A 115,343-nucleotide genomic window follows, 5' to 3' on the forward strand; every position below is an offset into this window, starting at 1 on the left:
GGTGGCGCACTGCTGACGATTGCTCTGGTGGTATTCGCATTCACCACCATTCTGGGCTGGAGCTATTTCGGCGAGAAATGCTGGGAATTCATGGTTGGCACCCGGGCAATATGGCCGTTCCGTGTCATCTGGGTTCTGGCGGTTCCCTTCGGCGCGATCGCTCAACTGGATTTCGCCTGGCTGCTGGCCGATACCCTGAACGGCTTGATGGCTATTCCTAACCTGATTTCGCTGATTCTGCTAAGCCCAGTGGTCGTGAAATTGACCAAGGAATATTTCGCCCGCACCCAGACCGCATAATCCATCAGGGCCGCGATTCTCGCGGCCCATGACCCTTAAAGGAGTCCGCATGACTGAGGTAACCCTCAAAGGCAACCCGATCCAGGTCGCTGGTGATTTCCCGCAATCCGGTCAGAAGGCCAAGCCCTTTAGTCTGGTTGGCGGTGATCTGGCCGATGTCACGCTGAGCAGCTTCGCTGGCAAGCGCAAGGTGCTGAACATCTTCCCGAGCATCGATACACCCACGTGCGCGACGTCGGTGCGCAAGTTCAACGCACAGGCCAACGAGCTGGCCAACACAGTGGTGTTGTGTATCTCCGCTGATCTTCCTTTCGCACAAAAGCGTTTCTGCGGCGCCGAGGGGCTGGAGAACGTGATCAACCTGTCAACCATGCGTGGCCGTGAGTTTCTTGACGACTACGGGGTACTGATCGCTACGGGCCCGCTCGCCGGCGTATCGGCTCGCGCGGTGGTGGTGCTGGACGAACAGGACCAGGTTCTACATAGCGAACTGGTTGCCGAAATCGGCACCGAGCCAAACTACGACGCGGCTATCGCCGCGCTCAAGTAGGTCAAGCTCTGTAATAGGGAAGCGGTGCAATGCCGCTTCCTTTGGCACCATAAACCGGCGACAGAAATCCTTCCCGTCTCCCGGTCCGTTTGTATTTATTCAATTGGCTCAATGGCTCCAGTACGGCTTAGCTACGGGATATCTCGCGTACTGTGACCGCCGTTGGATAAAGGTGGCGTTAGGCCAGATTTATTGGTTTGGCTACAAAATCTTTTCCTGTCGCTGCGGTCAGAGCACTTGTTACCCATTGAATGGATTCGCTTATGTCTACCTCACATACCAAGAAGAAGATCGGTGTATCCGGCACAGGGATGATTGCTCGTTGCTTCATCAGGCTGATCCGCCAGCACTATCAGGACATGGAAATCTCACGTGTCCTGACCCGTCGCCCTCTGAGTTCACTTAATGACTTTCCATTAAGCGACCGGCTCACCAACTCCATCGACCAGCTTATCGACGATGCGGACTTGATCGTCGAGTGCAGTGGTGATGTTTTTCATGGTACCGAGGTCATTGAGCGTGCGTTCGAGGCCGGGCTTCCTGTCGTGACCGTCAATGCCGAGCTGCAAGTCACGACGGGTTCCTATCTGGCTGGCAAAGGATTCATCACTGAAGCGGAAGGCGATCAGCCAGGCTCACTGGCCGCGCTGCATGAAGAAGCCATGATGATGGGCTTCAAGCCGTTGGTATACGGCAATATGAAGGGCTATCTGAACCACGACCCCTCGCTGGAAGACATGACGTACTGGGCAAAACGCCAAGGCATCAGCGTGGATCAGACCACCTCGTTTACAGACGGCACCAAAGTGCAGATCGAGCAGGTGATCGTCGGCAACGGCCTGGGTGCAAGCATTACCAAGCAGGGGCTGGAGGGCCTGGCCTCGACCAATCTCACCGAAACCGGGAATCTGTTGGGACTGATGGCGGATCGCCTCGGCCACCCCTTCGTCGATTATGTAATTCCGTCCGGCTACCCCGCCGGCGGGGTGTTCCTGGTCTGCCGACATGACGACAATCAGCGAGAGGCCATCGAATATTTCAAGCTTGGTCCAGGGCCTTATTACACCCTGGTACGGCCGTTCCATCTGTGCTCACTCGAGGTGGGTAAGACCGTGCGCCGCGTACTCAATGGCGGCGGCGTGTTGCTGAACAATTCGACTGCGCCGACCCTGGGGGTCGCTGCGATCGCCAAGCGGGCCATGCGGCCGGGTGAGCTGATCGAGCGCGGCATTGGCGGCTTCCAATTCCGCGGTGAGGCGGTAAAACTCAGCGACAACCCCGATCATGTGCCTATCGGACTGTTGCGCAAGACCGCCCTTAAGCGCGCCGTCGAACCGGGACAGATGATCACGTTTGATGATGTGGACCTTTTGCCGAGCCGGGCACTGGATATCGTCATGCAACAGCGTGCCGAGCGTAAGGCAACGGTGGTGCATACGCCGCCCGTCAGCATGGTGCCTGTCGGGATGGCCGCTGTCGGCGGCTGATCTCCATAGAGGATGACGACTGCTTGTTTGACCAGCCCGTCTGAAAAGAAGCCCCGCCGCAAAGCGGGGCTTTTTTGTGACCCGTATAGTTTGACCGTGTCGTGTCGGCCATACCGCCGGCTATCAGGCCTTCTTCATTGACCAGTAGGCCGGCTTGAACAGGTCGCGTTCACCCAACAGCACGACCCCGGCAACGAACGCGCATAACACCAGCGCGATATACAGACACAACTGAAGCAGCCCATGAGGGGCGGGCACCCAATGAAGCGCAATGGCGATCGCTGCTCCGGTGCCAACCCAGCGTACAAGCACGCGTGGCGCCAGACCTTCGGGTGATGAGCGATAGACGTACAAACCCATGAACAAGGCCTGCAAGGTCGCGCCACTGGAAAACGCAAACGCCAAACCCTCGGCACCGTACGGACCGTAGAGTAGCGCGTCGAGGCTGATCGTAAGCCCAGAGCTGACCAAGGTAATCACCAGAAACAACCGCGATTGATGTTGTGCGAGGAGGGCGCGACCCCAGAGCAGCGCCAATCCCATCGCCGGCAGGCCAAGTGCGTAGAGAATAACCAGCGAGGCCGTTGCATCGGTTTGCGGTGCGCCAAACTGGCCTCGCTCCAAAAGCACCGAGACCACGGTTTGTGGGAACGAACAGAGCACCACCGCGGCGGGCACGAGAAACAACAGGGTCGCCAGCAATCCCTTACGTATCACCGCGGCGTGGCTGTCGAAGTCATTGTCGTTCCAGCTCGAGACGAAGCGCGGAAAGAGCACCGAAAGCACCGACAACGCGTAAAGCGTGAGCGGGATCGTCACGATACGGAACGCAAACGAGAGCATCGTGATGCTGCCTTCATCCAGAAAGGAGGCGAACATGCGCTCGGCGAGGATACAGCCTTGCTGTGCGCCAGCGGCGACCAGGACCGGTGCGAAGGCCAGGCCGAAGCCGCCGCCGTGACCGGTCGTTTCGACCTTGGTGCCGCCGCGCAAGAAGCCGATGCGTCGGTGTTGCACCACAATCAACGCGAGCTGAGGCAGCAACATGCCGATGAATATCACCATGCCGGTAGGCTGAAATAGAAGGATGCCAATAATTGCGCCAGCGTTGAGTAGCACTGTCCGCGTGATCGGCAGAATGAACACATCGTTCATGTTGAGCAGCGCGCCTTGGCAATACAGCACCGCTTGAACGGCGATCAGTACCGCACCCACACAAAATACGAGCTGACCGGAAGCAACTTGTGCGTCGGTCCAGCCGGGCGCCAAGAGATTGAGGATCCAGTAGCTCGCCAGTATCGCGACGACGCTTACAGCTGCGCCCATGGCCATCACGCGCCAATAGAGCCAACGGCTGACGCTTTCGAACAGGGCTTCGGATTGGCTGCGTAACTTTTGCAAGTACGGGATCATGGCGTCGCGAAGCGCGAGGCCGAGAAAGTTCTCGAAAAACATCGGCAAGATCAGCGCGACAAAGATCAGATCTGCTTCCCAGCTCAGACCAAACGCCTTGGCGATGAACAGGTCGCGCAAAAAACCGAGAAGAAAGCTGGCGACAGTGAGCGCCAGGATGACCAGCGATGCATTCATTCCTTGATCCTGTGCAGGCCATTATCGGGCGGCCTGGTGAAAAGCGGCGTACCTGCCGGTTGCGAAGAGTCGTCAGCGGTCGTTCAGACTCGAATCGTCAGCGGGCCGGAGAACGATACATAGACTGGAACCCTCCGCCATGGTTCCAGCTCGGCGGATTGAGCGATTTGCAGGCCACGTTGGGTACGGACAAGCTCGGATACGTAAAAATGCCGTAAATCCCCTTTGCGAGCGGGTCGCGACTGCTTATGGTTCACCCTCATTTCTAGGCGAACCCAGTTCATGTCCGAGGCAAACTCTCTTTCTACCGGCTCCGTGCGGCGCTGGCTGGTTATTGGCGGCGTGATTGCTGCGATTGTGTTGCTGATCTGGTGGCTCTGGCCAACCGCGGCCGAGAAGCCACAACAGCCAGGCGGGCGCCCGGCTTTTGGCGCATTTGGTGGTCCGACACCGGTGCGGGTCGCCTCCGTTGAGCAGGGAAATTTCGAGGTCTATGCCAAAGCGCTCGGTACTGTTACGCCGTTGAATACGGTAAACGTCCGTAGCCGTGTGGCAGGTGAACTTGTTGACGTACGCTTCGAAGAAGGCCAGCGGGTCAAGGCTGGCGATCTGCTCGCGGTCATCGACCCGCGCCCTTATGAAGTAGCCCTTCAACAAGCCGAAGGTACGCTGCAGCAGAACCGGGCGCTGCTGCAGAATGCGCAAGTCGATTTGAAGCGATATCGGGGATTGTTCGCCGATGACAGCATTGCCAAGCAAACCCTCGATACCCAGCAGGCACTGGTGAACCAATACCAGGGGACCCTGGCAGCCAATCAGGCCGCGGTGAACGAAGCCAAGCTCAACCTCGAATTTACGCAGATCCGTGCGCCCATCGATGGCCGCGTCGGTCTCCGTCAGCTTGACCAGGGAAACCTTGTCGCTGCCAACGACACCACCCCGTTGGTCGTTATCACCCAGACCCAACCCATGGCGATCAGTTTTACATTGCCTGAAAGCGAATTGCCGCCAGTCATTGCGCGTTTCCGTCGCGGTGAGGAACTGTCCGCACAGGCCTGGGACCGTGGCGAGCGCATCCTCTTTGGCGAAGGCGTACTCGAAAGCGTCGATAACCTGATCGATACCACTACCGGTACGTTGAAGATGAAGGCTCGCTTCGACAACGAGGCGGAGCTGTTGATACCTAACCAGTTCGTCAATGTCCGGCTACGCGTCGAGACGCTCCAAGGCGCCATTCTGATTCCGTCTGCTGCGCTTCAATTCGGCTCACGCGGCAACTATGCCTACGTCGTGGGTGACGATTCGAAAGTCGAGCTACGGGTACTGGAAGTGGGGCCGAGCAACGGTGAGAAAACCGTCATCACCAAGGGCTTGAGCGTGGGCGAACGTATCGTGATGGAAGGCACTGATCGTTTGCGTGATGGAAGCGAAGTCGAGGTGGTCGATCGCCAGGCGCTCGCCGAAGAAGCGGCAGAGAATCCGAAAGTCGCTCCGCAGGCCGGCCGGGAGCGCCCCGCGCAATGAACATGTCGCGGCTGTTCATTCTTCGGCCAGTGGCAACCACCCTGACGATGATTGCGATATTGCTGGCAGGTCTCATCGCCTACCGCATGCTGCCGGTTTCCGCGCTGCCCCAGGTCGACTACCCGACCATTCGCGTGATGACGTTGTATCCGGGTGCTAGCCCCGAAGTGATGACCAGCGCGGTGACTGCGCCGCTGGAGCGACAGTTCGGCCAAATGCCGGGGCTGACCCAGATGTCTTCGACCAGCTCGGGCGGCGCTTCGGTCATCACCTTGCGTTTCTCGCTTGACGTCGAGCTGGACGTGGCGGAGCAGGAAGTTCAGGCCGCCATTAACGCGGGCAGTAACCTGCTGCCGAATGATCTGCCAGCACCGCCCGTCTACAACAAGGTCAACCCAGCCGACACGCCGGTGATGACGCTGGCGGTCACCTCGGAGAGCCTCGCGCTGCCGGAACTTCATGATCTGGTTGATACACGCATGGCGCAGAAGCTGGCGCAGATCAGTGGTGTTGGTATGGTCAGCATTGCCGGAGGACAACGCCCGGCCGTGCGTATTCGCGTCAACCCGGAAGCGCTGGCGTCGTACGGGCTCTCACTCGCTGACGTTCGCACGCTGGTGACCAGCTCGAACGTCAATCAACCGAAAGGCAATTTTGACGGCCCGACACGCGTGTCGATGCTCGATGCCAACGATCAGCTGAAAACCCCGGAAGAATATGCCGAGCTGATCCTTGCCTATGAAGACGGCGCGACGCTGCGTTTAAAAGATGTCGCCGACATCATCGATGGCGCCGAAAATGAACGGCTCGCCGCGTGGGCCAATGAAAGTCAGGCGGTGCTGCTGAACATTCAGCGTCAGCCCGGCGCCAATGTCATCGAGGTGGTCGAGCGCATTCAAGCGCTGCTCCCTGAAGTTACGGCCAGCATGCCGACCGGTCTCGATGTGGTGGTGCTGACCGACCGCACCCAGACCATCCGCGCGGCGATTACCGATGTTCAGCACGAATTGCTCATGGCCACCTTTCTGGTCGTGATGGTCACGTTCGTGTTTCTCAAGCGGTTGTCGGCGACGATCATCCCGTCCATCGCCGTGCCGTTGTCACTTATCGGCACCTTCGCCGTGATGCATCTCGCCGGCTTCTCGCTGAACAACCTGACCCTGATGGCATTGACCATTGCCACCGGGTTCGTGGTTGACGATGCCATCGTCATGCTCGAGAACATCGCCCGTCATGTGGAAGAGGGCGAGACGCCATTGCAGGCGGCGCTGAAAGGGGCCAAGCAGATCGGCTTCACGTTGATCTCGCTGACGTTGTCGCTGATCGCTGTGTTGATTCCACTGCTGTTCATGCAAGACGTAGTAGGGCGCCTGTTCCGTGAGTTCGCCATCACTCTAGCTGTCGCTATCCTCATTTCACTCGTGGTTTCGCTGACACTGACACCCATGATGTGCGCCAAGCTACTCAAGCCTGCCAGCGACGAGAAATCCAAGCCGGATTGGGTCGAGCGGCTGATTGGCGGCTATGCGCGCTGGCTGACCTGGGTGCTCGGACACCAGACCCTCACGCTGCTGGTTGCGGTGGCCACATTGGGATTGACGGTCGTGTTGTACCTCGCCGTGCCGAAGGGCTTCTTTCCGGTGCAGGACACTGGCGTAATCCAAGGCATCAGCGAAGCGCCTCAATCGATTTCGTTCCGCGCGATGAGTGAGCGACAGCAGTCATTGGCCCGCGTGATTCTTTCCGATCCTGCGGTCGCCAGCCTGTCGTCCTATATAGGCGTGGATGGCGACAACGTGACGCTGAACAGTGGTCGCATCCTGATCAACCTCAAGCCGCACGTCGAGCGCGACGTCACCGCAAGCCAGGTTATTGACCGCCTGCGGCCGGAGCTGGCGAAACTGCCGGGGATTGAGCTGTACATGCAGCCGGTGCAGGACCTGTCGATCGAGGATCGGGTCAGCCGTACGCAGTTCCAGTTCAGTCTCGAGTCACCGGATGGCGAGCTGCTCGATGAATGGACACCGCGCCTGGTTGCGGCCTTGCGCGAGCGTCCGGAACTGACCGACGTGGCCAGCGATCTGCAAAGCGACGGCCTGCAAATATTCCTGGATATCGACCGTGATGCCGCCGCTCGGCTAGGTATCGAGTTATCCGCGATCACCGACGCGTTGTATGACGCCTTCGGCCAGCGCCAGATTTCGACCATCTTTACCCAGGCCAGCCAGTACCGCGTTGTGATCGAGGCAGAGGCTGGCAACCGTCTCGGCCCGCAGGCCCTTGAGCAGCTGTTTGTTCAGAGCGAGGGCGGAACACCCGTACGGTTGTCGAGCCTGGCAACGCTCGAGCAGCGTAACGCTCCGCTATTGATCAACCATATCGGCCAGTTTCCGGCCGTCACGCTGTCATTCAACCTGGCCGATGGGGTGTCGCTGGGCGAAGCGGTTGAAATCATAGAAAGCATCGAAGCCGAAATCGGCTTGCCTGCTGGAATTCAAAGCCGATTCCAGGGCGCAGCCGAGGCATTCCGCGCATCGCTGTCCAGCACACTGCTGCTGATTCTGGCCGCGGTGGTGACCATGTACATCGTGCTGGGGGTGCTTTACGAGAGCTACATTCATCCGATCACGATTCTCTCGACACTGCCGTCAGCCGCGGTGGGGGCGCTGCTGGCACTATTGCTGACCGGAAATGACCTGGGGTTGATCGCCATCATTGGCATCATTTTGCTGATCGGCATCGTGAAGAAGAACGCGATCATGATGATCGACTTCGCGCTTGAAGCCGAACGTCATCAGGGCATGAGCCCGCGCGATGCAATCTACCGGGCGGCACTGCTGCGCTTCCGTCCGATTCTGATGACGACCTTGGCAGCGCTGTTCGGTGCCGTGCCGCTGATGCTTGCGTCCGGGTCCGGCGCCGAACTGCGTCAGCCGCTAGGGCTGGTGTTGGTCGGCGGACTGCTGCTGAGCCAGCTGCTAACACTTTTCACGACGCCCGTGATCTACCTGTTCTTCGACCGGCTGGGCAACCGTTTCGCGAGAAATCAAATGCCCGTACAGGACGCACGCACATGACGGCGGCAGGCGCGTCGGTGCAGCCAAGCGTCTTCATGACCGGCAATCCCTCATGAATCTGTCCGCACCCTTTATTGCGCGCCCTGTCGCGACCATGCTGCTGAGCCTGGCGATCCTGCTTTTGGGCGGGGTCAGCTTCGGGTTGCTGCCAGTGTCGCCGCTGCCGAACATGGATTTCCCGGTGATCACGGTGCAGGCCAGCCTGCCCGGGGCCAGCCCCGAAATCATGGCGTCGAGCGTTGCAACCCCTTTAGAACGCTCACTGGGCAGCATTGCTGGTGTCAGCCAGATGAGCAGTCGCAGCAGTCAGGGCCAGACGCGCATCATCATTCAGTTCGATCTGGATCGGGACATCAACGGCGCCGCCCGAGACGTACAGGCGGCAATCAATGCCTCGCGCAACCTGCTACCCAGCGGAATGCGCAGTATGCCGACCTACCGCAAGATCAACCCAGCGCAAGCACCGATCATGGTGCTGTCATTGACCTCGGACGTATTGGACAAGGGGCAGCTCTACGATATCGGCTCCACGATTCTGGCGCAGAAGCTGTCGCAGGTTCCTGGCGTCGGCGAAGTGCAGGTTGGCGGGAGCTCTTTACCCGCGGTGCGGGTCGAGTTGCAGCCACAACAGCTGGAGCAATACGGCGTGTCGCTCGACGAGGTTCGTCAGACGATCGCCTCGGCCAACGTGCGCCGCCCCAAGGGCATGGTTGAAGATGATGACCGTCACTGGCAGGTTCAGGCCAACGATCAACTGCATGAAGCAGCAGATTATCTGCCGCTGATCATTCGCTATCAGGACGGTGCAGCACTGCGCTTGAGCGATGTGGCCAACGTTCGCGATGCCGTCGAGGACCGGTACAACGACGGTTTCTTCAACAATGACCGTGCCGTGCTGCTGATCATCAACCGCCAGGCCGGCGCCAATATCATTGAAACCATCGAAGGCATTCGCAACGAGCTACCCGCGCTGCAAGCGATCGTGCCTGGCAGCGTCGAGATGGCCGTGGCGATGGATCGCTCACCCGTGATTCGCGCCACGCTGCATGAGGCTGAGCGAACCCTGCTGATTGCTGTAGTGCTCGTGATCATCCTGGTGTTTCTGTTCCTCGGCAAACTGCGGACCGCGCTGATCCCGGCGCTCGCCGTACCGGTGTCCCTGGTCGGCACCTTCGCCGTGATGTATCTGTTCGGCTTCTCGCTCAATGTGTTGTCGCTGATGGCGCTGATCCTGGCTGCAGGCCTGGTGGTCGACGACGCCATTGTGGTGCTGGAAAACATTGCGCGGCATATCGACGATGGCGTTCCCCCGATGAAGGCGGCCTATATCGGCACGCGCGAGGTGGGTTTCACGCTGCTGTCGATGAATCTCTCGCTCGTCGTGGTGTTCGTCTCGATTCTGTTCATGGGCGGTTTGGTCGAGCGGCTGTTCCGCGAGTTTTCCATCACCCTGGCGGCCGCCATTCTGGTTTCGCTGCTGGTCTCGCTGACGCTGACGCCCATGCTTTGCGCGCGTTGGCTGAAGCCCCATCAGCCCGAACACGACGGTCGCCTGCATGCGTGGAGTCACAAGGCACACCAATGGCTGTTGCGCCATTACGACCGCTCGTTGGGATGGGCGCTGCGTCATCATCGCATCACGCTATTCACCTTGTTGGCGACGGTCGGGCTTAACGTTTTCCTCTATATCCAGGTGCCGAAAACCTTTCTGCCCCAACAGGACACTGGACAGCTGACCGGCTTCATTCGGGGTGACGACGGACTGTCCTTCCAAGTCATGCAGCCGAAGATGGAGGCGTACCGCCGAGCCGTTCTGTCGGACCCTGCGGTCGAGAGCGTTGCGGGGTTCATCGGTGGGCAAGGCGGCATCAACAACGCCTTCATGATCGTCCGTCTCAAGCCCCTGGACGAGCGAAAGATCTCCGCGCAGAAGGTCATCGAGCGTATTCGTCAGAACCAACCAAAGGTGCCGGGCGGACGCATGTTCCTGATGGCGGATCAGGACCTGCAGTTTGGCGGCGGACGCCAGAGCAGCTCGGCTTACTCCTACAATCTGCTGGCCGGCGACCTGGCCGACTTGCGTACCTGGGTACCGCAAGTGACCCGGGCCCTGATGGCCTTGCCTGAACTCACCAGTATCGATGCCAACGAAGGCGAGGGCGCCCAGCAGATCAGTCTGAAGATTGATCGCGATGCGGCCAAGCGACTAGGCATCGACATGAGCACCGTCACCACGCTGCTCAATAACGCCTTCAGCCAGCGGCAGATCTCCACGATTTATGAGTCACTCAATCAGTATCAGGTCGTGATGGAGATCGACCCAAGCTATGCGCAGCATCCCGAAGTGCTGGACCAGATTCAGGTGATCACGAGCGACGGCCGTCGCGTCCCGCTGGCGGCATTTGCGCGCTACGAACGGAGCCTCGAAGAGGACAGGGTCAGTCATGAAGGTCAGTTCGCTGCTGAGAACATCGATTTCGACCTGGCGCCGGGCGTCAGTCTCGATCAGGCGACGCGGGCTATCGAGCGAGCTGTCGCGGCCATCGGCCTGCCTAGCGAAGTTCAGGGACGCCTGGGTGGCACGGGCGACGTGTTCAAGTCGACCCAAGAAAGCCAGCCCCTGATGATTCTGGGTGCCTTGCTGCTGGTGTACATCGTGCTCGGCATCCTCTACGAGAGCTACATTCATCCGCTAACGATTCTGTCGACACTGCCCTCCGCCGGCGTGGGGGCGTTGCTCGCGATCATCCTGACACGCGAGCAGTTCAGTCTGATTTCCTTGCTCGGTCTGTTCCTGCTGATCGGGGTGGTAAAGAAAAACGCCATCCTGATGATCGACCTGGCGCTGCAATTCGAGCGCAGCGATGGGCTGTCCCCGGCCGAGTCGATTCGCCGCGCCTGCCTGCTGCGTTTTCGACCGATTCTGATGACCACCATGGCCGCCATTCTCGGCGCGCTGCCTTTACTTATGGGCGGTGCGGAAGGCGCCGAGATGCGTCAGCCACTCGGCCTGGCCATTATTGGCGGGCTGATGCTCAGCCAGATCCTGACGCTCTACACCACGCCGGTGGTCTATCTCTACCTGGACCGCGCGCGGCATCGTTTCAACAGATGGCGCGGTGTGCGCACCGACGCCGCCCTGGAAAATCCGCTATGAGTACCTCACCGAAACACCCGTTGCGCCCCCTTGCCGTTGTTGTCATCGCGTTGGCATTAGGCGGCTGCACCCTCGGCCCCGACTACGAACGCCCGACACTCCCGGACGTTTCGGAATTCAAGCAGGCCGAAGGATGGAAAACCGCGGCACCGGCTGACGTTCTGCAACGCGGCGCATGGTGGGCGCTCTACGGTGACGCCGAACTGAATGCGCTGGTGGGCCGGTTGAACCTATCCAACCAGAACCTGGCGGCCGCCGAAGCACAGTATCGGCAGGCGCGCGCGTTGGTCCGTGGGGCACGCTCGCAACGCTTTCCTACCGTGGGTGCCAGCGCCGGTGCCACACGAGGCGGGCAAGGCGGTTCAACCAGCTCGGCGGGGTCAGTGGTGCAAGGCGGTTCGGGTGGCAACGGCATCAGTGAGAGCTACAGCCTAGGGCTCGATGCGTCCTGGGAGCTTGATATTTGGGGTCGGCTGCGGCGTAACCTCGAAGCCAGTCAGGCCAACATGCAGGCCAGCGCGGCGGATCTTGCAGCCGTACGCCTGAGTCTTCAATCCGAGCTGGTGCAGACCTATCTGCAGCTGCGGGTGATGGACGAACAGCAGCGGCTGTTTGACCAGACGGTGGAGGCGTTTGCACGTTCGTTGCGCTTGACCGAAAACCAGTACCGCGCGGGCATCGTTCCGAAGTCCGACGTGACCCAAGCCTTGACTCAGCTGAGAAGCACACAGGCGCAGGCCATTGATCTTCGGTGGCAGCGCGCCCAGATGGAGCATGCTATTGCGGTGCTGATTGGCGTCCCGCCTTCGGAGTTGAACATCGTTGCGCGTGAGGGCATTCCTGCGCTTCCTGTGGTTCCGCTGGCCTTGCCTACCGAGTTGCTTGAGCGGCGCCCGGATATCGCATCGGCCGAACGTCAGGTTATCGCTGCCAACGCGCAGATCGGCGTGACCGAAGCGGCGTGGTACCCCGACCTGACACTCAGCGCCAGCGGGGGCTATCGTGATAGCAGCTTCGGTGATTTGATCAGCGTTCCGAACCGTTTTTGGTCGCTGGGGCCGCAGCTGGCCATGACCCTGCTGGACTTTGGTGGCCGGCGCGCGGATCTGGAGCAAGCCGAAGCGAGCTATGACCAAACTGTCGCGAACTACCGGCAGACGGTGCTCGACAGTTTCAGAGAGGTCGAGGACAACCTGGTGCAGCTTCGTGTTCTGGCGGAGGAAGCGGTCGTTCAGCAGCAAGCGCTGGAAGCAGCTCAGGAGTCGCTGCGTCTGATCGAAAACCAATACCGGGCTGGAACCGTGGACTTTCTCAGTGTCGCCACCGTACAGACCACTGCGCTCAACAACGAGCGCACCAATCTCAGCCTGTTAGGGGATCGGCTTAGCGCGAGCGTACGGCTGATTGCGGCGTTGGGTGGTGGATGGGAAGAAGGTCAGTTGCAGACTGAGCCGGTGATGTCGAGTGAACGCGAATCGGCCAACTAGTCATCTAGCGTTCGGTGTGGCGCTGCTACCAGCGGCGTGCACGCATCTGTTTGCGCAGCGTGTTCAGTAGCAGAAAAGCGGAGAGGGGCATCGCAAGGAAGATCGCAGGAATCATCAGGAACAGGCCGTACTCGACCAGTGTGGTGACATCCGTGCCGCTGACGGTGCAGGCGTGCAGGTTCTTTATCCCTCCCAGACAGCCGAGTCGCGTGACCGCGATGGCACCCAGCTGCCAGCCAACACCGGTGTAGATCGCCGGCAGGGCGGCGAGACCGTAGCGGATCGGCCACGCCATCGCCACGCGAGTAGCGAACAAAAGCACCGGTGGCAGGACCATGGTTGTCGCAAGCAACAGCATCAATACCGGCCACATACGATCCACGTCCAAATGCTAAAAAAAACCGCGGTACATGCTGCGCATGAACCGCGGTCTGGTGAGGTCGTTTGTTCCGCGTGGTTACTGACGCTGTTTGCGATTGACCGTTTGCGCTGCCTTGATAATGTCCGCGCCGATCACTGGCTCGAACTCCTGCCACACCGGCCGCATAGCCGCGCGCCAGGCTTCGCGCTGTTCAGGCGTCAGCTCAATGATTTCTGATGTTCCTGCCTTGCGGATGCGCTCCAGGTCAGCCTGGTTCGCGGCCTCGGCGGCGCGGTTAACTTCGAACGTGACCTCTTCGACGATGCCTTCGAGTTCGGTGCGAATGCTGTGCGGAATGCCGAACCAGAAGCGCGTGTTACTCACCAGCATGTAATCGAGTACGCCGTGATTGCTGACGGTGATGTAGGGCTGAACGGTGTGCATTTTCTTGCTGTAAATGTTCGACCACGGGTTCTCCGCACCCTGAACCGTACCGTTTTGCAACGAGGCGAAGACGTCGGCGAATGCGATCTTCTTGGTAGGCGCGCCGACCTGGGCAAACTGCGATTCCAGCACCGCCGATGGCTGAATGCGGAACGCCAGCCCGGACGCGTCGGTTGGTAAACGCAGCGCCTTGGTAGCCGACAGCTGTTTCATGCCGTTGTGCCAATACGCCAGCCCGGTGATGTTTTCCTGCTCCATCGATCGCAGCAGTTGGCGGCCCTTGGTGCGTTTCTGGAAGCGGTTGACCGCTTCCAGGTCATCGAACAGGAAGGGAAGGTCGAACACTTGCACCTGCTTGGTGTATTTCTCGAACTTGGCCAACGAAGGCGCCAGCAGCTGGACCTCGTTATTGTTCAATGCTTCAAGCTCGTTGGCGTCTCCGTACAAGGTTGAGTTCGGGTAGACCTCTACGGTCACCTTGCCGGGTAACCGCTCCTCAACCAACCGCTTGAACAGCAGCGCGCCCATGCCCTTGGGGGTATCTTCGGCGACAACATGTGAGAATTTGATGACGATCGGTTCGGCTTCGACGGCCGTAGCGGCCAGTGCCAGCATGAGACCGGCAAGGGTGATGATCGGCTTGATCATTGATGGGCTCTTTGTTTTGGTTGGTTGGCATGGCATCCGGTGGCGGGATGCGATTGAGCTTCAGCGCGAAGTTATGCCAAATAAGCCAGACGACAAAAAGCGGTATCACACAAAATTCATCATAAAAAAGGCAAGACCGGGCATGAGTCACAATTTGCCCGTTGGCCGCCGCAGTGTGCCTGCAAAACGGCGGCCTAGAGCGATCCCGCCTCAACCGGTGCGAGTTGCCAGCCGCCGCCCAGCGCCTTGTAAAGGGCAACGATTCCCCGATACAGGTCCACTTCGGCTTGAGCCTGCGCATCTTCCGCCGCGAGACGCTCACGCTCGGCATCCAATAACACCAGAAAGTCCACCGTCCCTTCACGGTAGCGGATCTCGGCCTGGCGGGCGGCCGCGCGACTCGCACTGGATTGGCGCAACAGCGAAAGCAGCCGTTCCTGCGCGCGCGCATAGTCGCTGAATGCGTTTTCGGACTCCTCTAATGCCAGCAAAACCTGCTGCTCATAACTGGCTAGCGCACCGTCGGCGTCGGCTTTTGCCCCGCGCAGTCTCGCCCGCACGCTGCCCATGTCGAAGGCTGCCCAGCTGATGCTGGGTGATGCACCCCAGGCTCGTGCAGCGCTCGAGCCGATCTGCGATCCGCGCCCGGCGATGAAGCCCAGGAAGCCAGTCACGCTCACCCGCGGGAACAGGTCGGCCGTCGCCACGCCCACGTTAGCCGTCGCTGCGGCCAACTGCCGTTCGGCTGCCAGAATGTCAGGACGGCGACGCAACAGTTCACCGGGATCGCCGATGGGCAATGCCTTGGCAATGGCGGGCAGCTCACGTGGCGACAGGTCAACGCTGAGTCGATCAGCGCGCTGACCGAGAAGGGTGGCGATACGATTGGCTGCCCGGGTTTGTTGCGCTTGCAGCAGCGGAAGGCTCGCTTCGGTGGCAGCCAGCCGCGCATCGGCGCGCAGCACGTCAAGCTCACTGCCCATGCCCGCTTCACGCAATTGCTCGGTCAGCTGATGCGAGTTGCGTTGATTCTGCAGGTTGTCCCTCGCGATGCGCTCACGCAATTGAGCCCCCCGTAGCTGTCCATACGCGTCCACCAGCTCGGCGACCAGGCTCACCTGCAGTTGATACAGCTCGGCCTCGGCAGCTTCGCTTTGCGCCTCACTGGCTTCGATGCGTCGCTGAATTCGGCCGAACAGGTCGAGCTCCCAGGCCATATCCAGCCCAACGTCATAGCGCTCGATGTTACTGCGCTCCTCGCTGAAGCCGGGTTGCTGCGCTTCGCCGTACTCGGCAGTGGCGCCCGCTGTCACCGTAGGGAAACGGTCATTGGCGTCGTCGTCGCGAATGGCACGTGCGGCGCGTAACCGGGCAAACGCAATGCGTAGCTCGCGGTTCTCGGCGAGTGCTTCGCTGACCAGCGCATCCAGGGTCGGATCCTCGAATTGCCGCCACCAGGCCGCTTCGAAACGCGAACGATCGAAGCCTGGAACTGAAGCGCGGTCGATCTCAGCCGGCGCGGTTTCCGGTGTGCGGTAGTCAGGGCCGACCGCGCAGGCACTCAGTGCCAGAACCGCGACAAGCAGCAGCGGGGTGGTGAGAACTGCCTTCATGCATGAGCCTCCTTTAATACAGCCTTCTTCTCCTCGCGCTTCTCGACGAAGGCGCGAATCACCAGATAGAACACGGGCGTCAGGAGCAGTCCGAAGAAGGTCACGCCGAGCATCCCGCTGAAAACCGCCACACCCATCGCATGGCGCATCTCGGCCCCGGCTCCGCTGGAAAGCACCAGCGGCACCACGCCCATGATGAATGCGAAACTGGTCATCAGAATCGGGCGCAGACGCAGGCGGCAGGCTTCGAGTGTTGCCGACAGCCGATCCATGCCTTCTTCCTGTTTGTCCTTGGCGAACTCGACAATCAGAATCGCGTTCTTGCACGCCAGGCCGACGAGCACAATGAGCCCGATCTGGGTAAACACGTTGTTATCACCGCCGGACAGAATCACCCCGGTGATGGCCGACAACAGCGTCATCGGCACGATCAGGATCACCGCCAATGGCAGGCTCCAGCTCTCGTATTGCGCGGCGAGCACCAGGAACGCCAACAGCACGCAGAGCGGGAAGACGAACATGGCGGTATTGCCGGCAAGGATTTGCTGATAGGTCAGTTCCGTCCACTCGAAACTCATGCCGTTCGGGAGCTCGGCCTTGAGCAACCGCTCCATCGCAGCCTCGGCTTGACCGGAGCTGTAGCCGGGCGCTGCTGCGCCATTGATCTCGGCGGTAAGGAAGCCGTTGTAGTGCATGACGCGGTCCGGTCCAGCGCTGTCGCTGACCTTCACGAAGGTCGAGAGGGGCACCATCTCGCCACGGTTGTTGCGCACCTTTAGCTGGCCGATCTGCTCGGGCGTCAGCCGGAACTTCTGCTCCGCCTGTACGTTGACCTGATAGGTGCGGCCGAAGCGGTTGAAGTCGTTGGCGTACAGCGAGCCGAGGTAGACCTGCATGGTGTCGAAGATCTGGTCGATCGCGACCCCGTGGGTCTTGGCCTTTTCACGGTCGATATCAGCGTCTACTTGCGGCACGTTGACCTGATAGCTGGTGAACAGCCCTGCCAGTTCCGGATAGTCAGCGCTTTTGGCGATGACGTTCTGGACCTGCTTGTACAGCTCTTCATAGCCGAGATTGCCGCGGTCCTGCACCTGCACGCGGAATCCGCCGATGGTGCCAAGCCCTTGCACGGGCGGCGGCGGGAAGATGGCGATGAAGGCGTCCTGGATTTGCATGAACTTGCCGTTCAGATCAGCGGCGATGGCGTTGGCGGACAACGAGGGATCACTGCGCTCATCGAAGGGCTTGAGCGGAGTGAAGACGATCCCGCTGTTCGGGCTGTTGGTGAAGCCGTTGATCGACAGGCCCGGGAAGGCCACGGTGTTTTCGACACCGGGATGCTCGGCTGCGATCTGCGACATGCGCTTGATGACATCCTCGGTACGATCCAGCGTGGCCGCATCCGGCAATTGCGCGAAGGCCACCAGGTACTGCTTGTCCTGCGGCGGTACGAAACCGGTCGGCGTACTGGCGAATCCCAGGTATCCGAGTCCGACCAGACCGACATACACCACCAGGGCGATGCCGCTGCCGCGCAGGATGCGTTTAACCGCACCGACGTAGCCATGACTGGCGCGCTCGAACACGCGGTTGAACGGCACGAACAACCAGCCGCCGAACAGCTTGTCGAGCAAGCGCGAGAATCCATCTTTCGGCGCATCGTGAGCGCGCAGCAACACGGCTGCCAGGGCCGGTGACAGCGTCAGCGAATTGAATGCCGAAATTACCGTTGAGATGGCGATCGTCAGCGCGAACTGCTGGTAAAACTGCCCGGTAAGGCCTGAGATGAACGCGGTCGGGATGAACACTGCGCATAGCACCAGTGCCGTGGCGATGATGGGCCCGGTGACCTCTTTCATTGCTTGTTTGGTGGCTTCTACCGGTGATTTACCGAGGCCGATGTTCCGCTCGACGTTCTCCACCACAACGATGGCGTCATCCACCACGATCCCGATCGCGAGTACCAATCCAAACAGCGACAGCGCGTTGAGTGAAAAGCCGAGCATGTGCATCACGGCAAAGGTGCCGATCAACGACACGGGGACGGCCGCCAGCGGGATGATCGAGGCGCGCCACGTCTGCAGGAAGAGAATAACCACCAGCACGACCAGCACGATGGCTTCCAGCAGGGTATGTACCACCGCCTCGATGGAGCCGCGCACGAAGATTGTCGGATCGTAGACGATCTCGTAATCAACACCTTCCGGGAAGTCACGCTTCAGTTCGGCCATGCGCGCGCGCACCGAATCAGAGATTTCGATGGCATTCGAGCCGGGCCGCTGGAACACGGGGATGGCCACCGCCGGCTGATTGTTGAGCAGCGAGCGCAGCGCGTATTGGCTGGAGCCCAGCTCGACCCGGGCAATGTCCCGCAGGCGGGTAATCGAGCCGTCTTCCGCGGCGCGAATGACGATGTTTTCGAACTCCTCTTCGGTAACCAGCCGGCCCTGCGTATTGATCGATAGTTGGAAGTCCGTGGCGCCCGGCGCGGGGGGTGCACCGAGCGAACCGGCGGCGACTTGACGGTTCTGTTCTCGGATTGCGCTGACGACATCGGTGGCGGTGAGGTTACGTGAAGCGACCTTGTTTGGATCGAGCCAGACACGCAGCGAGTAATCGCCCATGCCGAACAGCTGTACATCGCCAATGCCGTCCAGCCGCGCCAGCTCGTCCTTGACGTTGAGCGCTGCATAGTTGGATAGGTACAGCATGTCGTAGCGCTCATCCGGCGACGTCAGGTGCACCACCATGGTCAGGTCCGGCGACGCCTTGTCTACCGTTACGCCAAGGCGCTGCACTTCGGTGGGGAGGGTCGGCATGGTGCGGGTCACGCGGTTCTGCACCTGCACCTGCGCGTTATCCAGGTCGGTGCCGAGCGCGAAGGTGATGGTCAGGGTCAGCTTGCCGTCGGCTGTCGCTTGGGAAGACATATAGAGCATGCCTTCGACGCCGGTAATGGCCTGTTCCAGGGGCGAGGCGACGGTTTCGCCGATGACCTTGGGGTTGGCGCCGGGGAAGTTGGCTCTGACGACCACGGTGGGCGGGACCACCTCGGGGTACTCGCTGATGGGCAGCTGGAACAGCGAGATGGCACCACCGATGAGGATCACCAGAGACAGCACGGCCGCGAAGATTGGCCGCTGAATGAAGAACTGAGAAAAATTCATGACGCACTCCGGGGGAGAGGGTGCGCATGACGCACCCTGACGGAATCGGTTTTTTTTAGTGTGCGGTTAGACGCACAGTCGACGGCTGCCTGCGTTTGGCTCAGCTGCTCGGACGACGCGCCACGGTGCGATCAACCACCTGCCGGTCGAAGGCCGCGTTGATCTCACGCTGCTGTTCTTTCAGCGACGCGAGCGTATCGGCGTCCGCCATCGGTACGTTTTGCGGCTCGACCGTGGCGCCTGGGCGCACACGTTGCAGACCGTTGACGACGATGGTTTCACCCTGCTCGAGACCGCTGCGCACGATGCGCAACCCTTCGAGCTTCGGGCCCAGCTCCACTGAGCGGTAACTGACCTTGCCGTCATCGCCCAGAACCAGAACGAACTTCTTGCCGAGATCCGTCCCCACCGCAACGTCCTTGATCAGGACCGCCTCGTAGGTGGCGCTGCCCACCAGCCTCAGGCGAGCATAGAGGCCCGGCGTGTAAAGCCCGTCGCGGTTGTCGAATACCGCGCGGCCGCGAATGGTGCCGGTGCGGGGATCGACCTGATTGTCGATGAAGTCCATGTAGCCCAAATGCGGATGGCCATCCTCATCGGAGAGGCCGAGATAGACGGGCGTCGCTTCACCGCGTTCACCATCACGGGCCAGCTCGCGGTATTTCAGATAGGTACGCTCGTCAGCCTCGAAGTAGGCGTAAACCTTTTCCGTTGAGACGAGGGTGGTGAGCAGAGCCTCGCCTGCATTGACCAGGTTGCCCGCGGTGATCAGTGCACGGCCGGCGCGCCCATCAATGGGGGCAGTGACGCGCGTGAAACTGAGATCAAGCTTGGCGGCATCCAGTTGCGCCTGGATGGCCGCGACGGCGGACTTCGCTTCGCTGGCGGCGCTGACACGCGCGTCAGCGAGCTCGGCAGAGATGGCATTGTTGGCGCGCAGCCGTTCGCCTCGTTGGGCCTCGCTGGCAGTACGCTGCTCAGTCGCACGGGCCTGTTGCAGTTCGGCTTGGAGGCGCTTGACCTGAGCTTCGAATGGACGCGGGTCTATCTGGAACAGCAGATCGCCTTTCTTGACCAGAGCGCCTTCCTCGAACGCCACCTTGTCGATGAAGCCGGACACTCTCGGGCGTATCTCGACCGACTCTGGCGCCTCCAGGCGTCCGGTGAGCTCATCCCATTCGGTGACCTGCTGCTCAATGACTTCAGCGACACTTACCGCCGGTGCCGGCATTGCTGCTTCAGTGGCCTCCGGCGCTTGTCCGCAGGCGCCAAGAAGCGCGGCGGCAACCGCAACCAGTGGATAACGCAAGGCTTTGAGTGAACGATCCATGCTTGACTCCGCGACTCAGGTTTTTATCGATGGCGGGAGTGTGCGCGGCGGCCTCGCAATGCAGAAATCGAACGGCGCGAATATGAATATCACCCGCGGTGATGTTGCGGGACATTTCATCAAGGACGAGCGGGGTGACCGAACGCCGCTCCGCGGCTGAGTGTGGGTATCCGTTTTGGTGGGCTAAAGCCCACCCTACAGAGACAAAGCAGGCAGTTTGTAGGGTGGGCTTCAGCCCACCGCGAAATGGTTCGGCTTTTGTTGAGTGGGATTCAGCCCACCGCGAAATGGTTCGGCTTTTGTAGAGTGGGATTCAGCGCACCACGGGCGGCGTCGCAGCTAGGCGCTATCAGAGGCTATCGGGATCACCCACAAACATCTGGATGCGCGAGCGCAGCCAGCGCTCGGCGGGATCGTTGTCCTGAGCGCCGCGCCAAGCCATGGACAGCTCGAAATCATGGCTGGTTTCGAAAGGCAGCGGCTCGGCGCGTACGCCGCCGTTCGCCGCCAGTGCTGCCGCCGCATAATCGGGGACCGTCGCGACGAGATCAGTACCGGCCAGCAAGCTCGCCAGCCCATTGAACTGCGGTACCGCCAACACCACCTTCCGCTTGCAGCCGTGTAGCGCCAATTCCTCGTCGATATAGCCGTTGAGGTCACCGGCGAACGAAACCATTGCGTGGGGCCGAGAGCAATAGTCGTCCATGCTCATCCGGCCCGGGATGGTGTCGGCGCGCAGCAGCATGGGCTTGGGCCGACGCAGCACCTTGCGCTTGGCGTTCGCCGGAAGCTCCTCCGTGTAACAAACACCCACCGATATCTCGCCAGACCCCAGCAGGCCCGGCATCAGCAGGTAGTTGGCCCGCCGGACCACCAAAACGACACCCGGCGCTTCGGCGCGTATCCGTCTGAGCAAGGGCGGCAGCAAGGCGAACTCAACCTCATCGGTCAAGCCGATGCGGAACACCAGTTCACTCGTGGCGGGGTCGAAGGTCGAGGCCCGGCTGACCGCCGTGGATATCGAGTCCAGCGCAGGGGAGAGCAGCCCGGCGATCTCCTGAGCTCGGGCCGTTGGCTCCATGCTGCGGCCTGTGCGTACGAACAGCGGGTCGTCGAACAGCGTGCGCAGGCGCGCCAGTGCAGCACTGATCGCCGGCTGGCCAAGAAACAGCTTTTCAGCCGCCCGTGTCACGCTGCGCTCGTGCATCAGCGTCTCGAACACGATCAGCAGGTTGAGGTCCACGCGGCGAAGGTCGTTGCGATTCATGCCGTTCACTTCAAGCTGTGGTCAGACTAAGGTGTGGCCTGACCTTCAGGGTTGCGTCTGCATTCTAGACAGATCGGCGTGACGTCGGCATGTCCATTTCCGCTTTGAAGTCACACAAACCTGCAGCGCGTGGTACGTCTTTACATACAGCTCATCATCATTCTTGCGCATGGCGACTATCGAACGGAATGCAGGCATCGCGGCTGGAGTTGTACCGGCGGTACAGATAGAGTCACTAACACAGTAGTAATCGAGGGGTCTTTCAATGTCCCGCATCATCCGGTTCCATCAGTTCGGCCCCGCCGACGTTCTGCGCTATGAAGAGCAGGACGTGCCGCAGCCAGGCCCCGGCGAAGTGCTGATTGACATCCACGCGATCGGCGTTAGCTGGAATGACGTGCTATGGCGGCAGGATCTTGCCCCGCGGCATGCGCGACTTCCGTCTGGGCTCGGCTGCGAAGCCGCCGGCGAAGTGCTGGCGGTGGGTGAAGACGTAGACGGTTTCGCCGTCGGTGACCGAGTGGCCAGCTTTCCGGCTCATGACCTCAATCAGTATCCGCTCTACGGCGAGCACGCACTCGTACCCCATACCTCGCTCGTTCATTACCCCGAGCTATTGACGCCAGTCGAGGCATCGGTTCTTTACACGCCGGCGTTGGTCGCGTATTTCGCGCTCGTCGAGTTGGCCCAGCTGGAGCCGGGCCAGTACGTGTTGGTGACTCAGGCGCGCCACTGCACGGGCCCGACTGCGGTACAGCTGGCGAAGGCCTTGGGCGCGCGCGTGGTGGCGACTTGCGACACCGCCGAAGACCGGGATTTTTTGCGCGAGCTGGGCGCTGAAACGGTCATTGTTACCGAAGAAGAGGATTTGGTCGGGCGCCTGCAGAAGATCACCGGCGGCGCCGGCGTCGAGGTGGTTCTGGACGGTTGCGGCGGTTCGCAGATGAAGTTGCTCGGTGATGTGATCGCACCGCGCGGCAAGCTGATTCTTTACGGGCTTAACGGTGGCAACGAGACGGCCTTTCCAGCCTGCGCGGCGTTCAAGAAGAACTTCAAGTTCTTCCTGCATTGCTTGTGTGACTTCACCGGCCAGCCGGAACTGGGCATCAAGCAGAACCGCGAGGCGGTTGAGCGCGCATTGCTGCATATCAACCAGCTCACCGCAGACCGGTTGATCACGCCTCAGGTCGACAAGGTGTTCGGTTTCGAGGAAGTCGTGGCTGCACACGAGTACGTAGAAAGTGGCATACCACGTGGGCGCGTTGTGCTACGCGTCCGGTGAGCAGGGCTGGCTGAACGGGCCCTCTCATCGCTTCACAGAAACTTTTCCCTGACGCCCCAAGTCCTCCGAAGACAGGTTATTCACCTTAACGGAGGATTTTTCATGGCCGACGAAAACCAAACCCTGCCGCCACAACATCAACCCGAGCCCGGCAAAGAGGGGTTGATGAACCCCAAGCCTGAATTCAAGGGTGAGGATTACAAGGCCGCCGGTAAATTGCAGGGCAAGGTGGCCATTATCACGGGTGGCGACAGCGGCATTGGCCGTTCGGTGGCGGTGCTCTATGCGCGCGAAGGAGCCGATGTCGCGATCCTGTATCTCGATCAGCATCAGGATGCCGAAGAAACCCGTCGGGTGGTCGAGGGCCATGGTCGTCAATGCTTGACCTTTGCAGGCGACGTTGCTGATCGCGATGTCTGCCGCCGGGTGATAGACGAGACATTGGCGAAGTTCGGCAAGCTCGACATTCTGGTCAACAACGCCGCGGAACAGCATCCGCAGAAAGGGCTTGAGGACATCAGCGAAGAGCAGTGGGAAAAGACTTTCCGCACCAATATCTTCGGCATGTTTCAGATGACCAAGGCCGCGCTGCCGCATCTCAAGGCAGGCGCATCCATCATCAACACCACCTCGGTGACCGCCTACAAGGGCAGCCCGCAATTGCTGGATTACTCTGCCACCAAGGGCGCGATTACAGCGTTTACCCGTTCGTTGTCGATGAACCTGGCCGAACGTGGAATACGTGTGAATGGTGTGGCGCCTGGTCCGATCTGGACGCCGTTGATCCCCTCGACCTTCGATGAAGACAAAGTCGCGAAATTTGGCGCGAATGTACCCATGGAGCGCCCAGGACAACCCGACGAAGTTGCGCCGGCCTACGTGTATCTCGCAAGCAGCGATGCGTCTTACGTCAGCGGGCAGGTGATTCATGTGAATGGCGGAACCGTGGTCAACGGCTAGTGTGACCCAATAGGAGAAAGCTATGCCTCGCACGATCTGGAAGGGTGCCGTCAGCTTCGGCCTGGTTCACATCCCAGTTGCCCTGGTCCCCGCCACCTCCCGCTCGGGGATTGACTTCGACTGGCTGGACAAGCGCAGCATGGACCGGGTGGGCTACAAGCGGATCAATAAGACCACCGGCGAAGACATCGAGAGCGAGAACATCGTCAAAGGCGTGGAGTACGAGAAGGGCAACTACGTCGTGATCAGCGACGACGAGATCAAGGCTGCCCATCCCAAAGCGACGCAGACGGTGGACATCGTCGCCTTTGTCGATGCGAAGGACATATCGTTCCTCTATATCAACACGCCTTACTACCTGACGCCTGACCGCCGTGGCGAGAAGGTCTATGCATTGCTTCGCGAGGCGCTGATTCAGTCTGGCAAGGTGGGGATCGCCAACGTCGTGCTGCGCAATAAGCAGCACTTGGCGGTCGTGATGCCGCTGGGCAAAGCGCTGGTGATGAATACCTTGCGCTGGGCCGATGAGGTGCGTGGGGTCGAGTATCTCGAGATGAAGGACGAGGCGCTCAACGCCGATCTCAATCCGCGCGAGCTGGACATGGCCAAGCGACTGATTGAAGACATGAGCGAGGAATGGAATCCCGACCAGTACAAAGACACGTTCCAGGATCAGATCATGGATCTGGTGGAAACCAAAGCCCGCGAAGGCAAGATCGAAGCCGTCGGCGGGCCGGAAGAAGCCGTGGATCGCCGCAGCGCGGATGTGATCGACCTGACCGAACTGCTCAAGCGCAGCCTGGCGGGCAAGACGGCAAAGAAAGCCGCGCCGGCTGAAGCGGCCGATGACGACGAGGAAGCCAGCGACGAAGAGGCGGCGCCTCGCAAGCGCACTGCAAGCAAAGCCACGACGAGCAAGAAGGCGCCGGCCAAGTCCACGGCGAGCAAATCATCAGGAAGCAAGACGTCCAGCACGCGCAAGCCCGCAGCCAGTAAACCGAGCAGCAAGAAGGCCGGCTGAGCCGACGAGGTCAACGCATGCCCGCAAAGTCTGGCAAGAGCAGCCGCCCCAATGTGGGCGGCATCGGCATCAGTAATCCGCAACGGGTAATCGATGAGAAAAGCGGCGCGACCAAGTTGCAACTCGCTGAGTATTACCTGGCGGTGGGTGAGCGGCTTGTTCCGCACCTGCGCAATCGCCCTCTGTCGATTGTCCGGGCGCCGGAAGGCGTGAATGGAGAGCGGTTCTTCCAACGCCATTGCGGCCGGCTGAAAATGCCGCACATGCGCGTTCTGGATAAGTCCCTTGACCCGGAACATGCACGTTTGATCCAGGCGGACACCGTCACCGCTGTTGTCGAAGCCGCACAGATGGGAACGATCGAGTTCCACACCTGGAACGCTCGCAGCGACCGTATAGATCGGCCGGACCGCATCATCTTCGATCTCGACCCGGACCCGGCACTGCCCTGGTCCCGCATGGTCGAAGCGACTGACATGACGCTGGAATTGCTGGATGAGCTGGGCCTCAAGGCGTTTCTAAAGTCCAGTGGAGGCCGCGGCATGCATGTGGTTGTACCGATCGACCGTCGACATAGCTGGGAATGCGCCAACGCCTTTGCCCGTGGCGTGACGACGCGCCTGGCTGCCGAAGCGCCGGAGCGGATTGTGGCAAAGATGGGTCCGAAGAATCGGGTCGGCAAGATCTTCGTCGATTATCTGCGCAACCAGCGCGGCGCCAGCACCGTGGCGGCATATTCGGTTCGCGCGCGGCCGGGTCTGTCCGTCTCAGTGCCCATCGGTCGCGAAGAGCTGGAGCAGATTGGCGGCGCGGATCGCTGGAACATACTCAATCTGCACGAGCGGTTGCAGCAATTGGCTACCGATCCCTGGGCGGATTACGCATCGACGCGCCAGTCGATTTCGGCACGCCTTCTCACGTCGTTGGGTGCCAGCGCCTGATTCGACCAGCGGCCTGTTCATTGGAAAATCTCCAGCTAGCCTTGAACTAGCGTAGCGAGAGTGCGCCGAACTCATCCGCCAGCCCGCAGGAACCATTCCAGAGCGGTTGCAGTCGATGTTTAGGATGAGCAGAAGATAATTAGAAACAGGAGATACCGATGACCGTGCGAGTATCCCGGCGACAGTTCCTGAAGTTTGGTGCGGCTGGTGTGGGCGCATCGAGCATGGCCATGATGGGATTTGCGCCTGATGAAGCCGTAGCGTCGATACGTCATTTCAAACTGACCGGCGCCAAAATCTCACGCAACATTTGCACCTACTGCTCAGTAGGCTGCGGCATGTTGCTCTATTCGCGCGGTGACAGTTCCGCCAACGTGATCGATGACATCTACCACGTTGAAGGCGACCCGGATCACCCGGTGAGTCGCGGCTCGCTCTGCCCACGGGGCGCTGGCGTGCTGGACTTCATCAAGAGCGAATCACGAGTCAAATACCCCGAAGTGCGCGAGCCGTTCACCAACGAATGGAAGCGCATCAGCTGGGATGAAGCCTTCACGCGCATCGCGCGTCACATGAAGGATGACCGAGACAAGAATTTCGAGACGCATGACGAGCAGGGGCGACTGGTCAACCGCTGGTTGACGACGTCGATGGTAGCGGCTTCGGCCTGCACCAACGAGACGGCGTACATCACGCAGAAGATCACCCGAGCACTCGGCATTCTCCAGCTCGACAACCAGGCGCGCGTTTGACACGGACCAACGGTGGCAGGTCTTGCCCCAACATTTGGTCGCGGTGCCATGACGAACCATTGGGTCGACATCGCAAACGCTAACGTCATCCTGTCGATGGGTGGCAACTCTGCTGAAGCGCATCCGGTGGGCTTCCGCTGGGTCATGCATGCCAAAGAGCGCAGCAATGCGATCCTTATTTCGATTGATCCTCGCTTCAACCGCACGACGGCGGTGGCGGATTACCACGCCTCGATCCGTACCGGCACGGATATCGTGTTCCTCGGTGGGTTCATCAGCTATCTGATCGAGTCGGACCGTTACGCTCACGAATATGTCCGGGAATACACCGACGCCAGCCTGATCGTGGCTGAAGGCTTTGGTTTCGATGAAGGGCTCTTCACCGGTTACAACGCTGAGGATAAAACCTACGATCGCGAAACCTGGAACTTCGAGTTGGATGAGCGTGGCTTCGCACGCACCGACCCGACGCTGCAGGATCCTCGCTGCGTCTTTCAGCTGATGCGTGAGCATTACAGTCGCTACACCATCGACCAGGTCGAGAATATCTGCGGCATGCCGCGGGATAAGGTGCAGCAGTTGTGGGACCTGATGGCGCAAACGTCCGCGCCAGACAAGACCATGACGATTCTCTACGCCCTCGGCTGGACGCAGCACACCATCGGTTCGCAGATCATCCGTTGCGGGGCAATGGTGCAGCTTCTTCTCGGCAACATGGGCATGCCAGGTGGCGGTGTAAACGCCTTGCGCGGGCACTCCAACATTCAGGGTCTGACGGACATCGGCTTACTGTCCAACCTTCTGCCGGGCTACCTGAATCTGCCGTCCGTGGATCTTCAGTCGTACGAAGACTACATGAAGACGCGCATCAAACCGCCGCTGCGGGAAGGCGAGGTCTCGTACTGGAAATTCTACGAGCGCTTCTTCGTCAGCTTGATGAAGGAGTGGTATGGCGACGTCGCGACGGCTGAGAACAACTGGTGCTACGACTGGTTGCCGAAGCTGTCTGTGCCGATATACGACGTGCTCTATGCCATCAACGACATGACGCTTGGCAAGATGACCGGCGCCTTCTGCCAGGGCTTCAATATCCTGGCGGCCTTCCCGAACAAGGCGAAGGTCATGGACGGTCTGTCGAAGCTCAAGTACTTCGTGATCATGGATCCGCTGACCGTGGAGACGGGCGAGTTCTGGAAGAACTTCGGTGAGTATCACGACGTCGATCCTTCGCAGATCGGTACTGAAGTCTTCCGCTTGCCAACGACCTGCTTCGCCGAAGATGACGGCTCCATTACCAACAGCTCGCGCTGGCTACAGTGGCACGACAAAGCAGCACCGGGACCGGGCGAATCGATGACCGATACCGAGATCCTCGGTGAGGTGATGCTGCGCTTGAAGGTGATGTATCAGGAGGAGGGCGGCGCGTTCCCCGATCCGATTCTGAACCTGGCCTGGAACTACAAGGATCCGAAATTCCCGCGGGCGGAGGAGTTGGCCAAGGAATATAACGGACGGGCGCTGGTGGACCTGACCGATGAAAGCGGGCAGATCATTCGTCGCAAGGGCGAGCTGCTGAAGGATTTCAGCGAGCTGCGCGACGATGGCTCCACGGCCTGCGGTTGCTGGATCTATTCCGGCGCTTGGACCGAAGACGGCAACATGATGGCCCGGCGCGACAATTCAGACCCCTACAACACGGGCAACACGCTGGGCTGGGCCTGGGCTTGGCCGATGAACCGTCGGCTGCTCTACAACCGTGCGTCCGCTCGCCCGGATGGCACGCCCTGGGCACCGAATAAGGCGTTCGTCTGGTGGAACGGTGAGCGCTGGACCGGGGCGGATGTGCCGGACTTCCCACTGACGTCGCCGCCGTCGCAGGGGGTGGGGCCGTTCATCATCACGCAGTCCGGGGGTGGGCATTTCTTCGCCTGTGAGTGGTTGAACGAAGGGCCCTTCCCGGAACACTACGAGCCGATGGAAACGCCCATCGACCGCAATCCGATGAGCCCGGAAAACCCGCTGGCGCTGAACAATCCGATCGCGAGGGTGTTCGAGCAGGATCGCGATTCGTTCGGTTCCAACAAGGAGTTTCCGTATGCGGCGACAACCTATCGACTGACCGAGCACTTCCACTACTGGACGACCCATGCGCGACTCAATGCGATCGCCCAGCCGGAGAAGTTCATCGAGATAGGCGAGGTTCTGGCCGCGGAACTGGGAATTTCAGCCGGCGAGCGCGTGCGGGTGTCGTCGAAGCGGGGCTTTATCACTGCGGTCGCTGTGGTGACCAAGCGGATGGTGCCCCTGCAAATCGATGGCCGAACAGTGCATCAGATCGGTATACCCATTCATTGGGGCTTCAAAGGTGTGGCGAAGAAGGCACACCTGACCAACACCCTCACTCCGTTCGTGGGTGACGGCAATACACAGACGCCGGAATTCAAGTCGTTTCTGGTGAACGTGGAGAAGATTGGAGGAGCCGTCTGATGCGTGGCGACCAGATCAACCTGCAAAACATCATCGCCCGTTCGGCGACGACCACGCCATCGCCGCAGGTGCGGCATGGCGGGGTCGAAAAGGTCACGAAACTCATCGACGTGTCGGTCTGTATCGGCTGCAAGGCCTGTCAGGTGGCGTGTTCGGAATGGAATGACCTACGCGACGACGTCGGCGAATGTGACGGCACCTACAACAACCCGCAGGACCTTTCGCCCGAATCGTTCGAGGTCATGCGCTTCAGCGAGTACGAGGACGAGCAGGGCAACCTCGAATGGCTGATCCGCAAGGACAACTGCATGCACTGTGCCGAGCCCGGCTGCCTCAAGGCCTGTCCGTCGCCCGGTGCCATCGTGCAGTACGCCAACGGGATCGTTGATTTCAACTCAGAGCACTGTATCGGCTGCGGCTATTGCGTGGCCGGCTGTCCGTTCGATATTCCGCGAATCTCGAAAAAGGACAACAAGGCTTATAAATGCACGTTGTGCTCAGACCGAGTCTTCAACGGCTTGGAGCCCGCCTGTGTAAAAAGTTGCCCGACCTCGGCCATCATGTTCGGCACCAAAGAAGACATGCTCGACTACGGTGCTCATCGGGTCGCTCATCTTCAAGGACGAGGGTATGAGAACGCGGGTATCTACGATCCAGCGGGCGTGGGCGGCACGCATGTGGTTTATGTGCTGCAACATGCCGACAAGCCGGAAATCTACAGCGGCCTGCCGAAAGATCCCCACATCGCCCCGACGGTGGAGCTGTGGAAGGGCGTGACCAAGCCGATCATGTCCGTGGCACTCGGCATGTCGGTCCTGGCGGGCTTTTTCCATTACGTGATGAAGGGGCCTAAGGAAGAACCTGAGGACGATCCGGATCCCGAACGGGCTGCGGCGGATCGAGCGCTTGATCGTCGCGGGGAGGACCGGTTATGAGCCATTCCAACGTAAAGCACGGCATCCTGCGTTACGGCTGGTGGACCCGGGTCAATCATTGGCTCATCGCCATCGCCTTCGTGTTGCTGACGCTAAGCGGCCTTGCGCTGTTCTACCCGGCATTTTTCGGCCTTACCGCGTTGTTCGGTGGGCCGGAGCCGACGCGGATCGTGCATCCCTATATCGGTGTGTTCATGTCGTTGTTTTTCGTTATCCAGGCGGTCCGCTTCTTTGGCGACAACCTGATCCGAAGACATGACGTGCAGTGGATGAAACAAATCCGCGACGTGCTCAGCAACCGTGACGAGCGCCTGCCGCCGGTAGGCAAAAACAACGCCGGGCAGAAGGTGGTGTACTGGATTTTTCTCGCCACCGTGCCGGTATTGTTGATCACCGGCATCGTGCTGTGGCGCCCGTGGATTGCCGATGGCATGCCCATCTGGGCCTTGCGATGGGCGGTGGTGATTCATGCTATTACCGCTTTCATCGCGATCATCACACTGGTGATTCACATTTACTCGGCGATCTGGGTCAAGGGTTCGGTACGTGCCATGACGCAGGGTCGGGTAAGTCACGCTTGGGCGCGACACCATCACGGGCTGTGGTACGAAGACGTCATGCGTAACAAGAAATCTGACCCCGAAAGCGCGTCGCCCACCAGCGAAATAACGGATCGCCGTCGATGACAGGAGCTGCAGTGAACCACTCTTATGGAAGTGCGCCATCAGGGATCATGGAGGCGCCCCATGTGGTGCTGCCAGACGCCAAGGTGTTCAGCAAGCGAGCAACCAGGTTGCGTGAATTGGTCATGCAGGTGCCGGCTCTGGATGAGTTTCTCGCGTTCATGGCTCGCGTGGTACAGGCCCAGCATCAGGCACTGACCGAGCAGGAGCCCGCCTGGCGCCCGGCAGCGGATGCCTTCGATCAAGCGTTGAAACACGGCATGCCGCCGTTGGGCTTTCAGGCGTTACGGCGCGACGTACGGTGGCAACAGGACCTGGTTGCCATCCTCGATGCCGTTGAATTGCACGTAGGCGAGCGCCAGCGCCCACTGCTGGCCGCGCTCAGAGAGATGCCCGCCGACGCCCTCGATGCGTTAGCGGATGACGTGTTCGAGATGCGACCTGGCGCTGAGGCGACGCGCGCATTGCTGCCGTTGGTGGGTGCAGCGCTTCAAGTGGCCTGGGCGCGGCTGGCGATCGGCTTGCCCACACCGCCGGCGCGCCCTGTCGGTGAGGCGAAAGCGCTTTGCCCCTGCTGCGGAGCCGTGCCTGTCGCCAGCGTCGTCCACAACGAACGCCATCGCAGCGGTGTGCGTTACCTGCATTGCTCCCTGTGCGCGACCGAATGGCATCTGGAACGTGTCAAATGCAGCGTCTGCGACACCGGCGGCAAGCTGCTGTATATGACGCTGGATGACGAACAGGGCAAACCATTCCTTCCGGTTCAGGCGGAGGCTTGCACCGAATGCCACAGCTATCTCAAGGTCATGCAGCGCGAGCTTCACGGCCGCGCCGATCCGATCGCTGATGACTTGGCCAGTCTTGCGCTGGACATGCTGCTCGCCGAACAGGACGATTACGCACGCAGCGGCTACAACCCGCTGCTGATCGCGGGAAACTAGCGCCTCAGGTGGGCTCAGGAGCCTCGTCGGCCACCGCCTGCCCGCCATAGGGTGTGCCGGGCTTGTAATCGTCCAGGTCGTCGGGGCAGGGCACCTGCGGCAGATCCCCTGGCTTGTCATGCAGCACGGGGTCCGGTTGGGGTACATCGGGGCGGGCATGGGGCGTCATGGCAGTCTCCATCAGTCGGAATACTCACTGACAGGCATAGCTCATCCCGGGCATCTATCAAGCGCACCGACGACGTTTCCCGCGCTCGGCGGAACGCTGGCTGGCAGACACAACCCCTGGTTTCGCCACGGTTACCCGCATCCGTCGTGTCGCTGGTCGGTCCTGCACCGTAGCGGCCAGTCTTGCTGAACTTTTAGAGCCTCCGCTGGTTCGGAAGAACAGAGCCCGTAAAAGCCTGCAGAGCGGGCGTTTACCTGGCAACTCCTGCCTGATCGGTTTCCGCTTTCGTAGCGGCTGGGTTGCCGCACTGCAACGACTTTGGCCCAGGAGCCCGTTCGATGAACGATGCACAGCCCCACGCAACGATTCACCCCCGACTGGAACAAGCATTGAAGATGCCTCGCATTGCCATCGAGTCGACCGAGCCGGTGCTCGACGGTGGACGATTCGCTGCCAAGGCCATCATCGGCCATCCGGTTACCGTCACGAGCAAGATCTTCGCCGACGGCCATGATCAGCTCGCCGCCACGATCTGCTGGCGCACCAAAGACGAAACCAGCTGGCGCCGTGCACGGCTCAAGCTGCTTGGCAATGACAGTTGGGAAGGCCATTTCACCCCGACCCAGGTCGCGAGCCACGAGTTCATGATCGAAGCCTGGTGGGACATCTACGAGACGTACCGCTACGAGCTCTCGAAGAAGCACGCCGCCGGTGTGCCGGTTCATCTGGAACTGGAAGAGGGTCGTCTGTTGCTGGAGCGCGCCAGTGGCCGTGCCCAAGGCGAAACCAAAGCCATCATCGATGACCTGCTGCACCGCTTGCAAACGGCACATCTGGACGACGAGCGCGTATCGGTGATGCTCGCGGACGAGACTGCCGCTGCCATGGCTGATGCGGACCCGCGCGAGCATTGCAGCCAGAGCCCAGTCTTTCCCCTCGAAGTTGAGCGTCCCCTGGCCCAGTTCGCCAGCTGGTACGAACTGTTTCCACGCTCCGAAACCGACGACAAAAGCCGCCACGGCACTTTTCGCGACGTACACAAGCGGCTGCCGTCGATCCGTGACATGGGCTTCGACGTGCTCTATTTCACCCCCATTCACCCGATCGGACGACAACACCGCAAAGGCCCTAACAACACGCTGGAGGCCGGGCCCAGCGATCCGGGAAGCCCCTACGCCATTGGCAGCGAGGATGGGGGCCATGAAGCTGTCCACCCGCAGCTGGGCACCCTGGAAGACTTCCGCGAACTGGTGGCGGCGGCGCGAGAGCACGGCCTGGAAATCGCGCTCGACTTCGCCATTCAGTGCTCGCAGGACCATCCATGGCTGAAGGAGCATCCCGGCTGGTTCTCCTGGCGCCCAGACGGGACGATCCGCTACGCAGAGAACCCGCCGAAAAAGTATCAGGACATCGTCAACGTCGACTTCTACGCCGAAGACGCCATGCCCGACCTCTGGATCGCGCTGCGCGATGTCATCTGGCACTGGGTGCAGCAGGGCGTGAAGATCTTCCGCGTGGACAACCCCCACACCAAGCCTCTGCCGTTCTGGGAGTGGATGATTGCCGATATCCGTGAACGCGACCCGGACGTGATGTTCCTGTCCGAAGCCTTCACCAAGCCGGCGATGATGGCGCGCCTGGGCAAGGTTGGTTTCAACCAGAGCTACACCTACTTCACCTGGCGCAACAACAAGGCGGAGCTGAGCGAGTATTTCACCGAGCTCAACGAACCGCCGCTGCGTGATTGCTACCGGCCTAACTTCTTCGTCAATACGCCAGACATCAATCCTTTCTTCCTGCACGACTCCGGCCGCCCGGGGTTTCTCATCCGTGCGGCGCTCGCGACCATGGGCTCCGGGTTGTGGGGCATGTATTCCGGTTTCGAGCTGTGCGAATCCGCTGCCATACCCGGCAAGGAGGAATACCTCGATTCAGAGAAGTACGAAATCCGCCCACGCGACTATCACGCGCCGGGCAACATCATCGCGGAGATCGCTCAGCTCAACCGCATCCGGCGTCAGAACCCGGCCCTGCAGACCCACCTCGGTTTCAAGGCCTACACGGCCTACAACGACAACATCCTCTATTTCGGCAAACGCACGCCGGACCGCTCCAACTTCATTCTGGTTGCAATCAGCCTCGATCCGAACAACGCGCAGGAGGCTCACTTCGAGTTGCCGCTCTGGGAGCTTGGGCTTCCCAACGACGCGGTGACACGCGGCGAGGACCTCATGAACGGGCACCGCTGGACGTGGTACGGCAAGACGCAGTGGATGCGGATTGAGCCCTGGTATCAGCCCTTCGGTATCTGGCGATTGAGTGCAGACGCGCCTGATCCAGACTTAAAGTGATTTCTAGGAAAAATAATAGTCTTTGGTATCAATGGTTTGTGCAGTTAATCGAATCCTGTACCTAAGGCTTACGCACTTTTTCAGTCTCCACCCGGTTGCTTCCAGCGCCGGGTTCTGGAGTTCATGAAAGGAACGAGAACATGGCCAAAGCGCGCAAACCAGCCGCCTTCATCAAAGATCCCCTCTGGTACAAGGATGCGGTGGTCTATCAGGTCCACCTCAAATCGTTCTACGACTCAAATAACGACGGCGTTGGTGACTTTCAGGGCTTGATCGAGAAGCTGGACTACGTCGCTGACCTCGGTGTGAATACCATCTGGCTGTTGCCGTTCTACCCCTCGCCACGGCGGGATGATGGCTACGACATCGCGGAGTACCGCGGTGTGCATCCTGAATACGGAACCATGGCCGATGTCAGGCGTTTTATCGCCGCCGCGCACAAACGGGGACTGCGGGTGATCACCGAGCTGGTCATCAACCACACCTCTGACCAGCACCCCTGGTTTCAGCGGGCGCGTAAGGCGAAGAAGGGCTCCGCCGCGCGGGATTTCTACGTCTGGTCAGACACTGACGACAAGTACGACGGTACGCGGATCATTTTTCTCGACACCGAGACCTCGAACTGGACCTGGGACCCGGTTGCTCAACAGTACTTTTGGCACCGCTTCTACTCCCACCAGCCGGACCTCAACTTCGACAATCCGCAGGTCATGAAAGCGGTGCTCAGTGTGATGCGCTACTGGCTTGACCTCGGGATCGATGGGTTGCGTCTGGACGCCATTCCTTATCTGGTCGAGCGCGATGGCACGAACAACGAAAACCTTCCCGAAACCCACGTGGTGCTCAAGCAGATCCGCGCGGAAATCGATGCCAACTACCCGGATCGCATGCTTCTGGCCGAAGCGAACCAGTGGCCGGAAGACACCCAGCTGTACTTCGGTGGCGAAGACGGCGGGTTAGGGGACGAGTGCCACATGGCGTTCCACTTCCCGCTGATGCCGCGCATGTACATGGCGCTGGCCCAGGAAGACCGCTTTCCAATCACCGACATTCTGCGCCAGACACCGGACATCCCCGAGAACTGTCAGTGGGCGATCTTCCTGCGTAATCACGACGAGCTGACGCTCGAAATGGTGACCGACAAGGAACGCGACTATCTCTGGAACTACTACGCCTCGGATAAGCGTGCGCGGATCAACCTCGGCATTCGTCGACGCCTGGCGCCGTTGCTCGAGCGTGACCGTCGCCGCATCGAGCTGCTCAACAGCCTGCTGCTGTCGATGCCTGGTACGCCGGTGATTTACTACGGCGACGAGATCGGCATGGGTGACAACATCTTCCTCGGTGACCGCGACGGTGTACGCACACCGATGCAATGGTCGGTGGACCGCAACGGCGGTTTCTCCCGGGCCGATCCGCCGAGCCTGGTGCTACCGCCAATCATGGACCCGCTGTACGGCTATCAGGCGATCAACGTAGAGGCACAGCAGCGTGATCCGCACTCGCTGCTCAACTGGACGCGCCGGCTGCTGAGTATCCGCAAGCAGTTCAAGGCGTTCGGTCGCGGCACCCTGAAAATGCTCGCGCCGAGCAACCGTCGCATCCTCGCTTACATTCGGGAATTCACGACGGCCACCGGGGAAACCGAAGTGATTTTCTGCGTCGCCAACGTGTCGCGTTCTGCTCAGGCGGCTGAACTGGAGCTGTCGCTTTACGCCGGCATGGTGCCGGTGGAAATGGTCGGTGGCAGCGCCTTCCCGCCGATCGGCCAATTGCCGTATCTGCTGACCCTGCCACCGTACGGCTTCTACTGGTTCCAGCTGGCAACCAGTCATCAGATGCCCAGCTGGCACCAGGAACCGGTGGAAACCATGCCTGACTTTCAAACCCTCGTTCTCAAGCGCCTGGATACGCTTACTTCCGCCAACAGGCGAATTCTCGAGACAGAATCCCTGCCGTCGTACTTGCCAAAACGGCGGTGGTTTGCCAGCAAGGACGCGACCATCGATTCGATCAAGATCTGCTACACCGTTCCGTTTGGGGATTCGCAGCGCCCCGTGCTGCTGAGTGAAGTTGCAGTCGAGGCGGCGGGTCGTACCGATCTGTATCAGTTGCCGCTGGGCTTTCTGGATGAGAGTGATTTTGACATTGCCCTGCCGCAACAGCTGGCGATGGCTCGTGTTCGCCGCGGACCGCAGGTCGGCTTGCTGACCGATGCGTTTGCGCTGAAGCAATTCGTGTTGGGCGTCATCCAGGGGCTGCGCGAGGAACAGACCTTGCCATGCGGTGACGGCGAGATACGGTTCCAACCCATGGCACAACTGGCGGAGGTGGATCTCACCGACGATGCCGAGGTGCGCTATCTCACGGCCGAACAATCCAACAGCTCCGCAATTATTGGCAGCAGCATGATGATCAAGGTGCTGCGGCGTGTGTCGGCAGGGGTCCACCCGGAATTGGAGATGGGACGCTTCCTGACCGAACAGGGGTTCACCCATATTTCGGCCATGCTTGGCCAGGTGACACGCGTCGACAAACAGGGCGAACAGTACGCCTTGATGGTCGTGCAGCGCTTCCTCGACAACCAGGGCGACGCATGGGAATGGACGCTCAACACCCTCGACCGGGCTGTGCGCGACCAGATTGCCGGTGGCGTGTCGCTGCATGAAAACCAGTTCAGCGCACTTGAAGAACTCGAAGCCTTTAACCGGTTGCTGGGACAGCGACTGGGTGAAATGCACATGACGTTGGCGAAGCAAACCGACGACGCCGCGTTTGCCAGTGAGCCCACGCGTTCGGCCGATACCAAGGAATGGACAGCCTCGATTTCCGGCCAGGTCAGCCGCGCGCTGGAGCTGTTGCAGAACCGCCGCGGCGAACTGGACCGCAAGGCCACAGTGATGGTCGACCAGCTACTGGGGCAACGTGACCAGCTATTGGCAGAGGTCAAACGGCTCGCCGATCGTACCCTGGGTGGCGTGCGCACCCGGGTGCATGGCGACTTGCACCTGGGACAGATCTTGGTGGCGCAGGGTGATGCGTACTTCATCGACTTCGAAGGCGAGCCGGCGCGTTCGCTGGAAGAGCGTAGAAGCAAGCTGAGCCCGTTCAAGGATGTGGCCGGTGTGCTGCGTTCGTTCGAATACGCAACGGCAATGACCCTGCGCAACGCGCAGACCAGCGACAGTTCCGAAGCGGCTGTTCTGGCGCGACGCAACATTTCCGACACGTATCAGCACAGCGCACGCACCGTGTTCCTCGAGGCCTATCGCGAGGCTACGGCGCAGATGCCGCACGCCTGGAAGGATGCCGCCGGTGCTGACGCTGCGCTTGCGCTGTTCAGCTTAGAGAAGACTGCATACGAAGTGGCCTACGAGGCAGAGAACCGCCCGGCCTGGCTCTCCGTTCCCCTTCAGGGACTGGCGACGCTGGCTCAACAGATTTCCGATGGAGGTTCCCAATGATTGATCGTCCGGCTGTGACCATGCCCGGTGAAACCCTGTTACCCAAAGATTCCGATGTGGACGCGCTGGTACGCGCGGAGCATGGTGATCCGTTCTCCATACTCGGGCCGCACCCTGATGGGGATGGCCTGGTGGTACGCGCCTATCTGCCGAATGCGCTCGGCGTAGAGGTGCTGGAGCGCTCCGGTGGTCGCGTTCTCGCTGCCATGGAGCAGGGACAGGTCCCCGGATTCTTTTTCACCCGTCTGACCAACCCGCAGCCCTACCTGCTGAAAATACGCTGGGCCGGCGGAGAGCAGATCACCGAAGACCCGTTCAGCTTCGGCCCGCAGCTGGGCGAAGTGGACATGCACCTGTTCAGCGAAGGCAATCACCGCCAGATCGGACGTGTGTTCGGCGCTCAGCCTATGGAAGTTGACGGTGTGCAGGGCGTGCGGTTCGCCGTGTGGGCACCCAATGCACGCCGGGTATCGGTGGTGGGTAGCTTCAATGACTGGGATGGCCGCCGCCATCCGATGCGCCTGCGGTTCCCATCGGGCGTCTGGGAGATTTTCATTCCTCGACTGCAGCCGGGTGATCGCTATAAATTCGAGATTCTCGGCCAGCACGGCATCTTGCCTTTGAAGGCGGACCCAGTGGCGCTGGCGACCGAGTTGCCTCCGGGCACGGCGTCCGTGATCTCTCATCCGCTTGAATACGAGTGGAAAGACGAGGCCTGGTTGCAACAGCGTGTGGCACGCCAGTCCATCAAGGCGCCCATGACGATTTACGAACTGCATGCAGGCTCATGGCGCCGTGATGGCGGTGACGATGGCCGCCTCTACGACTGGCATGAACTGGCCGAGCGTCTGATCCCGTACGTGGTGGATATGGGCTTCACCCATATCGAGCTGATGCCGATCATGGAGCACCCCTTCGGTGGATCGTGGGGCTATCAGCTGCTGTCGCAGTTCGCACCCAGTGCACGTTACGGCAACGCGCATGATTTCGCGGCGTTCGTCGATGCCTGCCATGCCGCCGGGGTGGGGGTGATTCTTGACTGGGTGCCAGCCCACTTTCCAACCGATGCCCACGGACTGGGCGAGTTCGACGGTACGGCGCTGTACGAATATGCGCACCCGTTCGAAGGCTTTCATCAGGATTGGGATACCTACATCTACAACCTGGGCCGCACCGAGGTGCATGGGTTCATGCTGGCCTCGGCGCTTCACTGGCTGCGTGAGTTCCACATCGATGCACTGCGCGTCGATGCGGTCGCCTCGATGCTCTATCGGGACTATTCACGCAAGGAAGGTGAGTGGATTCCGAACCGCCACGGTGGCCGCGAAAATCTGGAAGCCATCGAGTTCCTGCGTCATCTGAATGATGTGGTCGCGACTGAGACGCCCGGTGCGTTGGTCATTGCCGAAGAGTCGACGGCGTTCCCAGGCGTCAGCAAGCCCACATCCGAGAACGGATTGGGGTTTGCCTACAAGTGGAACATGGGTTGGATGCACGACACCCTGCAGTACATCCAGGAAGACCCGATCAACCGTCAGTACCATCACGACAAATTCACATTCGGCATGGTCTACGCCTATTCCGAGCATTTTGTGTTGCCGATTTCTCACGACGAAGTGGTGCACGGCAAGGGCTCGCTGATCGACAAGATGCCGGGCGACCGTTGGCAGAAATTCGCCAATTTGCGGGCCTACCTGTCGTTCATGTGGACGCATCCAGGCAAGAAGCTGCTGTTCATGGGCTGTGAGTTCGGCCAGTGGCGCGAGTGGAGTCACGACCGTGAACTGGATTGGCATCTGCTGGAGGAAGCCGATCACCGCGGCGCACAGAACCTGGTCCGTGACCTCAACCGGTTGTACAGCCAGGAACCTGCGCTGCATGAACTCGATGCCGACCCGGCCGGCTTCCAATGGCTGATCGGCGATGACCGCGCCAACAGTGTGTTTGCCTGGCTGCGCAAGAGTTCTACAGGGCATCCGCTACTGGTTGTCGGCAACTTCACGCCGGTCGTACGTGAGGGCTATCGGGTTGGCGTGCCGGTAGACAGCCGTTGGCTGGAGGTTTTCAACAGCGATGCCGAGTGTTACGGCGGCTCTAACGTGGGCAACGGCGGCGGGCTGCAGGCTGAGCAGGTGCCGGCGCATGGGCAGGAGGTATCACTAACGCTGACACTGCCACCTCTGGGCGTGATCATCCTGCGACCACAGGTGTAGCGATACCGGCGCCTCGAAAGGGGCGCCACCAACTTAAAAAAAGCCGGGGCGGTGGATAGCCATCCCGGCGTTTTACTGTCTGGTACTGACCAAACGGCACACCCGCGCGTAATTAGGCCGCCGTGGGTGGGTGCTCTTCAGTCTGCTCATCGCCGGGCTGAGGCTGGGCCTCGTTGCCTGAACGCAGCTTCTTCGCGCGCGCCTCAAGGACGACATACAGGATGGTGGCGAAGAACAGCGGCACCAAGAAGTATACCACCCGATAGCCGATCAGGCCGGCCACGATGGCCCCGTTGCTGAGTTCGCCAGCAAGCATCGCCACGAATACCGCTTCGATCACGCCGAGCCCGGCCGGAATGTGCGCGATGACACCCGCAATGCTGCTGATCATGAGAATCCCCAATACCTCGGGGTAAGGCGCCTTTTGCGACAACATGAAATAGACGACCAGCGCCATCAGCGCCCAGTTGGACGCGCCCAGTAGCATCTGCACAGCAGCCAGCCGCAGGGAAGGCAGATGGATTTCATGTTTGCGAATCGTCCAGTGCCGACGCTTGGAGAATCCGCATGCCCACAGATAAACCAACGCGAGGACCAGCAGACCACCACCGAGCACGCGCAGCGCCATGTGGCCGATCTCCCACGAATCGGGCGGCGTGATCCAGCCCATCACGAACATCAGCCCAGCCAGCCAGATATAGCCCAGCCAGTTTGTCAGCACGCTCATGGTGAACACGCGGGTGATCTGCGAAGCACGCAAACCGAGGCGAGAATACAGGCGATAGCGCAAGGCGATGCCGCCCACCCAGGCACTGAGATTGAGGTTGAAGGCGTAACAGACGAAGGTCACCGGCAGGATCTGCCGAACGGGCAGGTTGTGTTGCGCATAGCGTTTGCCAAGCACATCGAAGAAGCAATACACCGTGTAGCTGGCAAAGGCGGCGGCACCGGCCATCCACAGGGTTTTCGCATCGTAATTGCGCAACGTGGTCAGCACTTCGTTCCAGTCGACGTTACGTGCGAGGCCTATCAGTAAGCCGGCAACCAGAATGAAGAAGACATAGGTCAGGATTTTTTTGATCAGCGGCCAGCGACGTTTCCAGCCGCTGGCCGGCTTGTTGGTGTCGGACTCATTCATTGTTGATCCCTTTGCAAGGGCGCCGGGGAAGGCTCCAACGGTTCGGGATCGAGCAACTGCAACTTGGGCCGATGGGCAGGGAAGAAGCCGACAAGCTGCGGGAAATGCCGCAGGAAGTGAAAGATCAGAAAGGCCAGCGGGGCGCGCCACCAGTAGCCGCGAATGATGCGCTCGAGCGGAATGCGTCGGCAGTGTTCCTGCAACAGCTGATCCAGTTTCTCGTGCAGCTGACGGTTGAATACGTGATCACGGATGATCAGGTTCGCTTCAAGGTTGAGCGACAGGCTGAGCGGATCGAGGTTGCTGGAACCTACCGTTGACCATTCGTAGTCAGCCAGCGCCACCTTGCCATGCAGCGGCCGACGGCAGTATTCATGAATCTCGACGCCATCGCTCATCAGGTAGTTGTAAAGCATCCGGGCGCCGAACTTGGCGATCGGCATGTCCGGCTCGCCCTGCAGGATCAACCTGACCCGGACGCCGCGCCGCGCGGCATTGCGGATTTCCCGCAACACCCGATAGCCAGGGAAGAAATACGCGTTGGCGATGAGCAGCCGCGAGCGGGCGTCACGGATCGCCTGCAGGTAGTGCTGCTCGATGTCGTTACGGTGATCGTTGTTGTCACGAGTGACGAACAGCGCCCGCGCTTCACCACGGCTGACGCCCACAAAGCCATTGCTTTGCGTACGCACACGGCGGTGCCACCAACGTCGGTTCGGTTGCACCGGAGCGATAGTGCTGATGGCAAAGCGGTGAATGTCATGCACCACGGGTCCTTCGACCTGCATCGCGTAGTCCTGCTTGGCGGCAGGGCCGAAGTCGCCGAGGTGGTCCGCAGAAAAGTTGATGCCGCCAATGAATGCCAGAGCGCCGTCGACCACGACGATCTTGCGGTGCATGCGACGGAACACGTTGACCCGCTTACCCAGCAGACGCTTGCCGGGGTCGAACATGTGGATGCGCACACCCGCACGGGTCATCGCTGCCGCAAACTCGCCGTCGAGGTCCGCTGAGCCATAGCCGTCGACGGTGACATCGACGCTCACGCCGCGCTCCGCTGCCGCGATCAGCACCTGTTGTAGTTCCGTACCAACTTTGTCCTTGAAGAAAATGAAAGTCTCTAACAAGACTTCCTTTTCGGCGGCCGCAATGGCCTCGAACACGGCAGGGAAAAACTCCTCTCCGTTTTCCAGCAACTGAAGACGATTCCCGTCTCTCCAGTGAAAATTCATAGGTGTATCTCCACCGCCAAGGGCAGATGATCGGACAAGTGCGTCCATGGTTTGTTACCCAGAATTCGCGCTTTATGGCTCGTCGCGTTTCGCACGTAGATGCGATCCAGGCGCAGCATGGGCCAGCGCGCGGGAAAGGTCTTTGCGACCTTGCCTTGGGAAACGGCGAACACTTCATGCATGCCCGCGCAGCGATCAAGCACCTTGGCACCCTTCAACTGCCAGTCATTGAAGTCGCCGGCGACCACCACCGGTGCGTCCTTCGGTAACGAGTCGAGCAGCTCGCAGAGCAGGGTCAGCTGCTGCTGGCGATGACTTTCGCGCAGCCCCAGATGCACGCAGATCGCATGAAACTCGTCATGTCCGGGGACCTGCAGCACGCTGTGCAGCAAGCCCCGACGTTCGGGGCCGGCGATGGAAATGTCGAGGTTCTCGTAGCGCGTGATAGGAAACTTCGACAGCAGCGCATTCCCATGATCACCATCCGGATAGACCGCATTACGGCCGTAGGCGAAATCGGTCCAGATGCTGTCGGCGAGAAATTCGTACTGGGACATCTTGGGCCAGTCATGAAATTTCATCGCATGCTTTTCATGGGTGCCCAGCACTTCCTGCAGGAACACGACATCGGCGGAAACCGACCGGACCGCTTCACGCAGTTCCGGCAGGATGAATCGACGGTTGAGTGCGGTGAAGCCTTTGTGCGTATTGACGGTCAGCAGGCGTACGGCATTGACCGCCGTGGACATGTGGGCGTCCAGGTCGCTGCTGTCGAGCGGGTGATTCTTATCCAGATTCAAGCCAATGCTCCTTCCAGGTGGCCCGGAGTGGTCTCCAGGTTTTCCTCCAGCCCGAGCCGGCGCAACAGTTGTCGCGCGTCGTAAGGCGCTCGGACCTTCACGTCGTTATCGAAATAGCAATACACCGCTCGCGCCTTGCGTGACGGCGGTTTAGCGGTGGAGATGAGATGGGCATCGTCCGGCTGCTGACCCTGGTGCCAACGGCGGATGCGTTCGCACCAATTATCCAGCGCCTCCTCGCTGTAGCCGCTGGTGTAGAGCTCTTCGGCGCCGTGTAGCCGGATGTAGACGAAGTCACTGGTGAGGTCCTCGCGATACGGCCATTTGCCCGCGGTATCGGCGACCACCAGCGCGACGTTGTACTTGCGCAGCAGCGCAACAAAGGCCGGATCGACAAAGCTCTCGTTACGGATTTCCACGGCGTGCCGCAGCTTGCGCTTGCGATCGATCTGCAAGTAACTGCGACCCTCCATGCGCGCCTCGCAGCCTTTCGCCATGGCCAGCGCGGCCTCGGTATCGTGAGGCAACAAGGCAAGGAAAGCCTCGAAGGTTTCGGGATCGAACTTGAACGACGGCGGGAACTGCCAGAGCATCGGCCCCAGCTTTTCCTTCAGTGCAAGCACGCCGGAGGCGAGGAAATTCGCGATGGGTTTCTCCACATCCCGCAGCCGCAGGATATGCGTGATGTAGCGGGGCGCCTTGACGCTGAAGACAAAGCCCTTCGGCGTTTCGTCATACCAGCCCGCGTACAGCTCTGGCCGTTGTAGCGAGTAAAAGGACCCGTTGATCTCGATACTGCTCACGGCACGCGAGGCGAACTTCAACTCGTTCTTCTGGGTAAGCCCCTTGGGATAGAAGTCGCCTCGCCAAGGTGCATAGCGCCAGCCTGAAATTCCAATATGGATGGCTGCCATCGCCTGCTCCAGTCCTACCGCGGGTTTTGCATGCTGGTCGGGTCGCTAGCAGGAAAGGTGTCGGCGATTGCTTCGTCGACCACGTTCTCCTCCGAACCGACCCCACTCGGGTTGCTGCGTTGCGGTTGCAGCTCAACCTTGATCCAGCCGCGTTCCCGCCAATCAAACGCCTCGAAGGCCGCGATGGCGTCGGTCATCGGTTTCACCTGCGTCAGGATCTTCGCCGGATCGATGCGCCGTGCCTGGATCATCTCGATCAGCCGCGGGATGTATTTGCGGTGATGGCAGTTGCCCATGTTCATGGTGATGTTCTTATTCATCGCCAGGCCGATGGGGAAGGTCATCGCATCCGGTGGATAGACTCCGATGATGGACAGCGTGCCGGCTTTGGCAAGGCTCTGCACTGCCCATTCCAGCGCCTGCGACGGCCCGTCGCCCGGCTGCCATTGCGCATTCCCCGTCGCCTCGACGTCAGCCGGCTTACCGCCGCAGCACCCGTGCTCGGCGTCGATGCCGACCGCGTCGATCACGCGATCGACACCGATGCCTCCCGTAAGCCGCTTGAGCGTCTCGACCGGGTCTTCACGGTTGAAATCGACGATCTCCGCGCCTTGCTGCTGCGCCATGCGAAGCCGATCGTCGTATTGGTCCACAGCAAACACGCGCCCGGCACCGAGTAGCTTTGCGCTGGCAATGGCGAACTGGCCGACCGGACCGCAGCCAAAAACCGCCACGGTATCGCCCGAGCGGATTTCGGCCATCTCAGCACCGAAATACCCGGTCGGGAAAATATCGGAAAGCAGGATGGCCTGATCATCGCTGACATCGGCGGGCAACTTGACCAGGCCGATGTTGGCGAAGGGAATGCGCGCTTTTTCGGCCTGCAGCCCGTGGAAGGACCCGGTCGCCGACGGACCGCCATAGAACGAGGTGCCGGCTTCCTTGCCGTTCGGGTTGGCCACATCGCACTGGGCGAAATAGCCGGAACGGCAGTAGGAACAGTTGCCGCAGGCGATCGTTGACGGGATGACAACGCGGTCGCCTATTTGCAGATTGCGCACGTCCTCGCCGAGCTCTTCCACAATGCCCACGGCTTCGTGACCGAGGATAGTGCCCGGCTTCATGCCGCTCACCGTACCGCGGACGAAGTGAAGGTCCGTCCCGCAGATGGCCGAAGCGGTGATGCGTACGATGGCGTCGGTCGGCGCCTCGATGCGTGGTTCGTCTACGTCTTCAAGGCGGATATCGCCGATACCGTGATAAACGACTGCTTTCATGGCTACTCCGTAACGCACCGTTCGAGCCAGCGTGGCTCAAAGGGCATGAATGATGGGTGTCCTGCGAGTCGGGCGGCGCATCACCGCCGACCGGTGCGCCTTCGGCGCCGCTGCCGAACTAGGGTCGGCGGGTCATCCGCGGCACGTAGTGCCGAGCAGGGGCACATTCATTCGGACTGATCGCGGCTTTCCCGGTTCATCTTTTTTTCAGACAAGCAGAGAGCGGGCCGCGCAGGGAGCGCGTTTGGGTGTCGGTTGAAGTGTCAGCCATGCGTTTTGCCAGCGACGCTCTGGGGCAGGGCCGAGCAGAGCCTCAGGCGTTGGGGATCACCCATGGCAGTTCGCCGGAGAAGGCCTCGACGAGGTAGTCAATCATCGCCCGCACCTTGGCGGGCGGGCGGCGATCCGGCGGGTAGACCACATGAATGCCGCCGAGGCCCAGCGGCGGCTGGTCGAGCTCGATCTCAACCAGCTCACCACGGCTCAGCGCCGCCGCGACGATGAACTGCGGTTGGTAGATCACACCCTGATCACCAACCGCCGCGGCGACCAGAGCCGCCCCGTTGTTGGCCACGAGATTACCGGCGATCGGCACCCGGAATTCACCGGACGGGCCGAACGCCCACTCTCGGTCGCCCAACAGGTTCGACAGGCTGTAGCCCAGGCAATTGTGCCGGGACAAATCGCTCACACGCCGTGGCACGCCATGCTGATCGAGGTAACCCGGCGAGGCGCAGACCAGCATTGGGCAATCCGCGAGACGGCGGGCCTGTAGTGGGCTGTCTGCCAGACGGCCAATGCGTACCGCCATGTCCCAGCGTCCGTCGATAAGGTCGACCTGACTATCGGTAAGGCCAAGTTCGACATTGACTGCAGGATGACGGCGGCTGAACGCGGGCATCAGCGGCGCAATGAAGCGTGTGCCGAACGACAGCGGCACATTCATGCGCAACAGCCCTGAGGCCTCGACCCGTTGCGAAGCGGCGCTGGCCTCGGCTTCGTCAATCTCCGGCAATATCCGCAGGCACGCTTCGAGGTAACTGCTCCCGGCGGCGGTCAGACTCAAACGCCGGGTGCTGCGATGAAACAGTTTGACCCCGAGTCGAGCCTCCAATGCATCGACATGCTTGGTTGCCATGGCGGGTGAAAGGCCGAGGTGCCGTGCGGCGGCGGACAGGCTTCCGGCGCTGGCCGCACGGGTGAACACACGCATGCCGGTGATTCGGTCGAGCATTTCATTTCCTACTCACAGTTGGAACTGAACTGGCGTTATGGCCTGTTCATGTCAATCGGAGTGTAATCCATACTCTCGGATCACTCGCCAAGAGGACGATGACATGAGCCAGCCTGCCAACACGCCAGCGCCGACACAGATGCCTACGCTGTTTGTACCTCACGGTGCCGGTCCCTGCTTTTTCATGGAGTGGAATCCCGTCGACGCGTGGGACCGGATGGCGACGTTTCTCAAGGAAGTCGCGGCAACACTGCCGCAGCGACCGCGCGCCATCGTGCTGGTATCCGGTCACTGGCTGGAACAGCAGCCGACGGTCACCGCCAACGCCGCGCCTGACTTGATCTATGACTACAGCGGTTTCCCTGCGCATACCTACCAGCTGCACTACCCGGCGCCCGGCGATCCGCCACTCGCCGCTCGGTTGCTCGCGCTGCTCGATCAAGCAGGGATCGCGGCCGCCGCGGATCAGGCGCGAGGGTTCGATCACGGCACCTTTATTCCGCTGAAGCTGATGTTTCCAGACGCCGACGTTCCGGTGGTGCAGCTGTCATTGCGGCATGACCTGGATCCTAAAGCGCACCTCGACATTGGCCATGCGATTGCTCCGTTACGTGATGAAGGGGTGTTGATCGTTGGCAGCGGGATGAGCTTTCACAACATGCGCGGCTACGGTGATCCGCGTTTCGGTCCGGTGTCCGAGGCGTTTGATGCGTGGCTGACTGAGGCCGTTGAGTCCGCGCCTGAACAGCGGGACACTGCGCTGGTCCATTGGGAGCAGGCACCCTCGGCGAGGCTCTGCCATCCGCCACAAAGCGAGGAGCATCTGTTGCCGCTTCTGGTGGCCGCCGGAGCTGGCGACCAATCTTCGGGGCGCAAGATTTTCAGCGATCGCGTGATGGAAACCCAGCTGTCGGCGTATCGTTTCGGCTGACGTGCTAATTGACCAACTGGAGTGACTTGAATGTACCAATCCCGCGCAAGCGTCAGCACACCGAATGCCGAGCGGCTAATCAAACGGCTGAGCAACCACTGGCGCCATAAATTCCCTGTGCAACTCAGCCCGGAGGGTGCGGACATCGAACTCCCGATCGGCACCTGCTCCCTGCACAACACGCAGGGTGGCCTTCAGGTCACGCTCAAGGCGTCCGAAGAAGAGCAGTTACAGCGCATGCAGACCGTGGTTGCCGACCACTTGCAGCGCATGGGGAACGACGAGGCGCTGGCATTCGACTGGCAGGCTTGAACCCCATCCACAACGGCGGGCGTCGCCGTTACAGCTGAAGGAGTGTCTGATGATCAACGACTCGAGAGACAAATACGGAAGCGTGTCGCGCCTCTTTCACTGGCTGATGACGTTATTGATCCTGTGGCAGTTCCTCAAACTCGGCGACCGTATTTCCGAGGGCGAACACTGGATCGGACAGACACTGGTGCCGTGGCACGTATCCCTGGGCGTGCTGTTATTCGTGCTCGTGGTGCTTCGGATTGTCTGGTTCGTACGCCAGTACAAGCAACGCCCGCTGCACGACCCGGCTACCGCGTCATTGGTCAAGAGCGGGCACTTCGCCTTGTATGCCTGCATGGTGCTGATGCCGATAACAGGTCTGCTCTACATGTTGGGCAACGGTTATGGATTGAAAGTGTTTGGCGCGCAATTGGTTGCCAAGGGACCTGAAATTGACTGGGCGGCGTCGATTGGCAGCCTGCATTCGCCGCTGGCGTGGCTCACCGTCATCCTCGTGCTTGGCCATACCGCCGCCGCGCTCTATCACCACTACGTCAAACGTGACGACATCATGCGACGGATGCTGTGACCAATTGCAGAGGCGCGATCGCTCCCAAACGCCCTCTCAATTGAGGGCGAAGTTGGGGAGGGCGTCCACAGGCCGGGAAAAGCGGAAGGGAATCGACACCAGTGACTCGCCATAAGGTTTCTGCACGACAAAATGCAGGTGGGGGCCAGTGCTCCGCCCAGTGTTACCGGAATGACCGAGCAATGTACCGGCCTTGACCTGCTGCCCCGCCTTGACTTGCACGGAGCCGCGCTTGAGGTGCAAATACGCGCTGTGCGTGCCGTCATCATGAACAATCCGCACGTAGTTGCCAGCCGGATCAGGCAGCCGACCGTTCTGACTGTTACGCACCTTCACGACCGTGCCTGCACGGGCGGCGATTATCGGCGTGCCAACAGGCATGGCCACGTCCACGGCATAACGGCCTTTTGGCGAGTTATGGCTGTAGTCACCGCCGGCGCCCTGGGAAATACGGAACGGGCCGCCTTTCCAGGGAAGTGCATAGGCGTAGCCGCCGACCGTGCCTTTTTTGCCAGGCTCTGGTGAGTAGATCAGCGAATAGCTGAATGACTGCTGAAACATCAAGGGGTAACCGGGTTGGCGTTTACGCAACGTGGCGATTCGCACGCGGGTGCGCGCGGGGACCGTCTTGCGAATAACGCCCTTGCCGACGCCGGCGACATTGACCATGCGCGTCAGGCGCAACACCACCTCAACGGGCACATCCGTGTCGTTGCTAACATCCATCGCCTTACCAGAGCCGACCCGGTTGACGAACAGCCGAACGTTGCCGGGTTTGCCCGCCGAAAGCGTCGCGTTGGTGATCGCGCCACCGGCCAGAACGGGCAGGGCGGGAGCGGAAAAGCTGAGGAGCAAAGCAAGTGAAACAATGAACCGAGTCGAAGCCATAAGCGTGTGATCCGTCACGGATGGGACAACCTGCATGCGGCGTGCAGGAACAAATCCGTCGATTTCATGTATGCCGCGCTGGGGTTGGGACTGAAGGTCCGTGTGGGGGTTCACTACCGCACGTCGATATCCAACGAACGATTGAGTACGGCGGGCGCTGCTGCTGCCGAAGGCAGGGCGACGCCGGGTTCGAATACAGCAGGGCCCCGAAATTCGGGGCCCTCAGAGCGGAAGACGAAGAGTCGCCTGCTGCCGCTAGTCCTCTTCTTTGATCAACTCGAACAACAACAACGACCGACCCGTGACGCCGTATTCATTACTGAAATCAAAGCGCTCGGCTCGGGCATTGGGATTGTTTGTGTCGATCAGGCGATTCCAGTAAATGCCCTGAGGTACCTCGGGCAGCGTGAAATTCACCACGTCATGGTGGGAGTTGACGATGATCAGCAGCGTCGCATCCGAGCCAGTCCGGCGGATACCGGTCGGCTGAGCGCGGCCATCGAGCAGCATGCCCATGCAGCGGTTGTTGCCGTCTTCCCAGTGCTCGACGGTCATTTCTTCGGCATGCGGCGCCAGCCAGGTCACGTCCTTCACGCCCAACTCTTCGTGATAGGCGCCGACCAGGAAGCGACCCCGTCGCAGCATCGGGTAGCGCTGACGCAGGCGAATCAATTTGCGAACAAACGCCTGGAGCGCACTGCTTTCTTCGGGGATATCCCAGTCGACCCAACCAATTTCGCTGTCCTGACAATAGGCGTTGTTGTTACCGCGCTGGGTTCGTGCGAACTCGTCACCCGCGACGATCATCGGTGTGCCTTGTGAAAACAGCAGGGTGGCGAAGAAGTTACGCATCTGGCGGAAGCGCAGCTCCCGAATTTCCGGGTCGTCGGTGGGCCCTTCAACGCCGTGGTTCCAGGAGATGTTGTTATCGCTGCCGTCGCGGTTGTCTTCGTCGTTGGCTTCGTTGTGCTTGTGGTTATAGGAAACCAGGTCGTTCAACGTAAAGCCGTCGTGCGCGGTGACGAAGTTGACCGAGCTGAACGGCCTGCGCCCACGTTGATTGAACAGGTCGCCGGAACCGGTCAGGCGGCTGGCGAAATCGGGGAGCTGGTCGGAATCGCCCTTCCAGAATGCCCGCACGGTGTCGCGGTACTGGTCGTTCCACTCCGCCCAGCCGGGCGGGAACCGACCGACCTGATAACCCCCAGGGCCACAGTCCCAGGGTTCGGCGATCAGTTTGGTCTTGGCGAGAACCGGGTCCTGACGGCAGGCGACGAGGAATCCGTGGCGCTCGTCATAGCCACCGTGCTCCCGACCGAGGATGGTCGCCAGGTCGAAACGGAAGCCATCGACGTGCATTTCCTCAGCCCAGTAACGCAGCGAGTCCGTGACCATCTGGACGACGCAGGGGTGGCTCATGTCCAGCGTGTTGCCGGTACCTGAATCGTTGATGTAGTAGCGCTTGTCGTCCGGCATCAGTCGGTAGTACGAAGAGTTGTCGATGCCGCGCATGGACAGGGTCGGGCCGAGTTCGTTGCCCTCGGCGGTGTGGTTGTAGACCACATCGAGAATGACTTCGAGATCGGCGTTATGCAGGTGCGCGACCATCTCCTTGAATTCGCTGATCTTGCCGCTGGCAAGGTACTGGGGTTGCGGCGCGAAGAACGCGATGCTGTTGTAACCCCAGTAGTTGCTCATCCCTTTTTCCAGCAGGTGCTGGTCCTGAACGAAGGCATGAATTGGCAGGAACTCGATTGACGAGACGCCGAGCTTGCGCACGTAATCAATAACTTCCGCCGTCTTGAAACCGCCAAAGGTCCCGCGCATGTCCTCGGGTACCGAAGGGTGCTGCATGGTGAAGCCGCGCACATGGGTCTCGTAAATGATGGTCCGATCCCAAGGCACCTGCACTGGACGGTCATGCCCCCAGGTGAAAGCAGGGTCGATAATCTTGGACTTTGGCACAAAGGGCGCACTGTCGCGCTCGTCGTAGCTGAGGTCCGCATCGGCGTGGCCGATGGTGTATCCGAACAGAGCCTCCGACCATTTGAGGCCACCCACCAGCTGTTTGGCGTAGGGATCGATCAGCAGCTTGTTCGGGTTGAAACGATGCCCCGCGTCGGGTGCGTACGGCCCGTGAACGCGGTAACCGTAGATCTGCCCCGGGTGGGCGTCAGGCAGGTAGCCATGCCAGATCTCGTCGGTGTACTCGGGCAGCTCGATACGCTCGAGCTCGGTCTCGCCATCGGAATCGAACAGACACAGCTCAACCTTGGTGGCATTCGCAGAAAAGATCGCGAAATTGACTCCCAACCCATCCCAGGTGGCGCCAAGCGGGAAGGGCAGCCCTTCGCGAATACGCGAGGGGGTCAGAATCTGAGGCGCCGCAGGTTTTTTTCTACTCATGAAATCTCCGATGGCAGCTCGTGATCGATGCTGTGCAAGGCAATAGAACGCCGTGTCCGCCCGACGCTCTGAATGGGTCGGGTCGAACCGTGCGGTCGTTCAGGATTCTTTCTTGGTGCGCGGAGCGCGGGTTTTCTTCACACCGGCCGGTATCCCCTCGGCGGCCTCAGTCCCCGCTTTGGCCTTGGGTTCCGCAGAGCCCTTGGCGGCGGCGGCAGCCTTGGCGGGCTTGACGTCCTTCGGGTCCTTGGCGTCTTTCGCGGTTTTCGCCGACTTGGCAGGTTTAACTGCAGGTGTCGCGTCGGTCGGTTTAGTCGCCGTTTTGCGCGCACGACTTACAGGTTTCTCGGTTGGCTTGCCGCTTTCCGCCTCGGCAAGCTTGCGGGCCATCTCCCAGTGGCGGGCATCTTCACCATGAGGGCGACCCTCGGATACCCAGATGTCGTACGCGAGCTCACGAATCCGCGCTTCGTTTTTAGTCATCGTTCTGATTCTCCTGTTGAACTGATCTAAGGTGTAAAACCGCTACTGGCAGATGTTGCAAAACTTCAGCTGCAGCCAAACCCTCTTGTTTGGGTGTGACTGTCATTCCGTCAAAAAGTCGCTCCAACGCATGACCGCTCAGCGCATCGGGCAATCGGACATGGGTGTCGCTCCATCGCTCCGCTGGAATCTGCGGACTGCTGCTGTCGCCGAGCAGCCCGCTGGCGAGCCTCGCGGCAATCACGACGAGCCAGCTGCCATCCCGTTCTCGGGCAAAGGCGACAAGCTGGTCAGCGTGCTCACCTTCGATCTTCAGTGGCACATAACGCCCTTCGGTAAACAGACGTGGCTGAGCCCGCCGCAACCGCAAGGTCCGTGCGATGAGCCACTGCTTGATACGACCGTCCTGCCAGTTCGCCAGCAGTTCGGCAGGTTTTGCCTGTAGGTCGAACGTCGCGCGGCGCTGGTCAAAGTCCACCGGCCGGCGATTGTCTGGATCGACCAAGCTGAAGTCCCAGTAGTCGGCGCCTTGGTAGAGGTCCGGCACGCCAGGTGTGGTCATGCGCAACAGCGTCTGGGTCAGGCTATTCAACGCCCCAGCCGGGGCCAGTTCGACCGCGGCGCCGGCGATGTCGGTACGCAGCGTTCTGCATTCGTCGCCCAGTAGCAGGGCACGCAAGTACTGTTGGCAGGCGCCCTCGTATTCGCTGTTGGGATCGGTCCAGGTACTGCGCAGTTTGGCTTCGCGCACGGCCTTTTCCTGCCACTTGATGATTCGTTCGCAGAAGGCTTCCAGCCCCGGCTGATCATCCACGGCGAGGTCCAGCGGCCAGCTGCTGACGAGAATCTGGAACAAGAGCATCTCATCGCCCGCCGAGGGAGCCGGTCCGTCAGCCAGCTCCTGGCGCTGCCCATAGGCAAGCTGTCGCCAATGACGCACCTTGGCCGCGAACCATTCGGCCCGTTCGCTGATCACGGTCATCCGCGCGCGCGTGTCTTCGCCTCGCTTGTGGTCGTGGGTCGCGGTGGTAAGCAGGTTGCGCGGGAAGTGTTCGGCGCGCGCCAGGCATTCGGCGTGAAACGCGTCCACCGGCGCGCTGAACGTCTGTGGGTCGAAGCCCACGTCATTGCGCGACAGCAGAGCCCCGGAGCGATAGCAGGCAGTGTCTTCCACGGCTTTCGCGGCGGCAGGCGAGGTGAGCTGCTGAAAACGTGTGCAGGCATAGCGACGGATGCGCCGCGCCGGTCCAGGCGGCAGCGAGCGCAAGCTTTCACCGCCGAGCCAGCGGTCAAGCAAGTCCAACAACGGCCAGTCCGCTTCGCCGAGTGTGGTGCGCGCGCCGGCCAACGCCTGCTGGAAGAACGGCTCGTCGGCCTCGCGCCGACCGCGGGCACCGATGTAGGTGCGGTACACCGGGAAGTGCACGATCAGCTCCAACAGCGCACGGCGGATGGCGCCAAGCGTAATGTCGCGCGTCATCACGTCGTAGCGAGCGACCTGCAGAAGGGCCTGAGCGACTGTTTCGAAGTCGCCGGCGAGCGGTCCGGTCAAGACCAACTGGCGCGCCTGACGCACTTCTTCCATGAAATCGTCCGGACGCTCCGCGGTTTCACTCCACAGTGTGCACAGGACGCCTTTGCCCGCTGGGTCGTGCTGTAGCAGCGACACCTGATTCATGAATTCGTAGCCCGTGGTGCCGTCCACGCCCCAGTCGTCATGCAGGCGTTCGCCCTCGGCGAGGATCTTTTCAACATAGATCGGCACGTGGTCTTGCGCCGCTTCAGCGGGGCGGGCGGCGTTGAGCCGGTCGACGCGTCGCCGTAGCCGCCGGCAATAGCCACGAGGGTTGGCCAGACCGTCGATGTGATCGATTCGCAAACCATCGACCAGGCCTTCGCTGATCAGCTCGAAAATCTTTGCATGGGTTTCTTCGAACACTACCGGCCGCTCGACACGCAGCCCGCCGAGCTCGTTGATGTCGAAGAATCGCCGCCAGTTGATGTCGTCACCCGCCGTCCGCCAGCTGGCGAGGCGGTAGTTCTGACGCTCCAACAGCCCGTGCAACCGCCTGAAGCCTTCTTCGGTTGTCGAGTCGTAGTGGGTGAGCGCGTCCTCCAGCGTCTGCCGGGTTGCATCGTCTTCAAGCTGGCGAGCCAGATCTGCGCGCAGTTGTCGGGCGGTCTGGTAGGGCGCGGGTTCGGTGCGCAGCGCATCGAAGTGCTGGGCGAGGGCGCGCAGCTCCGGGTTGTCCGTCAGCCGCAGAATTTCACCGTAGCTGGGCGGCGTGATCGGAAAGCGGTGCTCGTAATGTTCGGCGTAGAACGCGCCGTTCTCGACATCCAGCCGCAGGGGGATTTTGCCGTCTTGCAACGCCTCGCCGTAGTCGCTGCCCAGAAACGGCACCAGCAGCTGGCCTTCAAGCAACGGATCGGGCGAATTCCATTGGATATCGAAGAACTGCGCGTACGGGCTCCGGCGCCCCCATTCGAGGACGTCCAGCCACCAGGCATTGCCCGAGCCACCGACGGCCATGTGGTTCGAGACGATATCGAGGATCAGGCCCATGCCTTTGGCCCGTAACGCATCGACCAGACGACGCAAGGCGGCTTCACCGCCCAGCTCAGGGTTGATGCGAGTGGGGTCGATGACGTCGTAGCCATGCATCGAACCGGGTCGGGCAGTCAGCAGCGGCGATGCGTAGAGGTGACTGATGCCCAGGTTGGCGAAGTAGTCGACCAGCGCCGTCGCGTCGTCGAGCGTGAAGTCACGATGGAACTGCAATCGCAGCGTGGCACTAAGTTCTCTCATCGTGGGTTGCTTCCAGTGGGCTGCTTTCGGGCATTAGCTAGGGTTTCCAGGCGGCGCGTGCAGGCTGGGTTGTCGAGTAGCGTGGCGCTCTCGCCGGGGTAACGGCGTCGCCAATTGGGGTGGGTATCAGTGGTCCCAGGCATGTTGGGCTGTTCGAGCAGACAGAGCGCGTCCTCGATCGGAAACAGCACCAATGGTGCGGGCGTGTGGCCGATGAACGCGCTGCACGCATCCGCCAGCACCTCCGGGTCAGTGAGCTCGCCGTCAACCTCTGACGCGAACTCCCGCAAGACGCGAAGCAGCCCAGCGCGTTCTCGTTCGCGCTCTTCCAGCTGCGCCGGTCGTTCGTGCTCCTGGTGTTGGCCGACACGGATGCGCCAATCGATGTCATGGCCTTGCCACCAGCCGTTGATCGTAGGCAGGTCATGGGTGGTGGAGGTGGTAATAGCGCTTCGTGGATAGTGCGCGGGCGGCTTGAAGGTGCCGTGATTGTCGCGTTCGAAGAACAACACGCGCATGCCCAACAGCCCGCGATCGGCCAGTTTTTCACGCAGCCCCTCGGGAACGGTTCCAAGGTCTTCGCCCAGAATCACCGCGTTGCGACGCCAGGCCTCGAGCGAGAGCAGTCGTAGCAGGTCATCGAACGGGTAATTGAGGTAAGCACCCTCGGTAGGGCCGGCGCCTTCCGGCATCACCCACAACCGCATCAGGCCCATCACATGGTCGATCCGCATACCGCCGGCGTGGGCCAGATTGGCGCGAACCATCTCGATGAATGCCCGATAGCCGTGAGCCTTGAGACCCCACGGCGAGAACGCGGAAATGCCCCAACTCTGCCCCTGACGATTGATGATGTCCGGCGGTGCACCGACACTCAGCGCGGCTAATACTTCGTCCTGGCGGCTCCAGGCCTGGCTTCCGCCACCGTCAGCGCCTACCGCGAGATCACTGATCAGGCCGATCTTCATCCCGGCACTGTGTGCGGCGATCTGCGCGCGCTCGAGGCCGCGCGCAATCAACCACTGGCAGAACGCGTAGTAGCTGACGTCCTCCGCATGCGCCTGGGCGAAGCGCTCGACCGCAGGGTTGTCCGGCTTACGGTATTCCTCCGGCCAGTCGCGCCAGTGCTGCGGATACCCTTCGGGACCGAGCAGCGAGGCATGCAGCGCCTCGAAGCGGCAATGGTTCTCCAACGCCTCGCCACCGGCTTCGCGAAAGCTGTCGAAGTCGGCTTGCTGGGCATTTCCACCTTTGGCGAAGTCGTCATACAGCGCACGGAGCAGGCACTGGCGCGTCCTGGATACGGAGTCCCAGTCGACCAGCTCAAGCTGTTCCAGGCGCTCCAATTCGTCGTGCAGACCGCAGGATTCAATGGCGCGTCGCACAGGGGTTTCACCCAATATCGCTTCGGGCGCGCTGTGGAGAATATTGAAGAACAGGCGACTGGACGGCGAATAAGGGCTGTACTGGCTGCTGTTCCCGGTGAACATCGCATGGATGGGGCTGATCCCGAGCGCGTCGGCGCCATGGGCAGCGGCATTGCGCGCAAGCTGTTCCAGCGCGAGCGTATCGCCCAAGCCACCGTCGCCCGGGCGCCGCAGACTGTATAGCTGAGCGGTAAGCCCCCACGCGTTAGCACCAGCGACGCTCTCGACACTCGGGCACGCACGGGGGGCGACCGCAACGGTCAAGCGCTTCCCGGCGACCTCCAATTGGTGATAGCCGGGTGTTTCGATCGGCGCCAAACGAGCCTGGTCGTTCAGCGTGCCTTCGCGACGACTGCCGTCTTCGAGCACAAGGCGATAGCCCGTCGATGCCTCGAAATAGGGGCTTAGGTCCAAGACGGAACCTTGGTCCAACGTCAGCAGCGGCGGCAGGCTGGCGTCGCCATTGGTGGCGTGCAATTTCTCGAGACTGCGCGCGATGTCCTCATCGCTGTCGGCCGCGAGGCCCAGCCCGTTCAGCACGGCCCTCAATACCTCGGGTGTTACCCGTTGGTCACGCCCATCGGCGTCGACCCAGTCGATGGACAGGCCGGCCGCCTCGGCTAGGCGGTTGAGTCGTTCATCGCTCATCGTGCGGTCTCCAGATACATCTTGGCGGAGCGAGCATGCAGGGTGCTGGCGTCGGATTCCGCGCCGGTGCTGCGGCTGCAGTGCAGCAGTCGCGCGTTGGCCGACACAGGGTTGATCGGTACGTCCACGTCGCTGAGGTTCAGTTCCAGACGCAGTTCACTGCCGTCTCCCAGACGCCAGCGGGCGAGGGCGGCAGCCTCACCCAGTGCTTGCGCACCGAGGAACTGCGAGCCCTCGAGGCGGGGCACGATCTCGCGGTGGCGGATACCGAGCAGCTGGCGATACAACGCCAGCCACTCCGCCTGTTCCGGCTGCTGCCGTTTGCTGAAGTCAGGCTTGGAGGCCTCATATGTTTCCACGGCGTTCGGGTCCGGGATCCGCTCACGGGTGTGCTCATCGGCGAACTCTGCAAATTCGGCGAACTCGCCGCGGCGGCCTTCGCGCACCGCATCAGCCAACTCGCCGTGGTGGCTGGTGAAAAACAGGAACGGCTCGCGAGCGCCCCATTCTTCGCCCATGAACAACAGCGGAATCATCGGCGATAGCAGCAATACCGTCGTGGCCGCTTTCAGGGCGTCCGGATCGGTCAGGCCAATCAGTCGGTCGCCAAAGGCGCGGTTGCCAGTCTGGTCATGGTTCTGCAGGAAGAGCACGAACGAGGTAGGGGACAGGTGACCGCTCGGTTCGCCTCTGGATTCACCGCGACGATTCTCATGGCCCTGATAGATAAAGCCTTCGCCGAGAAATCGGACCAGCTTGTCGGTGGCGTCGCGATGATAGTCGGCGTAGTAGCCCTGGCTTTCATCGGTCAGCAAGGTGTGCAGAACATTGTGGCCGTCATCATTCCACTGCGCGGTGAAGCCTTGCGTCAGCAGACTGGAACGGTTGTCTTCGTTCTCCAGCACGAGATGCACATGACGACCGGGCTCGACCTCGGCACGAACGCGTTCGGCCAGCTCGGGCAGAAAGGTCCGGTCCGGAATCGCATGCACCGCGTCCATGCGTAGCCCGTCGAAGCGGTATTCCATCAGCCACATCAACGCGTTATCGATGAAGAAATCGCGTACTTCGCTGCGACGGAAATCAATGCCATCGCCCCACGGCGTTTGCTGGTCGTGGCGGAAGAAATGCTTGGCGTAGCGGTGCAGGTAATTGCCGTCCGGGCCGAAGTGGTTGTACACCACGTCGATAAAGACCATCAGACCGAGGCCATGCGCCGTGTCGATCAGGTGCTTGAGCTGATCGGGCGTGCCGTAAGAGGCTTCCGGCGCATACAGCAGCACGCCGTCGTAGCCCCAGTTGCGATCGCCGGGAAATTCAGCGAGGGGCATCAGTTCGATTGCAGTGACGCCCAGGTCAGCCAGGTCTTGCAGGCGTTTTTCGATTTCGGCGTAGCCGCCGTAACTGCCGACGTGAAGCTCATACAGAACGGTTTCATGCCAAGGGCGCCCTTGCCACTCCCCGTTGCGCCATTGATAAGCAGCTGGATCAACCACGATGCTCGGGTCATGAATGTCGGCCGATTGCGCGCGTGAGGCCGGATCAGGGACCTGTAGTTCATCGTCGATGAGAAAAGCGTAATGGGTACCGGCACCGGCGTCCGCCTCGACGGTGTACCAGCCGTCGTCATTGACCTGCATCGGCAGCGTTTCGCCGCCGACTATTACCAGGCTGACGCTTTGCGCGTCTGGCGCCCAGAGCCTGAACCGAGTACGCGAGTCATCGAGTAGCACCGGTCCGTGTTGCCCGTTGCGGGCAGGCCTGTTTTGCATTGATTGACCTCGTTAGGAAACAGCATTGGCTTGGCGCCGCATGCCCAGCAATTGCTGGTACAACCGGTCATAGGGTTCGATTGCGTGGCTCCAGAAAAACCCACCGCTCATGGCGCGGCAGCGCATCGCATTAAGTAATTTTGGATTCTGATGAACGTACAAGGCTCGCTCCACGGCGCCGCGATAGCTCTCGACCGTGGCCTCGTTGAAGAGGAAGCCGGTAACGCCATCGTCGATGCTGTCGGCGAGCCCGCCAGTGCGGTGAGCGATGGGCAATGAGGCGAAGCGTTGGGCGTACATCTGGCTCAGGCCGCACGGCTCGTAGCGCGACGGCATGAGCAGAAAGTCGCTGCCGGCAAAAAGTCGGCGTGCATCGGTTTCGTTGAAGCCGATGTGCGCGCCAACACGGCCCGGGAATCGCTCGGCGAGGCGCCGCACTTCATCTTCGATGTGAGGTTCGCCACGGCCGAGAATGGCCAGTTGTCCGCCACGCGCGACGATGGTCTCGGCGATTGCGATGGTCAGGTCGATCCCTTTTTGATGCACGAGGCGCGAGACGACCGAAAACAACGGACCGTTGCCAGCCTCCAGACCGAATAGCTCACGGACATGTTCAGCATTGGCTTGTTTGCCCGACCAGTCATTAGGGCTGAACGGGCTGACGAGGTGTGAGCAGCTCTGCGGCTCCCAACTCTCGTCAATGCCGTTGAGCAAGCCGCTGAGCATGCCCTGACGGGCCTTCATGCTCAGGAAGCCCTCCATGCCGCAGCCAAACTCCGGCGTGGTGATCTCGCGCGCATAGGTCGCACTGACCGTGGTCACATGCTGCGCGTAGGCAATGCCGGCCTTGAGCAGCGACAGCGCGCCGTAGAATTCCATACGCTCGGGCCCGCAGCCTTCCAGCGGAATCCCCAGCGAGCGCCGCAGGCTCATGTCTATGTTGCCCTGGTACGCCAGGTTATGAATGGTGAACACACACGGCGTGTTGAGGCCACGCCAGTGCATATAGGCAGGCGTCAGGCCGGTCGGCCAGTCATGGGCGTGGACCAGGTCAGGAACCCAGCGAATCCCCGCGGTACCCGCGGCGATATCCGCTGCAGCCATGCACAGGCGAGCAAAGCGAACCGGATTGTCCGGCCAATCCACGCCGTGTTCATCGCCGTAAGGCAGACCATCGCGGTCATAGAGCTCGGGGCAGATCAACACGTAAATGATCAGGCCATCCGGCATATCGAGGCGACCTACTCGACAAGACGGCAGATCGCCGTGCGAAAGCACGCTGCCGACAATACGAATGGACTCGGCATGCTGCATGACCTGGGCATAGCCAGGGATCAGCACCCGCACGTCGTGCAGCTCGCTCAACGCCCTGGGCAGCGCGGCAGAGACGTCGGCCAACCCTCCGGTCTTGACCAAATCGGTCAGTTCCGACGTCACAAAGAGAATCTTCTTCTTGTCGTCCTGCGTAGTGCGAAGTTGCAGCACTGGCCGTTCGACGGATTTGTCTGGACGAAGCGGTGCGTTCAGACGGGCAGGCCGGGTGTTCACTGCGGCGATACTCATAAGCTTTTCCCCAAGTGGCCGGCGTTTTCGCGTCGAGCCAGCCACAAGCACGTTGTTTCCACGCAGCGCCTCTCTAGGGCTGCGAACCATGAGCACGACAAGAATGATTTTAGATTGGAGCCGCTTGCTATGCGGCGTAGAGCTGCGTTGGCCCTACCTTGGAAATGACCGGACCGCTGTGAATTAGTTCTCAGTTTCTGATGGAATCCACGAGCGGGAACTTTGCTCGTACAGGCCGGTTCCGAAAATTGACTGAATCGAGGTGTTTCCCCGCCGGTAGTCGGAGTCCAGACCATGCAAGACCTTGCTGAAATCGTGCAGTTTTTAAGCGACAAAAAGATGAAATTAACCACGGCCGAATCCTGCACCTGCGGACTGATGGCCTCGCTACTGGGCGACATCCCGGGCTGCGGCCGCGTGCTCGACAGCGGCTTCGTCGTGTACTCGCCAAAAGCTAAGAATCGGCTGCTCCATGTCAGTTTCGAAACCATCGAGACTTTCGGCCTCACCAGCGAGGAGGTCGCCACCGAGATGGCGGTCGGTGCGCTCAATGCCAGCGTCGCGGATATCGCCATCGCCAACACGGGGGTTGCGGACGACAGTGAAGAGGACCCCGGCGGCACGCAGTGTTATGCCTTCGCACTGATGCAAGGCGAACGCCAGGTCAGCATCAGCGAGACGGTGCAGTTCGAAGGGGACCGGGTGCAGATCCGCAAGCAGGCCGCTCGCTACGGGCTTGAGCAACTGCCTTCCAAGTACGAGCAGCTGTTACGCAAACTGGCCGAGCACGATTGATAAGGAGGTGGGTGCGCAGCCGGCCTTGGCGCGCACCGAGAGGTGAACATGTCGCTGCCCTGCGCCCTGTTTTGCGGCGGTGCGGGGCACACCAAACGCGATCGCGTTTATACCGGTGGCTGACGCTCGGGCTCCACGCGGTCCGGCACCGATGTGTCGATGGGCGTCTTCTGCCCGACGCTGAGGTCCGCTCGCAGCATGGGCAGGCAGTGCGGGAACTGCCGCTGTATGAAGCCAATCAGGTTTTCCCGCAGGTGGCAGCGTAGGTCCCAGTTGCGTGAGGAATCGGGCGAGCTGACCAGTACCCGCAGCTGAATGGACTTCTCGCTGGTATCGGTCACCTGCAGGACAATGACGCGCCCGTCCCACAGGTCCGGGACCTCCACACACAGTCGCCGTAGCTCCTCGCGCAGCGGCTCCAGCGGCAACGAGTAGTCCACCCAGAAGAAAACCGAGCCGATGATGCTGGAGTTTCGGCGGGTCCAGTTCTGGAACGGTTTTTCAATGAAGTATTGCAACGGCACTACCAGCCGACGGTCGTCCCATATCCGCACGATGACGTACGTGCCGGTGATTTCCTCAATCCGGCCCCATTCATTCTCGACAATCACCACGTCGTCCAGGCGGATGGGTTGGGTGATCGCGATCTGAATCCCGGCGATGAGATTAGCCAGGACGGGGCGGGCAGCGAAACCGACCGCGAGACCGGCGAGGCCGGCGGAGGCGAGCAGGCTGGCACCGAACTGGCGAGCTGCCGGAAATGTCATCAGCATCGCGGCCGCACCGATCAGCAAGACAAAGAAGCTCAGCGTCCGCAGCAACACCCGCGATTGGGTCTGGATCTGCCGCGCACGCAGGTTGTCGGTGATGTCTACCGGATTCTTCAGCCGCACGAACTGCTCGACGCTCCGCAGCAGGCGCATCGCCAACCAGGTGAAACACCCGATGATCAGTAGCGTCGTGATGCGACGCGTCGCGCCTATCAACACGAGATCGTCGCTCGCAGCCGTCAGAACGGTCTGCAGGCCGAGCAAGGGCAACAAGATGCGGATCGGTTTTTCCAGTTGCTCGGATACGGCCTTGGTGAAGAGAAATCCGCGGCCCAATCGCAACATCACCGCCGTCAACACGCGACCGAACACACTTAGCAAGACCACGACGAAGGACGCCGCCATCAGGGTGCGCAGGGCCGGCTCAGTTATGTGGTTTTCCCATTGCAGGAGAAAGTCGAGGGGTCCGATAACGTATCTCCGCTCAGATGATTGCAACCAAATGACTGACAAGGGGCAGGCAAGTTCAGGCTCAACGTGCTGTCAGTCGGATCTGCGGAACTCCCATCGGTGGCCCTTTTCACATTTAACAAGGGGCATGACCCCATTCGCTATCTGACACGATGGGAGACACGAGATGCAAAGCGCACAAACTGGAAATGATGTCCGCATTGAACGTTTGATCGAATGGCTGCGTGATGCCCATGCGATGGAGGCCCAGGCCGAAACCATGCTCAACAAGCAGGCGAGTCGTATCGAGCATTATCCGGAGCTCAAAGCACGGATCGAGCAGCACATCACCGAGACTCAAAACCAGGCCAAGCTAATCGAAGGGTGCCTGCAGCGGTACGACAAATCGTATTCGGGCTTCAAGGACCTGGGCGGCAAGATGATGGCGATGGGGCAGGCCATGGGCGGGATGATGGTCAATGACGAGATTGTCAAAGGCGCGCAGATGGGTTACGTCTTTGAAAACCTCGAAATCGCTTCGTACGAGATTCTGATTGCGGCAGCCAAGGCCGTCGGCGATACCCAGACCGAGGAAGTTTGCACCCGTATTCTGGCTGAGGAAGTTGCCATGGCCGATTGGATGTGCAGCCATCTCGCCGAACTGACGCAGGCTTACCTAACCCGGGCACAGGCGCCGAACACTGAGGCCAAGCGCTGATCGAGATGCCCTATGCCGAACGGTCGTTACCGTTCGGCGACTTCGGCAGGATTGGGCGAGGCCATCAGGCCGCCACGCGTGGCATATAGCTCGAACCGCAGCTCCTGGGCGAGCCGGACCAGATTCGCCGCGTCGCGGCACTGTTCGTCGGTGATACCGAGCACCGTAAGTTCCTCACCGTCGAGATGCTCTTCGTAGAGTCGAACGGTGACGCGGCTATCTTCCTGGGCGCGGCAGTCGCAACGGAACGGATGAAGGTAATCGCGAAGGATGTTTTCTATCGTCAGCAGAGGTAGACGTGAAGCCATGATCCTTCCTCCCATCGTCAATCCACAATTCGCGAGGCCGCTCGCGGTCAGGTGCCGCGGCGTTGCACGTGCGACACCTTTCAACGCTAGCAGGACCTGCCTCGTTGTAAATACCGCTTTGTCGCTGTCTGTTGGCGGCAAAGGCACGTCAGAACAGTCCGCCGTCACGCTTCCAATCAAAGGTTCAACTTCATGGCGAGCCGCAATCAGCCGCAGGCTGGGCGATTGCCGTTTCGGTCGTCACGGCCGTTTATTAGGAGAAGGGGTCCAGCGATGAAATCAGTCCTTACCTTTGCATTCGCGAGCGTTATGGCAACTTCGGCGTTTGCTCAATGGCCGGCCGGCACACCCGAGGATGAGCGCGGTGCGCGCCCCAGTCCAATGGGCAACCCGACGCCGCAGGAAACCCTCGAAACGCACAAGGATAGCCAGGGCCGTACGGTCACTGAAGACGGTGATCTGGTTGCCACGCCGCCCAATACCGAGGGTGAATCCGATCCGGACGTGGAGGACCCATCGGTTCGTCCGGGGCGGCACTCCAGCCATGGTGGGCCGACAGATTCTGCATCGGACCCGGGTTCGCTCGAATAAAAGCTCGCCCGGCCCGCTTGAACGTCGCGTAATAGGAGCTCGCAGCATGGCCCTCGACGAATACAACAGAAAGCGCGACTTCGCGGCGACGCCCGAACCTGGCGGCGACGCCAAGCCGAGGGCCAAGCGCGATAAGAGCCAGGCGCTGCAGTACTGTATCCAGAAGCACGATGCGTCGAGGCTGCATTACGATTTTCGCCTCGAGCTCGACGGCACGCTCAAGAGCTGGGCAGTGCCGAAAGGCCCGTCGCTCGACCCAAAATCGCGTCGGCTGGCGGTACACGTCGAAGATCATCCGCTGGACTATGCGACCTTTGAAGGCACCATCCCGGCGGGGCACTACGGGGCGGGGGATGTAATCGTCTGGGATCGCGGTATCTGGATCCCTCAGGGTGACCCGCACGAAGGCTATCGCAAAGGCAAACTCAAGTTCGCCTTGGAGGGCGAAAAGCTCAGTGGAACCTGGAACCTCGTCCGCACCCGTATGGACGGCGGCAAGGAACAGTGGTTTCTGATCAAGTCGAACGATGAAGCAGCACGGCCGGAGCAGGAATACGAGATCGTCAAGGAACAACCGGACAGCGTGCTCAGTGACCGTACGCTGATCCCACGTAAGCGCGGCAAGGCAAAGCTCGAAGTCGACGCCAAGCCGGTCAAAGCTCCGGCGGCTCGCAGCCGTAAAAAAGCTGAGAAAGCGACGCTATCCGGGGCCAAGCCCGCGCCGTTGCCCGACAGCATCAAGCCGCAGCTGGCGACCCTTGTCGAGTCGGTCCCCGACGGCGACTGGCGCTACGAGGTTAAGTTCGACGGTTACCGGATCATGGCGCGGATCGAATCCGGCAAGGTGCAATTGTTCACACGTAACGGCCACGACTGGACGGCAAAAATGCCGCAGCAGGCCGAGGCGCTTGCGGCTCTTGGGCTGGAGTCGGCCTGGCTCGACGGAGAAGTCGTGGTGCCTAACGAGGAGGGCACGCCGGATTTTCAGGCCCTGCAAAACGCCTTCGAAGTCGGGCGTAGCGGTTCCATCGTCTACTACCTGTTCGACCTTCCTTATCTCAATGGCATGGACCTGAGAGAGGTGCCGCTGGAAGAGCGTCGGGCGGCGCTGAGCCAAGTGTTGGAAACCAACGACAATGACCTGCTGCGTTTTTCCGCCGACTTCAGCGAGGAACCGGAAAGCATGCTGGAAAGCGCCTGCCAGATGAAGCTGGAAGGCCTTATTGGCAAGCGCGCCGGCAGCACTTACGTCTCCAAGCGAAGCAGCAGCTGGGTGAAGATCAAGTGCAAGAACCGTCAGGAGTTCATCATCGTCGGCTACACCGATCCCAAGGGTGCGCGCAGCGGCTTTGGTGCATTGTTGCTGGGTCTGCATGATGAAAAAGGTGAACTGCGGTATGCCGGCAAGGTGGGTACCGGTTTCAATCAAGCGACGCTAAAAAGCCTGCACGCCAAGCTCAAGCCATTAGAAGTCGACAAGCACCCGCTGGCCAAGGCACCACCCGCCGCAGATGTGCGGGGCGCGCACTGGCTCAAGCCGGACCTGATGTGTGAAGTGGCGTTCGCGGAAATGACCCGTCAGGGCGTGATTCGCCACTCCGTGTTTCACGGATTGCGTGCTGACAAGCCTGCCAAGGCGATTACCCATGAGCGTCCGGCAAAAGCGGCAAAACCAGCCGCCGGCTCCGGAAAGTCTGCTGGCAAGAACGCGGTCAGCGCCGGTGGCAAGATCAAGATTTCCAATCCAGACCGGATCATCGACAAATCCATCGGCGCCACAAAAATGGAGCTGGCACGGTTCTACGCAGACGTTGCACCTTGGGCGCTACCGTACCTGCGCAAAAGGCCGTTGGCATTGGTGCGCGCACCCGAAGGCATCGATGGTGAATTGTTCTTTCAGAAACATATCGAGAAGTTGAGCATCCCGCACATCACGCAGCTCGACACCGCGCTGTTCCCCAAGCATGCGGCGCTTATGACGATCGACACCGTCGAAGCGCTGGTCAGCGCAGCGCAGATGGGCACCATCGAACTTCACACCTGGAACGCCGTAGCGCCGGTGCTCGATCACCCAGATCGCTTTGTTCTGGATCTCGACCCCGATCCCGCGTTGCCCTGGAAACGGATGATTGAAGCCACTCAATTGACCCAGACCTTGCTGGATGAGATCGGGTTGGAGTCGTTCCTCAAGACCAGCGGTGGCAAGGGCTTGCACATCATGGTGCCGCTTGAACCGGTGCACGGTTGGGCCGAGGTCAAGGCGTTCAGCCAGGCCATCGCGCAATACTTGGCAAAGCTGCTGCCCAAACATTTCTCGGCGGTCAGCGGCCCGAAGAACCGCGTCGGACGAATATTCATTGACTACCTACGCAACAGTCAGGGTGCCAGCACAGTGGCGGCGTATTCGGTGCGAGCTCGGGAGGGCTTGGGTGTGTCCGTCCCCATTCATCGTGACGAGCTAGCCGATCTGAAGGGCGCCAATCTCTGGACCATTCGTAATCTGATTCCACGTTTGGAAGAACAGGGCCAGGACGATCCATGGGCTGGCATCGACGAGACACGGCAGACCATTACCGCAGAGATGCGCGAACGGCTGGGGATGAAATGAAGTACAGCGGATAGGTAGCGCAGCCGCTGTGCATCAGCGTAATGACAGCGAACCGACGGCCTGCTGCACTTGCACTGCGTTGGTGCGTTTGCTGAGTACCGATACGCAAAAGGCCGCCTTGCAAGGCGGCCTTGAGTTGCGCTTAGTAGGTGATCACAGCCCCGTCTTCGGGGATGTCGACACGGTCTTGAATGCCTTTCTCGGTCACGTAGGCGTTGAGCTCCTGGCGGGTCTGGCCCATATGGTTGATCGAGTCCATATGCGTTGCGAGGATCCGGGCGTCAGGCACCGCCTGGGCTACACGTGCCACGTCTTCCTTGCCCATGATGATGGCACCTTCGTAGCCGGTCAGCAGTGCGTAGCCCGCGTTCACCACGATGATTTCTGGACTGTACTGAGTCAGTGCCTGATCAACTTCGTCGCGCCAGATGGTGTCGCCGATCAGGTACGTTGTTTTCTGGCCCGGGGCCTCGAAAACTACACCCATTGCTTCACCGAGAGATTCAGCAATTTGAGCATTGGCGTACATCGTGTCGGTGCCATGCTGGCCACCGGTCTTGCTCAGCGTAACCCCGCCGAATTCTGTTCCGTCTTCGAGAATACGGACATCCTTGAAGCCTTGATCACGGATGATCTTCGCATCCGATTCGTTCTGCACGAACAGCGGCATATCTTTCGGCAGCAACTGCTGGGCCGCGTCGTCCCAATGGTCTAGGTGGGTATGCGTCACGATGACGGCGTCTACTCCACTGAGGATGTTCTGCGTCGACATTGGTAGCTCGACCAGCGGGTTTCGCAGCTCGCTGCGATAAGTACCTTCGAAACCGGGGTAGGTGCCTTTCTTCGCCAACATCGGATCGACGAGGAATGTCGTATCGGCGTAGCTGATCTTCACCGTGGCGTTGCGGATCTGCTGCATCTGTACCTCAGCAGCGGCCGATGCAGACGAATGGTTGGTTGTGTCATTGGCCAAACTGGCGCCGGCTGTGAGGCTGAGCGCTAAAAAGAGAGTGCCTGCGAAGGTGCGTTGAAACAGCATGGGTGTCTCCGGGATGTGCTGTTGAAGGAGCACGCATTGTGGGGATCAGGAGAGAATGACGAAATCGGCCTAAAAGACAATCAACAATAAATTCGGGCCAACGGTCCCGCGTCGTCCGCCGGTCAGTGCGTTGTGCCTGACTCCATACCAAAGCGACGCCGATAGGCACCGGGTGTAAGCCCAACCACTCGGGTAAACACCTTTCTGAACGCGCCCGGGTCGGCGTAACCGACCTCCCAGGCCACCCGCTCGATGGGCAAACGACCGGTCTGCAGCAACTCGCGGGCTCGAGCAACGCGTAGTCGCTGCCAGTAGTCGGTCGTGGTCATGCCGGTTGCTTTGCGGAAGCGTCGCAGAAATGTCCGTTCCTCAAGGCCGGCGCGTTGTGCGAGCTCGGCCAGTGCAACCTCTTCGGCAGCGGTCTCTTGCAGCCATTGCTGGACGGCAAGGATGGCGCTGTCGCCGTGGTTCAGTCGCGGCGAGAAGGCGCTGTAGTAGCGTTGCTGCCGGCCCGGTGGATCGATGACCAGCATCTGCGCGGTATCGATCATGGCTTTCGCACCCAGGTAACGGTCGACCAGCCGCAGCCCCAGATCGGTCCAGGCCATGAGCCCGCCGGCGGTGATGATGTCGTCGGAGTCAATGATGAGCTGGTCGGCATCCAGGCGTACGTCCGGAAAGCGGTCCGAAAAGCGCTCGACATATAGCCAGTGGGTGGTTGCCGTACGCCCAGCCAGCAGGCCGGTTTCGCCAAGCAGAAATGCCCCGGCGCAGATCGATGCCAACCGCACGCCGGCGTGGTGCTGTTGGCAGAGCCAATCGCGATAGGGCAGCGCGGCCTTGGCAGTGATCGGCTCCTCCAGGCTGGGCGGCAGGATCAGTACGCTGGGCTTGCAGCAGGCGTCGGCGTGCGAGTCATGAACGCGCTTGGCTGTCTGATCGGTTTCGCCCAGTTGCCAATGGCTGATACGTAGCGGGGGTCGGTCAGGGTCGTCCGCCGACCCATTGAACCGCCCGGCGATGCCGAAGAGATCAGTCAGGCCGAATACCGTCGCCATCTGAACGCCGGGGTAGAGGACGATGCCTAATTCGGTTTGCGGTTGGTTCGGCATGTGTCGATAGCACCCTCGAAGTTGTCGGTCACACCCCTTCGCAGCGCTGCGCGGATGGCCAATGATGTTCTCGTCATTTCATACAGCATCTTCGCAGGAGCTAGCCATGAGCAAGCGAGCACTGGTCGTAATCGACCTTCAGAATGAATACCTACCCACGGGCAAGCTGCCACTCAGCGGCATCGAAGGCGCCGTCGCAAACGCGGCAAAGGTAATCGCCGATGCCCGCGCCAAGGACATTCCAGTCATCCATGTTCGTCATGAGTTCGCTCATGGGGAAATGTCGGTGTTCGAACCTGGCAGCGAGGGCGTGCAGATCCAGCCCGCCGTTGCGCCACAGGCGGGTGAGCCTGTGGTGGTGAAGAACTACCCGAACTCCTTCCGCGACACGAACCTCAAGCAGTTGCTGGACGAGAAAGGCGTGAACGAACTGGTCGTGGTCGGCGCCATGAGCCACATGTGTGTCGACGCCGGTGTACGTGCGGCGGCCGACATGGGCTACCCGGTCACCGTCATTCACGATGCCTGCGCCACCATGGATCTGGAGTTCGGCGGCGTGCAAGTGCCAGCGGCGCAGGTGCACGCCGTGATGATGGCTGCCCTGGGCTTCGCCTATGCCAGCCTGCAATCGACCGCAGACTACCTCGCGGACTGATTCGCTGTACTGCAGAACAACCCAGCCTGTGCAATCACACAGGCTGGATTGTCGATGCATCAACGAACGATTGGCCCGAACGTAATGATCGAAATATTTAGGCCAATCCGTCCCAATGCTGTGTGATACTCGCCGGCAATCTACACCGCTGCGGTATTTCCATGACCTCGCTGAATGTCTGTGTTGTCGCGTTCGAAGGCGTGAGCCTGTTCCATCTCTCTGTCCCTGCGATGGTCCTGGGTGGAGGGGACGAAGCGTCGGACGGCCCTCGCTATGAGGTGTCTTATTGCGCGGCGAAGCCGGGCAAGGTGCTCTGCGATCAGGGACTTACGATCGACGTGCCAGACGGGATGGCAGCCATGGCGGGTGCCGACATCGTCATCGTCCCTGCGTGGAATGATCCTGAAAAACCGGCGCCCGATGCGCTTGTCGAGGGTTTACGGCAGGCTCACGCGCGCGGCGCCTTGATCGTCGGCCTGTGCCTTGGCGCCTTCGTACTGGGCGACGCCGGGCTGCTCGATGGACGCGAAGCGACCACACACTGGGTGGCCCGTGAGGTGTTCGCCCGGCGCTTTCCGCGCAGTCATTTCCGGCCCGACGTGCTTTACGTGGCGGACGATAATGTCATCACCTCGGCCGGCACGGTGGCGGCGATCGATTGCTGCCTGCATCTCCTGCGTCAACGCCACGGGGCGGACGTGGCCAACCGGATTGCGCGACTGCTGGTGACACCTCCACATCGTCAAGGCGGACAGGCGCAGTACATCGAACAGCCGGTCCCCCAGCTGCCGAGCGAAAGCCGGCTACCCGAGGTGCTGACCTGGGCGCGACAGCATATTCATGAGGCCTTATCGCTGGATGCGCTGGCCGAGGTCGCCCATATGAGCCGTCGAACCTTCACTCGGCGATTCCGTGAGGCGACCGGTACCACCTTTATCAAATGGCTAAACGCCGAGCGAGTGGCAAGGGCCCAGCAATTGCTGGAAACGACCGAGATGCCTATCGAATGCGTCGCCTCGCAGGCTGGTTTCGGCACTACGTTGTCACTGCGCCAACAGTTTGCCGCCCAGCTGGGCACAACGCCCACCGAGTATCGACGTACGTTTCATGCTGTTGTTGCCTGAAAAAAGGCTAACGAACCAGCGAGGGCGCGGTTAAACGGTAGTTAAGATCCAATTGAGACCGGTGAGCTTAAACGGTATCGGTCGTTGAGTTATCTGCCGCTTTGCAGTGGCTTAGTGGCGCAACTGGGAATGGGCTTCACGCGTCTGCGGCCGCTTTCGGCCAAAAGCGGTCGATCACATCCGAGCAGGGAAAAGCGGCTATTAAGAATACTCAGCCGCCCATCTCAACGAAATGCCCAAGTGATTTTGAACAGACTGAAGCGATTAATTGCCCACCTCAACAACCTTAGCGTCGGGTGCGTGGTTTTTCACCGACTCGATACCCTTGTCGCGTGAGGCTTCGGAGGCATATGACTGGCTCGTCCCGACTACTTGGTGATTACCCGCCTTAAGGTTGAACATAAACTTGTCAGCCCCGCTGGCCTTACGCTCGTAGCGTGCATCATCAGGCGCATTTTTTTTGACTGACTCGACTCCATTTAGACATCCAGACTTATCCTTGTAGCCCTCGCTGGCCAGAATTGCTTGGCCATTGTTGGCTTTGAGCCGAAAACGAAATTCACCCGCTTTGTCGTTGTATATTTCAAACGTCCCAGACATATAGCTATTCCTTATTTTTGGCTTTCATGAGATCCATCGATATCGCTGCGGTCCAAAAAATGACTGTTTGCCCATTAGAAATATGGTTTCTGTGTGATGCTAGCCAGGCAAAATCGATGCTCCAGCTTCAGTAGAACTGCATGACAAATGCACCATACCCCAAGAGCTAAACCAGATTTTTGAACAGTCAAAGTATAGACACAGATCTCAACACGGCTCAATTTCTTCGTCGAGTGAAGAGCCCAGCTTTTGCAGAGATATCCGAGCGGCTGCTTTTGGCCGACAGCTGACTGTCACGGCTATCGGAAAAAGGGGCGGATGGCGGAGGCGTCCTTCCCGCATCTAGCGACAAATGGAGCTATTTTTGGCGACGCGGTCTGCTGGTTTCTAGCCGATCCTTGCCAGGCAATATGCCAAACATGCGTAGGTAGTCTCTTGCAAAGTGTGAAGCACCTTCATAACCAACCTCGAACGCTGCGCTACTGGATGACCTGCCTTCAGACACGATCAAGCGCCGCGCCTCGATCAGTCGTAATTGCTTCTGGAACTGCAACGGTGTGAGTGAAGTGATCGCCCTGAAATGTTGGTGAAACGAAGAGCGGCTCATACCCGCTACGGCAGCCAGCCGTTCGGCCGGCAGCGCGTTGGCGTACTCGGCTCGCAATACCGCAACGGAGCGGGCTATGCGATGAACATGACTGTCAGGCGTGCCGAGTTGGCGTATCGCTGCGCCGTGTATACCCGTGAGTAGCCAATAGTGGACTTCGCGCAGCAATTGCTGATGTAGCAGGGCCAATGCGGCCGGACGGTCAAGCAGCTGCATCAAACGCAACGCGGTGTCGGCGACTTGCTCGTATGTTGAAGTATGTTCATGAGGTGTGACGCTTAACGCCTGCGCCTGCATTTCCAGCACCAGATCGGCGATTATGCAAAGGTCCAGATCAAGTGCGAGCGACAGATAAGGCGTGCTCGCACTCGCCTGCATGATCTGGCTGACCATGGGCTGGTTGGCAGTGATCAGCATGGAGTCGCCAGCAGCGTAATCCAGCTGTTGGTTACCAATGGAAACGCGCTTGCTGCCCTGCAGCACCAGGCACAACAGCGGCCTTGGCAGCGTATGCTCCAACGAAGTAGTCGCGGTTTTGCGAATAGCAATAAGCCCGCAAGCGGTAGATGCAACACCGTCACGTGCACACGCGCCTTCGGTATGGCGGCGAACAATTTCAAGTAGCGTCTCGGCCATACCCTGATCCTGCCATACGGACTGAGCGACGTAAGTTGATTCTGGATGATCAGGCTAGAAAACGGATGAATCCAGCGCTCCACCCAGCCATGCCGATTCTATATTTGAAGCCTCTCGATAGGAGGTGATCATGACTGACAACACAACCCAACCAGGCCCTGTTCCATTCCCGGCTCCGTCCGCACCCGTATTGCCCCACCACGGCGTCCAGGTTAGTGGCGAGCAGGGCGATGACGGTCGCAAAGCCTTCTACATTCACATTGAGGCCATCCCTGGCAGCGAGGCTCAGGTCGTGCAGATGCTAAGGGACATTCTCGCCTGTGTTGAGCAGGAGCCGGCAACCGGACCTTGGTATGGCGTGCGGTACTCGCAGACGACTTTCGGCGTATTCGAGGCGTTCCCGAATCTGGCAGGAAGGCAGGCCCACGTGGAAGGTGGCGGTGGAAAAATATTCAGAGACATAACGCGGATGAATTCGATACTCGCCTATCCGGCTCATGTCTATCGATTAGACATACTTATGAGCAAAGAGGTATTCGCGCGCTGAGACTGCTCTGCGATTGCGGGAACGCCCGTAAAGCACTCACATCGCGCCACGACACCTAGCATGCTGGAAATCGCACTCCATCTAGATGGCTTGAGTAGAGTAAGCCAACCTTCAATAAGTCTGCACGCTCCTGGCCGATAGCAGCCTTGCTACAGGCGGCTTGGGACTGAGTCATAGCTTCATCCGTTCCAGTAAGGCGAGCGGGCGGCGGATCGATATTTGTCAGGCTTCAACTACCTCCGGCAGAACCTTCGCGGTAGTTCGGCGTTCCCGCAGAGACAACCGCGCAACGGCCCGGCGCGCGATGGTCTGATAGGTCTGCGTCAGGGCGCCCGTCGGTTCCGCGATGACGATCGGTACGCCGTCATCCGCGCCTACGCGAATTCGCATATCCAGTGGTAATCCCCCGAGCAGCTCGCTGCCGTATTGATCGGCCATGCGCTGTGCGCCGCCGCTTCCGAAGATGTGTTCTTCATGACCGCACTGGCTGCAAACGTGCAGGCTCATGTTCTCGATGATGCCAAGCACCGGCACGTTGACCTTCTCGAACATGCGCAGACCCTTGCGCGCGTCCAGCAGGGCCAAGTCCTGTGGGGTAGTGACAATCAGCGCAGCGGATACCGGCATCCGTTGTGCCAGCGTCAGATGGATGTCGCCGGTACCGGGCGGTAGGTCCACGATCAGGTAGTCGAGGTCCTGCCAGTTGGTTTCCTGCAGCAGGCGAGTCAGGGCCTGGGTGATCATTGGGCCTCGCCAGATGACAGGCGATTCGTCATCCACGAGAAAGCCGATCGACATGCATTGCAGGCCGTGGCCGATCATCGGCTGCATCTTTCCATCATGGGTGTCCGGCAGGCCGCTGAGGCCGAGCAGGCGAGGCTGGCTTGGGCCGTAGAGATCGGCGTCGAGCATGCCGACGCGAGCGCCGTCCGCGGCTAGCGCCAGCGCCAGGTTGACTGCCGTGGTGGATTTACCGACGCCGCCCTTGCCCGAGGCGACCGCGATCATGTGTTTGACGCCCGGCAGGGTCTGGCGAGTAATGGAGCCCGAGCTGACGGACCAGTCAATTTCTACCGCCACGGAAGTCGCCTGGGTATGGGCAAGAAGCAAGGCCTTCAGAGCCCGGCCCAGCGAATCACGGTAGCCGTCTGCCGGAAATCCCAGCTCGAGATGCAAGTGCAGGTGTGTGCCGTCGCTGCGTAGCTCGCGTATGGCTCCTGCGCTGATCAGGTCGCAACCGAGGCAGGGTTCGATCCATTGGGACAAGGCGTGTTCGGCCTGCTGAGTCAGACCGATGCCGGGTGTCGCAAAGCGGTGAAGTGTCATGGTGAGCTCCCGTGCGGATCGGAGTATTTCTAAAAATGGCTGCTTTGTAGGAGCGAGGGGGACGCCAAGTCTTTGCTCGCGAACAACGTAGCGGCAGCGCTTCGCGAGCAAGCTCGCTCCTACGAGGCGTTTTATTTCTCCACAAAGGCGCGTTCGATGACGTAGTCGCCTGGTTCACCCTGCTGTGGTGAGGCTTCGAAGCCCAGCCCGTCAAGCATGCCGGTCAGTGCGTCGAGCATCGCTGGGCTGCCACAAAGCATGACTCGGTCGCTTTCCCTGTTCAGCGGCGGCAGGTCGATATCGGCCGCCAACTTGCCGGTCTGGACCAGCGTGGTAATACGCCCCTGGTTGCGGAACGGCTCGCGGGTCACGGTGGGGTAATAGATCAGCTTGTCGCGCACTTCTTCGCCGAGGAACTCATGCTGCGGGAGTTCGTGGGTCAGGTAGTCGTGATAAGCCAGTTCGCTCACCTCCCGCACGCAATGCACCAGGACGATCTTCTCGAATCGCTCATAGGCCTCGGGGTCGCGAACGATGCTCATGAAGGGCGCAAGACCAGTGCCGGTGCCGAACAGATAAAGATGCTTGCCCGGCCGCAAGTCGTGCATGACCAGCGTGCCGACCGGCTTGCGGCTGACGATGATGGGGTCGCCGACTTTCAGGTGCTGCAGGCGTGACGTCAGCGGGCCGTCCGGCACCTTGATACTGAGGAATTCAAGATGCTCATCGTGGTTGGCGCTTACGATGCTGTAGGCACGCATGAGTGGTTTGCTCTCGACCTCGAGCCCGATCATCACGAAGTGACCATTCTCGAAGCGTAGCGCCGGGTCGCGGGTGGTGGTGAAACTGAACAGCGTGTCGTTCCAGTGACGGACGCTGAGAACGCTTTCGGTACCGAGTGCAGCCATGACAAATCCTCCAACACGAGTAAGGGAAACAAGGCAGAACAAATCGTCAGGGCGAGGCCATCGTCAGCATCGCCATCGCAGTCAGCAACAGCCCAATGCTGAGCACCGCCAGAAGCACCATCGGCCGCCAGCCCTGGGCCAGGAGATCGCCCAGGGTGGTGCGCATGCCGAGTGCCGCCATGGTCACCAACAAGCAGGCATTGGAGGTGGCGATCAGGCCGTCACGCAGGCCAGCCGGGAGCCAGCCGAAACTGTTCAGGCCGAACAGCGCCAGAAAGCCGAGCAGAAACAGGGGGAATTCGGTGCGGCCGGAATCTCCGCGACGCAGCAGCCAGCCGAGCAGCACGACCAGAGGCGCGAGCAGCGCGACTCGCAACAACTTGGTCAGGGTGGCGACGTCACCTGCTGACTCCGAAACCAGATAACCGGCCCCGGCGGCCTGTGCGACATCGTGAATGCTGGCGCCAAGCAGCAGGCCGCTTTCCACGTCGCCATAACCCAGCGTGGCGAGCAGCGGCGGATAGACGAGCATCGACAGGGTGCCCAGCGCCGTTACGCCGACAACGACCCCGAGCAGTCGGCGATCTTCCAGTCGTCCGCTGGGGATGACGGCGGCGACGGCGATGGCCGCGGAGACACCGCAGATGGCCACTGCCACACCCGCGACCAGGCTGTGCAGCATCGGCAGCCCCAGCCATCGGCCGAGCAACAGTGCGGCACCGATCACTACCGGTACGCAGGTCAATACCATCAGCAGCGGCAGGTTACCGACCACCAGCAGCTGCTCGACGCCGATCCTCGCGCCCAGCAAGGCCACGCCGATGCGCAGAATGTGCCGACTGCAAAAGGCGACCCCAGGCTCCATGCGCACATCCGCGCCCTGGTTGGCGAAGCCGAACCCCAGCAGCAGGACCAGCATCAGCGCCGGCGCGCCGTAATGCTCGGCAAGAAAGCTGCCGGCCAGCGCCAGCACTGCGCACAACGCGGTGCCGGGATAGAGCCGGCAAAGCGTGGCGAAGGGCGGGGCCAGCAATTGCTGGGCGCGGGTATTCATTGCAGGCGCTCGCCCAGTTCACGCAGGTAGGCCCAGGGATAAAGCCCGCGGTAATGACCGTCGCTGAAGTAGAGCTGGACGCCGGCGACACCGGAGACTTCCAGCCTGTCGACGCCCACATCGGCATCGATCAGCGTCAGCATGCCGCGCTGCTGCGCCTGGGCGCATACGGAGCAGGCACAGGACTTACGCAGGGCGAGGCAGCTCAATTGGCTGCGAATGCCGTCGGGCCAGAGCACTTCGAGCATTTTCTGCGCTTTTCGCAGGCGGATTTCCTGGGGTGGGGCGGTCAGGATCTGGGTAGTCATGGGCAACTCCTTAACCAATCAGAAAAAGGGGGAGGGCAGGTGCGGCGGGTGGCCGTCCGGCACCATCAGGGCCGGCGTTTCTGGCGTCCTGACGGAGCGGCTCTGATCCTCCACCGGCCGAGCGCTGCCGGTCAGGGCTGCGCTGCCGATCACCAGCGCCAGCAGGGCGCGGCCGAGCCAACTCGTCATGACAAGTTCAGGCATGGGTCAACGCTCCAGGAACTGCAGCTTGTCGCTCTGATCGACCCAGGTGTCGGCTTCGGCCAGCGGGCTGTTGGTCTGGGTGATTACCGGCCAGACCTCGGCCAGTTCGGCGTTGAGTTCGATGAAGTGGCTCTGGTCGGCCGGCAGCGCGTTGTCAGCGAAGATCGCGTCGGCCGGGCATTCCGGTGCACAGAGGCTGCAGTCGATGCAGGTCTCCGGGTTAATCACCAGGAAGTTCGGCCCCTCGTGAAAGCAGTCCGCCGGGCAGATTTCCACGCAATCGGTGTATTTGCAGCGGATGCAGTTCTCTGTAACGACGTAGGTCATCTGGTCCTCCTCGAAACTACTGCGCTTGCGGATGCTGCGTTGAAGATGGCGCGCGGAATGCTCATTTACGGCCTGTAAACTCCGCTTCCGCGCGCCACCTTCGCCTTGCCTGCGCTGCGCTCGTGACGTTTCGGCGTCAAGTTTGTGCAATAAAACAAGGCGTAAAACTCAGAACCGTAGGGCGGGTGAAACCCGTCGAACCTGCTCGGCGGCGACCCCAATTGGCGGGTTGCACCCGCCCTACGTTATTTGTCACGCCGCTGCTTCTAGCTTGGACATGGCCCATCGCGCCAGCTTGCGGACATCCGGGTCCGGGTCGTCCATGGCGGCTTCGATGAAGGGGCGGCCGTCGTTATGGGCAATCGCACCGAGTGCACCGATGGCGGCCTTGCGCAGGTTGCTCATCGGATCACGCGCACAGACGCCGAGCGCCGGAATGGCCCCGACGGAGCCGAGCTTGCCGAGCGAATCCACGGCCTTTTCCCGGACCTGCCAGAAGCTGTCATGAGTGGCCTCGACCAGCGGCTGCAGGGCGGCCTGGTAGTTGAGCTTGCCGATGCTGACGGTAGCCTCGACACGGACCTGCCAGTGCTCGTCACGCAGCAGGCCAACGAGCGTCGGGCCGACCTGTTCGGGCGTTGCGTAGACCAGCGCACCGGTAGCCGCGCGGCGCACTTCGGCATCGCTGTCGTGCTGGGCGCGTTCCATCAGCGCGGGGAGGTTTTCGGTCTGTTTTAGCCAGCCGATTACGGCGACCGCCTCGCGTCGCACGCCGGGGTCCTCGGCGTGCATGCGCTGCAGGGCCGGGGCCTGGGCCGCCGGGTTACGCAGCGGCTTGACCGCCCGCAGGATGCCGGCGACGACGAAGGGGTCATCCGTGCCTTCCAGCGCTTCCAGCAGGGGGAGGGCGGCGGCCGGGTCCTTCAGGTCAGCCAGTGCATGAGCGGCAGCGTTGCGCACCACTTCGTTGCTGTCTTGCAGCGCAGCAATTAGCGCGTCAGCGATATCGACCGCATCGAATTCATCAACCACCTTGGCCGCCTCCTGGCGCACGGCGGGGTCTGGATCGTTGAGCGCGAGGATCAGCAGCTCGGCGGCTTCCGGCTCGCCGCAATCGACCAGTTCGAGCACCGCCACACGGCGAATGCCCGGGTCCTCGGAGGCAAGGTTTTCGGCTATCTGCTGCAGCATCGGATCGTCATACGTTTTCATCAGCCAGTCCTCAGCGCAGCAGGTACGGAATGTTCACCTTGACCGCATCGGTCGGGCAGTCGGTCTCGCAAGGCATGCAGTACCAACATTCGTCATATTTCATGTGGGCCTTGCCGGTGTCCGGGTTGATCCACAGGACGTCCAGCGGGCAGACGTCGATGCAGACGCGGCAGCCTTTCTCGGCAATGCATTTCTCTTCGTCGACGATGACCGGGACGGCAGAGCGGTGGTTGGCTACGGGCATGGTTTATCTCCTCGGTTCCAGTCGAGCGGGCACGGTGAGCCCGCTTTTCTGTAGGGGCGAATTCATTCGCCCATCGGCATCAGGTGTTGGGCGATTAAATTCGCCCCTGCAAGGTGAAACGGCGGCCAAAAGATCAGGCATTGGCGGCCTTTTTCACCCGCAACTTGCTGTAGGCGTCCTTCTCTTCACCGAGCGGGACGATGTAGTCGGCGACCGGGCGCTTGCCGTGGGCCATCTGGCCGTTCGCGTCCTTGAACAGGCGGCTGTGGTAGAACCATTCAGCGTTGTCCTGCTCGGGGAAATCGACTCGGTAGTGGTACAGCCCCCAGCGTGATTCGGTGCGGTACAGCGAGGCGCGCGCGGCCATCTCGGCGCAGTCGATGATCGACTGCACTTCCAGGGCACGAAGCAGTTCGTGTGGGTCGGCAGCGCTGAGCATGTGCAGGTCCTTGCGCACGGCCATGATTCGCTCCAGGCCGATCTCCATCTTCTTGGTTACCTTCGGCGGCTGCAGGTAGTCGTTCACCAGGCGGCGCACCTTGTATTCCATCTGCTCCGGCGGGATGCCGTCCTTGACCAGGAGCGGTGCCTGGATGCGCGCCAGCTCGGCGGTGATGAAGGCCTCATCGAGCACCGGCTCGCTGCGATCCTTGACGAAGGCGGCGGCGCTTTCCCCGCAGATCTGCCCGTAAACGAAGGCGCCGAGCATGTAGTTGTGCGCGACCGAGGCCATGTCGCCAGCACCGTAGAGGCCGGGCACGGTGGTGGCACCGGTCTCGTCGGTCCACACACCGGACGCGGAATGGCCGGAGCAGAAGCCGATCTCGGAGATATGCATTTCCACCATGCGCTGGCGGTAGTCGACCTGCCGACCCTCATGGAAGCGACCACGGGTAGGGCGCTCATTGGTATGCAGGACAGTCTCGATTTCCTGGATGGTTTCCTCGGCCAGGTGATCGAGCTTGAGGAACACCGGACCGGTGCCGGATTCCAGCTCCTTGAAGAACTCCAGCATCATCTGGCCGGACCAGTAGTCGCACTCGATGAAGCGCTCGCCGTAGGCATTAGCGGTAAAGCCGCCCAGCGGGCCGGTGACGTAAGCGCAAGCAGGGCCGTTGTAGTCCTTGAGCAGCGGATTGACCTGGAAGCACTCCAGGTTCACCAGATCAGCGCCGACGTGGTAGGCCATGGCATGGCCGTCGCCGCAGTTGGCCGGATTCTCGTAGGTGCCGAACAGGTAACCGGAGTTGGGTAGGCCGATACGGCCAGCAGCGCCGGTGGCCATGATCACGGCCTTGGCGCGGATGATGATGGGCTCGGCGGTGCGGGTGTTTACCCCGATCATGCCGGCGATGTTGCCGTCCGGGTCCTTGAGCAGGCGGGTGGCCTGGAAGCGGTTTTCGATCTCCACCCGCACGCGGCGCAGGCGGCGGTAGAGGATCTTCTTAACGTTGTGACCCTCAGGCATCGGCAGCACGTAGGTGCCCAGGTGATGCACCTTCTTCATGTCGTAGTCGCCGGTCTCGTCCTTCTGGAAATGCACGCCCCAGGAGTCGAGCTTTTCGATCATCGGAAAGGAGCGAGTGGCATAGGCCATCAGCGCTGGCTGGTGAACGATGCCGTCGTTGGCGATGGTGATTTCCTTGACATACTGCTCGGGCGTGGCGTGGCCAGGGACCACGGCGTTGTTGAGGCCGTCCATGCCCATGGAAATGGCGCCTGAGCGTTTGACGTTGGCTTTCTCCAGCAGGATGACCTTGAGGTTCGGGTCCTGCTCTTTGACGGTGACGGCGGCCATGGGGCCGGCCGTGCCACCGCCGATGACCAGCACGTCGGTGTCGATGACTGGGATGCCGTTGATAGTGGTCATGTAGCCTCCTATTTCCGATCCACTCGGAATTGGTATTTGAATGCGTCGCCGCGGTAGCAGAGATATTCGAAGTCGATGGGACGGCCGGCGCGGTCGTGGGTCAGCCGCTCGACACGCAGGATGGGTTCGCCCGGCTTGAGCGCCAGGTAGTGCTGGTGTTCCTCGTCTGCCAGGGTGGCGTCGAGGCTGATGTCGGCGCGCCCGAGGGCGATACCGAAGGCGTTCTCGAGCATCGGGAAGATGTCGCCTGACAGGTCCATGCCGAACATCCGGTGGCCGATGTCGAGGGGGAAGTAGCTGTTCTCGACACACACCGCCTCACGGTTGAGGTAGCGCACGCGCTTGACCTCGACCACCTCCTCACCGGAAAGCAAATGCAGCGCGGCGACGACCGCCTTGGGTGGCTTGCGCTCCTGAATCGATAGCAGCCGTGCGGTCGCCTCGTAGCCTTGCGCGGCCATGGCTTCGCCGAAGCCTTGCAGGCGCTGGACGTTCTGCACCGCTTTGGGCTTGCTGACATAGGTGCCCTTGCCCTGGGCGCTGAACACCAGCCCTTCGTTATGCAGGTCACGGAGGGCCTGGCGAATGGTGATGCGGCTGACACCAAAGGCATTCATCAGCTCATTTTCCGAGGGCAGGCGCTCATGAATCACGTAGCTGCCTTCGAGAATCTTGCGCCGCAGGTCATCGCGGATCTGCACGTAAAGCGGCAGTGGAGAATGGCCCGGGGCGAGTGGCTGGGTTCCTTTCATTGCTTGTGCTCCAGCCTGTCATGACAGGTCATGTCGAGCGCAGGCGAACAACGGAACGTGTTGTGCATGTTCAGCCTCCGTTCTGCTGCTGAAAGGCGCGCAGGGTTTCCTGACGGATCAGGTCCAGACACTGGCGCTTGTAGTCCATGAACGCCGTGCTGGTGAGCAGGCTTTGCTCGCGCGGCCGGGGCAGGGTGACCTTGATGTCGGCGATGATCCGGCCGGGGCTGGCGCTCATCACCACGATGCGGTCGGAGAGGAACACCGCTTCGTCGATGTCGTGGGTGACGAACACCACGGTGTTGCGGAACTCGCGCCAGATCTCCAGCAGGTTCTCCTGCATCATGATTCGCGTCTGTGCATCCAGCGCGCCGAAGGGCTCGTCCATCAGCAGCACGCTGGGGTAGTTGGCCAGCGCGCGGGCAATGCCGACACGCTGCTGCATGCCGCCGGACAGCGTGCCGGGGTAGGCGTCCTCGAAAGCGGCCAGGCCAACCAGCGAGAGAAAGGTGCGGGCCACGCTGCACGCTTCATTGCGCGATGCGCCGGCCATCAGCGGTCCGAAGGCGACGTTGTCGCGCACGGTTTTCCAGGGGAACAGCGAGTGCTGCTGGAACACCATGCCACGGTCCGGGCTTGGCGCATCGACACCTTTTCCGTCGATGGTCAGCTCGCCGCGAGTCGGATTGACGAAGCCGGCCATGGCGTTGAGCAGAGTCGACTTACCGCAGCCGGATGGGCCGAGCAGGCAGACGAACTCGCCAGGACGGATCTCCAGTTGAGCGTCTTGTACCGCGGCACGCTTGCCGCCCTGGTAATCAAATTCGATGTGCAGGTTTCGCACGCTGATTTGGCCGCGTCCCTCACCCTTGCTGTTGGCTTTGGCGCGCAGACGGCTGTGGTCGAGCACGGCGAGGCGGTTGTCCTGAACGGCAGTGCTCATGGCCGACCTCCTTTGGCCTGCCAGTGCAGCAGCGGCGCGCAGGCCTTGCGCACGAGCAACGTGCACAGCGTGCCGAGGCCGCCGATGGTGAGCATGCCGATGATGATTTCCGGGTACTTGACCAGGGTGTATGACGTCCAGGTGAAGTAGCCGATGCCGTACTGGCCGCTGATGATTTCGCCGGCGAGCAGCGAGAACCAGGCCACACCCATGCCAATCGCCAGTCCCGCGACGATGCTCGGCATCGCACCGGGGATCACCACATGCCAGAGGATGGCTCTCTTGCTGGCGCCCAAGCTGCGGGCGGCGCGGACCAGCACATCAGGCGTCTGCTCTACGCCGTGCACGGTGTTGAGCACGATGGGGAAGAAGGCGCCTAGAAAGGTGATGAAGACGATGCTCGACTGCTCGGTGGGCAACATCAGGATCGCCAGAGGAATCCAGGCCACCGCGGGAATCGGCCGGAACAGCTCAATGTACGGCAGGATGATGTCTTCGGCCCAACGCGAGCGACCCATCATTACCCCGGCCAGCACACCCAGCACCACGGCGTAGGCATAGGCGATGGCGATCCGCTCCATGCTGTGGACGATGTGCAGGTAGAACTCGGAGCTGGAGAGCTGAGACACCAGTGCCTCTCCTACCAGCAGCGGCGTCGGCACGTTCTCGAAATTGATGAAGAAGTTGAAGCCGCTACTGGCTGCGAAATGCCAGATCACCAAGGCCATCAGCAGCGCGGCGACACGCACCAGATAGCGGCCGGTCATGGCCGGCATACGCCGCCAGGGCCGGTTGGCTGCGGGCGAATCTGGCTCAGCTGACGGGCTTGGCGCGGCGGCGACTTCCAGCGCGGGCGCCACGGTTATGGCTGGCGGTGGCGTGGCTGGATCGAACACGGGGTTCGGTTTGACACTCATGGTTATGCTCCTCGGCTCAGGTTTGCACTGCGCTCTGCGGCGCATGTGAGGGGTCAGGGCAACATCGCGACCGGCTGCGTGGCGGCCAGTGGTACGCCACCGCTCTCGGCGACATGCCGCTCGGAGTCACCCTTTTTCATGAAGGCGAGGACTTCGCCGCTCGGGTCCTTGACCAGGTAGGCGGCCTTGCCGAACAGCTTCAGCCCGGTGAGGTTGTCGTAGACGTAGGTGGCGTAGAGGGTAGAGCCGTCGGCCTTGGCCTTCGCTTCGGCGGCGAGCATGTCCGCGGTGCTGTCGTAGGCGACAACGCCTTTATCAGCGAACCAGATCTCCGCCGGCTTGCGGCCCGGAGTGCGTGGTGCTGGGCTGACCACGTTTTGCATCATGGCCTCGTAGTCCATGTTGGACGCGGCGTAGGCGCGCTTGAGGTAGGAGTCGTCTATCCAGGCGGCGAAATCCAGGTCGGGAATGTCCATTTCCTTCTGGAGCAGCGCGTGGTCATATTTCATCGCCTCGACCCACTGCGGCTTGATGCTCGCTTCCATGGTCGAAATGCCGCCGTTGCTGAAGTAGAGGTAGAGCACCTCCTTGTCGACACCGGTCCATTCGGCCACCTGGGTGGCGGCACGCATCGGGTCCTCACTGATCCACTTCTGCGCAGCGAGGGTGGCCTTGAGCACGCCCTCGACGACTTCGGGATATTTCTCGGCGAAGGCCTCGCGCACTACGATGCCGTGGAAGGTTGGAACTCCGGCTTCGCTGCCGTCATAGATTTTCCGGCCTGTGCCACGAAACTCCATGATCTCCGACCAGGGACAGAAGTCGGCGTGTGCGTCGATCTTGCCGGCTGCGATGTTGGCAGCGCCAACAGGCGGGCTCTGGTTGACCAGCGTGACCTTGTCCGACAGACCGGCATCACGCAGGACTTTCAATGTCATGCCCCAGGCCGCACTGCCGACCGGCGTAGACAGGCTCTTGCCGGCCAGATCCTGCAGGCTTTGCACGGAGGAGGCCGCCGGCACCACGATGCCGTTGCCGGTACCTTTCAGGTTGTAGCCGGTTACCGCGATGAAGCGAGTTTCTTGCTTTCCAGTGGCCTGGAATTTGGCACCGTTGACGATCAGTGGGTAATCGCCCATGACGCCGAAGTCGAGCTTGCCAGCCAGCATCTGGTTGGTGATCGGCGGGCCGGAATCGTAATCGCGAAATTCGATCTGGTAGTCGGCGTCGCTGTACTTGCCGGTCTTGGGTAACAACTGGTCAAGCAGGCCGAGCTTTTCAAGCACGACGCCACCGGAAACGGTGTTGGTGACCATGCTCTGATGGCCGATACCGACGCGGATGGTTTCCGCCGCAGCAGGTCCGCTCAAGACCATGAGCGATCCGATCAATGAGGTTGCAAGCAGGCTATTCCGGTTGTCCATTTGTCTTCACCTTGGCGGTTGAGCAACTTGTACTAACAGGGCATGACGCCTGTGTTTGAAGGTGCATCGGGTATGCCAACGTGCAGTGAGTTCGGCTTATCTCCTTGTTTTCATGATGGATTTACGCGAGTTACTGACTATGGGGTCAGAGGCGGGCGAGGGCCCGCTGCGCTCGCGTATGGTGCGAGTTTGTTGAGGCTGGCCCAGTACGGCGCAGTATGAATTTCGGCGTATAGAACAAGTGAAACAAGCATGGCGATAGCGGGCGCCGCAGGGAGAAACGAGGTTCCTGGTTAGTTAACGCCTAGGTACGTACCGAGCGTTTCAGGGCAAAAGCACCGTTATCCAGCCGGCCCAAGGCCAGCGCGGTGAAGGCTAGAAACACCGGGTATTTCCAGCCGCCATCTTCATTACTAAAGCTTCAGCGGTTGCAGAAATCTAAGCTCGCTGCGACCAGCAGGTGCAGCGTGGCTCAGCCGATATTCAGCGTGCTGACACGGCAAGAATTGGAAACAGGCCGCCGACCACTCAGAGCGCTAACTTACGAAAACCGTTAGCTAGGTGACCGTGAGCTGGTCCTGTCATACGTCTGACTTGGCTTGAGGCCAATCGGCGAGCGCCTTATGACAATTATCGCTCCCGAGCAGTGGCGAACTTCTTTGACTGTCAATGTGGAGACAGGCCGTTATAAGTCCGCCGTATGGACGCAAAGCGGAACCAGCAGAGCCAATGGCGGATATTCGTCGTTTAGCGATCGGTAATTGCCTACAACAGCGTGACGGAACGCGCCTTAGCCTGCGTTCGAAGGATTAAATGAAAGGCTGTCGCTGCGGCAGTCAGCGTTTTCCTATCTATCGACCGAGCTTGGGGTTAGGTGACTGACCACAGTGATCGATCAGCCTAGGGCGAGCCCCAACGTGGCCACCTTTGGTTCGCATAATCTATATTATGTTAAATAGCGTTTATGGCAGATCTATTCGAAGCACCCAGCCAATACATCTGTCGGTCTATCTCCCCACACTGCATCCGCAAAACTGCACAGCTCGCCGCCTTGCGAAGCCCGAGTCTGTCAGCCTGCGCAGCTGCCCAAGTTTTTGCCTGCTGCGATTGTTCAGGCCATTCGTGCAGCGCTTTGATTCATTGCGTTTGCGCATGACACTTGAGAGTCACTGCATCACCACCTTCGCGCCGTGCTGGTATTCCCGAGGCGTACATCCGTACTCGCGCCGGAAAACGGTATGAAGGTACTGCGCAGATTTGAAGCCGCAATGCTGAGCAATGTCTGCAATGGTTGATTCAGCGCTTTCTAACCTGCGCGTGGCGGCGGCCAGTTTGAAGCGCAGGATCTCGTCATGCACGCTGCAACCCCGGGCCTTTCGAAAATGCGACTCCAGGGATGATCGCGACACGCCGACGTATGCCGCCACCTGCTCGGTCTTGATGCCCTGGCAGGCGTATTGGCGGATGAACAGCAGCGCCCGCATGACGTGCGGGTTACCCAAGGGTTGATGCAGGCTCGACAGCTGCACGTTGACCGAGTCCGGGGGTACCAAAATGTGAGTCCCGGCAGACTGCATGCCGTGCAGCATCTGATGGAGCAAGTGCGCTGCGGTTCGGCCCATGGTTTCGGTGCCCTGGACGACCGAACTCAGTGGAACGCGGGTCAGGCTGCGTGTCAGCGGGTCGTTGTCGATGCCGATCAGCGCTACCTGCTCCGGCACTGCTATTCCGGCGGTGAGGCAGGCTTGCAGCAATTGCCGGGCACGGGCATCCGTCACGGCGATAATGCCGATGGGTTTGGGCAGGCTTTGCAGCCAGGCGATCTGCTGCTCGACGGCGCTGTCCCAGAGCGGCGCGCTGGTTCCCATTCCGCGATAGATCTCGACCTGCAATCCATCGCGCTGCATCAGACGGCGAAAAACCTTTTCCCGTTCCTGGGCCCAACGATTGGCCTGAGCCTCGGGCAGGCTGAAGCAGGCAAAACGCGTCAGTCCGGCCTCGATCAGGTGTTCGTATGCCAGCGTTATCAACGCCTCATTATCGGTAGCCACGTAAGGGATGCCTTTCGGATAGGCCCTTTCGTCTCGATAGGAACCGCCCACCGCCACCACCGGCAACCTGATGCCGGCCAATGCCTCGCCGATCAGTGGATCGTCGAAGTCAGCGATGATGCCGTCCCCCTGCCAGCGCTCGATTCCTTTCAAGCGGCAGTGAAAATCCTCCTCAAGAAACAGATCCCAGGATGCGCGGGTACTGCTCAGGTAGTTGCCGATGCCGCTGATGATGCCGCGGTCATAGATCTTGCTGCCGTTGAACAACAGCGCAATACGGTGAACGATCGGTACGGTTTTCATTGTTGTTGCCCTGTCCGGTCAAGGGCTAATCGTCGACAGAGGTTAGGTCAAAATCGAACCCTGGTTTGGTGACTTTCATACTAATTGCCTATAGGGCCGTTGCTAGTATCGGGACACAGCCAAGAACAACAAGGCCATACCAATGCCCTACTTCCCCGATATCGACAAGATCCGCTTTCAAGGTACCGCAAGCGACTCTCCCCTTGCCTTTCGCCACTACGACGCCGACAAGATCATTCTCGGTAAGCCCATGCGCGAGCATCTGCGAATGGCGGTCTGTTATTGGCACAGCTTCGTCTGGCCGGGGTCCGACGTGTTCGGCGCCGGCACTTTCAGGCGCCCGTGGCAGCAGTCTGGCGAGCCGATGGAAATGGCCATAGGCAAGGCAGAGGCAGCGTTCGAGTTCTTCACCAAGCTCGGCATCGACTACTACTGCTTTCACGATACGGATGTTGCACCGGAAGGCAGTTCGCTCAAGGAATACCGCAACAACTTCGCGCAGATGGTCGACCATCTGGAGCGCCATCAGGAACAAAGCGGCATCAAGCTGCTCTGGGGAACCGCCAATTGCTTCAGCAACCCGCGCTTCGCTGCAGGTGCGGCCAGCAATCCCAACCCGGAAGTGTTCGCCTGCGCCGCCGCCCAGGTGTTCAGCGCCATGAGTGCAACTCATCGGCTAAATGGCTCGAACTACGTACTGTGGGGTGGCCGCGAAGGCTACGAAACCCTGCTCAACACCGACCTGAAACGGGAACGGGAACAGCTGGGCCGCTTCATGCTCATGGTGGTCGAGCACAGGCACAAGATCGGATTCGAAGGCGACCTGCTCATCGAGCCCAAGCCGCAGGAGCCAACCAAGCACCAGTACGATTACGACAGCGCCACGGTCCACGGCTTTTTGCAGCAGTTCGGTCTGGAAAACGAAATCAAGGTCAACATCGAGGCCAACCACGCGACCCTCGCCGGCCACAGTTTCCACCACGAGATCGCCACGGCGGTTTCGTTGGGAATCTTCGGCAGCATCGACGCCAATCGCGGTGATCCGCAGAACGGCTGGGATACCGATCAGTTTCCCAACAGCGTCGAAGAAATGACCCTGGCGCTCTACGAAATCCTCAAGGCCGGCGGCTTCAGGAATGGCGGGTTCAACTTCGATTCCAAGGTTCGCCGGCAGAGCCTGGATGAAGTCGATCTGTTCTACGGCCACGTCGCGGCGATGGACGTCCTCGCACTGTCACTGGAGTGCGCGGCTGCCATGGTTCAGGACGACCGCCTCCAGCAGTTCAAGGATCAACGTTACGCCGGCTGGCAGCAGTCGTTGGGGCGGGCCGTACTGGCGGGCGAATTCAGCCTCGAATCACTGGCCCAACACGCCTTCGCCAGCAGTCTGAATCCGCAGGCGGTTAGCGGTCGCCAGGAAATGCTCGAAGGCCTGGTCAATCAGTACATCTATCCCTGACGCGACGGGAAAGGTCGGCCGGCGCCGCGCAGTTACATTCTCGCGACAATTCGTTACTCACGGCGCCGTACGACTTCCTACAGTTCCATCTGCATCACCCTTATCGTCAGGCAGTGTCTCCAACAACAATAAAAGGACGCACCACCATGAAAACAGTAACGCGCATGCTGCTCGCCGGGGCAATCGCCCTCTTCTCCCTCCCGCTGATGGCCGATCCCGCCAACCCGAAAATCGGCTTTTCCATCGATGACCTGCGTTTGGAGCGCTGGGCCCGGGACCGTGACTACTTCGTCGCGGCAGCCGAGGAGATGGGCGCCAAAGTCTATGTTCAGTCGGCCGACGCCAACGAGCAGAAGCAGATTTCGCAGATCGAGAACCTCATTTCCCGGGGCGTCGACGTGATCGTCATCGTGCCCTTCAACGCAACCGTGCTGACCAATGTCGTGGCCGAGGCCAAACGGGCCGGGATCAAGGTGGTGTCCTACGACCGGCTGATCCTTAACGCCGATATCGACGCCTACATTTCGTTCGACAATGAGAAGGTCGGTGAACTGCAGGCCCAGGGCGTGCTGCAGGCGGCGCCCAAGGGCAACTACTTCCTTCTCGGTGGCGCGCCCACGGACAACAACGCCAAGGTCCTGCGCGAAGGCCAGATGAAGGTGTTGCAGCCTGCAATCGACCGCGGCGACATCAAGATCGTCGGGCAGCAATGGGTCAGGGAATGGAACCCGACCGAAGCGCTGAGCATCGTCGAGAACGCCCTGACCCGGAACGACAACAAGATCGATGGCATTGTTGCCTCGAACGACGCCACGGCCGGCGGCGCCATCCAGGCGCTGGCGGCGCAGAAGCTGGCCGGCGAGGTCCCGATTTCCGGTCAGGACGCCGACCTGGCGGCGGTCAAGCGGGTGATCGATGGCACCCAGACGATGACCGTCTACAAGCCGCTGAAGCTGATTGCCTCGGAAGCGGCCAAGCTCTCGGTACAGCTGGCGCGCGACGAGAAGCCTACGTTCAGCTCCCAGCTCGATAACGGTGCCAAGCAGGTCGACACCATTCTGCTCACCCCTACCCTGTTGACCCGCGACAACATTGACCTGCTGGAACAGGACGGCTTCTACACCAAGGCACAGATCGCCGGGCAATGATCATCGAGCCGCGCAGGCTCGATTGACCACCCGAGCGCGACCCCGTGGATCGGCAGGCAACCCCTGCCGACACCCCGCCTGTTGCTTATCTGTGAGTACCTCCTCGTGTCCGAATACCTGTTGCAAATGAACGGCATCGTCAAAACCTTCGACGGTGTCAAAGCCCTGGACGCCATCGATATCAAGGTCAGGCCTGGCGAATGTGTGGGCCTGTGCGGCGAGAACGGCGCTGGCAAGTCGACGCTGATGAAAGTGCTCTCCGGGGTTTATCCCTACGGCACCTGGGAGGGTGAAATTGTCTGGGACGGCCAGCCGCTACGGGCCAAATCGATCAACGAAACCGAAGCCGCCGGGATCGTCATCATCCACCAGGAGCTGACCCTGGTTCCCGACCTGTCGGTGGTCGAGAACATCTTCATGGGTCACGAGCTGACCCTGCCCGGCGGGCGCATGAACTATCCGGCGATGATCCACCGCGCCGAAGCCCTGATGCGCGAACTCAAGGTGCCGGACATGAACGTCTCGCTGCCGGTCTCGCAGTACGGCGGCGGCCACCAGCAATTGGTGGAAATCGCCAAGGCGTTGAACAAGCAGGCACGCCTGCTGATCCTCGACGAGCCCTCCTCGGCCCTGACCCGTTCGGAAATCGACGTGTTGCTGGACATCATCCGCGACCTCAAGGCCAAGGGCGTAGCCTGCGTCTATATCTCGCACAAACTCGATGAAGTGGCGGCCGTTTGCGACACCATTTCGGTGATTCGCGACGGCCAGCACATCGCCACGACCGCCATGGCAGACATGGACATTTCCAGGATCATCGCGCAGATGGTGGGGCGCGAGATGAACAACCTGTACCCCACTGAGCCCCACGAGATTGGCGAGGTGATCTTCGAGGCCCGGAACGTCACCTGCTATGACGTCGACAACCCCAGGCGCAAACGGGTCGACGACATTTCTTTCGTGCTCAAGCGTGGCGAGATCCTCGGTATTGCCGGGCTGGTAGGCGCGGGGCGCACGGAGCTGGTGTCCGCGTTGTTCGGCGCCTATCCCGGCCGCTACGAAGCGGAGGTGTTGCTGGAAGGCCAGCCGATCGACACCCGCACGCCGCTCAAGTCCATCCGCGCCGGACTGTGCATGGTGCCTGAAGACCGCAAGCGCCAGGGCATCATCCCGGATCTGTGCGTCGGCCAGAACATCACCCTGGCGGTGCTGGAGAACTACGCAAAGATGACCCGCATCGATGCCGAAGCCGAACTGAGCAGCATCGACACGGAAATCTCGCGCATGCACCTCAAGACCGCGAGCCCCTTTCTGCCGATCACCAGCCTGTCCGGCGGCAACCAGCAGAAGGCCGTGTTGGCCAAGATGCTCCTGACCCGGCCCCGGGTGCTGATTCTCGACGAGCCCACGCGAGGGGTCGACGTCGGCGCCAAATACGAGATCTACAAGCTCATGGGCGCGCTGGCGGCCGAAGGCGTGTCGATCATCATGGTTTCTTCGGAGCTGGCCGAAGTACTTGGGGTCTCCGACCGCGTCCTGGTGATCGGTGATGGTCAGTTGCGGGGCGACTTTATCAACCAAGAGCTCACCCAGGCGCAGGTGCTCGCCGCCGCGCTCAGCCAACCCGATGGCCATAACAATAATGATCGGAAGTCCGCGTAGATGAATCAGGTCAAACAACTCTTCACCCGCTACAAGATGCTCGCGCTGGTGATCGCTGTAGCCATTATCTGGCTGTTCTTCAGTTGGCAGACCGAGGGCGGGTTCCTGACCCCGCGCAACCTGTCTAACCTGCTGCGACAGATGTCCATCACCGGGATTCTCGCCTGCGGCATGGTACTGGTGATCATCAGCGGCGAGATCGACCTCTCGGTGGGCTCGATGCTGGGCCTGCTGGGCGGTGTGGCAGCCATCCTGGACGTGATCTACAACGTGCCGCTCATGGCGAACCTGAGCCTGGTGGCGCTGTTGGGGCTGATGATCGGCCTGGCGAACGGCTATATGACCGCGTACATGCGCATTCCGTCGTTCATTGTCGGGCTGGGCGGCATGCTGGCATTTCGCGGGATCCTGCTGGGGATTACCGACGGCACCACCATCGCTCCGGTGTCGCCTTCCCTGGTCTACATCGGCCAGGGTTATCTACCGCGTACAGCGGGTGTGGTGCTCGGCGTCCTGCTGTTCGCCCTGACGCTGTTCCTGACCTGGAAACAGCGACGCAATCGCGCTCTCCATGGCCTGGCTCCGCACTCGCTTGTACGTGACCTGTTGCGCGTGGCGTTGATCGGTGCGGTATTGGCCGGGTTTGTCCAGACGCTCAACAGCTATGACGGTATCCCGGTTCCGGTGCTGCTCCTGCTCGTGCTGCTGGGCGTGTTCAGTTACGTCACCAGCCAGACCGTATTTGGCCGACGCATCTACTCAGTTGGCAGCAACATGGAGGCGACACGCCTGTCGGGCATCAACGTCCAGGCGGTGAAGCTGTGGATATTCGGCATCATGGGCGTGATGTGCGCCTTCGCCGGGATGGTCAATACCGCACGTCTGGCCGCCGGCTCACCCTCGGCGGGCAGCATGGGCGAACTCGACGCCATTGCCGCCTGCTTTATCGGCGGCACCTCCATGCGGGGTGGTTCCGGCACCGTCTATGGCGCCCTCCTCGGCGCCTTGGTCATCACCAGCCTGGACAATGGCATGTCCATGCTGGACGTAGACAGCTACTGGCAGATGATCGTCAAGGGCAGCATCCTGGTGCTGGCAGTGTGGGTAGATGTAAGCACCCGGGCCGGACGGCGCTAATCCGCCCGGCCTGGAGGCGTTTTCGCAGGCTTACGCTCCGAGATGCAGGCCTGCGGCTCCATTGCCTTCACCCCGGCGTGCAAGGCTATGAGAAAGGAACTGAACCGAGTTTTGGTTTGAGTAGACGAATGGACGCCCGGTTACGTTCCGAATCTCAATAGGGAAATGGGTGCGGCAGTTGTTTTATCGAAACACCAAAATCGATGGGCCTGATAATTAATATCACGCTCATCTTTTTTGAATCCGAAGATCGCTCCATCATATTTGCTTAGAAACTTATAAAACACTTCGGAGTAAATATCATGAGCATAAACAGTAGAGGCGCGCTTAGTACGACTGCGTTTGGCATGTTCTTTCTAAGTTTGACTGCACTAGCTGATAGTGCGCCCCAATCGTATGAGTACGGGACGCAGCTGGATGTAGTAAAAGTCTTGTCCATCACTACTCAAGATAGCGCTGCCTGCGAACCGGTTGAACAGACCATGACGTACACCGACTCGTCCGGAGAAACGCGAGCACTGCAATATGTCGTGTTGTCCAGCGCATGCAGCCAGAACTGATGAGCCACCGGGGCACTAGGGAAAGTGCCTCGGTACCACCAACCCGTCCCTGGGAATTAACCGGTGCTAAATAACCGCTGGTATAAATCCAACCCTATTGCGTTATAAGTGTGGTGCCACCCCTTATGGCCACGACAACCTTACGACCGACCTTACTCATAGAGCCAAGACATTTTTGTTAGTTTTACAAACATGAAATGCATCACGATACCGAACGTCTTCCGACGAGGTCATTGCAATATCCTTGGTTGAGTCTTAGTGCATTTCCCTCAGCTCTCGCGCGGTGTACATTTTGTACGCGTAACGGCGTATTGCCATTACCTACAAATCCTGCCATAACGCCGAGCTTGCCATTGCGTTTACAAGGATGTATCGATGCGATTGTTGCGACGTGCCCTGCTCGGGCTCCTGTCTCTGGCTGGTCTTATGGCCGCCGTCATGTTGTATTTCGTGGCTTACCCGAATCTGCCGGAATACGAGGCGCCCGCTGGGCTTCGTTACCTCGATCAATGGAGCGAGGCCGATAGGCAGACTTACTACTACACGCCGCAAGGCACGCAGATCAAGGGCTTGGAATATGACTGGTTCACGTCGCTGGAGCAGCCGTTCAGCCAGGACAGATTCGCGTCGCCCAGCCACCTGGCGCGCTTCGGTTTCCTGGTTGATCCCAGCCAGACAGCAACCGCTATCAACCCCGGCAATCTGCCCGTCGGCTTTGCCCGTCATGACGATACCGATACTGGCCGCACCTATTTAGACGTCACCTGTGCGGCTTGCCATACGGGCGAGTTGCGCTTCAAGGGTCAGGCGCTCCGTATCGATGGCGGCGCGGCGATGCATTCATTGGCGTCGACCGTACCGACGCTGCGCGGCGGCTCCTTTGGGCAGGCGCTCGGGATGAGCATGGCGTTTACGTACTACAACCCACTCAAGTTCCGACGTTTCGCCCGCGAAGTTCTTGGCGAGCATTATTCGCGCGACCGCGATCAGCTGCGCCGCGACTTTAAACAGGTCCTTGATCGGCTGCTTGGGACTGCCTTCAACGACTGGCACCGAGGCCTCTACCCGACCGAGGAAGGCTTCGGTCGTACCGATGCGTTTGGCCGCATTGCCAACACAGCGTTCGGCGATGCGATTGATCCGTCTAACTACCGCATTGCAAACGCGCCCGTGAGCTACCCGCAGCTCTGGGACATTTGGAAGTTCGACTGGGTGCAGTGGAACGGCTCAGCCATGCAACCGATGGCACGTAACATTGGCGAGGCGCTGGGGGTGGGTGCTCGGTTGGCGTTGCTGGACGAGCGCGGGCATCCCGTACCTGAGGCGGACCGTTACGACTCGGGCGTACGCGTGCGTGATCTCTACCGGCTGGAAACAACCCTAACCCGCCTCGCCCCGCCGCTTTGGCCTGAAGACGTGCTGGGCGAGATCGATATCGGGCAGGCCAGCCTTGGTCGCGCGTTGTACCGTGAGAATTGCGCCTATTGCCACGAGGCCAAACCCAAGCCCGTTGAAAAGCGCTTCGCACCGGGCCGCGACCCGGAATGGCGCATGCGGGTGATTCCTCTGAAGATAGTCGGAACAGACCCGACCACCGCTGACAACATCGCCGACCACCGTTTCGACCTGACCCGGCTCGGTTGGGCACAGGACGAGTTGGACCGCCTCGATGTGCGCGTGTACGGCGAGCGCGATGCTCCGCTGGATCTTGGCAGCATTTCGAGTGCCAAGGGGCTGGCCTACATCACCGCGTATGTAGAGCAGCGCGCGTACCGCGACGCAGGCATCACGCCACCGGAGCGCGCCACATTCAACGGGTATGGCCTTCCGATCGGCGTACAGGAGCTGCGCGGCTATAAAGCCCGCCCGCTCGAGGGTGTCTGGGCGACACCACCCTTCCTGCACAACGGCTCGGTGCCGACGCTCTTCCAATTGCTATCTCCCGTGGCTGAGCGGCAAGAAACCTTTTGGGTCGGTGGCCGTGAGTACGACCCGAAGCAGGTCGGAATCCGCACCGAACCTTTCAAGGGCGGCTTCCTGCTCGACACAGCGATCACCGGCAATAGCAATCAGGGCCATGAGTTCCGCGCGGGTTGTCGCGGCAACGGCGTCGTCGGCCGGGCATTGGCGCCGCATGAGCGCTGGGCGTTGGTTGAATACCTCAAGGTGCTGGGCGATCCGGTGATTGAACCGAAGCTGCAAGCGCTCCCGTCGCATCCCTATAACCCCGGCCCATCGTGCTACTGACACGCCGCAGAAGGATTTGCATATGTTTTCGAGACTCTGGCTTTGGCTCGGCCGCCTGATCAGTCGAATAGTGATCGTCCTAGTTGCGTTAGCCCTGGCTGGATGGGCGATCGGCGCCCTCTTCTTCCACTTCGAGCATCAGGGGCCAGTCTCGGCGGACGAGGTAATCGCGCCGACCGAAGCTGCCGACACGCGAGCCATCATCACGGATGCCATTGCGGTAATTGAACAGCACCGCGATAACACTCGAGTCCTGCGCGATGCGCATGCCAAGGCTCACGGGTGCGTTCGCGCCCAGGTTAGGATCCGCGACGATATTCCGAGCAGCCTTCGGCATGGCGTGTTTAGCGAGCCCGGCAGAGAGTGGAACGCGTGGATGCGGTTATCTAACGGGAATGCGTACCCGCAGTTCGACCGCATCAATGATGCCCGTGGCATGGCGATAAAGCTGCTCGACGTGCCGGGCGACAAACTCACTCGCGACCCGCGTCACGCGAGCGAACAGGATTTCGTGATGTTCAACCATCCGGTGTTCTTTGTCCGAGACGTTGCTGAGTACCGCAGCAACTTTGCCGCGCAGGCGGAGGGCAAAAAGGTGCTGGCTTTTTTGCCGAGCCTCGATCCGCGGAGCTGGGAACTGCGCCACCTGTTCATTGCACTCAAGACGCTATCGCCTGCGCCGCAGAGCCCGGTTGCGACTGTTTACAGTTCGGTAGCCCCCTTCAAACTGGGGCCCCACAACATTAAATATCGGGTCGCTCCGGCACCAGAGCAATGTCCCGCGTACCAATTGCCGGAGCAGAACCGCGATCTGCCGAACTTCTTGCGCAGCGCGCTTTATCAGCAATTGTCGCTCGACCGGGTGCCGGCCTGCTTCGTCCTGCAGGTTCAACTGCAGAATACCGAGCACTACATGCCTATCGAAGACACCAGCATTGAATGGAGCGAGACGGTTTCGGCCTTCGAGACGATAGCGGACGTCCGGGTGATGGCGCAAGATTTTGACAGCCCTGGGCAAAACCTCGACTGCGATAATCTCTCCTTCAACCCGTGGCATGCGCTTCCTGAGCATCGCCCGATTGGCGGAATCAACCGGTTGCGCAAAGCGGTCTACGAATCCATCAGCGCCTATCGGCTGGAGCGTAACGGTGTCCGCTAACGGGCCATGCGCGCTTCAGGATGGCGTAAGCGAAGCGTCGAGCGTGTTAGTTCGCCAACACGACATCGCGTATATCTTCCGCCAACTGCCGTACGCGATTCTCACTGGTATCCCAGGAGCACATGAACCGCGCGCCTCCCACGCCGATGAAGGTGTAAAACATCCAACCGCGGCTTCGCAGTGCTTCGAGTGCCAATGGTGGGATGCTGACGAAGACGCCGTTCGCCTCGACGGGAAACATCAACTGCACGCCCGGCACATCGCTGATCAGCCTGGCTAACAATTGCGCACATTGGTTGGCGTGCTTTGCATAGTTCATCCAGGCGCCGTTTTCGAGCAATCCCACCCACGGCGCAGAGAGAAATCGCATCTTCGATGCCAACTGGCCGGCCTGCTTGCAGCGGTACTCGAAATCCTCCGCCAGTTCTCGATTGAAGAACAGGATCGCTTCCCCCACGGCCATGCCGTTCTTCGTGCCGCCGAAACACAGCACATCAACGCCAGCTTTCCAGCTCAGCTCCGCAGGCGACAGCCCGAGAAATGCGCAGGCATTGGCGAACCGCGCCCCATCCATATGCAGATGCAGCCCCAATTCCTTGCAGGTGTCGCTGATGGCACGAAGCTCGTCGGGGCGATACACCGTACCAATTTCCGTGGCTTGGGTGATGCTCACGACGCGCGGCTTGGGGTAGTGAATATCCTTGCGCTTAAGCGCAACGTCACGGATCGCCGTAGGCGTGAGCTTGCCCTGGTCCGTTGGGGCGACCAGTAGCTTGGAGCCGTTGGAAAAGAACTCGGGTGCCCCGCACTCATCTGTCTCGATATGCGCGATGTCACCGCAGATCACGCTGTGGTAGCTCTGGCATAAGGCTGATAACGCCAGTGAATTGGCCGCGGTACCGTTGAAGGCGAAGAAAACCTCGCAATCGGTTTCGAACAGTTGACGAAAATGGTCGGCAGCGCGCGTCGTCCATTCATCGTCGCCGTAGGCCCGGTCATGTCCCTGATTGGCACGTGCCATGGCGTCCCAGGCTTCTGGGCAAATACCGGAATAGTTGTCGCTGGCGAACTGCTGGTTAGCGGTGGTCATCTCAGCCTCTTCAATCTGCGGCCCTAGTAGGTGATGGGCAAGTAAATAACGGTATAAAGCCCCAGCGCAGCGAGTACGGCTACCGACGCACCGAGCCAGAATACGGAAACTACGTCTGCTTGCATCCGGCCACTCTTCAGGCCGCTTGCGTTGCGCATATAGCGTCGCTGCTGGGTCGTCCAGATGCCCAGCGCGGTCATCAACGACAGCGCCACGAGCGCGCCAACAAAAGCGCCGTGATACGGCATCCACCGCAGGAACAGGGCGCTGACTGTCAGCAATGTCAGCAACGTTCGGCTCCAGGCTAACGAAGTGCGTTCAGGCTGAAGGCCTGGGTCTTCATGCAGCGGCGGTGGCGGCGGTTTGGGCTCCAGGCGTCGGCGAAAGGAGATGTGCATCTCAGGTTCTCAGGGCGATGTAGCTGATAAGCACCAAGGTCACCAATGTACCGCCGATCGAGAGGATCGGTATCAGCAACGGGAACGGCAATGGCCCACTGTGGCGAATCGCACGTTCGATGCTAAGCCAGCGCAGGCAGGCTGTGGAGCTGATAAACATTGCCAGCAGCAGCAGCGAGACCGAGAGAACCTTGCGAATCTCCAGTGTAAAGATGGCTCCGGCAAAGGCTTCGACTGCCACACCGCCGGCCAATAACGCCAGAGAAGTGCGAATCCAGGCGAGGAAGGTCCGTTCGTTGGCCAGGGTGAACCGCGGATCGGGCTCCTTTCCGCCGGACAGCAACCGGTGACTCCAGCGACTTCGTTCCATTGGGTGATTCGTCTCTGATCGGATGGGTGCACTCATTCAAACAGAAACGTAACGGGTCTGCAGGTTCCATCGTGTCCGCCTGCGTCGCTGACCGAGCGCTCCCCGCTTACGCCTGACGTAACCGCCTCATGCTAATGTGCGGCCTCAAAACCACCCCGGAGATAGGTTCATGCTGCTTCGCCTGGTTACCGCACTCGCCCTCGGTACAGCCACCCTGACAGCACTCGCTGACGACCATGCGCATGGTCATCATGCAGTGGAAGGAGCGCCAATCATTACGCAGGTGTGGTCTCGCGCCATGCCGCCAACTGCGCCGACAGGCGCGGTTTACTTCAACGTGCGCAACCCGGGGGATAAGCCGGATCGACTGGTTGACGTGCAGACCTCTCGTGCAGAAAAAGCCGAGCTGCACACCCACGTTCACACTGGCGAGATGATGCGTATGGAGCGAATCGACTCGGTCGAGGTTCCGGCCGGCGGGGACGTAGCCTTCAAGCCGGGCGGCAATCACGTCATGCTGTTCAAACCCAACACGCCATTAGCGGCCGGCGAAACATTTCCCCTCACGCTGATCTTCGAGCGCTCGGGAGAAATGACTGTTGACGTCCCGATCCAGGATGGGCCACCGGAGGCCAGCGATAACACCCATCAGCATCACTGACCACTGGGAACCTTCTAGCAGCTTGCTTATCGAGTAGGCTGCTCTGTAGCAGATTCGCCCTGCTTACCGAGCGGAGATGCGGCGGGTCGCAGCGCCAAGCCTAAAAGCGCGGGTGGCGCCGCGGGCCGATCAGATGCCAGTCGGGGTGCGCATCGTGACGAACTCTTCCGCCGCAGTTGGATGAATTCCGACGGTATCGTCAAAAATCCGCTTAGTAGCGCCTGCCTTCAGCGCGACAGCCATGCCTTGCATGATTTCTCCGGCGTCCGGACCGGCCATGTGGCAACCCAGCACCTTATCGGTTTCGGCATCCACCACTAGCTTCATCAGGCTTCGCTCGAGGCTGCCCGTCATGGTCAGTTTCATGGGGCGGAAGCGACTTTCGAACAGCACCACCTTGTGCCCTTGCGCCCGTGCTTCTTCCTCAGTGAGCCCGACAGTCGCCATGTTCGGTAGGCTGAACACAGCCGTGGCTATGGTGTTGTAGTCAACGGGCCGGTACTCCTCGGGCTTGAACAGCTGCCGCGCCACAGCCATACCCTCAGCAAGCGCAACGGGCGTCAGTTGGATTCGCCCGATCACGTCACCGATGGCCAGAATCGAAGGCGTAGAGGTTCTGAATTGATCGTCGACAGCTATGAATCCGCGCTCATCCAGTGCGACATCGAGATGCTCAAGACCCAACCCATCGAGCATCGGCCGCCGGCCCGTTGCGTAGAGGATGCAATCGGCTTCCAGAACGCGCCCGTCTTGAAGCGTCGCGAGCAGCGTTCCGTCCGTTTGTTTGTCGATGCGAGCAATATCGGCATTGAACTGCAGGTCGATATCCTTCTTGATCAGCTCATCCTTGAGATGGTCGCGCAGGGCACCATCGAAACCGCGAAGAAACAGCTCACCCCGATAGAGCAGCTTGGTGTCGGCGCCACAGCCATGAAAGATAGAAGCGAACTCGACGGCAATGTAGCCACCCCCAACCACCAGCACTCGGCGTGGCAACGCCTCGAGATAAAACGCTTCGTTGGACGTGATGGCATGCTCACGACCCGGCACGTCAGGCACGAACGGCCAGCCGCCGGTGGCGATCAGGATGTGCTCAGCGGTGTATTGCTGACCTTCGACCTCAACGGTATGCGCGTCAACCAACCGTGCATGTGCTTCCAACAAGGTAACGCCGCTATCGACCAGCAAGTTTTTATAGATGCCGTTGAGCCGCTGGATCTCGCGATCCTTGTTGGCGATCAGCGTTTTCCAGTCAAAGGTCGCGCCATCGATTGTCCAGCCATAACCTTGGGCCTGGCCGATGTCTTCGGCGTAGTGAGCACCATAGACCAGCAACTTCTTCGGTACACAGCCGACATTGACGCACGTGCCACCCAGGTAACGGCTTTCGGCTACCGCCACGCGGGCGCCATAGCCTGCAGCAAAACGAGCGGCACGGACGCCACCGGAACCCGCACCGATGACGAAAAGATCGAAGTCGTAAGCCATGAACTGTTGTCTCCCTTGTAGAACGCACAGCATAACCCAGGCGTTTCCCCTGATCACCGAAGGAGTGCCGCATGCGCCCTACCCTGACCCACCTGGCTCTGCATGTTCCCGATCTCGACGCATGCATCGCGTTCTACGCACAGTTTTGCGGTATGCATGTATTTCATGAGCGCGCCGGAAAAGGTTCGCGCATCGTCTGGATGGCCGAACCCGGCAAGGAACGTGAATTTATCTTTGTGATCATGCCCGGCGGTCAGGCGCGTGATCTGGCTGACAATGACTACAGCCATTTCGGCTTTGCGCTTGAGAATCGGGAGGACGTTGATGCGATCGCGGCACGCGCTCGTCAGGCGGGATGCCTGGTCTGGGAGCCGCGCGACGAACCCTATCCGGTCGGCTATTACTGCGGCGTCCGGGATCCCGCTGGCAACTACGTCGAGTTCAGCTATGGCCAGCCACTGGGGCCAGGCTCGGAGGAAATGCCGGCGCCCTGAAACGAACAAGGCCACCCGAAGGTGGCCTTGTGCTCGGCACGCCCTGCTTCAGAACGCCTTGCCGGTGAGATAGAAGTTCTCGTAGCAGAAGTTCGTTGCTGCGATATAGCCTTCGGCGCTACCGCAATCGAAACGTTGGCCTTTGAATTTGTATGCCAGAACACAGCCGTCCTGGGCCTGGCGCATCAAAGCGTCAGTGATCTGGATCTCGCCACCCTTGCCTGGCTCGGTCTGCTCGATCAGGTTGAAAATATCGGGTGTCAGGATGTAGCGGCCGATGATGGCGAGGTTTGAAGGAGCATCTTCCGGTTTGGGTTTTTCGACCATGTGGCTGACGCGGAAAATGTCGTCACGGATCATCTCGCCAGCGATCACGCCGTACTTGCTGGTCTCTTCTGGCGGCACTTCCTGAATCGCGACGATCGAGCAGCGGAACTGGTTGTACAGCTTGACCATCTGGGCCAGGACCGGATCGCCATCAAGGTTGATGCAAAGGTCATCAGCCAGGACCACAGCGAAGGGCTCGTCACCAATCAATGGTCGACCGCTGAGAATGGCGTGGCCCAAGCCTTTCATTTCTACCTGGCGGGTGTACGAGAAGCTGCACTGGTCAATCAGTTTGCGAATGCCAACCAGGTACTTTTCTTTGTCCGTGTTGCGGATCTGATGTTCAAGCTCGTAACTGATATCGAAGTGATCTTCCAGGGAACGCTTGCCACGGCCGGTAACGATCGCGATCTGACTGAGCCCTGCGGCGAGTGCCTCTTCAACCCCGTACTGAATGAGGGGCTTATTCACTACCGGCAACATCTCCTTGGGCATTGCTTTGGTCGCCGGGAGGAAGCGCGTGCCATATCCGGCCGCAGGAAAAAGGCATTTCTTGATCATGTGAGTCCTTGAAGAGGAAGGTTCCAGTTGATGCACTGCGCGCCAAATCGGTCAGCAGCCATACCCTGCTTGTGCCGCCGACAGCGGCTGACTAGAGGCTACGACCACCGAAACGACGAGGGGTTCGACCACGGCCATCCCGAATCTGTTCGACCGAATCGAACCGACCGATGGCTGTTGACATGCCGTTGATACATAGCCTGATACGAGCCGAGAGGCTTGCCAAGTAGCTCCGCTAAATAAATTCAGACGCATCGGAGCATTCAGGCTGAGTCTGAGGCTTCCTATGTCATATGAAGCAAATTCGATCCATGTGAGCTCGGCCCTCAGCCGTGTCCCGACAGGTTCTGATTTCCTGACGCAGATCAGCGAAACCGCAGATATTTTTCTTTTAATACCCCCGACTGGCGTTCGCCCGTGAGACACGCACTAGGATGTCCCCGGCCTAAATGATGGCGCTTTGCCTGCCACAATGAAGCCACCAAAAACCCTGTAAAGAGTCCGGACAACCAGCCGATACCTCGGACAGATGAAGACACGAGTGTTTCGTTGCCCCTACGGCGGCAGGCCGCGGCCGACGGGCTAACTCGCTCGTATGTATTAGCAGTACCTAAGGAACAGGATGAACAGCACCTCTCCCGCTCGGCAAATGTCCGTTCAGTCGAAAATCAATCTGGCCCTGCTTGTGGTGTTCGCCCTGGTACTGGCTGCGTCTCTGCTCTATTCAGCCGGTTCCGAAAAGCAGCTGATACTGCAGGTCGTCGAGCAGCAGACCAAGGACACCGCAGACTCCTATTTCGACAGCATCAACACCATGATGCTGACCGGCACAATGGGGCAGCGTGAGGTGTTGCGTAACAAGATCCTTGCGCGCCCGGGCGTCATCGATGCGCGGATCGTTCGCGGCGAGCCGGTGACCAACGTGTTCGGCCCCGGTTTGGCACACCAAGCACCCGTCGATACGCTGGACCAGCGCGCGCTCGCGGGTGAGGCCACCGTTGAAGTGAGCGAGGGGCAAAACGGGCGGGTGCTGACGGTGATCAACCCGATCCATGCGCAGCAGGATTACCGCGGTACGAATTGCCTGACCTGCCATCAGGTCCCGCAGGACACGGTCATGGGCGCGGTCCGTATCAGCTATGACCTGTCTGCCCTGGATAGCGAGGTGCACGGCAACATCCTGACGTCCGCGGCAATCCAGGCGCTGCTGCTGGTGATCGGGCTGGTCATCATGAGCTACATCATTCGCCGGGTGGTTATCAGCCGCATCAATGACATGCGCCACACCATGGAGGCGATGACCGCAGATGAGGACCTTAGCCGCACGGTTGCCGTGCACGCTCAGGACGAGGTCGGCGCCATGGGCCACGCGTTCAACCGAATGATCTTCAAGTTCCGCAATAGTCTGGAAGCAGTGGCAGCCGTGACCCAGCAGCTCGGTGAGGTGTCCGAACGAGTCTCCCGCGTGGCGGAGAAAACGCACTCGGCTGTGATGGAGCAGCGCAGCGAAACCGACATGGTCGCCTCAGCGATGAACGAAATGAGCGCGACCGTTCAAGAGGTGGCGCGCCATGCGAATGAGACCGCTACGGCTTCGAGTGGGGCTGACAACGAGTCGCGTGCCGGCGTCGCGCTTGCCAACGAGGCCTTGCAGAGCATCGAAGTGTTGATCGGTGATATCGAGAACGCCGCCCAGGTGATCAAACTGGTCGAAACCGACAGCGTCAGCATCGGCATGGTGCTGAACGTGATCAATGGCATCGCGGAGCAAACCAACCTGCTTGCGTTGAATGCCGCGATCGAAGCCGCTCGTGCGGGCGAACAAGGCCGCGGCTTCGCGGTGGTCGCGGACGAGGTCCGCACCCTTGCCTCTCGCACGCAGAAATCCACGGAAGAAATTCAGCACACTATCGAACAGTTGCAAAATGGCGTGCGCAAAGCGGTACAGGCGATGGAGGGTGCTCAAGTTCGCGCACATTCAGGGTCGGACCGCGTAGGAAAGACCGCACAGAGCCTTACGGTCATTGCCGGCGAAGTGAACACCATCAACGGCATGAACACGCAAATAGCGACAGCTGCAGAGCAACAGGGCGCGGTCGCTGACGAAATTAACCGGAACATCACAACCATCAGCGCCATTGCCGATACAACGCTGACCGACGCCTCGCAAACCGCGCAGATCAGTGATGAACTGGTACAACTCGCCGCGGAGCTGAATCGTCTGGTTAAGCAGTTCCGGCTCTGATTCATCGCCCCGATGAATCCTGCGTGGCGGCTGCTACCCGACCGGCTGCGATACGACATCGCCGTCGGCTGTCTCGATCTTGATCTGAGACAGCCGACTCCTCGGCTAGAATCAGGGATAATCGCGCCACGATGTCGCAGGCCGCAGTTACACCTCTGGCGGCTACCCACCCTATTAACCGCAAGGTGAAAATCACACATGGACCAAACGCCGAGCTTTAACCGCGCCCTGGTCGAGAAGTATGACCGTCCGGGTCCTCGCTACACCTCCTACCCCACCGCGCCACAGTTTCATCAGGCGTTCGCCATCGATGACTATCGCAACGCCGCGAAGGAAACCAACGAGGCCGCAACGCCCAAGCCGCTGTCGGTGTACATCCATATCCCGTTCTGCAAAAGCCTTTGCTACTACTGCGCGTGCAACAAAATCATCACCCACAAGACCGACCGTGCCGTTGAATACCTGGAATACCTAAAGCGAGAAATCCAGATGCAGGCGGCGTTGTTTGATCGTTCCCGCAAGCTGACCCAGTTGCACCTGGGCGGCGGCACGCCGACCTATCTCACCAGTGAGCAACTGGCAGACTTAATGGCCACGCTGCATCAGGCCTTCAACATGGACGACAGCGACAACCATGAGTTTTCGCTCGAAGTCGATCCACGTACCGTTACCCCTGAACAGATCCACGGCCTGCGCAAGCTCGGCTTCAACCGTTTGAGCTTTGGTGTGCAGGACTTCGACGAGCAAGTCCAGATCGCGGTCAACCGCATCCAGACCGAGGAGCAAACCCGCGAGTTGGTGCAGGCCGCACGCGATGCCCACTTCAAGTCGATCAGCGTCGACCTGATTTACGGCCTGCCGTTACAGACCGTTGAAAGCTTCAACACCACCCTTAATAAGATCATCGATATCCGTCCGGACCGTATCGCCGCTTACAGTTACGCGCATCTACCGGAGCTGGTACGCGCGCAAAAGTTGATTCGGCCGGAAGACATGCCGCCGCCAGAGCGGAAGCTGGAGTTGCTTGAGCTCACCATCAAGCGCCTGACCGACGCCGGCTACGTCTATATCGGCATGGATCACTTTTCGCTCCCCGATGACGAACTGACCCTCGCCCGTGCCAACGGCACGCTACAGCGCAATTTCCAAGGCTACTCGACGCACGCCGACTGCGACCTGATTGGCCTCGGGATTTCCTCGATAGGCAAGGTCGGTGATAGCTACAGCCAGAACGTGAAAGAGCTGTCGCAGTACTACGCACGACTGAACGAAGGGATGCTGCCTGTGCAGCGCGGTTACAAGCTCAGCGAAGACGATCGTCTACGTCGCGATGTGATCATTTCGCTGATGTGCCATGGCCGCATTGATTTCGCCGAAATGGAGCAGCGCTACGGCATTGTCTTCCGCGACTACTTCGCCGACTCGCTGGCCAAGCTCGACGAGCACATTGCTGACGGACTGGTGGAGATCCGCGAGGACGCCGTCGTGCTCATGCCACAAGGTCACCTGATGATGCGAAACGTGGCCATGGCCTTCGATGCCTATCTCGGCGGCGAACAGCGCGGTCGGTTCTCGCGCACCGTCTGATTCAACATCCGATAGGAAAGGCCAGTCACCGGCTGGTCCATCGATCTGTCGTACCCATCACCGCTCTGCTGCTCTTCAACCCGGCGTGTTTATCGCAGACCGGCTGAGGAGCAGCCCATCCCCGCCATTGATCGTCCAACCGTTGCCAAACCTCTTGGCAACTGTATAAATACCCAGCCTCTTCGGGCCGACCAGCCCTGTATGACCGAACCGGACGTTCGATGCGCCAAGCTCTGGAAAACCGCTTTTACTACCTTGATAACTTCCGCCAGGTGCTCGCATGGGTAGGTGAGCGTCACGGCGACCTGTTGGATGACGCGGAACGTTCGTTCATAGACCGCTTCCAGCAAACCCCTCAAACATCACAGGCGCTTCTGGTTCGCATGGTGATGCGCAAGGGGACGCTGTTTCGCGCCAGTAAGCTTCGCTATGCCGAGATCGGCTGTCCCCTTCAGGCCGCGGCGGCCTTGGTCGAGCAAGGCTGGATCGAGCCTGACCCGGCGCTCGATCTGATTCAGCTGTTCGGCCTGTTGAAAAAGGATGAACTGCTTCGTGTGTTTGGAGCGGCGCTCGGTGGCCAGCGCAAGAGCGACTTGCTGCAAGCCCTGTTGGCCGAACACGCTCAACCGAAACGCTTCGCCAGTTGGTGCGAAGCGCTTGGCGACACGGCATTCGCACTGACCATCAACGATCTGTGCGACCGGTTGCGATTGATGTTCTTCGGCAACATTCATCAGGATTGGTCGGAGTTCGTGCTCGCCGATCTCGGCATCTTTCGTTATGAGCAGGTCACCTTCTCCCTCGAGTCGCGCGCCTTCCATCTCCGAGCGGAGGTTGATGCCTACCTGCATCTACACCGCTGTCGTGAGCGCTTCGAAGCCGGCGAATCAGTTGAAGACGTGCTGGCGGAAGTGCCCACGACGCCATACGCCAACGATTGGCTGGAGAATCGTCGCGGCAAGTTGCTGCTGGGGCTTGCACGCCAATGCGAGCGCGTCGGTGATTTGTCGTTGGCACTGCGGCTTCACGCCGCCAACCACTATCCGGGTGCACGAGAACGTGCAATCCGGGTGCTTGAGCGCTGCGAACAACCGGAGGCTGCATTGCAGCTGGGACTGGCCGCCGAGGCTGCGCCTGAAAGCGAGCATGAAGCCCAACAGTTGCAGCGAATCCTGCCTCGGCTACGACGCACGCTCGGCGGCCCTGCTTCGCGCCGTGCGAGCATCGCCCAGCCGCACCGCATGGATCTCGTTCTGCCGCGGCCGGCCGCAATGAGTGTCGAACATGCTGTGCGCGAACACCTGACATCCCGTGCTGCGCCGGTTTACTACGTGGAAAACGCGCTGATCAACTCGTTGCTTGGACTGCTCTGCTGGGACGCGATCTTTGCGCCCTTGCCCGGCGCCTTCTTCCATCCGTTCCACGCCGCGCCGGCAGATCTCGCACGGCCCGACTTTTATGCGCGGCGCGCCGGCCTCTTCGATGCTTGCCTGAGCAAGCTCGGCACGGACGAATACCGTGACTGTATACGCCGCGTCTTTCGGGACAAGGCCGGCCTCCAGTCGCAGTTCGTCAGCTGGGGGCTGTTGGATGAAACGCTATTGGGACTGGCGCTCGATTGCATTCCAGCCGAGCACTTGAAAGCCTTCTTCACGCGCATTCTTCAGGACGTGACCAACCATCGCAGCGGGTTGCCCGATCTCATTCAATTCTGGCCTGACGAGCAGCGCTATCAGCTGATCGAGGTGAAAGGCCCCGGCGATCGCCTACAGGACAACCAGAAGCGCTGGATAGCGTTCGCCCAAAACCACCAGATGCCGATCGCAGTCTGCTACGTCCAATGGGCGGACAGTTCACGTGACCTATAAGGTTGCGGTGCGGGCGCTCTGCGAATTCACCGCCAAAGAAGGCGATCTGGATCTACGCTTCACGCCCTCGCCCACAGCGCTTGAAGGCATCGCCGGACATACGACCGTTGCTGCGCGCCGCGCGGACGGCTACGAACGCGAGGTCGGGCTGGAGGGGCACTACGGGCCACTTGTAGTCCGTGGCCGCGCGGATGGCTACGACCCCGCACGGAACCAGCTGGAAGAGATCAAGACGCACCGCGGCGACCTGACCCGGCAACCCGCCAACCACCGCCAACTGCACTGGGCTCAGGCGAAGATCTATAGCTGGTTACTGTGCGCATCACGCGGCCTGCCGTCCGTGAATGTCGCCCTGGTCTACTTCGATGTGGTCAGCCAGAAGGAGACCGTGCTGGTTGAGGCGATGAGCCGTGAAGCGCTGCAAGTCTTCTATGAAACACGCTGCCAGCGGTTTATCGCTTGGGCCGAACAGGAAGTGGAACATCGGCGTGAACGTGATCAGGCCCTCACAACACTGCAATTCCCGCATCGCGAGTTTCGCCAGGGTCAACGACAGCTGGCCGAAGCGGTGTACAAGGCGGCATGTACCGGAACGCACCTGATGGCGCAGGCACCGACCGGCATCGGCAAGACGCTCGCCACGCTGTTTCCCCAGTTGAAGGCATTCCCCGGCCAGGGGTTGGACAAGCTGTTCTTTCTGGCCGCCAAGACTTCGGGCCGGCGACTGGCCTTGGATGCGCTAACCAGCCTGACAACAGCTAAAACGCCGCTGCGCATACTGGAGCTCATAGCGCGCGAGAAGGCGTGCGAACACCCGGACAAGGCCTGTCACGGGGAGTCCTGCCCATTGGCGCGAGGCTTCTATGATCGGCTTCCAGCGGCGCGCGCAGCGGCTGTCGCCATCCCGATGCTCGACCAGCAAGCGCTTCGTGAGGTGGCGCTTGTCCATCAGGTCTGCCCTTATTACCTCAGCCAGGAAATGGCCCGCTGGGCTGATGTAGTCGTTTGCGATTACAACTATTACTTCGACCTGAATGCCCTTCTGTACAGCCTGACGCTGGCTAACCAGTGGGGAGTTACCGTTTTGGTCGATGAGGCCCACAACCTGCTGGAACGCGGGCGAAGCATGTACACCGCTGAGCTAGACATTAGGGTTTTCAAGGAGTTACGCACAGTAGCTCCTAACATACTTAAAAAGCCGATTGAACGTGTTTTACGCTGCTGGAACGACGTGCATGGGGCGCAGGTCGATGTATACGCGGTGCATCCAGATTTTCCCCATAAGCTCATCGGCGCGTTGCAACAGGCCGTGAGTGTCATCACTGAATACCTGACGGAACAACTGACGGGCCTGGATCCCGCCGTGCAGCGAGCGTATTTCGATGCAATGCACTTTTGTCGCCTGGCGGAACTGTTTGGAACGCACTCGCTGCTCGACTGCACACTGCTGCTCCAGGGTGCTCGCACTCGCGGCAAGCGTTCCGTCATTACTATCCGCAACGTCTTGCCTGCGCCATTTCTTGCGCCGCGCTTCATTCAGGCTCGGTCCTGCGTGCTGTTCTCTGCGACGCTCAATCCAAGGCAATTTTATGCCGATACCTTGGGCCTGCCGCCGAACCACGTATGGATCGATGTTGAGTCGCCGTTTACGGCCGAGCAACTCGATGTACGCCTGGCGCGGCATATCTCCACGCGCTATCAGCACCGCGCTGGCTCGATGGCGGCTATCGTCGAGCTGCTAGCACAGCAGTATCACGAGCGCCCCGGCAATTACCTCGCCTTCTTCAGCAGTTTCGATTACCTCCAGCAGGTGACCACCCTGCTTGCAACCAAGCACCCGGGCCTGCCTTTCTGGGAACAGACGCGAGGTATGGACGAGACGGCTCGCAGTGCCTTCCTCGGCCGTTTCACAAACGAAGGAAGAGGCATCGGGTTTGCCGTGTTAGGCGGCGTCTTCTCAGAGGGCATTGACCTGCCCGGCGACCGTCTTATCGGTGCTTTTGTCGCGACGCTCGGCCTTCCACAACTCAACCCCGTAAACGAGCAGATGAGGACACGGATGGATGAGTTGTTTGGAACAGGTTACGACTACACCTACCTCTACCCCGGTTTGCAAAAGGTGGTGCAGGCTGCGGGGCGAGTGATTCGCACCACGAGCGATAAAGGCGTGATTCACCTGATGGATGATCGGTTTGCGCAACAACACGTCAGACGACTTCTACCCCGCTGGTGGTCTGAGGCAAGATCTTAGCGAGTCGTCGGATATCATTGCTTTACCTGCTCGCCTCTTCCCTTCGGGATCAAAGCCCCGACATCTGCGAACTCCCCCTGTATATCGCGCTTAGATAAACGTCGAAGGCCGAACAAAACTTTACAAATTGAATTGACAAGCTCTTGCTCATCGCCATAATCCGGTACGTCGTATGACAACTGATAACAGGTGTCACGATTCGCGTCGCCTGCAGGCGGCTGCGCTAGACCCCACTTCGTCTTTGCCGATGGCGTCGAAGCGGACTAATCAAAAAAGGGAGCACAACAACAATGACCCCACGCAACCCCCTATCTGCCGCCGTACTCGCGGGCACGCTGTCGATGGTTATGGGCATTCCTACCGTCGTTCACGCCGCGGACGGCTTTGTTGATGGCGCCAAAGTGTCCGTCAACGCCCGTAACTTTTATATCAACCGCAACTTTGTCGATCCGGTGGGCCCCAGCGCCACTGCACCGCAGGGCAAAGCCGAGGAATGGACACAGAGTTTTATTCTGAATATTCAGTCCGGCTACACCCCTGGGCCGATTGGCTTTGGCGTTGATACCCTGGCCATGCTTGCGGTCAAGCTCGACGGCGGTGGCGGTACCTACGGAACAGGTTTGCTTCCCCGCCACAGCGACGGCAAACCCGCCGATAATTTTGGCCGCCTGGCTGTCGCCGCCAAAGCCAAAATGTCGGAAACAGAGCTGCGCGTCGGTGAGTGGCAAGTAGTGGTACCAGTGTTGCGTGCCGATGACGGCCGCTCGTTGCCGCAAACCTTCCAGGGCGGCATGGTCACGTCAAAGGAAGTCAGCAACCTGGCCCTGTACGGTGGCCAGATGCGACAGAACAGCACGCGCGATGATGCCAGCATGGAGGACATGTCCTACCGTGACGGGCTGAACGGCATTACCGCCACCTCAGATCGCTTCAACTTTATAGGCGGCGAATACGCGTTCACCGACTCGACCAAAGTTGGCCTTTGGCATGCACGACTGGAAGATATCTATCAGCAGAGTTACGTCCAGCTGCTGCATACCCAGCCGCTAAGCGACGATCTCGCCTTTACCGCTAACGTGGGCTATTTCACCGGCAAGGACGAAGGCAGCGCGCTCGCGGGCGATCTGGACAACAAGACCTACTCGGGTCTGTTTGGTCTGCAAGCTGGCGCCAACACCTTCTACGTCGGCCTGCAGAAAGTCAGCGGCAATCAGTGGATGCGCGTCAACGGTACCGGTGGTGCTTCGGTCGCCAACGACAGCTTCAACTCGGCCTATGACGCAGCCGACGAGCGCTCCTGGCAGCTGCGCCACGACTACAACTTCGCCGGCGTGGGCATCCCCGGCCTGGTCCTGATGAATCGCTATATCAGCGGCGATAACATCACCACTGCAAGCGGCGATGAAGGCAAGGAATGGGGCCGTGAGTCCGAACTGGCTTATACCGTGCAGAGCGGTGCCTTGAAGAACCTGAACATCAAGTGGCGTAACTCCAGCATGCGTCGAGACAGCTCATTCAGCCGTAACGAGTTCGACGAGAACCGCTTGATCTTCAACTACCCGATCTCGATTTTGTAAGCGTCACCACCACGCTGGACGCAACACTCCTCGCTCCTGTTGCGGAAACTTTCGCCCGTCCTGGTGACGGGCTTTTTTTGTCCGGTAATCGAGCCACGCCGCCACGCTACGCAGACGTGAAGGGAGCGATTGGCAGTCGCTCGTTAAAGCCGCCACCACAGGCTTTTAGCTGTGCTGGTTGGGGCGTCTTGTGCCCGAGAGGTCACAGCCATTAGCACCGCGGCCTCCTGCGCACCCCCATGCCCTACATCTTCATGTGGACTGCGCTAAAGACGCTGATCAGACGTAAACCTCACCCCAGGGCGTCGGTCTTAGGGCTACGCTTGAGATTGATCTGACAGCTAGCCTGCAACGTCTCGCCCGGGGCAAGGATGTGCACGCCGCTTTCCGAAGGGTCGCTCATCCCAAGTGCGTTGTTGGCGTGCGAGACGGGTTCTACTGCGAAGAAGCCTTGCTCCCTCGACGGCGTGTAGACCACCAGATAATTGAGTGCGTCGGTTGCGGTCATGGATAGCTCAATCCCCTGCCCTGGCCAACTGATTCGCGCCTGCCGCTCCCAGCCGACGAAACAGTGATCGAGGGAAGGTTCCTCTAATAGACGCGGCTGAGTGAAATCCCATCGAGACGGAACCTGAACCCGATCAGCCGGTAGATTACGCTCGTCGCTCGTCCACACTGACTGTGCTGCGAACTGCAGCGTGCAGGCGTCGTGTCGGGCGAAGTACGGGTGCCAACCGAGGCCGGCAGGCATGGAACGCATATCCGTGTTGCGTAGACTGAGCTGCAGCTCGACCCCTTGCTCCGCTAGGCGAATTCGATGCATCAGCTCAAACGAAAACGGCCAGCTCCTGTCGTGCACGCCGTCGGGATGGTGGACCAACGTCAGCACCAGTTCGGCATCACTTTGCTCGGTCAACCGCCATTCACGTTGCCAGGCGACACCATGGATCGGCAGCGGATGATCGGGTGACAGGCTTTCCAAACCGTACTGAACGCCCTCGTGCTCGAAACCACCCGCACCGATGCGATTCGAAAACGGTACGAGGACGAAACAACCGGTACGCCGTACGTTGTCTGAACCGTCCCACGCTCGCAGCACATCGACGCCGTGGAAGCGTAAGCGCGTAATGGCTCCACCCAGGGTCGGGCAGACGGACAGTTGCACAGGCCCACGTTGCAGATGGACCTCAGGCCGATCGGGCGGCAGGTGCATAACGGAAAGCTCCTCGCGAACGTGCGTTCCAAAAGGTAGGGACCGCTCGAGCGTGCTTGTGACACGCAAGGCGGCGATGACGCTCAGGGTAATAAACGAACCAAAGCTTGTGGCTTGAGCTCGGTGGCGACCAGAGCCGCCGTCCAGGCGCGCCGATGAGCGCGCTTAGACAGCCGTCAGCAGCTCCCCGCGCTCGATAAACGCGCGGAGGTTTGCCAGCAGCAATTCCTCCATAGCCAGCCGAGTTTCCTCGGTAGCGCTGCCAATATGTGGAAGCAGGACTACATTCGGCAGTTCGAGCAACGCCTGCGGCACACTGGGCTCCTGCGCATAGACGTCCAGCCCGGCGCCGCCGAGACGTCCTTCAATCAGCGCCTCAACCAACGCCGGCTCATGCACCACGGTCCCGCGGGAGACGTTGATCAGAATCCCCTCGGGACCAAGCGCATCGAGCACCTCGCGATTGATCAAGTGGCGGGTGGCTTCACCGCCCGGGCAGGTCAGCACCAGAAAATCGCTCCAGCGAGCGAGCTCAACCAAGCAGCTCTGGTAGCCGTATACGCTCGATTCAACTGGCCGACGATTGTGGTACTGCACCTGCATATCGAAACCGCTCGAACGTCTCGCAACCGCTTCGCCGATGCGGCCGAGCCCGACGATACCGAGCCGTTTGCCGCTGACCCGAGTCGCTAATGGCAATCCCCCTGACGGCCACTTGCCGGCACGAACGAACCGATCGGCACGCGACAGTTGGCGGGCACAATCGATAACCAAGCCGAACGCGAGGTCGGCCACGCAATCGTTGAGCACCTCGGGCGTGTTGCTCACGGGGATGCCGCGGGCCCGGGCTGCTGCCACGTCAATAGCGTCGTAGCCGACGCCAAAACTCACTATCGCACGCAAATTTGGCAGGCGCTCGATCAATGACGCGCGGCATCCAAAGCGAGCCGACGTTACGATGATCTCGATGCCTTGAGCGTGAGCGTCTAGCAGCGCATCTGCATCCGTTTCCCAGGCGTGTAGTACGTCATATTCCGCGGCCAAGCCGCGGTTGAAGCGATCGCTCAGCGGGCCGAGCTGAAGAATGCGGGTCATTTCATTGCCTCGTAATCGTCGCGTCGAGCGAGGGGTGCTGCGGCGGTCGTGGCTAAACCGCACTGCCGTGACGACCGGACCATTAGGTGATCGGCGCTGGATTGAACAGGGTTATATCGTTGTGCAGTTTGTGCTGCTCGGCCCATGTCTGCTTGCGACCGCTCGCGACGTCCAGGTAGTAGTGGAACAACTCCCAGCCCAATTCCTCAATGCTGGACCGACCTGTGGCGATGCGGCCGGCGTCGACATCAATCAAATCCGGCCAGCGCTCGGCCAGTTCCGTGCGGGTAGAAACTTTTACAACAGGCGCCATGCCCAGCCCATAGGGCGTCCCCCGTCCGGTGGTGAACACGTGCAGGTTCATTCCCGCCGCCAGCTGCAACGTGCCGCAGACAAAATCACTGGCTGGCGTCGCGCAATAGATCAGGCCCCTACGACTGAATCGTTCGCCTGGGCCGAGCACGCCATTGATAGCGCTGCTGCCAGACTTGACGATGGAGCCGAGCGACTTTTCGACGATATTCGACAGCCCGCCTTTCTTGTTGCCCGGCGTGGTGTTGGCGCTGCGGTCCGCGGCGCCGCGCTCGAGATACTGGTCGTACCAGTCCATCTCGCGGACAAGCGCTTCGGCGACTTCCTGCGTTTCCGCACGTGCAGTGAGCATGTAGATCGCGTCGCGCACTTCGGTGACTTCCGAAAACATCACTGTGGCGCCGGCACGGATTAGCAGATCCGAGGCGTAGCCCAGCGCGGGGTTGGCCGTGATGCCGGAGAACGCGTCGCTTCCACCGCATTGCATACCCAGGATCAGCTCGGATGCGGGCACGGTCTCGCGCCGGCGGCGATCGAGCTTCTGCAAACGGGCTTCGGCCAGCGCCATGATCTGTTCGATCATTTCACCGAAGCCCGTATTGGATTCTTGCAGGCGATACAGCCAGGGTTCACTGAGGTCGACCGAAGCATCACCCTCGTGCATGACCTGCTCGGCTTGCAGCTTTTCGCAGCCAAGGCTGATCACCAGCGCTTCACCGCCGAGATTCGGATTGCGCGCCAGGTTGCGCACGGTGCGAATGGGGATGTACGCATCCTTAGCATTGATCGCCACGCCGCAGCCATAGCTGTGCGTCAGCGCGACCACATCATCGACATTCGGATACTTGGGCAGCAGCTCTTTGCGGATGCGTGCCACAGCATGATCGAGCACGCCGGTGACGCATTGCACCGTGGTGGTGATGCCAAGGATGTTACGCGTACCCACCGTGCCGTCGGCGTTGCGGTAACCCTCGAACGTAAAGCCGTCGAGCGGTTCGAGCCGGGCAGGTACGGCGTCAGCCATGGGTAGGCTTTCGAGCGGCGGCGCGGATGGCATGCGCAGCTGGGTCTCCTTGACCCATGATCCCCGCACGATGGGCTCCAGCGCATAGCCGATGATCTGCCCGTAGCGGCGCACAGGTTGGTCGATGGCGATGTCGACCAATGCGACCTTGTGGCTCTGCGGTACCGATTCAACCGTGACCAATCCGTCCTGGAACCGAGCGCCTGTCGGCACACCGCCATCGTTGACTACAACTGCCACGTTGTCCGCTTCGTTCAAGCGAATGTAACGAGGCGAATCTTGATGCTGAATCAGTTCCACGGTTTCGTTCATATCGTCTCCGGTCAGGCCCGGTTATTGTTGTAGAGCGGTCGGCGCAAAATTCCAAACGGACTCAGACACGCTGGTGGGCTAAAGCCCAC

At 60.4% G+C, this 115,343-nt stretch carries 91 protein-coding genes and 1 pseudogene (1 of these 92 cut by a window edge); 43 read left to right on the forward strand and 49 right to left on the reverse strand.

Going from position 1 to position 115,343, the window contains the following annotated elements:
• The 3 genes from K4O48_RS09850 to K4O48_RS09860 form a co-directional block, all read left to right on the forward strand.
• Positions 1–300 carry the 3' portion of an alanine/glycine:cation symporter family protein gene (locus K4O48_RS09850; RefSeq protein WP_222911823.1) on the forward strand. The gene continues 1,053 nt to the left of window position 1, outside the view, so the window shows 300 of its 1,353 coding nt (coding positions 1,054–1,353); the start codon falls outside the window, past its left edge; it ends in the stop codon at positions 298–300.
• Positions 301–349: 49 nt separating this feature from the next.
• On the forward strand, positions 350–850 hold the full coding sequence (gene tpx / locus K4O48_RS09855; RefSeq protein ID WP_222911824.1) for a thiol peroxidase: 501 nt from the start codon (positions 350–352) through the stop codon (positions 848–850).
• Positions 851–1,161: 311 nt separating this feature from the next.
• Complete coding sequence (locus K4O48_RS09860; protein WP_222912056.1) at positions 1,162–2,337, forward strand: NAD(P)-dependent oxidoreductase; 1,176 nt, start codon at positions 1,162–1,164, stop codon at positions 2,335–2,337.
• A gap of 123 nt (positions 2,338–2,460) precedes the next feature.
• Here K4O48_RS09860 and murJ read toward each other — a convergent pair whose 3' ends face one another.
• Positions 2,461–3,927, reverse strand: a complete 1,467-nt coding sequence (gene murJ / locus K4O48_RS09865) for a murein biosynthesis integral membrane protein MurJ (RefSeq protein ID WP_222911825.1) — start codon at positions 3,925–3,927, stop codon at positions 2,461–2,463.
• A gap of 282 nt (positions 3,928–4,209) precedes the next feature.
• On the opposite strand from murJ, the gene K4O48_RS09870 reads away from it, so the two are divergent.
• Genes K4O48_RS09870 through K4O48_RS09885 form a run of 4 tightly spaced genes read left to right on the forward strand, consistent with a single transcriptional unit; the run spans position 4,210 to position 13,172 of the window.
• Positions 4,210–5,451 (forward strand): MdtA/MuxA family multidrug efflux RND transporter periplasmic adaptor subunit, encoded by a 1,242-nt coding sequence (locus tag K4O48_RS09870; protein WP_222911826.1) that lies wholly within the window; start codon positions 4,210–4,212, stop codon positions 5,449–5,451.
• Positions 5,448–8,528 carry an MdtB/MuxB family multidrug efflux RND transporter permease subunit gene (locus K4O48_RS09875; RefSeq protein WP_222911827.1) on the forward strand — a complete coding sequence of 1,027 codons (3,081 nt, stop codon included), beginning with the start codon at positions 5,448–5,450 and terminating at the stop codon, positions 8,526–8,528. Before K4O48_RS09870 ends, K4O48_RS09875 begins: the two co-directional genes overlap by 4 nt.
• Before the next feature lie 52 nt (positions 8,529–8,580).
• Positions 8,581–11,685 carry an efflux RND transporter permease subunit gene (locus tag K4O48_RS09880; protein ID WP_222911828.1) on the forward strand — a complete coding sequence of 1,035 codons (3,105 nt, stop codon included), beginning with the start codon at positions 8,581–8,583 and terminating at the stop codon, positions 11,683–11,685.
• Positions 11,682–13,172, forward strand: coding sequence for an efflux transporter outer membrane subunit (locus K4O48_RS09885; protein WP_222911829.1), 1,491 nt, complete (start codon positions 11,682–11,684; stop codon positions 13,170–13,172). The genes K4O48_RS09880 and K4O48_RS09885 overlap by 4 nt, the downstream gene beginning before the upstream one ends.
• A gap of 25 nt (positions 13,173–13,197) precedes the next feature.
• Here K4O48_RS09885 and K4O48_RS09890 read toward each other — a convergent pair whose 3' ends face one another.
• The 5 genes from K4O48_RS09890 to mexE all read right to left on the reverse strand — a co-directional run bounded on the left by K4O48_RS09890 (position 13,198) and on the right by mexE (position 20,735).
• On the reverse strand, positions 13,198–13,554 hold the full coding sequence (locus K4O48_RS09890; RefSeq protein WP_222911830.1) for a hypothetical protein: 357 nt from the start codon (positions 13,552–13,554) through the stop codon (positions 13,198–13,200).
• A gap of 75 nt (positions 13,555–13,629) precedes the next feature.
• Positions 13,630–14,622 carry a TRAP transporter substrate-binding protein gene (locus K4O48_RS09895; RefSeq protein ID WP_222912057.1) on the reverse strand — a complete coding sequence of 331 codons (993 nt, stop codon included), beginning with the start codon at positions 14,620–14,622 and terminating at the stop codon, positions 13,630–13,632.
• A 197-nt stretch (positions 14,623–14,819) separates the two neighbouring features.
• A complete protein-coding gene (locus tag K4O48_RS09900; protein WP_222911831.1) occupies positions 14,820–16,238 on the reverse strand; it encodes an efflux transporter outer membrane subunit in 1,419 nt (472 codons plus the stop codon).
• Positions 16,235–19,405, reverse strand: coding sequence for an efflux RND transporter permease subunit (locus K4O48_RS09905; protein WP_222911832.1), 3,171 nt, complete (start codon positions 19,403–19,405; stop codon positions 16,235–16,237). Before K4O48_RS09905 ends, K4O48_RS09900 begins: the two co-directional genes overlap by 4 nt.
• Positions 19,406–19,505: 100 nt before the next feature.
• Positions 19,506–20,735 carry a multidrug efflux RND transporter periplasmic adaptor subunit MexE gene (gene mexE, locus K4O48_RS09910; RefSeq protein WP_222911833.1) on the reverse strand — a complete coding sequence of 410 codons (1,230 nt, stop codon included), beginning with the start codon at positions 20,733–20,735 and terminating at the stop codon, positions 19,506–19,508.
• Here mexE and K4O48_RS09915 point away from each other — a divergent pair.
• Positions 20,734–20,895 (forward strand): hypothetical protein, encoded by a 162-nt coding sequence (locus K4O48_RS09915; protein ID WP_222911834.1) that lies wholly within the window; start codon positions 20,734–20,736, stop codon positions 20,893–20,895. The genes mexE and K4O48_RS09915 overlap by 2 nt on opposite strands.
• A gap of 189 nt (positions 20,896–21,084) precedes the next feature.
• On the opposite strand, the gene K4O48_RS09920 is transcribed toward K4O48_RS09915, so the two are convergent.
• Positions 21,085–22,002, reverse strand: a complete 918-nt coding sequence (locus K4O48_RS09920) for a LysR family transcriptional regulator (RefSeq protein ID WP_260523723.1) — start codon at positions 22,000–22,002, stop codon at positions 21,085–21,087.
• A 265-nt stretch (positions 22,003–22,267) separates the two neighbouring features.
• Here K4O48_RS09920 and K4O48_RS09925 point away from each other — a divergent pair, with 265 nt between their 5' ends.
• The 8 genes from K4O48_RS09925 to fdhE all read left to right on the forward strand — a co-directional run bounded on the left by K4O48_RS09925 (position 22,268) and on the right by fdhE (position 32,004).
• Positions 22,268–23,284 (forward strand): zinc-dependent alcohol dehydrogenase family protein, encoded by a 1,017-nt coding sequence (locus K4O48_RS09925; RefSeq protein WP_222911835.1) that lies wholly within the window; start codon positions 22,268–22,270, stop codon positions 23,282–23,284.
• Between the two features lie 102 nt (positions 23,285–23,386).
• Positions 23,387–24,244: an SDR family oxidoreductase gene (locus K4O48_RS09930; RefSeq protein ID WP_222911836.1), complete on the forward strand. Its 858-nt coding sequence runs from the start codon at positions 23,387–23,389 to the stop codon at positions 24,242–24,244.
• A gap of 22 nt (positions 24,245–24,266) precedes the next feature.
• Positions 24,267–25,265, forward strand: coding sequence for a Ku protein (locus K4O48_RS09935; RefSeq protein ID WP_222911837.1), 999 nt, complete (start codon positions 24,267–24,269; stop codon positions 25,263–25,265).
• Positions 25,266–25,282: 17 nt separating this feature from the next.
• Complete coding sequence (ligD, locus tag K4O48_RS09940; RefSeq protein WP_222911838.1) at positions 25,283–26,206, forward strand: non-homologous end-joining DNA ligase; 924 nt, start codon at positions 25,283–25,285, stop codon at positions 26,204–26,206.
• A gap of 158 nt (positions 26,207–26,364) precedes the next feature.
• On the forward strand, positions 26,365–29,445 hold the full coding sequence (gene fdnG, locus K4O48_RS09945) for a formate dehydrogenase-N subunit alpha (protein ID WP_222911839.1): 3,081 nt from the start codon (positions 26,365–26,367) through the stop codon (positions 29,443–29,445).
• The gene (gene fdxH / locus K4O48_RS09950) at positions 29,445–30,380 is read left to right on the forward strand and encodes a formate dehydrogenase subunit beta (protein ID WP_222911840.1); all 936 of its coding nucleotides are present in this window, start codon (positions 29,445–29,447) and stop codon (positions 30,378–30,380) included. The genes fdnG and fdxH overlap by 1 nt, the downstream gene beginning before the upstream one ends.
• Entirely contained in the window at positions 30,377–31,066 is a 690-nt protein-coding gene (locus K4O48_RS09955) for a formate dehydrogenase subunit gamma (RefSeq protein WP_222911841.1), read from the forward strand. The genes fdxH and K4O48_RS09955 overlap by 4 nt, the downstream gene beginning before the upstream one ends.
• Before the next feature lie 47 nt (positions 31,067–31,113).
• Positions 31,114–32,004 carry a formate dehydrogenase accessory protein FdhE gene (fdhE, locus tag K4O48_RS09960; RefSeq protein ID WP_222912058.1) on the forward strand — a complete coding sequence of 297 codons (891 nt, stop codon included), beginning with the start codon at positions 31,114–31,116 and terminating at the stop codon, positions 32,002–32,004.
• A gap of 4 nt (positions 32,005–32,008) precedes the next feature.
• Here the strand turns inward: fdhE and K4O48_RS09965 are convergent, their stop codons facing one another.
• The gene (locus K4O48_RS09965) at positions 32,009–32,173 is read right to left on the reverse strand and encodes a hypothetical protein (RefSeq protein WP_222911842.1); all 165 of its coding nucleotides are present in this window, start codon (positions 32,171–32,173) and stop codon (positions 32,009–32,011) included.
• 338 nt (positions 32,174–32,511) lie between these two features.
• On the opposite strand from K4O48_RS09965, the gene K4O48_RS09970 reads away from it, so the two are divergent.
• The 3 genes from K4O48_RS09970 to glgB all read left to right on the forward strand — a co-directional run bounded on the left by K4O48_RS09970 (position 32,512) and on the right by glgB (position 40,201).
• Complete coding sequence (locus K4O48_RS09970; protein WP_222911843.1) at positions 32,512–34,524, forward strand: alpha-1,4-glucan--maltose-1-phosphate maltosyltransferase; 2,013 nt, start codon at positions 32,512–32,514, stop codon at positions 34,522–34,524.
• 140 nt (positions 34,525–34,664) lie between these two features.
• Positions 34,665–37,988: a maltose alpha-D-glucosyltransferase gene (gene treS, locus K4O48_RS09975; protein WP_222911844.1), complete on the forward strand. Its 3,324-nt coding sequence runs from the start codon at positions 34,665–34,667 to the stop codon at positions 37,986–37,988.
• Positions 37,985–40,201 (forward strand): 1,4-alpha-glucan branching protein GlgB, encoded by a 2,217-nt coding sequence (gene glgB, locus K4O48_RS09980; RefSeq protein WP_222911845.1) that lies wholly within the window; start codon positions 37,985–37,987, stop codon positions 40,199–40,201. The genes treS and glgB overlap by 4 nt, the downstream gene beginning before the upstream one ends.
• 112 nt (positions 40,202–40,313) lie before the next feature.
• Here the strand turns inward: glgB and K4O48_RS09985 are convergent, their stop codons facing one another.
• From K4O48_RS09985 to K4O48_RS10010, 6 genes are all read right to left on the reverse strand, one after another.
• On the reverse strand, positions 40,314–41,339 hold the full coding sequence (locus K4O48_RS09985; protein WP_222911846.1) for a lysylphosphatidylglycerol synthase domain-containing protein: 1,026 nt from the start codon (positions 41,337–41,339) through the stop codon (positions 40,314–40,316).
• On the reverse strand, positions 41,336–42,571 hold the full coding sequence (gene clsB, locus K4O48_RS09990) for a cardiolipin synthase ClsB (RefSeq protein WP_222911847.1): 1,236 nt from the start codon (positions 42,569–42,571) through the stop codon (positions 41,336–41,338). Before clsB ends, K4O48_RS09985 begins: the two co-directional genes overlap by 4 nt.
• Positions 42,568–43,371, reverse strand: a complete 804-nt coding sequence (locus K4O48_RS09995; RefSeq protein WP_222911848.1) for an endonuclease/exonuclease/phosphatase family protein — start codon at positions 43,369–43,371, stop codon at positions 42,568–42,570. The genes clsB and K4O48_RS09995 overlap by 4 nt, the downstream gene beginning before the upstream one ends.
• Positions 43,368–44,285, reverse strand: coding sequence for a DUF72 domain-containing protein (locus K4O48_RS10000; protein ID WP_222911849.1), 918 nt, complete (start codon positions 44,283–44,285; stop codon positions 43,368–43,370). The genes K4O48_RS09995 and K4O48_RS10000 overlap by 4 nt, the downstream gene beginning before the upstream one ends.
• Positions 44,286–44,299: 14 nt before the next feature.
• Positions 44,300–45,562, reverse strand: coding sequence for a zinc-dependent alcohol dehydrogenase (locus K4O48_RS10005; protein WP_222911850.1), 1,263 nt, complete (start codon positions 45,560–45,562; stop codon positions 44,300–44,302).
• 313 nt (positions 45,563–45,875) lie between these two features.
• Positions 45,876–46,796, reverse strand: a complete 921-nt coding sequence (locus K4O48_RS10010; RefSeq protein WP_222911851.1) for a LysR family transcriptional regulator — start codon at positions 46,794–46,796, stop codon at positions 45,876–45,878.
• Positions 46,797–46,899: 103 nt separating this feature from the next.
• Here K4O48_RS10010 and K4O48_RS10015 point away from each other — a divergent pair, with 103 nt between their 5' ends.
• Genes K4O48_RS10015 through K4O48_RS10025 form a run of 3 tightly spaced genes read left to right on the forward strand, consistent with a single transcriptional unit; the run spans position 46,900 to position 48,610 of the window.
• Complete coding sequence (locus K4O48_RS10015; protein ID WP_222911852.1) at positions 46,900–47,727, forward strand: DODA-type extradiol aromatic ring-opening family dioxygenase; 828 nt, start codon at positions 46,900–46,902, stop codon at positions 47,725–47,727.
• 30 nt (positions 47,728–47,757) lie between these two features.
• Entirely contained in the window at positions 47,758–48,039 is a 282-nt protein-coding gene (locus K4O48_RS10020) for a DUF2218 domain-containing protein (protein WP_222911853.1), read from the forward strand.
• 49 nt (positions 48,040–48,088) lie between these two features.
• Positions 48,089–48,610, forward strand: coding sequence for a cytochrome b (locus tag K4O48_RS10025; RefSeq protein ID WP_222911854.1), 522 nt, complete (start codon positions 48,089–48,091; stop codon positions 48,608–48,610).
• A 36-nt stretch (positions 48,611–48,646) separates the two neighbouring features.
• On the opposite strand, the gene K4O48_RS10030 is transcribed toward K4O48_RS10025, so the two are convergent.
• The 7 genes and pseudogenes from K4O48_RS10030 to glgA form a co-directional block, all read right to left on the reverse strand.
• Positions 48,647–49,498, reverse strand: a complete 852-nt coding sequence (locus tag K4O48_RS10030) for a M23 family metallopeptidase (protein ID WP_222911855.1) — start codon at positions 49,496–49,498, stop codon at positions 48,647–48,649.
• Between the two features lie 255 nt (positions 49,499–49,753).
• Positions 49,754–51,904: a glycogen debranching protein GlgX gene (gene glgX / locus K4O48_RS10035; protein WP_222911856.1), complete on the reverse strand. Its 2,151-nt coding sequence runs from the start codon at positions 51,902–51,904 to the stop codon at positions 49,754–49,756.
• Positions 51,905–52,003: 99 nt separating this feature from the next.
• The gene (locus K4O48_RS10040) at positions 52,004–52,387 is read right to left on the reverse strand and encodes a DUF2934 domain-containing protein (protein WP_222911857.1); all 384 of its coding nucleotides are present in this window, start codon (positions 52,385–52,387) and stop codon (positions 52,004–52,006) included.
• Positions 52,384–55,196: pseudogene (locus tag K4O48_RS10045) on the reverse strand (malto-oligosyltrehalose synthase). Before K4O48_RS10045 ends, K4O48_RS10040 begins: the two are co-directional and overlap by 4 nt.
• Positions 55,193–57,271, reverse strand: a complete 2,079-nt coding sequence (gene malQ / locus K4O48_RS10050) for a 4-alpha-glucanotransferase (protein ID WP_222911859.1) — start codon at positions 57,269–57,271, stop codon at positions 55,193–55,195. Before malQ ends, K4O48_RS10045 begins: the two are co-directional and overlap by 4 nt.
• The gene (treZ, locus tag K4O48_RS10055) at positions 57,268–59,043 is read right to left on the reverse strand and encodes a malto-oligosyltrehalose trehalohydrolase (protein ID WP_222911860.1); all 1,776 of its coding nucleotides are present in this window, start codon (positions 59,041–59,043) and stop codon (positions 57,268–57,270) included. Before treZ ends, malQ begins: the two co-directional genes overlap by 4 nt.
• A gap of 12 nt (positions 59,044–59,055) precedes the next feature.
• Positions 59,056–60,606: a glycogen synthase GlgA gene (gene glgA / locus K4O48_RS10060; RefSeq protein WP_222911861.1), complete on the reverse strand. Its 1,551-nt coding sequence runs from the start codon at positions 60,604–60,606 to the stop codon at positions 59,056–59,058.
• Between the two features lie 294 nt (positions 60,607–60,900).
• On the opposite strand from glgA, the gene K4O48_RS10065 reads away from it, so the two are divergent.
• Complete coding sequence (locus tag K4O48_RS10065; RefSeq protein WP_222911862.1) at positions 60,901–61,401, forward strand: CinA family protein; 501 nt, start codon at positions 60,901–60,903, stop codon at positions 61,399–61,401.
• A 107-nt stretch (positions 61,402–61,508) separates the two neighbouring features.
• Here K4O48_RS10065 and K4O48_RS10070 read toward each other — a convergent pair whose 3' ends face one another.
• A complete protein-coding gene (locus tag K4O48_RS10070; protein WP_409518932.1) occupies positions 61,509–62,576 on the reverse strand; it encodes a mechanosensitive ion channel family protein in 1,068 nt (355 codons plus the stop codon).
• Positions 62,577–62,808: 232 nt separating this feature from the next.
• On the opposite strand from K4O48_RS10070, the gene K4O48_RS10075 reads away from it, so the two are divergent.
• Entirely contained in the window at positions 62,809–63,339 is a 531-nt protein-coding gene (locus K4O48_RS10075) for a ferritin-like domain-containing protein (protein ID WP_222911863.1), read from the forward strand.
• A gap of 26 nt (positions 63,340–63,365) precedes the next feature.
• Here the strand turns inward: K4O48_RS10075 and K4O48_RS10080 are convergent, their stop codons facing one another.
• Positions 63,366–63,647, reverse strand: coding sequence for a DUF1652 domain-containing protein (locus K4O48_RS10080; protein ID WP_222911864.1), 282 nt, complete (start codon positions 63,645–63,647; stop codon positions 63,366–63,368).
• Positions 63,648–63,920: 273 nt separating this feature from the next.
• Between K4O48_RS10080 and K4O48_RS10085 the strand changes: the two genes are divergently transcribed.
• Positions 63,921–64,238, forward strand: coding sequence for a hypothetical protein (locus K4O48_RS10085; protein WP_222911865.1), 318 nt, complete (start codon positions 63,921–63,923; stop codon positions 64,236–64,238).
• A gap of 46 nt (positions 64,239–64,284) precedes the next feature.
• Complete coding sequence (ligD, locus tag K4O48_RS10090) at positions 64,285–66,846, forward strand: DNA ligase D (protein WP_222911866.1); 2,562 nt, start codon at positions 64,285–64,287, stop codon at positions 66,844–66,846.
• A 142-nt stretch (positions 66,847–66,988) separates the two neighbouring features.
• Here ligD (K4O48_RS10090) and K4O48_RS10095 read toward each other — a convergent pair whose 3' ends face one another.
• Both K4O48_RS10095 and K4O48_RS10100 read right to left on the reverse strand, forming a co-directional pair.
• A complete protein-coding gene (locus tag K4O48_RS10095; protein ID WP_222911867.1) occupies positions 66,989–67,885 on the reverse strand; it encodes an MBL fold metallo-hydrolase in 897 nt (298 codons plus the stop codon).
• A gap of 122 nt (positions 67,886–68,007) precedes the next feature.
• Positions 68,008–68,997 carry a GlxA family transcriptional regulator gene (locus K4O48_RS10100; RefSeq protein WP_222911868.1) on the reverse strand — a complete coding sequence of 330 codons (990 nt, stop codon included), beginning with the start codon at positions 68,995–68,997 and terminating at the stop codon, positions 68,008–68,010.
• 106 nt (positions 68,998–69,103) lie between these two features.
• Here K4O48_RS10100 and K4O48_RS10105 point away from each other — a divergent pair, with 106 nt between their 5' ends.
• Positions 69,104–69,652 (forward strand): cysteine hydrolase family protein, encoded by a 549-nt coding sequence (locus K4O48_RS10105; RefSeq protein WP_222911869.1) that lies wholly within the window; start codon positions 69,104–69,106, stop codon positions 69,650–69,652.
• A gap of 161 nt (positions 69,653–69,813) precedes the next feature.
• Complete coding sequence (locus K4O48_RS10110) at positions 69,814–70,776, forward strand: GlxA family transcriptional regulator (RefSeq protein ID WP_222911870.1); 963 nt, start codon at positions 69,814–69,816, stop codon at positions 70,774–70,776.
• 264 nt (positions 70,777–71,040) lie between these two features.
• On the opposite strand, the gene K4O48_RS10115 is transcribed toward K4O48_RS10110, so the two are convergent.
• Positions 71,041–71,376 (reverse strand): YegP family protein, encoded by a 336-nt coding sequence (locus tag K4O48_RS10115; protein WP_003118434.1) that lies wholly within the window; start codon positions 71,374–71,376, stop codon positions 71,041–71,043.
• Between the two features lie 358 nt (positions 71,377–71,734).
• Complete coding sequence (locus tag K4O48_RS10120; protein WP_222911871.1) at positions 71,735–72,619, reverse strand: AraC family transcriptional regulator; 885 nt, start codon at positions 72,617–72,619, stop codon at positions 71,735–71,737.
• Between the two features lie 130 nt (positions 72,620–72,749).
• Here K4O48_RS10120 and K4O48_RS10125 point away from each other — a divergent pair, with 130 nt between their 5' ends.
• Positions 72,750–73,166, forward strand: coding sequence for a putative quinol monooxygenase (locus K4O48_RS10125; protein WP_222911872.1), 417 nt, complete (start codon positions 72,750–72,752; stop codon positions 73,164–73,166).
• Between the two features lie 222 nt (positions 73,167–73,388).
• Here the strand turns inward: K4O48_RS10125 and apbC are convergent, their stop codons facing one another.
• From apbC to K4O48_RS10195, 14 genes are all read right to left on the reverse strand, one after another.
• Positions 73,389–74,492 (reverse strand): iron-sulfur cluster carrier protein ApbC, encoded by a 1,104-nt coding sequence (gene apbC / locus K4O48_RS10130; protein WP_222911873.1) that lies wholly within the window; start codon positions 74,490–74,492, stop codon positions 73,389–73,391.
• Positions 74,493–74,623: 131 nt separating this feature from the next.
• A complete protein-coding gene (locus K4O48_RS10135) occupies positions 74,624–75,400 on the reverse strand; it encodes a ferredoxin--NADP reductase (RefSeq protein ID WP_222911874.1) in 777 nt (258 codons plus the stop codon).
• Between the two features lie 46 nt (positions 75,401–75,446).
• Positions 75,447–76,454, reverse strand: coding sequence for a YeiH family protein (locus K4O48_RS10140; protein WP_222911875.1), 1,008 nt, complete (start codon positions 76,452–76,454; stop codon positions 75,447–75,449).
• The gene (locus tag K4O48_RS10145; RefSeq protein ID WP_222911876.1) at positions 76,451–76,762 is read right to left on the reverse strand and encodes a gamma-butyrobetaine hydroxylase-like domain-containing protein; all 312 of its coding nucleotides are present in this window, start codon (positions 76,760–76,762) and stop codon (positions 76,451–76,453) included. The genes K4O48_RS10140 and K4O48_RS10145 overlap by 4 nt, the downstream gene beginning before the upstream one ends.
• 18 nt (positions 76,763–76,780) lie before the next feature.
• Positions 76,781–76,966, reverse strand: a complete 186-nt coding sequence (locus K4O48_RS10150; protein WP_222911877.1) for a hypothetical protein — start codon at positions 76,964–76,966, stop codon at positions 76,781–76,783.
• A gap of 3 nt (positions 76,967–76,969) precedes the next feature.
• Positions 76,970–77,293 (reverse strand): ferredoxin FdxA, encoded by a 324-nt coding sequence (gene fdxA, locus K4O48_RS10155; RefSeq protein ID WP_222911878.1) that lies wholly within the window; start codon positions 77,291–77,293, stop codon positions 76,970–76,972.
• A 252-nt stretch (positions 77,294–77,545) separates the two neighbouring features.
• Positions 77,546–78,505: a HEAT repeat domain-containing protein gene (locus K4O48_RS10160; protein WP_222911879.1), complete on the reverse strand. Its 960-nt coding sequence runs from the start codon at positions 78,503–78,505 to the stop codon at positions 77,546–77,548.
• A 10-nt stretch (positions 78,506–78,515) separates the two neighbouring features.
• Complete coding sequence (locus K4O48_RS10165; RefSeq protein ID WP_042923047.1) at positions 78,516–78,749, reverse strand: ferredoxin family protein; 234 nt, start codon at positions 78,747–78,749, stop codon at positions 78,516–78,518.
• A 133-nt stretch (positions 78,750–78,882) separates the two neighbouring features.
• On the reverse strand, positions 78,883–80,619 hold the full coding sequence (locus tag K4O48_RS10170; protein WP_222911880.1) for a fumarate reductase/succinate dehydrogenase flavoprotein subunit: 1,737 nt from the start codon (positions 80,617–80,619) through the stop codon (positions 78,883–78,885).
• An 8-nt stretch (positions 80,620–80,627) separates the two neighbouring features.
• Positions 80,628–81,371 (reverse strand): GntR family transcriptional regulator, encoded by a 744-nt coding sequence (locus tag K4O48_RS10175; protein ID WP_222911881.1) that lies wholly within the window; start codon positions 81,369–81,371, stop codon positions 80,628–80,630.
• 70 nt (positions 81,372–81,441) lie between these two features.
• Positions 81,442–82,314 (reverse strand): ABC transporter ATP-binding protein, encoded by an 873-nt coding sequence (locus K4O48_RS10180; RefSeq protein ID WP_222911882.1) that lies wholly within the window; start codon positions 82,312–82,314, stop codon positions 81,442–81,444.
• The gene (locus K4O48_RS10185) at positions 82,311–83,231 is read right to left on the reverse strand and encodes an ABC transporter permease (protein ID WP_222911883.1); all 921 of its coding nucleotides are present in this window, start codon (positions 83,229–83,231) and stop codon (positions 82,311–82,313) included. Before K4O48_RS10185 ends, K4O48_RS10180 begins: the two co-directional genes overlap by 4 nt.
• Positions 83,232–83,284: 53 nt before the next feature.
• On the reverse strand, positions 83,285–84,655 hold the full coding sequence (locus tag K4O48_RS10190; RefSeq protein WP_222911884.1) for an ABC transporter substrate-binding protein: 1,371 nt from the start codon (positions 84,653–84,655) through the stop codon (positions 83,285–83,287).
• A gap of 1,166 nt (positions 84,656–85,821) precedes the next feature.
• The gene (locus tag K4O48_RS10195) at positions 85,822–87,009 is read right to left on the reverse strand and encodes a DNA-binding transcriptional regulator (RefSeq protein WP_222911885.1); all 1,188 of its coding nucleotides are present in this window, start codon (positions 87,007–87,009) and stop codon (positions 85,822–85,824) included.
• A 142-nt stretch (positions 87,010–87,151) separates the two neighbouring features.
• On the opposite strand from K4O48_RS10195, the gene xylA reads away from it, so the two are divergent.
• The 7 genes from xylA (at position 87,152) to K4O48_RS10230 (ending at position 96,381) form a co-directional block, all read left to right on the forward strand.
• Positions 87,152–88,468 (forward strand): xylose isomerase, encoded by a 1,317-nt coding sequence (gene xylA / locus K4O48_RS10200; protein ID WP_222911886.1) that lies wholly within the window; start codon positions 87,152–87,154, stop codon positions 88,466–88,468.
• A 146-nt stretch (positions 88,469–88,614) separates the two neighbouring features.
• On the forward strand, positions 88,615–89,616 hold the full coding sequence (gene xylF / locus K4O48_RS10205) for a D-xylose ABC transporter substrate-binding protein (RefSeq protein ID WP_222911887.1): 1,002 nt from the start codon (positions 88,615–88,617) through the stop codon (positions 89,614–89,616).
• A gap of 105 nt (positions 89,617–89,721) precedes the next feature.
• Positions 89,722–91,278 carry a D-xylose ABC transporter ATP-binding protein gene (gene xylG / locus K4O48_RS10210; RefSeq protein ID WP_222911888.1) on the forward strand — a complete coding sequence of 519 codons (1,557 nt, stop codon included), beginning with the start codon at positions 89,722–89,724 and terminating at the stop codon, positions 91,276–91,278.
• On the forward strand, positions 91,279–92,415 hold the full coding sequence (locus K4O48_RS10215; protein ID WP_222911889.1) for a sugar ABC transporter permease: 1,137 nt from the start codon (positions 91,279–91,281) through the stop codon (positions 92,413–92,415).
• Positions 92,416–92,762: 347 nt separating this feature from the next.
• Entirely contained in the window at positions 92,763–92,975 is a 213-nt protein-coding gene (locus tag K4O48_RS10220; protein WP_222912060.1) for a DUF2790 domain-containing protein, read from the forward strand.
• Between the two features lie 375 nt (positions 92,976–93,350).
• Positions 93,351–95,222 (forward strand): di-heme-cytochrome C peroxidase, encoded by a 1,872-nt coding sequence (locus K4O48_RS10225; RefSeq protein ID WP_222911890.1) that lies wholly within the window; start codon positions 93,351–93,353, stop codon positions 95,220–95,222.
• A gap of 22 nt (positions 95,223–95,244) precedes the next feature.
• A complete protein-coding gene (locus K4O48_RS10230) occupies positions 95,245–96,381 on the forward strand; it encodes a catalase family protein (protein ID WP_222911891.1) in 1,137 nt (378 codons plus the stop codon).
• Positions 96,382–96,427: 46 nt separating this feature from the next.
• Here the strand turns inward: K4O48_RS10230 and K4O48_RS10235 are convergent, their stop codons facing one another.
• The 3 genes from K4O48_RS10235 to K4O48_RS10245 are packed head-to-tail and all read right to left on the reverse strand — an operon-like array spanning position 96,428 to position 98,239.
• On the reverse strand, positions 96,428–97,471 hold the full coding sequence (locus K4O48_RS10235; RefSeq protein WP_222911892.1) for a threonine aldolase family protein: 1,044 nt from the start codon (positions 97,469–97,471) through the stop codon (positions 96,428–96,430).
• A 23-nt stretch (positions 97,472–97,494) separates the two neighbouring features.
• A complete protein-coding gene (locus tag K4O48_RS10240; protein ID WP_222911893.1) occupies positions 97,495–97,869 on the reverse strand; it encodes a DUF202 domain-containing protein in 375 nt (124 codons plus the stop codon).
• Between the two features lies 1 nt (position 97,870).
• Positions 97,871–98,239, reverse strand: a complete 369-nt coding sequence (locus K4O48_RS10245; RefSeq protein WP_222911894.1) for a YidH family protein — start codon at positions 98,237–98,239, stop codon at positions 97,871–97,873.
• 169 nt (positions 98,240–98,408) lie between these two features.
• On the opposite strand from K4O48_RS10245, the gene K4O48_RS10250 reads away from it, so the two are divergent.
• Positions 98,409–98,900: a copper chaperone PCu(A)C gene (locus tag K4O48_RS10250; protein ID WP_222911895.1), complete on the forward strand. Its 492-nt coding sequence runs from the start codon at positions 98,409–98,411 to the stop codon at positions 98,898–98,900.
• A 129-nt stretch (positions 98,901–99,029) separates the two neighbouring features.
• Here K4O48_RS10250 and gorA read toward each other — a convergent pair whose 3' ends face one another.
• Entirely contained in the window at positions 99,030–100,388 is a 1,359-nt protein-coding gene (gorA, locus tag K4O48_RS10255) for a glutathione-disulfide reductase (RefSeq protein WP_222911896.1), read from the reverse strand.
• Between the two features lie 71 nt (positions 100,389–100,459).
• Here gorA and K4O48_RS10260 point away from each other — a divergent pair, with 71 nt between their 5' ends.
• Complete coding sequence (locus K4O48_RS10260; protein WP_222908136.1) at positions 100,460–100,882, forward strand: VOC family protein; 423 nt, start codon at positions 100,460–100,462, stop codon at positions 100,880–100,882.
• A gap of 48 nt (positions 100,883–100,930) precedes the next feature.
• Here the strand turns inward: K4O48_RS10260 and galU are convergent, their stop codons facing one another.
• On the reverse strand, positions 100,931–101,770 hold the full coding sequence (galU, locus tag K4O48_RS10265) for a UTP--glucose-1-phosphate uridylyltransferase GalU (RefSeq protein WP_222908137.1): 840 nt from the start codon (positions 101,768–101,770) through the stop codon (positions 100,931–100,933).
• Positions 101,771–102,392: 622 nt separating this feature from the next.
• Here galU and K4O48_RS10270 point away from each other — a divergent pair.
• From K4O48_RS10270 to K4O48_RS10290, 5 genes are all read left to right on the forward strand, one after another.
• Positions 102,393–104,015 carry a methyl-accepting chemotaxis protein gene (locus K4O48_RS10270; protein ID WP_222908138.1) on the forward strand — a complete coding sequence of 541 codons (1,623 nt, stop codon included), beginning with the start codon at positions 102,393–102,395 and terminating at the stop codon, positions 104,013–104,015.
• Positions 104,016–104,213: 198 nt separating this feature from the next.
• The gene (hemN, locus tag K4O48_RS10275; RefSeq protein WP_222908139.1) at positions 104,214–105,602 is read left to right on the forward strand and encodes an oxygen-independent coproporphyrinogen III oxidase; all 1,389 of its coding nucleotides are present in this window, start codon (positions 104,214–104,216) and stop codon (positions 105,600–105,602) included.
• Positions 105,603–105,823: 221 nt separating this feature from the next.
• The gene (locus K4O48_RS10280; protein WP_222908140.1) at positions 105,824–107,470 is read left to right on the forward strand and encodes a VRR-NUC domain-containing protein; all 1,647 of its coding nucleotides are present in this window, start codon (positions 105,824–105,826) and stop codon (positions 107,468–107,470) included.
• Positions 107,460–109,721, forward strand: a complete 2,262-nt coding sequence (locus tag K4O48_RS10285; protein ID WP_222908141.1) for an ATP-dependent DNA helicase — start codon at positions 107,460–107,462, stop codon at positions 109,719–109,721. Before K4O48_RS10280 ends, K4O48_RS10285 begins: the two co-directional genes overlap by 11 nt.
• 290 nt (positions 109,722–110,011) lie before the next feature.
• Positions 110,012–111,298 carry an OprD family porin gene (locus tag K4O48_RS10290; protein WP_222908142.1) on the forward strand — a complete coding sequence of 429 codons (1,287 nt, stop codon included), beginning with the start codon at positions 110,012–110,014 and terminating at the stop codon, positions 111,296–111,298.
• Positions 111,299–111,590: 292 nt separating this feature from the next.
• Here K4O48_RS10290 and K4O48_RS10295 read toward each other — a convergent pair whose 3' ends face one another.
• The 3 genes from K4O48_RS10295 to garD all read right to left on the reverse strand — a co-directional run bounded on the left by K4O48_RS10295 (position 111,591) and on the right by garD (position 115,242).
• Positions 111,591–112,511, reverse strand: coding sequence for an aldose 1-epimerase (locus K4O48_RS10295; protein ID WP_222908143.1), 921 nt, complete (start codon positions 112,509–112,511; stop codon positions 111,591–111,593).
• 165 nt (positions 112,512–112,676) lie between these two features.
• Positions 112,677–113,606: a 2-hydroxyacid dehydrogenase gene (locus K4O48_RS10300; protein WP_222908144.1), complete on the reverse strand. Its 930-nt coding sequence runs from the start codon at positions 113,604–113,606 to the stop codon at positions 112,677–112,679.
• An 82-nt stretch (positions 113,607–113,688) separates the two neighbouring features.
• Positions 113,689–115,242 (reverse strand): galactarate dehydratase, encoded by a 1,554-nt coding sequence (garD, locus tag K4O48_RS10305; RefSeq protein ID WP_222912061.1) that lies wholly within the window; start codon positions 115,240–115,242, stop codon positions 113,689–113,691.
• Positions 115,243–115,343: the final 101 nt, after the last annotated feature.

This window comes from Pseudomonas sp. DNDY-54 (genome assembly GCF_019880365.1).
GTDB classification, from domain to species: Bacteria; Pseudomonadota; Gammaproteobacteria; order Pseudomonadales; family Pseudomonadaceae; genus Stutzerimonas; species Stutzerimonas stutzeri_P.

Bases quoted from the DNA above. Each gene is read 5' to 3' on its own strand.
- tpx (WP_222911824.1), top strand. From the start codon at position 350: ATGACTGAGGTAACCCTCAAAGGCAACCCGATCCAGGTCGCTGGTGAT.
- K4O48_RS09860 (WP_222912056.1), top strand. From the start codon at position 1,162: ATGATTGCTCGTTGCTTCATCAGGCTGATCCGCCAGCACTATCAGGAC.
- murJ (WP_222911825.1), bottom strand. From the start codon at position 3,927: ATGAATGCATCGCTGGTCATCCTGGCGCTCACTGTCGCCAGCTTTCTT.
- K4O48_RS09870 (WP_222911826.1), top strand. From the start codon at position 4,210: ATGTCCGAGGCAAACTCTCTTTCTACCGGCTCCGTGCGGCGCTGGCTG.
- K4O48_RS09875 (WP_222911827.1), top strand. From the start codon at position 5,448: ATGAACATGTCGCGGCTGTTCATTCTTCGGCCAGTGGCAACCACCCTG.
- K4O48_RS09880 (WP_222911828.1), top strand. From the start codon at position 8,581: ATGAATCTGTCCGCACCCTTTATTGCGCGCCCTGTCGCGACCATGCTG.
- K4O48_RS09885 (WP_222911829.1), top strand. From the start codon at position 11,682: ATGAGTACCTCACCGAAACACCCGTTGCGCCCCCTTGCCGTTGTTGTC.
- K4O48_RS09900 (WP_222911831.1), bottom strand. From the start codon at position 16,238: ATGAAGGCAGTTCTCACCACCCCGCTGCTGCTTGTCGCGGTTCTGGCA.
- K4O48_RS09905 (WP_222911832.1), bottom strand. From the start codon at position 19,405: ATGAATTTTTCTCAGTTCTTCATTCAGCGGCCAATCTTCGCGGCCGTG.
- K4O48_RS09915 (WP_222911834.1), top strand. From the start codon at position 20,734: ATGCTTGACTCCGCGACTCAGGTTTTTATCGATGGCGGGAGTGTGCGC.
- mexE (WP_222911833.1), bottom strand. From the start codon at position 20,735: ATGGATCGTTCACTCAAAGCCTTGCGTTATCCACTGGTTGCGGTTGCC.
- K4O48_RS09920 (WP_260523723.1), bottom strand. From the start codon at position 22,002: ATGAATCGCAACGACCTTCGCCGCGTGGACCTCAACCTGCTGATCGTG.
- K4O48_RS09925 (WP_222911835.1), top strand. From the start codon at position 22,268: ATGTCCCGCATCATCCGGTTCCATCAGTTCGGCCCCGCCGACGTTCTG.
- K4O48_RS09930 (WP_222911836.1), top strand. From the start codon at position 23,387: ATGGCCGACGAAAACCAAACCCTGCCGCCACAACATCAACCCGAGCCC.
- K4O48_RS09935 (WP_222911837.1), top strand. From the start codon at position 24,267: ATGCCTCGCACGATCTGGAAGGGTGCCGTCAGCTTCGGCCTGGTTCAC.
- ligD (WP_222911838.1), top strand. From the start codon at position 25,283: ATGCCCGCAAAGTCTGGCAAGAGCAGCCGCCCCAATGTGGGCGGCATC.
- fdxH (WP_222911840.1), top strand. From the start codon at position 29,445: ATGCGTGGCGACCAGATCAACCTGCAAAACATCATCGCCCGTTCGGCG.
- K4O48_RS09955 (WP_222911841.1), top strand. From the start codon at position 30,377: ATGAGCCATTCCAACGTAAAGCACGGCATCCTGCGTTACGGCTGGTGG.
- fdhE (WP_222912058.1), top strand. From the start codon at position 31,114: ATGGAGGCGCCCCATGTGGTGCTGCCAGACGCCAAGGTGTTCAGCAAG.
- K4O48_RS09965 (WP_222911842.1), bottom strand. From the start codon at position 32,173: ATGACGCCCCATGCCCGCCCCGATGTACCCCAACCGGACCCCGTGCTG.
- K4O48_RS09970 (WP_222911843.1), top strand. From the start codon at position 32,512: ATGAACGATGCACAGCCCCACGCAACGATTCACCCCCGACTGGAACAA.
- treS (WP_222911844.1), top strand. From the start codon at position 34,665: ATGGCCAAAGCGCGCAAACCAGCCGCCTTCATCAAAGATCCCCTCTGG.
- glgB (WP_222911845.1), top strand. From the start codon at position 37,985: ATGATTGATCGTCCGGCTGTGACCATGCCCGGTGAAACCCTGTTACCC.
- K4O48_RS09985 (WP_222911846.1), bottom strand. From the start codon at position 41,339: ATGAATGAGTCCGACACCAACAAGCCGGCCAGCGGCTGGAAACGTCGC.
- clsB (WP_222911847.1), bottom strand. From the start codon at position 42,571: ATGAATTTTCACTGGAGAGACGGGAATCGTCTTCAGTTGCTGGAAAAC.
- K4O48_RS10000 (WP_222911849.1), bottom strand. From the start codon at position 44,285: ATGGCAGCCATCCATATTGGAATTTCAGGCTGGCGCTATGCACCTTGG.
- K4O48_RS10005 (WP_222911850.1), bottom strand. From the start codon at position 45,562: ATGAAAGCAGTCGTTTATCACGGTATCGGCGATATCCGCCTTGAAGAC.
- K4O48_RS10010 (WP_222911851.1), bottom strand. From the start codon at position 46,796: ATGCTCGACCGAATCACCGGCATGCGTGTGTTCACCCGTGCGGCCAGC.
- K4O48_RS10015 (WP_222911852.1), top strand. From the start codon at position 46,900: ATGAGCCAGCCTGCCAACACGCCAGCGCCGACACAGATGCCTACGCTG.
- K4O48_RS10020 (WP_222911853.1), top strand. From the start codon at position 47,758: ATGTACCAATCCCGCGCAAGCGTCAGCACACCGAATGCCGAGCGGCTA.
- K4O48_RS10025 (WP_222911854.1), top strand. From the start codon at position 48,089: ATGATCAACGACTCGAGAGACAAATACGGAAGCGTGTCGCGCCTCTTT.
- K4O48_RS10030 (WP_222911855.1), bottom strand. From the start codon at position 49,498: ATGGCTTCGACTCGGTTCATTGTTTCACTTGCTTTGCTCCTCAGCTTT.
- glgX (WP_222911856.1), bottom strand. From the start codon at position 51,904: ATGAGTAGAAAAAAACCTGCGGCGCCTCAGATTCTGACCCCCTCGCGT.
- K4O48_RS10040 (WP_222911857.1), bottom strand. From the start codon at position 52,387: ATGACTAAAAACGAAGCGCGGATTCGTGAGCTCGCGTACGACATCTGG.
- malQ (WP_222911859.1), bottom strand. From the start codon at position 57,271: ATGAGCGATGAACGACTCAACCGCCTAGCCGAGGCGGCCGGCCTGTCC.
- treZ (WP_222911860.1), bottom strand. From the start codon at position 59,043: ATGCAAAACAGGCCTGCCCGCAACGGGCAACACGGACCGGTGCTACTC.
- glgA (WP_222911861.1), bottom strand. From the start codon at position 60,606: ATGAGTATCGCCGCAGTGAACACCCGGCCTGCCCGTCTGAACGCACCG.
- K4O48_RS10065 (WP_222911862.1), top strand. From the start codon at position 60,901: ATGCAAGACCTTGCTGAAATCGTGCAGTTTTTAAGCGACAAAAAGATG.
- K4O48_RS10070 (WP_409518932.1), bottom strand. From the start codon at position 62,576: ATGGCGGCGTCCTTCGTCGTGGTCTTGCTAAGTGTGTTCGGTCGCGTG.
- K4O48_RS10075 (WP_222911863.1), top strand. From the start codon at position 62,809: ATGCAAAGCGCACAAACTGGAAATGATGTCCGCATTGAACGTTTGATC.
- K4O48_RS10080 (WP_222911864.1), bottom strand. From the start codon at position 63,647: ATGGCTTCACGTCTACCTCTGCTGACGATAGAAAACATCCTTCGCGAT.
- K4O48_RS10085 (WP_222911865.1), top strand. From the start codon at position 63,921: ATGAAATCAGTCCTTACCTTTGCATTCGCGAGCGTTATGGCAACTTCG.
- ligD (WP_222911866.1), top strand. From the start codon at position 64,285: ATGGCCCTCGACGAATACAACAGAAAGCGCGACTTCGCGGCGACGCCC.
- K4O48_RS10095 (WP_222911867.1), bottom strand. From the start codon at position 67,885: ATGCTGTTTCAACGCACCTTCGCAGGCACTCTCTTTTTAGCGCTCAGC.
- K4O48_RS10100 (WP_222911868.1), bottom strand. From the start codon at position 68,997: ATGCCGAACCAACCGCAAACCGAATTAGGCATCGTCCTCTACCCCGGC.
- K4O48_RS10105 (WP_222911869.1), top strand. From the start codon at position 69,104: ATGAGCAAGCGAGCACTGGTCGTAATCGACCTTCAGAATGAATACCTA.
- K4O48_RS10110 (WP_222911870.1), top strand. From the start codon at position 69,814: ATGACCTCGCTGAATGTCTGTGTTGTCGCGTTCGAAGGCGTGAGCCTG.
- K4O48_RS10115 (WP_003118434.1), bottom strand. From the start codon at position 71,376: ATGTCTGGGACGTTTGAAATATACAACGACAAAGCGGGTGAATTTCGT.
- K4O48_RS10120 (WP_222911871.1), bottom strand. From the start codon at position 72,619: ATGGCCGAGACGCTACTTGAAATTGTTCGCCGCCATACCGAAGGCGCG.
- K4O48_RS10125 (WP_222911872.1), top strand. From the start codon at position 72,750: ATGACTGACAACACAACCCAACCAGGCCCTGTTCCATTCCCGGCTCCG.
- apbC (WP_222911873.1), bottom strand. From the start codon at position 74,492: ATGACACTTCACCGCTTTGCGACACCCGGCATCGGTCTGACTCAGCAG.
- K4O48_RS10135 (WP_222911874.1), bottom strand. From the start codon at position 75,400: ATGGCTGCACTCGGTACCGAAAGCGTTCTCAGCGTCCGTCACTGGAAC.
- K4O48_RS10140 (WP_222911875.1), bottom strand. From the start codon at position 76,454: ATGAATACCCGCGCCCAGCAATTGCTGGCCCCGCCCTTCGCCACGCTT.
- K4O48_RS10145 (WP_222911876.1), bottom strand. From the start codon at position 76,762: ATGACTACCCAGATCCTGACCGCCCCACCCCAGGAAATCCGCCTGCGA.
- K4O48_RS10150 (WP_222911877.1), bottom strand. From the start codon at position 76,966: ATGCCTGAACTTGTCATGACGAGTTGGCTCGGCCGCGCCCTGCTGGCG.
- fdxA (WP_222911878.1), bottom strand. From the start codon at position 77,293: ATGACCTACGTCGTTACAGAGAACTGCATCCGCTGCAAATACACCGAT.
- K4O48_RS10160 (WP_222911879.1), bottom strand. From the start codon at position 78,505: ATGAAAACGTATGACGATCCGATGCTGCAGCAGATAGCCGAAAACCTT.
- K4O48_RS10165 (WP_042923047.1), bottom strand. From the start codon at position 78,749: ATGCCCGTAGCCAACCACCGCTCTGCCGTCCCGGTCATCGTCGACGAA.
- K4O48_RS10170 (WP_222911880.1), bottom strand. From the start codon at position 80,619: ATGACCACTATCAACGGCATCCCAGTCATCGACACCGACGTGCTGGTC.
- K4O48_RS10175 (WP_222911881.1), bottom strand. From the start codon at position 81,371: ATGAAAGGAACCCAGCCACTCGCCCCGGGCCATTCTCCACTGCCGCTT.
- K4O48_RS10180 (WP_222911882.1), bottom strand. From the start codon at position 82,314: ATGAGCACTGCCGTTCAGGACAACCGCCTCGCCGTGCTCGACCACAGC.
- K4O48_RS10185 (WP_222911883.1), bottom strand. From the start codon at position 83,231: ATGAGTGTCAAACCGAACCCCGTGTTCGATCCAGCCACGCCACCGCCA.
- K4O48_RS10190 (WP_222911884.1), bottom strand. From the start codon at position 84,655: ATGGACAACCGGAATAGCCTGCTTGCAACCTCATTGATCGGATCGCTC.
- K4O48_RS10195 (WP_222911885.1), bottom strand. From the start codon at position 87,009: ATGAAAACCGTACCGATCGTTCACCGTATTGCGCTGTTGTTCAACGGC.
- xylA (WP_222911886.1), top strand. From the start codon at position 87,152: ATGCCCTACTTCCCCGATATCGACAAGATCCGCTTTCAAGGTACCGCA.
- xylF (WP_222911887.1), top strand. From the start codon at position 88,615: ATGAAAACAGTAACGCGCATGCTGCTCGCCGGGGCAATCGCCCTCTTC.
- K4O48_RS10215 (WP_222911889.1), top strand. From the start codon at position 91,279: ATGAATCAGGTCAAACAACTCTTCACCCGCTACAAGATGCTCGCGCTG.
- K4O48_RS10220 (WP_222912060.1), top strand. From the start codon at position 92,763: ATGTTCTTTCTAAGTTTGACTGCACTAGCTGATAGTGCGCCCCAATCG.
- K4O48_RS10225 (WP_222911890.1), top strand. From the start codon at position 93,351: ATGCGATTGTTGCGACGTGCCCTGCTCGGGCTCCTGTCTCTGGCTGGT.
- K4O48_RS10230 (WP_222911891.1), top strand. From the start codon at position 95,245: ATGTTTTCGAGACTCTGGCTTTGGCTCGGCCGCCTGATCAGTCGAATA.
- K4O48_RS10235 (WP_222911892.1), bottom strand. From the start codon at position 97,471: ATGACCACCGCTAACCAGCAGTTCGCCAGCGACAACTATTCCGGTATT.
- K4O48_RS10240 (WP_222911893.1), bottom strand. From the start codon at position 97,869: ATGCACATCTCCTTTCGCCGACGCCTGGAGCCCAAACCGCCGCCACCG.
- K4O48_RS10245 (WP_222911894.1), bottom strand. From the start codon at position 98,239: ATGGAACGAAGTCGCTGGAGTCACCGGTTGCTGTCCGGCGGAAAGGAG.
- K4O48_RS10250 (WP_222911895.1), top strand. From the start codon at position 98,409: ATGCTGCTTCGCCTGGTTACCGCACTCGCCCTCGGTACAGCCACCCTG.
- gorA (WP_222911896.1), bottom strand. From the start codon at position 100,388: ATGGCTTACGACTTCGATCTTTTCGTCATCGGTGCGGGTTCCGGTGGC.
- K4O48_RS10260 (WP_222908136.1), top strand. From the start codon at position 100,460: ATGCGCCCTACCCTGACCCACCTGGCTCTGCATGTTCCCGATCTCGAC.
- galU (WP_222908137.1), bottom strand. From the start codon at position 101,770: ATGATCAAGAAATGCCTTTTTCCTGCGGCCGGATATGGCACGCGCTTC.
- K4O48_RS10270 (WP_222908138.1), top strand. From the start codon at position 102,393: ATGAACAGCACCTCTCCCGCTCGGCAAATGTCCGTTCAGTCGAAAATC.
- hemN (WP_222908139.1), top strand. From the start codon at position 104,214: ATGGACCAAACGCCGAGCTTTAACCGCGCCCTGGTCGAGAAGTATGAC.
- K4O48_RS10280 (WP_222908140.1), top strand. From the start codon at position 105,824: ATGCGCCAAGCTCTGGAAAACCGCTTTTACTACCTTGATAACTTCCGC.
- K4O48_RS10290 (WP_222908142.1), top strand. From the start codon at position 110,012: ATGACCCCACGCAACCCCCTATCTGCCGCCGTACTCGCGGGCACGCTG.
- K4O48_RS10295 (WP_222908143.1), bottom strand. From the start codon at position 112,511: ATGCACCTGCCGCCCGATCGGCCTGAGGTCCATCTGCAACGTGGGCCT.
- K4O48_RS10300 (WP_222908144.1), bottom strand. From the start codon at position 113,606: ATGACCCGCATTCTTCAGCTCGGCCCGCTGAGCGATCGCTTCAACCGC.